Origin of the sequence: Maribacter algicola (assembly GCF_003933245.1) — a bacterium.
In the GTDB taxonomy this organism is placed as follows: Bacteria; Bacteroidota; Bacteroidia; order Flavobacteriales; family Flavobacteriaceae; genus Maribacter; species Maribacter algicola.
Genome location: NZ_QUSX01000001.1, coordinates 403,432 through 518,774 on the forward strand (window position 1 = coordinate 403,432; position 115,343 = coordinate 518,774).

Here is a 115,343-nt window from a genome sequence, read left to right on the forward strand (position 1 = left end):
AACTTTCGGCCACGGCTTTGGCTTCAGACCGATTTATTGCGTACAGCACATGGAAATGGTTTGATTTACACAGAAAAAACAGCGACCAGCCCGTATATCGTTACTTATACAGCAAATTAAGACCACCCTTGGTGGACAATACAAAGGCAAGTGGTTTGGCAGGTGGTACCGTTGAAAAAGGAGAAAATTCACCACCGGCACCAAAACCTGTAGGGGCGCCACATGCCTGTGAGATAGAATATTGCATGGGTAATCTCCATTTGGTAGATGACTATGCTTGGACGGCCGATGATTTTAAAGTTTCCTCCGATATGCAGAACTATTTTGCCAATTTTATAAAGACCGGAGACCCCAATGGCGAAGGCCTGCCCCAATGGGATGCCGCCAAAGAAAAGGACGACACCCCTCCAGTAATGGTGATTGACACGGAAAGCAAATTAATTGAAGCGCAAACCGATGCACGGTACGAGTTTTTGGATAAGGCCTACGGAAATAATTAAACTATACTCCTTTGATCTAATCCCATTGTGGCCGAATCCCCGGAGCGAAAGGAAATTTTAAGGATTTATAATACTCCAAGCTCTTAGTGGGTTTAGGAACTCCTTCTGGCAATTCCATTCCAGAAAAGGTTTGAAAATATAATAAGGAGGCATCACGCCACCATTTTGCCTCCTTTAACTGAATATCCAATAACATTTTAACCTCGTGATATTGGTCATTGTTTATGAAATTGCGTGCCTTTTCCCATGTTTCGATCATTTCAGAAACTTGGTCCACTCCTTCCTGATATCTCAACGCGAGTCCATCCCAAAGTGAATTTCCATTGTTAAGGGTATAATCCCAAGGTAGATGATGGAACCAAAGCAAATAAGTCTCAGGACATGTCTTAAGGTTCCCAAACGTGTACGAAACTTCATCGGAATATTGCTCAAGGGCATTACTGCCCGATTTTGTTCTATCGAATCCAATACCATTTTCATCAGCCTTGTGATAATAGGTAGGGTTCCAATCCGGCCTACCCAAATTGTCCACCCAAGGTCCGGGTCCGTAATGATGGCCAGTATCGAAAAGATGATGCAAGCCTAGAGGGTTCATGTAGTTCACCACGGCCTCCCTCGAGTTTATCATCATTGGTTTTAATAAGGCTATCAATTCCTTGTTATTTGTGTAAGTAAGCTTGATCCAATCTTCGGCAATATCATTGGCCTTTGTTTCAGGATTCCAAGCCAAACGGCCAAATCCAAACCAATTCGCCTGTGCAAAAGGATGCCCGGTCCAATTCAAGTCAGTCCCTATATTTGAAACTCCGGCCATGCCGGATATTCTTTTATTATGTTGGGAACCATCAATCACTTTGGCGACTGTAGAACCTTTTCCTTTGACATAGGTGTCCGACTGTAAAACCTCCTCAAATAATTTTGGCAAAAAGACCAAATGGGAGCTAAAACCCAAATATTCCTGTGTAATCTGAAATTCCATCATCAATGGCGTCTTGGACATAGCACCGAACAAAGGATGAAAGGGTTCCCTAGATTGAAAATCAATCGGTCCATTTTTGACCTGAACCAATACATTTTCCATGAATTGGCCATCGTAGGGAACAAATTCCGCATATGCTTGTTTGGCCCTGTCGGTTTCGTCATCTTCGGAATACACAAAAGCACGCCAAATCACTACCCCTCCGTGAGGCTGCACGGCCTCTGCCAACATATTGGCACCATCCACATGGGTACGACCATAATTTTGGGGCCCCGGCTGACCTTCTGAATTTGCCTTAACGAGAAATCCTCCAAAATCAGGTATCCATTTATAAATCTCGTTGGTCTTTTGAGCCCACCAATTTCGAACTTCGGTATTTAATGGGTCCGCAGTTTCAAGCCCTCCAATTTCCATGGGTGCCGAAAAACGCGCGGTGAGATAGACCTTGATACCGTATTTTCTAAAAACATCTGCCAATGCGGCCACCTTTTCCAAATACATGGGCGTTAGCACCAAAGCATTGGCATTGACATTCGTTAGCACAGTTCCGTTTATACCGATAGACGCATTGGCCCTGGCATAGTCAATATACCGCTGATCGATATACTCAGGTAATTTTTGCCAATTCCATAGAGAAAATCCGGCATATCCCCGTTCTATCGTCCTATCCAGATTGTCCCAATGGTTGAGCATTCGCAAGTCAACAGATGGTGCATCGAGTAGGCTAAAATCCTCTAAATGATGTCCGGCCTGAATGAACTGCAACAACCTGAAAACCCCGTACAGCAAACCTATATCGGTATTTGCGGTAACCAAAATGCCGCCATCTCTACTTCTGATATAAAAACCTTCATTGCCAAGCTTTTCAGAAGAAACATCCATGCTTTGTGACCAACTTCCCTTTAAACTGGAAACCTTGGAAACCACTAGAGAATTATCATTCTCCATCGTATCCGAAAAATTCAATTTTTCATTTAACAAACCGGAAAGTCCGATTTCAATTTCATTTTGAGCCGATTTAAGAATATCACTACCCGCTTCCATGTAAATGGATTTTGCAAGGAACTTGAGATTTTTTCTGCTTTGGGGATTACTCCCAGCATAGTCCATCCACAAAGTATAGCCCTGTTGAGCATGCAGAACATTGGCAAGACTAAATAGAAAGAATAAGGTAAAAAAAATCTTTTTTGACATCTGAGGGTATATTGCATGTATCCGCATAAAAATACATGCTTTAGTGTTGAATTTTGAACTTCTTCGAGTAAAATAGACTTTTCTAACAATTTTAACCCAAAAGATTTAAATATGAAATCTTGCACCTACTAGCCCCGTTAAAAGATTGACTATTTTTGAACACAGGGAAATCAATCGGTTTTCAACTAAAAATACTAGGGTGGGTAGAAAATTTTTAAAGTTCATAATTGTAATACTTAGCTTGATTCTAATATCACTACTAATAAGTAATGCAGTCATTAACTCATTTGCTACAGATAAAACATTTTCCTCCCTCTCTGAAATTCCAAATAATAAAGTGGGTATGATTTTAGGTACTGCCAAGAAAATACGAGGTGGTGGTTCCAACCCTTATTACGAATACAGATTAAATGCGGTCGTATCCCTCTTCAATGCGGGAAAAATTGAATTTATCTTGGTTAGCGGGGACAATGGAAATATCTATTATAACGAGCCTACCACCATACAAAATGATCTGGTTGCCGCAGGGGTTCCCGCCGATAAAATATTCCTCGACTATGCGGGTTTTCGCACCTTGGATTCCATGATAAGGGCCAAGGAGGTTTTTGGGCTTGAGGAAGTTACCGTAGTCTCACAAAAATTCCACAATGAACGGGCCATTTATTTGGCCCATAAGAATGGTCTAAATGCTATTGGCTTCAATGCACAAGACGTTTCCCTGGAATCCGGATTTAAAATCCAAATACGGGAATACTTTGCCCGCGTAAAGGTTTTTATCGATTTGGTCCTCAACACCCGACCAAAGTTTTCCGGTGATAAAATTAAAATCGAATGATTACATTAGTTACCAAATAATTTAGGGTTTAGTTTACCAATGGGCACATTAAGAGTATTGATCAAGAATCTTGGGCCAGGCCTGCTTTTTGCCAGCATGGCCATAGGCACCTCGCATTTAGTACTTTCCACAAAAGCCGGGGCCCAATATGGTTGGGTCATGATTATCCCCATCGTTTTGGCGAACGTGCTCAAATATCCCTTCTTTGAGTTTGGCGTACGCTATACCAGCATTACCAACAAGACCCTTATAGAAGGTTATTTGAACCGAGGCAAGGGGTATTTATGGTTTTATGCGTTCATAACGCTCTTCTCCACATTTACCATATTGGCGGCACTTTATACGGTAACCGCGGGCCTTTTTATAAATCTTTTTAAAACACCAGGTGTTTCCATTAGCATGGTGGCCCTGGGCCTGTTTGTATTTATAAGTACCCTATTGATAATGGGCAAATATAAATTCTTGGAAATAAGCCTAAAATTTGTGGTCAGTATTCTATTTGTGGCCCTTATCGCTACAACGGCATTGGTATTATTTAATGGAAGGACTGAATCCATCGATGGTTTTGAAGCCACTCCCATTTTTAATGAAGTAGGAATTTTGTTTTTAATAGGCCTAATGGGATGGATGCCTACCACGGTTGAAGCTTCAAGTTGGGTGAGTCTATGGAGTATCGAAAAATGGAAGACCCAAGAGAAGCCCAGCCTGAAGGAATCGCTCCAAGAATTCAATCTCGGATATTTTTTCACGGGCCTGCTTGCCGTTTTTTTTATGCTCATTGGTTGGTTCACCTTGTACGGTACAAATACCCTATTGAGTGATAATTCAGTACAATTTGCCGACCAAGTCGTCCAATTGTTCACCACCCATATTGGACCTTGGGCCTATATTTTCATTGCCGTCTCCGCATTTGCAACGATGTTCAGTACGTGTATGACGGCCCATGATGCCGTAAGCCGTGTTAGTTTGGACATATTGGACCTGTTGTTTCCAAAGGAAACCACCCGCCAGACCAAACGGAATTTTGCGATAACGGTAATTGTCCTTGCCGTTGTAAATTTTATGGTGATTTCGGTATTCTCGGCGAACATGGGGAATTTGGTGGCGCTCGCCACTTTTGTGTCCTTCGTGGTAGCTCCGATCATTGGGTATATGAATTTAAAAAATGTAATGAGCGATGAAATCGATTCCCATTTAAGACCTGGTCAATTTTTGCGATTTCTCACCTATCTGGGAATCCTATTTCTTTCGTTCTTTTCGCTTTTATATTTCTGGGTCATAATTTTTTAAACCTTCTCAATCCCTTTGACCACGAGTTCTCAAAGCTTATTTGCGATTGGCCATTGATTTTTAGACCTTTGTTACCGATAAATGTATAAGAAATCATGAAGTTAATTTCCATCAGACGGAGAACAAAAAAAGAAAGAAGGTACACTAAAAAAATGGGTGTACTGTATACCGATGTAACTTACATCAAAAAATATGCCCTAGGGTTTCCCTTGAAAACCTTGCACAAATATAGGGGTACCTATTACGGTAAAATAAAGGGATGTGACGATTGTGTACTTGCAAATTAGGCCTTAATTACTTACCACCTCGATTAATGTCCGTTCGTTCTGTTTGTGAAGAAAATCCAGGCAATACACCCCATTAGTACAATTGTTCTTAATGTTTTCCTCGCCATAACCAACGGATTCCAAGATAGTTTCTGTGGGCACGCCCTTGCTTACCAAATAATCGCGTATAACGTCAGACCTTTGCTGGGACAGTTTTTGGTTGCTGGCATTGCTGCCCCTGCTGTCCGTATGGGTCTCTATTCGTAACTTTACATCTGGAAAGTTTTGGACCGCTTCCACCACTTTGTCCAATTCCATGGTAATCTCTGAGGTCAAATTGCTATTTCCCTTGGGAAAATAGAACTTTTTAAGTTTTATGACCTTTTTGCCCTCGGTCTCCTCCACCAAGTCTTCCAACTGGAGCAGCCTGATGGTATATGGGCTTTTTTGGATTTCTTCCAATTCCTTACCTGTATACGATCTTGAATATGCGGAAAAAACTCCCTTGCCCGATTGAACAACGATTTCATCATGCCAAGGTATTTCCACAGTAAAACCACCATTATCAGCACTATACAATTCTTTTAACAGGTTTCCCTGATTGTCTAAGAGTCTGATCTGTGCCTTTGCGATGCCCAAGTTGGTGGAAGCATCCACAACACTACCCCGTAAGGCAAAAGTCTTAAGCCCGGGCATACCTTCCATCCTGAACGCATAGATATCGTCACCACCCTTTCCTCCAGGCCTATTGGATGCCAAATAACCAATGTAATTTTCCTGCTCTTGTTTAATTATGAACCCAAAGTCATCTTCCTTAGAATTGATGCCTTCCCCAAGATTTACGGGTATCCCGTACACATCACGGCTTTGGATTCTGGATTTATAGACATCCATGCCTCCCAGCCCATAAAAAACATCGGATGAAAAATAGAGACTTCCTTCAAAAATGAAGGGAGCAATTTCGTTCCCTGGAGAGTTTATTCTTGGACCCAAATTAACGGGTGCGGACATTACCTGCCCATTGTTGGTGGACACATAATAAAGATCGGTACCTCCGTAACTATCATCAAAATTGGCCGCAAAATAGAGTCGGTCCGTCGTCGCATCAAAATAAGGATAATAAAAGGAAGTGCTTAGGTTCTTCAGTAAAAACCTAAATTGTCCTGAATTATAATACATGCCCAAGGCCAAGGAATTTTTTCCATTCTCGTCATAGGTCAACTCTCCCTCTTCAGAATTTGACAGAATATAGAAAAGTCTTTCGTTTTCCTCGGAATAGAAAGGTGTGGATTTATGGAACTTGGAATCGGGCACTTGGTCGAACAACTGTACAACTCCTGTTTTACCGGTATCGCTTATGGCAACTTCATAAATATCCAAATAAGACTCTCCGGAAGGCTCATATAAACCCTTTGACTTAAGGGGCCTACTGCTACTGAACAAAAGCTTGTTTTTGTAAAAGGCCGGTGAGAAATCTGTCTGGGGAGAATTGATGGGTAGGTTAACAAGGTTTACCTTATTGGCATTATTGGCACCCGTTTCCAATATTTGAAAGTTGAACTCGGCATTGTCCATCAATTCATTGGACAACACCGGTGATTTTGAGCGTAAAAAGGTCAGAACGCGCTCCTTGTTGGAAGTTTTTGACAAGCTCTGTAATAGTTGGTTGAATTGAAGCACGGTCATTATGGAGTCCTTTTTATTGACCTCCTGATAGATTTCCGAAGCATTTTTATAATTACCCACCTTAAAATAGGAATCTGCCAAATTCAACAATTGCGAATTGTTCAGGGATCCCTTTTGTTGTTCTTTTTGATACTCCGCTATTGCCTTTTGGTATTGATATCCATAGAAATAATTATCGCCCTTGGAGCTTTTGCCCTGGGCAAACAAAAAGCCGGGCAGGGCCATCAATAACAAGAAAATATATGTTGTAACCTTCATATTCTTCATATTAGAAAAATCTTGGAGAATCAATTTGTTTGGGTTTGCCTTTAGGTCCTTTGGAATCCTTATCGTTGGAACCTCCAGAACCTCTTCCTAGATAGAACTTAAGGACGACTTCGTGCGAACCACTATTGAATTCCCCCAGAGGATTGGTATTGTAATCGTACGAATATCCTATAAATGTACCATTGGATATCTGGAACCCTGCAAGGCCGCTAAAAGCATTGTCAACTCGATACGAGGCACCAACAGTAAAGACATCGCTAATTAGGAAATTAGTGGAAACATTGACATTGACAGGAGCTCCTGATAACATATTGACCAAAAAGGCAGGTTTGAACTTGAGTCCGTCCGAAAGATCAAAAACATAGCCACCAATAAAATTGAACTGGAGTTTGTCCTCCACTATTGAAGCCACGTCGTCATTATAAATGCCCTCCGTTAGAAAATTGGGCACCGATGCTCCCAAATACCATTGATCTGCATACATGAACAGACCGGCCCCTATGGTTGGATAAAATCTGTTTATCTGTTCTTGATTCAAAGGCTCTCCTGGGTTTTCAAAGGTGCCTTTGGAAAAATCCACATTCAGAAAAGAACCGCCCGCATCCATACCAAAGGACAATTTGGTCTCCTCAGATAAATTTACCTGGTAGGAATACGAAATATCCGCATAGGTCTGGGTCACAGGGCCAAGCTGGTCATTGACCACATTGAATCCTAATCCCATGGTTTCGTTGCTCAAGGGTAGGTTCGTACCAATCCTGATCGTTCTTGGTGCCCCGGGAATATCGAGCCATTGTGCCCTGTATAACGCTGCGATTTCAGGCGTTTCCACAGTTCCAACATAGGCAGGGTTAAAGCTTCCAATATTGTACATGTACTGTGTATATTGGGGCTCCTTTTGACCAAAAACCGAATTCGAAACAAAAAATACACCTAGGACAAACCCAAGAATACTACTAATTGTTGCTTTGTTCTTTAGATATTCCATTGCAATCTATCTAATTAATTGGATCCAACCTTTATCGATCTGACTATCCATAGAGCCTTGTGCATCCATCAAAGTATAACTGAGTACATAGAAGTACGTACCTTTTGGCACTTCTTTGCCCTTGAAAGTACCGTCCCATACATCTGTAACGGCTTGCGTACCATAAGGCACGGTATCCGATCCTTCAAAAACCGTATTCCCGTAGCGATCCACAATGGAAATGGTATATTCAATTCCTATTAGGTTGTTCTCAGCATCCTCCAGATTTAGACGCAAAACATCGTTGGTTCCATCACCATTGGGTGAAAACTGATTGAAGAGAAAACCGGGGTCAGCGGATGTCCGTTCGTTTATGTTGATCTCTATCGTACTTTGATTGTTGGTGGCATCTTTACTGTCCCTGGGCGACGAACGGTCAATGATGGCCGTATTCCTGAAACTACCCACTGCGGTAACCCTACCCGTAATTTGAAGCTCCACCGCGTTTTGCTCACCGGCCATTAATGAAGGTATTGTCCAAATACCCGTGGCATCATCATAGTCGCCTCCAGAATCATCGGATTCATATTCAAAAAGGGACTCTTTCCCTACCTCGATACTATCGCGCACTATGATATTTTCAATCGCTTCCGCAAAGTCCGATGCATTGGTAAGATTGGTTACCCTGATGGTAAAAGTAATCTGTTCTCCCACCAAAGGGGTTGCCTTGTCCACTGTTTTCTCCACAACCAACTCAATACCTTCCGGTACCTCTGTTTCAATGGTGACCGTGGCCGTATCATTTTCCGGGTTTTCATCTAAGGGCTGCGAAGTAATTAATTCTGCCGTATTCGTATAGGTCCCCTCTTCTAAGACAACCACCGTAATTTCCAAAGTGACAGTTTCAAGTGCCGGCAGATTGGTTATCGTCCATGCCCATGTTTCGTTATTTGGATTATATTCCCCCAAAGATGCACTATGCGATACATAGTCAAAACCTGTATTTGTCAAATCATCAACTATGACCACCTCATCTACTTGTTTATCCGTTTTATTTTCAACGGTCACTGTAAAGGTAATCTCATCTCCAGGAGCGGCCTGTTCAGTGTCGGCAGTTTTGGTAATTTCCAAATCAACTGGGCAGTCCGGGCTAGAATTATCGGGAATACAGGCATTCTCATTGGCCGGATCTTGTTGGTCGTTGACTCCATCACCATCAGAATCCAAGATATTTGAATCCAAGGCATCGATAATACCATCGCCGTCCTCATCCAAAGGGTTTTGAACATTGGGACCTACTTCCTCCCCGTCCAAGATTCCATCACCATCGGTATCAGGATTGTTTGGATCCAAGTTCAAGGCATTTTCCTCGCCGGTCAACAATCCGTCGTTATCGTCATCCACGTTACAGTCGCTGACGGTAATCACTATATCCACAGAAATATCGGTACATGGTGCCGTGGCTACATTGGTGGTATAGGTAAAGGTATAGGGTCCGTTAGGAACCCCTACAAAATCTACTTCGTTATCGGCATTTATGACCAAGGTATTTCCATTGGCCGTCCAAGTCCCAGCACTTGCGCCCACCAAGCGGCTGTCCAAATCAACGACCGTATTTCCATAAGCGGCGATACTACAGGCGCCTCCATTGGTCACCGTACCCGTGGTAGGTTCGATTCCGATTGTTGCAATAACCTCTACGCGTTCAGAAACACATCCATTGGAAGTTGCTTCAACATAAAAACTTGTGGTAGTGGATATATTTGGAGTGGTGAAATTTTCACCTGCTCCTATAGAGGAACCTCCTGTGGGAGAAGTATACCAATTTAAAGATGCACCTGCACTGGCCTCGGCCGAAAGTACAACGGTACCAGGACCGCAAGCTTCCCCATTGGTAACTTCCACAATTTCGGGAATTATATTTAGAGTAAGTTGTACTTCAATCGTTCCACTGGCACAGTCATCGGCAAAATTGTTGGGGGTACCGTTATCGTCCAAAAAGAAACCAAAATAAGAACCTTCCAAGGTGGGGTTGTCAACCTCGGCCTGGAGCAAATAGGCATTCTCGTTCAACGGATTATTACTGGTACTCCAGACCAATCTAGTGGGGCCAACACGCCCGGCCGGAGGTGTTGTACTGGTATAATCGTTTAAACTTGTAATTGTGGTGTTCTGAAAAATGGGTGTAGGACCTGAATCAGATTCCACCCCGCAGAAGGTGGTTTCTTTTGTAATATCTAGTTCAGGTGCGGCCACACAATTGTCGTCATCGTTTATGGTTCCTATAGCGGTACCTCCATTTGCTCGCTGTACACCATTGGAAGGTAATTCCAATTGAACCGTAAAGGTTTCACTATCCTCCAATAGTTGATCATTTACCAAATCCACGGTAATCGTTTCAACCTCTCCAACTGTTCCTGAAAACGTAAGACTACCGCCCGAGGCCGTGTAATCGACTCCACCCCCTGTTGCCGAACCATCAGAAATAGTATATGGGACAGTGGTTCCCCCAGCTACTGCAATATCCAGCACCACAATAAATACCATCTCACCAGATGGAACATTTTCATTGGCGGTAACATCAGAAATGGTAAGGGTCGCCTGATCATTATCGGCAATATTGACCGTTGCCGCTGCAGTTCCCAAATTATATGCTCCGCTGGGCTGAAGTGTTAGTACAACCGTTTCCGTTCCTTCCTGGACAGCATCATTGATGGGCGTTATAACCACTGTGGCCGATGGTTGGTTATTTGGAATGGTAACACTATTTGTAATCGTGGAATAGTCCGTTCCCCCTGTGGCAGTTCCTCCAACCGTATAGTTAACCACTATTCCTGCGCCAGAGTTGTTTACTTGATTTAAGCTAATGGTAAATAACCCTCCGTTAGTCCCTGTATTTGTTTCGGCAGCCGCATTGTCCGTAGCGGCTATGGAGGCGGTAAAGGTATCGTCATCCAAAATAGTAACGGTATCCGAACCAGGAGTTCCGATTTCAAAAGCTGGACTACTAACGCTATTTAAGGTTAAAACCACAGTTTCATTACCTTCCACTAAAATATCATCCACAGGCGTTATAAGAATGTTCTCCGTATCATCATTTACGGGAAAAGTTATTACACCACTGGTGCCACTTACAGAATAATCTTGTCCGGCACCTGTAGCAGTTGCACTGCCCGATAAGGTATAGTTTACGGTTATGGGTGCCCCCGTATTGTTGGGGGAACTTAAGGAAATTACGAATCGGCCCCTATTACCTCCCGCTCCTCCATCTTCTTCCGTAGTTGGTCTATCCGCGTCAATCGTAACTTGTCCTACATCATCGTTCAAAATTGTTCCAACTGCTGTATCAGAATCATCAACCAAGCCCGTTGATGCTGTCAACTCAACCGTGAAAGTTTCATCGCCTTCCAATATATTATCATTTAAGGATGAGACGTTAAACTGCCTTATCTCACCTGCGGTACCATTGAAATTTAGGGTTTGCTGGGCATTATTATAGTCTTCTGGAGCGACCAACGGAGGACCTCCTCCTTGGGCGGTACCATCCGCGAAATCAACATCCACCGTAAAGGGGTTTGGGACAGCCGTATTCAATGTAACCGTAAATTGCATTGACAATCCTTCGTCTGCAGAAACATCTTCAATACTCAATATGGCAACATCATCGTCTACAATGTTGACCGTAGCACTTCCAGTTCCTACGGCCAGACCAGGGCTACTGATGATGTTGACAATCACACTCTCAGTAACTTCAACAACAATGTCATCAATAACCTCCAAATCAACAGTGGCGAATCCAGTGCCAAAAATATTGGTAGTTATTCCTACCTGTGCGGGTATGGGATTGAAGTCAGCTCCCGATGTCGCCGTACTGGCTCCACCTAAACCCAATCCAATAATATAACTGTTCCCAATTCCTCCACCAACAATACTTATTGTAAACAGCCCATCCACAGGACCATCTTCATCAGCATTTGGCTGTGTGGCAGTTATGGAAACGGTTTGCCCGTATACATCCCCACCAAAAAGCCCGAAAGCTAAAAAAAGTACTAAAAGAAAAACCGACTTCTGAAAAGTAAGACTTTGGACTTTATTTAATATGCGGAAGTTATTATTCAATTTCATAGCGTTTCTTTTAAACACTAGGCAATGTTCCAAAAATGCCCAGTACAACATAAAACAGAAGCCAATATTACCAAAAAAATGACCCTAAACCATTAATTAACAGATTAAACAGCTATTTTCTTGATAAACTACCCTTTTATAAGAAATATACGGCTACTCCAATTCTGGACTTTGGGTTTCAACCGAACCATCTATTTTTTTGACCAATCCCTGAAGTACCTTTCCCGGACCTATTTCCTTAAAGACCGTCGCACCATCGGTGATCATCTGTTGTACGCTTTGCGTCCACTTTACGGGAGCCGTCAACTGGAAAATTAGGTTTTTCTTGATTTCATCAGCATTGGTTACCGCAGTGGTCGTTACGTTTTGATAGATAGGACAACTTGGGGCGGCAAAATGGGTTTCTTCTATGGCACTGGCCAATTCTTCCCTGGCAGGTTCCATCAAAGGGGAGTGGAAAGCCCCACCAACAGGCAGAACAAGCGCTCTTCTAGCACCGGCCTCCTTTAATTTTTCACAGGCCAAATTTACAGCGGCCACTTCTCCTGAAATTACCAATTGTCCTGGACAATTATAATTTGCAGCAACCACAATACCTGGCGTTTCGGAACATATTTTTTCTACGATAAGGTCTTCCAGGCCTAATACAGCAGCCATGGTACTTTGTTGCATTTCACATGCCTTTTGCATGGCCAAAGCCCGCTTGGATACCAATTGAAGCCCATCCTCAAAATTCAACGTACCATTGGCAACAAGCGCACTGAACTCTCCAAGGGAATGACCCGCTACCATATTGGGCTTGAAACTATCGCCCAATACCTGGCTTAAAATAACGGAATGTAAAAAAATGGCCGGTTGGGTAATTTTGGTTTCCTTCAAACCCTCCGCGGTTCCATGGAACATGGTTTCGGTAATGGAAAAACCAAGAATTTCGTTGGCTTGCTCGAACAGTTTTTTGGCAACGGGATACTTTTCGTACAAATCCAATCCCATACCCACAAACTGCGCACCCTGTCCGGGGAAAATGTAAGCGTTCATCGTTTTAAATTTAGGTTGGGCAAAAGTAATGATAATCGTTGAAAGGTACTCTCAGTTGGTCAATCAAGTCAATTATTTTCCTTAAACCAACCGGAATATAGAATGTAGGCATCGGCAATCCTATTGATTTCCCCAGCGCTCAACTCCGGACTGATATCTTTTATCTTCTTTGCGGGCATACCGGCAAAAACACTACCAGCTGGCACATGTGTCCCCTTCGTCACCACGGCCCCAGCGGCAATGATGCTGTTGCTTTCAACAACGCAATCGTCCATTACTATGCTTCCCATGCCAATAAGGACGTTATCCTTAATGGTACACCCATGTACAATGGCATTGTGTCCAATGGAAACATTATTTCCGATAGTTGTAGGCGATTTTTGATAGGTACAATGGATTACCGCTCCATCCTGGATGTTGACCTTGTTTCCAATTTTGATGTAATGTACATCGCCCCGGATAACGGCATTGAACCAAACGCTGCATTCATTCCCTAGAGTGACATCGCCCACAATGGTCGCGTTTTCGGCAACGAAACAGTCCTCCCCTATTTGTGGGTGTTTTCCATTTACTTCTTTGATCATAGTCTTCTTTTTATTTTAGTCAAAATAGGACAATAAATCCTTCTTTTTGGAGGCCGAAACCAATAATTCCTTTCCATTGGACAATACCACACTACCGCCCTTTCCCTTCCTGTATTTCACCACTTCGTTTACATTGACCAAATAGGACTTGTGGATCCTTGCAAAATAGAATTCGACCAAGGCATCCTCAAAATATTTGAGGGTTTTGCTCACCAAGATCTTTTTGTTTTCCAAATAGATCTCCGTGTAGTTATCATCGGCCTTACAATATAGGATTTCTTCCACATTGAGTACTTGAAAACCATCCTGTTGGGGAAGTGTCAGTTTTCCTTGGATACTTTTGGTATTGGTATTCAACACCTTTTCCTGCAAACGATTTTCCTTGGTTTTTACTTCCTTCACAAATTCCACCGCCTTTACAAGTTCATCGATGTTGATGGGCTTGGTCAGGTAATACGCCGCATGATGGTTCAAGGCATCCTTGGCATAATGGTCATAGGCGGTCACGAAAACGGTTTCAAAATTTCGGTCCGGAACTTGGTCCAACAAATCAAAGGCATTGCCAAAGGGCATTTCAACATCCAAAAAGACCAGGTCCAAATCATTGTTTTCGATCAGCTCCAAACCTTCTTTTATGGAGGCGGCCATGCCCACAAGGTTGACATCCGGACAATATTTATTTATATAGTTACTAAGGATTTCCCTACTATTGGCCTCGTCCTCCACTAAAATTGCGTTTAAAGTCATTTGTCTTTCTTTAAGGTAAAGAGTACTTGGGTACCCTCACCGTTTGTTTTTAAATTGGAAATGGAAACCGACACCTTATCGCCATACATATCGTTTAAAATGGCGATACGCTGTTTTATATTACCCATTCCCTTGGACTTTTGTTTTCGTTGATTGACTGTTTTAAGTTCGGCGGATTTTTTCCTGCCGATACCATCATCGGTCACCAAAATTTCCAGTTCAATATCATTTTTAGCCCGGACCTTCACTTCCAGGCGCCCTTTTTCTTCCTTGTACCTGAGTCCGTGCCAAATTGCATTTTCTATATAGGGTTGGAGTAACATAGGCGGAATCTGAAAAGTGGAGACATCCAAGTTTTCATCTATCTGAAGTACATAATCGAATTTATCCGGAAAACGGGAATGTTCCAATTTTATATACAGTTCCAAAAGTTCCAACTCCTTGGTCAAGGGTATAAAATCCTCCTCCGAATTTTCCAGCACGGACCGCATAAGTCTAGAGAAATCGCTTAAATACCGATTCGCACTTCGCTCATCGCTCTTGGAAATATAATTGTTGACAGAATTAAGGGCGTTGAAAATAAAATGCGGATTCATCTGGGACCGTAAGGATTTCAAGGCCAGTAGATTGTTGGCTAACTTTTGTTGTTGGTTGCTCCGGTAAAAAAAGAACGCCGCCAAGCCTGTAAGCAATAACCCGAATATGAGGGAATAAATAATGTATCGTTGCCGCTTGTAACTTTCCTCGGCCAATTCCTGTTCCGTCAAGGCCAATTCATATTTGCTTTGTGACAGTTCCCGCTCCTGTTCCAAGCCGGTAATCCTACTCTGGGTAACGGCAATCTCCCTATTGAAACGTGCCGCCCTGGAAATTTCCTGTTCCTTCCTAATGTACAAAGTATCGACCAGGGCTACATAGTCCTGATAGGTTTCCAATGCACGGTTGTACTCGCCTTTGAATTCATAAACTTCGGACAGTTTCCTAGTTGCATCCTTTTGTACGACCAGGTCGTTATCCGAATCCGCCTGAACGATACTCTTCTGTAGATAGGGTATCGCCTCTTCATATTTGTCCTGCGCGATGTAGGCGTTCGCAATCTTATAATTGATGCGCTGGCTTGTGATGGTATCGCCCAGATCCATTGTTCCATCTGCTTCAGGAATGTTCAGCTTGCCCAAGGCCTCCAAACTATTCTTTCTGATGGCTATTTCCTCTTTATATTCGTTCCTTTTGTTGTAGAAATCGGCCACTTTTTCACGCTCCTGCAACACCCTTTTTGGCGCCATTTTACTGGCCAGCTCGACGGAGTTACCATAATAGACCTCGGCCTCCATTACCTTATTATCCTGCGCATAGGCATCGGCAATCTTAGAATTTAGATCGGTCATCTTAGGGGTGATCTGGTTCTGGGAGGCAACTTTCAAACCCTCGTTGTAATAGTCGACCGACAAAGAAATATCGCCGGTTCCTTTCTTGATATCCCCAAAGATCTCATAGAGTTCAACTCGTTGGTAAGGCACCATATTTTTGAGTCTCTCAAGCGGTTTCAACACTTTTTCGGCCGCATCAAATTGATCCGTAATTTCATAGGTCCTTGCCAACATCAAGGATGTTGCTATGGTTTTATTGGCCTTTAAGGCGTCCTCAAAATTATCGATGGCCAAATCATATTGTTTGTGATGTAAATAGATTTCCCCCAACTTGGTCAGGGATTTTGCCAGTTGGCCCTTATCGCCATCGGGGCCCAAAACCTCCAAGCTCTGGGCCACAAAATCGATGCTTCTGGCGATATCCGTTTTTTTATAGTATTCCGCGGAATCCAAAAAGGACTGGTTGCTCAGGACCCTATTTCTGGACATTGAGGACATACTTAGGGCATCATCCTTTTTACTTTCTTCAACCACCTGTAGTTTGATATCATCCCTGCTGGTCACTTGATGCCTAACAGTCTCAAAGCTGGGGTGTTCCAAAATCAACCGCTCACCAATGGATACGGAAATCCTGAATTCCCCCAGACCATTGGTATACGCAAACTGCCCGGAGCTTGTGGATACGGATACACCCTGAATGGGTTTATGGGAATTTTGGGATTCCACCAAGCCCTTGAGCACAAATTTTGGGGTTCCGTTGTTTTGGGCCAAGCCCAAAACGCTCACGAAAAGAAATGGAATTATTATATGTAAAAGGGATGACCGCATCTATTTTTTTTGATCACATGACTGTAAACTTAGATGATTCTTAGCACACTAAAAAATGTGGATTTTAGGTAATTACCTGAATTTCCAACCTGCTTTTCTACCTTACTAGAAGAAAGGATTGGTTACCTCATCCAAATGGCACCTTCCCTAAAAACGGTTATGAATCCAAAAAGTTTCATTCTAGGTTTACAGCGTAATCAAATAAATAAAACGATGAAACCCCCATTGAGGGATTTGACATAGTAGGTTAGTACCTATCCAAATGTAAATGTTTAAAAATCAATCTTTTAATTTAATTCAAAACGTATGAAAAAATATCAAAAAATAATGGCCCTAGGTTTTACGGTACTATCCATGACGGTAAGCTATGGATGTAAAAACGAACCGAAAAAGAAGAAACAAATCCTCTTGGCAGAAAGGGTGGAACCTCCCAAAAAAGCAAACAAGCGTACAGTCAAAATTGCCCTGTTATTGGATACCAGTAACAGTATGGACGGACTTATAAATCAGGCAAAATCCCAATTATGGGATATCGTCAACGAATTCACAAGAGCCAAGTGCGGCAATGAAACCCGACCGGAACTCGAAATTGCCCTGTACCAATATGGCAATGATGCGCTTTCTTATAGGGAGGGTTATATTCAGCAAGTCTTGAATTTTAGTAGTGACCTTGACCAGATTTCAGAAAAATTATTTTCATTGACCACCAACGGAGGCGAGGAGTATTGCGGTGAGGTTATCCAAACTTCCCTGAAGCAATTGAAATGGGGCAATGACCCAGATAATTTAAGGATGATATTTATTGCCGGCAACGAACCTTTTACGCAAGGAAGATTAAACTACAAGGATGCGGTGACCAATGCCAAAGAAAACGATGTTATCGTAAATACCATTTTTTGTGGAAACTATGAACAAGGCATAGAAACGGAGTGGAAAAGAGGGGCACAGCTAACAGGAGGTGAATATATGGCCATAGACCATAATAGGGAAATTGTTCATTTAAACACTCCTTACGACGACATCATTATCAATCTGAATTCAAAGTTGAACAAAACGTATATTTCGTACGGTGCCATGGCAAGCGAATATGAGGAAAACCAAGCCTCACAGGATGAAAACGCCATGAGTGTGGGATATGGTGTAGCGATCAAACGAGCCGTGAGCAAAAGCTCCCGTCTTTATAACAATAAATCATGGGATTTGGTGGATGCATCGGCCGATGCAAATTTTGAGTTAAAGGAGCTGGATCGAAAAAGTCTGCCCGAAGAACTAAAAGGAAAATCAAACCAAGAAATTGAAAAATACATTGATAGTAAACGTATAGAAAGGGAACGTATTCAGGCGGAAATCGCCGAAATAAATGAGAAACGGGAAATCTACATTGCCCAAAACCAGAAAGAAAATACCCAAGGGGAATTGGAAGGTGCCCTATTAGGTGCTATAAAAAAGCAGGCAGCCCTAAAAAACTATACGTGGGATTAGGCAAAAAGGTAGCAAGCATATTTTGGGTCTTTTACGAACGTAAAAGGCCCTTATTAATTCGCGGCAGGACAGTAACAATCATACCTTTTTTCTGGTTTGCAAAAATCGAAACCTAAGGTTATCTGGTGAAAGCCCCCATTATCAAAACGAATATCACCCATTTGGTATGAGTAATTATAGGAGATCATGAATTGCTTAAAATTTGCCCCTACAATTGGCGTAATCAATTGAAGGCGTTGTTCCCCAAAACTTGTTGCCGTTTGGAACTGTGCACCATCAAAACTCCTTCTGTAGGAAACACCGCCCCAAATGCGGCCAAAATCCACATCCTTGTAAAGCTTCGCATTAATGTCCACGGTCTTTTCCTTGGTGAAATCCGTCAATTGAAAAAGTACGGAAGGTTCAAATTGCCATTCGCTTCTGCCAAATACATATCCCGCCGAAATGAGATATCTCCTAAGATTATCCACCCTGGGAACCGTCAAGTTGTCCGGGTCATCAGCTCTATTTATCCTATATAAGTTTCGCCGCGTAGAAAGTGCATTCAATACGGCAAAATGTGTATAAAACTCCTGATAGGCATAGGACATTCCAAAATCCACATTGAAATAGGTCTCATTGAGCTTAATCCCTGAAATAGCAGGATCAAATGCTACGGAACGAAATTCCGTTTCATCCAAACTACTTTGAAGTACCGTTCCACTCAAACCAAAGGAAAGCTGGTTCAATACCCGCACATCGTCACCACCCATGCGCAAATGATGGGCGTAGGTTCCTTTGAATCCGGTTTGGGAATGGTAGCCATTGGCATCGTTAAAAATAATGGCCCCTAAACCGCTTGGGGAGTCTCCCAACCTAAAATGCCCGTTGATCGTCTGTAAGTTTGGGGCGTCTTCCACATCAAACCACTGCTGTCTCGCAGTTGCCCTAATTTGGCCACACTCTGTAAAACCCGCCATAGATGGAAATACCAAATAGTAATTATCGGCCAAATAATCAAAATATACAGGTATTCCCTCTTGTGCTTTGGCTTTTAAACCAAAAAATAGAAGGAAGGACAATAGAAACAGCTTACATCTCATGTCAAGAATTTGGGGTAAAAGTGCACATAACACCAAATATAAAGGATAACGGTGCAAACAGTACATTATTATGTAGGGACAAACTTAGAATTCCTTTGTATTTTTGAAAAAAATTGAAACCAAATGAAGGAGTATAATATCACCGTTATAAAAACAAAGAACCCGGCCATCTTGAAGTTTGAATCCAACCACATTTTGGTCAAACGGCAAAACTATGAATTTAAAAATATAGACGAGGCCAAAAATTCTCCATTGGCACAACAACTTTTTTACCTACCCTTTATCAAAACCGTATACATTTCAGGAAATTTCGTTGGTATGGAACGGTACGATATTGTCGATTGGGAGGATGTTAAGGACGAAGTGGCACAGCAGTTAGTGGAATACCTAAACGCCGGGGAGCCCGTGTTAATTGAAGAGGAAACCGATAAGCCCATTGCCGTGACCGTGTACGCTGAGGTTACTCCGAATCCCGCAACCATGAAATTTGTGGCCAGTAAAAAGATTGTAGGTTCTATGTTCGAGTTCAAGAATATTGATGAAGCCAAAGACTCCCCTTTGGCCACACAGTTGTTTCAATTTCCCTTTGTGAAGCAGGTCTTTATTGATGACAACTATGTATCGGTTACCAAATACGAAGTTGCCGAATGGGACGATATTACAATGGAGCTAAGGGAACTTATTAGAAACTTTATAGCAGAGGGCAGGGATATTGTAACGACGAATGCGGAACCCATACAAGGGAACCAAGCAGCGGACTCCACCCAAAATATCATCAAAGATGAATTGGACGATACCTCTTTAGAAATCATCGATATTTTAGAGGAATATATAAAGCCCGCGGTGGCGAGTGACGGTGGGAATATTCTGTTCAAGTCCTATGAGCCCAACAGCCGTACCGTAAACGTTATTCTTCAAGGTGCCTGTAGTGGATGTCCTTCGTCAACATTTACCTTGAAAAATGGGATCGAAACCATGTTAAAAAACATGATGGGTGACCGAGTCAACGAAGTTGTTGCCCTAAACGGATAAAAAACAGACCTAAGGGTGGACTTTCTTACCAAGAATCCTTAAATTTAAGGGAAACATAAAAAACACTAATTATGGCAGTTTTAAAAGTAATAGAAGTATTGGCCAATTCCGATAAAAGTTGGGAAGATGCCGCAAAAAATGCAGTGGCACAAGCCGCAAAATCAGTAAAGAACATTCGTTCGGTATATATCAATGAACAAAGTGCCACCGTAGAAGACGGTCAAATGGTAAACTATCGTGTAAATGTGAAGATTACCTTCGAAGTACAGTAATTGTTACATTTGAATCAGAAATATAAAGCGCCCATGTGGCGCTTTTTTTTATGGTGTCCCTTATATAACCGTCGCTAAACAGTACTAAAAATCGAAATAAGTTAATTCTTAGCGAACCTTGTGCCAACTTATCACCATATAATTATATTAAAGGAGCGTTATACCAACAAGCCTTTTGACTCAAAAAAAACAAGCTTTGACTCATCCACGTTCGAAGAGTGTTCCTTAACATTAGTTTAAATGAAAAAACTTGATTTACACTATTCATTTCTATATGTTGGCCAACAAAAGTATAAAAGGACTATGGAACAATTTACCAATTATCAGGAACATATAGATAACGCCATAAAATGGTTTTGGGAGGCGCTACCAAATTTGGTAGCGGCCATAATTTTATTATTTGTGGGAATTTATGTAATTAGGTTTATAAACAAAATGATTCGCAAGTTCTTTTCCAAGAAGGATTACGACGAATCTTTGGAATCCTTTCTGCAAAGCCTGATTTCCATAGCCCTTAAAATACTCCTTTTCGTACTGGTGATAACCCAATTGGGCGTACAATCCTCTTCCCTTGTAGCTATTATAGGGGCCGCAGGTTTGGCAATTGGCCTAGCACTGCAAGGCTCTCTATCCAATTTTGCAGGTGGGGTACTCATTCTTTTATTTAAACCTTTTAAAGTGGGCGATTTTATCTCGGCTCAGGGGGTTGATGGCACCGTAAAGGAAATATCTATTTTCACTACCAAACTAAAAACCTTTGGAAACCAAATTGCCATTATACCCAATGGACAATTGTCCAACAACAATATAATAAATTACAATGCGGAAGACACTCGAAGGGATAAAATAGACGTGGGCATTGGATACGGTTCCAACATTAAAAAGGCAAAGGATATCCTACTGGCTATATGCGCGGAAAATGAAAACATTTTAAAAGACCCAATCCCGGAAGTGTATGTTGGGGAATTGGCAGACAGCTCCGTAAATCTTACGCTACGTTTTTGGGCCAATAATGAGGTTTTTTGGAAAGCACACTTTCACGTAATGGAAGAGATAAAAACTAGATTTGACGCAGAAGGTATCGAAATACCATTCCCACAAAGGGTGATTCACCAAGAACTTGTAGAAAGCAAATAGCATTTAAAGGACCTTGCACCTATGCTAGGTATAATTTTAATTTAGGATTTTTTCTGGGTGATTAGGAAATCCTTCAAGTAATACGGTTCAAAATAAGCGACGTTTTCAAAATTGGTCTTTGTAAACTTTTCAAAGGAAAGGGATGCCATTTCTTTAGCTGACGGCACAGCTTCTGTATAATACTCAGCATTAGAATTTGTTAGTGTCTCCTTTATTTTTTCCGCACCGGACCCCAGAAAATGTACCTTACTACCTTGTAAATATTCTTGAAAAGAAGATTCTCCTATTATTTGTGCCTGAGTTTCCCTTATCTCATTCAAATGGGCATCAAATACTGCCGAGTATACCTCCATACGTCTTGCATCCAAAACAGGTATTATAAAATCACCTTCCGCTATTTTTAGCTGGCTAGCCAAACTTTTTAAGGTAGCGATGGATATGAGAGGAACATCCAATGCAAAACACAAACCCTTGGCTGCCGATACCCCTATTCTTAAACCAGTATACGAACCCGGCCCTTTGCTAACGGCAATAGCATCCAAATCCGTCATGGAAAAACCGGACTCATCCATACACTCTTTAATGAACACATGCAGCTGTTCCGCGTGGGAATAATTTGGTGTATTGTTCTCCCTAATTGAAACCACTTCTCCTTTTAAGGACAAACATACGGAGCAGTTGGTGGTAGCTGTTTCAAGATTCAGTATTAAAGCCATTTTTCAAAGGTAGAGCATATACACAAAAAAACCTGCAATCAATGATTGCAGGTTTTTTAATATTTATTTGTGTAATCAATTTAATGTTATTGGAATTCCAAAAAAGAATTCCAGGATTTTCAATCTAAATATATATTCATATTTTGCCCTAATAACATTTGCAGCGGCATCATCTACCCTAGCTTGTGCCTGGCCAAAATCAAATGAATTCATCAAGCCAACATCAAAACGCTCCTTGGCGTATTGATAAGCCAAAGTCCTCGCTTCCAATGTTTTTTCAGCAGCCTCATAAGACTTTCTAAATGTAGTAACATCCACATAAGCTTGATTTACTGTAGATTCCAAAGCTAATTTATCCTGATCTAGTTGAACCTTTGCCTTTTCTAAACTAATTTGAGAGCGTTTTACACTGTTCCTGGTGCTCCACCCATTGAAGATGGGAATGTTCATCTGTGCTCCATAAGATATACCATCATTAATCCACAATTGATTTGTAAAGCTTTCCGCAGGAACTAAAGTTCCGGTAGCAGGATCAAAACCTCCCTGATCGGAGTATCGCGTATTATAATTAAAGAAGGCTCCTAAAGTTGGATAATAAGCTCCTTTGGCAAGTTCAACATCTTTTTCCGCAAGCTCCATCAATGATTCTGAAAATTTAATATCATTCCTAAATTCCAAGGCCTTTGCAAAAATGGTCTTTGCTGAATTATTTAGTATTTCGGAGGGAGGTATTTCAAAAGATTCATCAACAATATCAAAATTATCATAGTCCGTAATCTGTAAAAGCTGCGCCAAATTGATTCTAGAAATTAAAACCAAGCCCTCATTGTTAACTATCTGTTGTTCCTGATTTGCAGCGGTTGCCTCAAGTTCCAAAAGGTCGCCTCGAGGTACCACACCCGACTCTACTAATTCTTTTGTTCTCTTTAAATCCTGTTCTGTAACGGCATATTGTGCTTTGGAAACTTTTAGAGCCTCTTTATTGGAAATGATTTGTAAATAGGCCTGTGCCACATTCAAGCGGATATCATCTTTTAGATTTTCTAACCTATACTGGTTGGCCATATCGTTTAATTTGGCCCTATTTAGTCTATTAATATTACGGAGACCGTCAAATAGTGTTAAGGAAGAAGTTACTCCACCATTAGCCGTTAAAATAGTCGTGGTCACTGGCTGATTAGTCGTTGGATCAAAGGAGAGTCCTGTGTTTCCAGCCACACTTATATTACTATTTATTCTTGGCAACAAACCACCAATAGCATCGGATTTATCAACTCTTGCATTCTCAAGGTCCAATTCAAACTGCTCTACGGATAGGTTGTTTTCCACAGCATAGGTGACACATTCCTCCAAGGTCCATTTTTTATTTTGGGCCCATGTAGTCCCCACTACCAAGAACAGTAGTATTGTGGTTATCGTGTACTTCATTTTTTTTGATTATTTATTGTGATTGATGATGATTATTCAGTCTCTGTTTCGTCTTCACCTTTCTTAATAGGCTCCGTTTTATTCCAGTGTTTCACCTTGTCATCTTTTGTCAATCCGGATACAACCTCCACATTAACTCCATCTGAAATACCGGTTTCAATATCTCTTCTTTCGAATTTTTGTTCCTCGGCAGAACCTATAGCTATTTCTACATAAGGTTTATCCGTTTCCTTGTCAAATTGTAAAACCGCCTCTGGAATTACCAAAATGCTATCCTTTTTCTCCAATACGATGGAAGCATTGGCACTATACCCTGCTCTGATAAAAACATCGTCCTTTTCCTCTACATCACCTTCTATCTTAAATTGTACGGCACCTGTTTCCTCGATTCCTTTTGGTGCTATAAACTTTAACTTCGCATCCAATTCAACATCTTCTACTGCACCCAAACTGATTTTAAGGGGTGTTCCAACTTTCAACTTCCCAACTTCACCTTCATCCACCTTTCCTTCGAAAATCATTTTTCCCAAATCCGCAATGGATGCTATTGTAGTACCATCGTTAAAGTTGTTACTTTGAATTACCTGATCTCCCTCTTCCACAGGAATCTCCAAAATTGTACCATCAACTGTGGCCCTAATATTCGTATTGGCCGTGGAAGAACCCCCGGCCGAACCGCGAAGTATGATCTGATAGTCATTTTGAGCATTTTCGAGTTCCAGTTTAGCTTGATTATAAGCTAATTGGATGTTCTGAAAGTCTTGGGCAGAAACAACTCCTTTATCGAACAAGGTCTTGTTTCTATTAAAATCAAGTTCCGCGTTGCTCAAAGCTACTTTGGCATTGTTTACTCGTCCACGAGCCTGGAACAAAGACTGTTCATTGGGAACCACTTTAATTAAGGCAATCAAATCCCCGGCCTTGACCTTGGCACCTTCTTCCAAGTAAATCTTTTCTATAATACCCGATATTTGAGGCTTTATTTCAATCTCTTCTTCTGGAATGACCTTCCCTGTAGCCACCGTTTTTTTCTCGATACTTGAAATAAAAGGTTGGCTGGTATCATAGGTAATAGCAGATTTGCTGTTCGATTTAATAAAGAACACAGCGGCCCAAAGTGCTCCTATCACCAAAACTCCTATTAAAATATATTTTACGATTTTATTCATTTTAAGTGTTTATTTAAATGGTTGTTATTCTTCTCTTAATGCGTCTATTGGTTTTATACTAACTGCGCGTTGCGCTGGAATCAATCCTATTAAAGTTCCAAGGATAACCATAATCAACAAAGCGCCAAGCACATAAGGTATGGGCACTGTAGGATTGGTATATGGAAAATCCAAATCCTTCGTGAGACTGTTTATGATGGACAAAACTCCCGCTCCTAGAATTATTCCCATGACACCTGCAATCATTGTTAGGAAAACGGATTCCAATATAATTTGGTTCCTTACTTCGGCGGGCGTAGCACCCAAGGCCCGTCTAACACCCAACTCCTTTGTACGTTCCTTTACAGATATCAATAAAATATTTCCGATGCCGATGACCCCGGCAAGGATCGTTGCCAACCCAACAACCAAGCTCAAAAATGTCATACCCTTGGCAAAGCCCGATACCCTTGCAAATGCTTCGCCTAAATTAAAGGAACCAAAGGCTCTCTCATCCTCAGGATTCACCCGATGTATATTTCTAAGTAAGGCCTTGACATCCTTTTCCACCTGGACCACGTCCACATCATCGTAGGCCGCTATGCAGAAATAATCCACGTTTTCCCCCGTATTGTACAGTTTTCTAAAGGTTGTGAAGGGAATAAAAATCGCCGCGTCGCTATCAAAACTTACTCCTTGGGCCAACTTATGTATCCCAACAACCTGAAAATAAACGTCTCCAATCCTTATGAACTGACCAATGGGATCTTCGTCCTTGTCAAAAAGTTCCTGAACATTTCGCTCCCCAATAACACAAACCTTTCGGGCCTGTTCAATATCCTCATCATTGATAAACCTTCCCCCATCAAAAATCTGCTTGGTAGCTATTTTTGTATAAATGGGATAGTCCCCATTCACCGGATAAGTTCCCGACTTTTGCCCTCGGACCGTAAACACAGGCTCTGTACCAAAATTTCCAAGATTGATCCTGGGTGCTATATAGTTGATTTCCGGTATCCTGTTCTCCAATCTGGCCGCATCGCCCAACTTTAATTGCATGGGTCTACCAGTTTTAAAGCCCTCGTAGGGCATACTAGTACTTTGACCCCACACGAACATACTGTTCATGGAAACACTTTCGAACACCTTTTCAAAGCCATTGTCCATACCTTTAGCGGCCCCGGATAGTGCTATATATATGAATATGCCCCATAATACACCCACTATGGTAATTATGGTCCTGGTCTTATTCTTACTTATAGAACCGAATATTTCTTGCCAAGTATTTCTATCGAAAATAAACTTCATATCATTCGTCCCTTAATGCCACAATTGGTTTAATCTTTGCCGCCCTTCTAGCGGGTATATATCCTGCCAAACCACCAAAGAAAATCAATACGATAGTTGCAAATATGGCGGTTCCCATATTGATAAATGGATTGGTAATGAAATAATCCTTTAAGGCATCCCCCAATGAACTTAACATGGCCACCCCTAATACCATCCCTATAATTCCTGAAATAGTGGTTATGAAAACGGATTCCAAAAGTATGGTACTTATTACGGATTTAGGTGTTGCCCCCAAGGCCTTACGAATGCCAATTTCCTTGGTACGTTCCTTAACCACAAAAACCATTATGTTACTGATACCTATAATCCCAGCTATGATGGTCCCAAAAGCTACGAATGCAACAATAATCTGTAAAACACCAGCGAATTGTTGGTTCTGTTTTAATTGGTCAGCCACATTTCTGATAAAGAAACCTCGTTCATCATTTGGGTCGATAATTTTTTTCTCTCTGAGAAAATCCCCAAGTTTTCTTTCAAAGGCCATAGCGCCTGCATAGCCTATCTCAGGCTTAAAGCCCAAAGCTATCTGATCAATCTTATCCGTATTTTTTTCAATTAACTGCCGTGTCGTATAGGGTATATAAATTCTACGCTCCTCATCATCCCCCGCATCATCCTGAAAAACCCCTATGACTTTAAAGGCACTACCGGCTATATCGATATATTTACCAAGTGCATTTTCGTTTTTGAACAAATCCTGCTCTACCAACCTTCCAATAACTGCATATTTGGTTTTGTCCTTTATATCTTCCAGGTTTAGATACCTACCCTTCATAATCATGGTCTTTTCTGCAAATTGGTAAGATTCACTAACGCCACGTGTGGTATAGTTATTCGATTCATTTTTATACTTGACCAAGCCACTTCTATCCACCCTTGGAGAAATATATTCCAAGAACAAGGGAAAAGATTCCTCAATATCGGCTATATCAGAATTGTCAAATTCTATTTGCCGATTGGATTTATAACCTTTGTAAGGTTTGGAAGTCCTTCCAGGAAAAATATAGAAAGTATTTGTCGCATCATCCTCAAAAAACTCGTTGAATGTATTAATGAGACCGTTTCCAAAACCATACAGAACAACGAATATGAGGATACCCAAAGCCACAGTAAAACCTGAAAGGAAAGTCCTTAATTTGTTTTTCTGAATGGTCTCAAATATCTCCTTCCAGTTGTCCCTGTTAAACATATTGCTCAGCTCTAACCTGTTCCACTTTCTTATCCTCAACAATGACCCCATCCTTTAAATGCACTATCCGTTTGCACATATGGGCAATATCCTCCTCGTGGGTAACCACCAATATGGTATTTCCTTGATCATTGATTTTCTGAATAAGATCCATAACTTCATAGGACGTTTTACTATCCAATGCCCCGGTAGGCTCATCCGCCAATAAAACTTTTGGTTCAGCAGCCATAGCTCGGGCGATTGCAACCCTCTGCTTCTGACCACCTGAAAGCTCGCTGGGCAAGTGTGTTGCCCATTGCTTGAGACCAACTTGTTCCAAATATTTTAAGGCCTTTTCTTGACGTTCCTTTCGTCCCACCTTTTGATAATATAATGGCAAGGCCACATTCTCCACCGCACTTTTATAATTGATCAAATTGAAGGATTGAAATATAAAGCCCAAAAACTTATTTCTGTATTGAGCCGCTTTGGTCTCGTTCAAGTTCTTTATAGGCACACCATCCAAAGTATAGCTACCCTCGTCAAGTTCATCCAACATACCCAGAATATTCAATAAAGTGGACTTCCCAGATCCCGAAGATCCCATGATGGCCACCAACTCGCCCTCTTCCACGGAAAAATTGATACCCTTAAGTACATGTAAGGAGTTTTTGCCCATTTTATAGGACTTATGAAGATTTTTTATTTCAATCATGTTGGTTATTGTTTTAGACTGTACCTCTATTAAAGTCTACTGGTTAGACTTACGTTCTTTATTTTTGTTACAAGAAAAAACAGAAAATTCCCATCTATTTTAATTTTGGGCGAATTCGTCCGCTTTAATCGCGTTCCAGACCTTTATTTTATCACTTTTGGAAATACCGGATTTTACTTCTACGTTAATACCGTCACTTATCCCCAGTTCAATATCCCTACGTTCAAATTGTTGGTCACCGGTCTCCACTTCCACAAATGGTTTTTTGGTCTTACCATCAAACTGAACCAATGCTTCCTTAACAGCAAGAACACTATCGGCACGGGCTAGAATTATTGACGCATTGGCACTTAGTCCAGCGCGAATAAAAACGGAATCCTGTTTTTGTAATGTTCCCTTGATCTCAAACTGTATTGCTCCATTTTCAGCCTTCCCCTTTGGGGCAATGTAATCCAATACAGCTTTGAAAACAGCATTTTCAATGGCTCCAACGGTGATTTCCAATGGTAGGTCTTCCTTTATCTTCCCAACTTCGGATTCGTCTACCTTACCTTCAAAAATCATTTTGTCCACATCGGCTATGGCAGCAATGGTAGTTCCTTCATTAAAGGTATTGCTCTCGATAACCTGATTCCCTACCTCTACGGGAACTTCCAGTACCATACCGCTTACCGTAGCCCTTATTTGGGTATTTGCGGCATTTCCATAACCTTGGGTCGTTCCGGTCTTTACAATATCAAACCTCTTATTTGCAGCACCAAAAGCCTGCTTGGCCTGGTCATAGGCAACTTGGGCCCTTTCTAAATCTACTTTAGAAATGACACCTTTTGAAAAAAGATTTTTTTGACGTTCTAAATTACGTAGTTGATCGTCCAAACCTATTTTAGCCTCATCGATGGCGTTTCTGGCATCGTTCAAAGCGTTTAAATTTGGGACTACCTTAATAAGACATATTAAATCCCCGGATTTTACATAATCTCCACCTTCCACATAAATTTCCTCTATAACCCCTGAAATATTGGGCTTGATCAACACTTCTTCCAACGGCAATATACTCCCGGTGGCCACGGTCTTTTTCACAATGTTCTCCGTTGTGGGAGTCTCTGTTTCATAAACTACGGGATCCTCAGCATTTTTTTGATATAAATAGTACATCGCTCCACCGAAGGCGACTACAATGAACAGTAAAATAAAAATAGTTACTTTTTTCTTCATTTTTTAGTTGGATTGATTGATCAATATTTTAAATTCTTTCCATCATTCGTTTCTTAACGCTTCTATCGGTCTAATTTTGATAGCACTATTGGCGGGAATGAACCCAGCAAATAACCCGGACACGATTAAAATTATCAGCGCAACGGTTACCACCCCAAGGTTTACGCTCGGATTAACGAACATCATCACCGGCCCACTAATATCCAATACGTAATTGATACCATAAATAACCAAGGCTCCAAAGGCGATTCCGGTCATACCTGAAATGATGGTCAAGAATATGGACTCCATCAATATTTGCTGTTTGATGGACCATGGACTCTCCCCTAACGCGCGTCTAACACCTATTTCCTTTGTCCTTTCCTTTACCACGATCAGCATAATGTTGCTCACCCCAATGATACCGGAAAGAAGCACACATATCCCCACGAAATAAGCAATCAGCCTCAAGGCCCCAAAAAGGCTGACCACTCTTTGGAATTGTTCATTCAAATCAAAATGACCAACGGCCCGAGTATCCTCAGGATGTATTCTATGGTTTTCCTTAACAATTGTGAATATTTGCTCCTTGATATTGGTAATTGGCACTTCATCGACGGCGGTAATGGCCATCCAGCCTACATTATCCCCTCTATTAAAGGCCTGTGAAAAGGAAGTGAAAGGAATATAAATTTCCTTTTGTGCATTTTCGCTATTACCATCTGCATTCTTTTTTTTGTATGTTCCGACTACCATAAAATTAACATCGTTAATTTTTATATAGGTTCCTAGACACTCTTCATCCTTGTCATATAAACTTGACTTTACATCTACACCTATAATAGCAACCTTTCTTTTCTCGTTGATATCGCCGTAATTAAGGAAACGTCCGGAGGTAATGTCCATAGGTTCCTGCTTTATGATTTCCGGGTAGTCTCCATATACGCTAAAGGCACCTGTTTTTAAACCTCTTACCACGTTGTTGGCACCTTGAAAATTACCTAATTGATTTCTGGGGGAAACAAACCGAAGTCCATCAACGTTTTCCCAAATATCTGCCACATCATCTGTTTTATAACTGAATTCCCTATCCTTAGGAAGTCCCTTATACGCCTTTGAGGCCGTTCTCGTCCACATGAACATGGTATTTGTGGCGATATCCCCAAAATCGGCCCTTATACCATTCTCGAGTCCCTTTCCAGCGGCCAACAATATGATCAGTATAAAAATCCCCCAAAAGACACCAAAGGCCGTAAGCAATGTCCTGAACCAGTTTGTGGTTAGTACCTGCAATATTTCGTCCCATCGGTCTTTATTGAACATTTTAAGCTAATTAATCGGTTAAAACCTTGAATATCACTCTTCTTTTAAGGCTACAATCGGTTTGATTTTTGCGGCGCGCCAAGCGGGGAAAAAACCTGCTAAAGCACCGGCAAAAACCAATAATAAAACGGTTGTTATCGCAACATTAAAATTTATGGAGGGGTTGACCACATAGTCCACTTCAACATTTGGACCTATCAATTCCAACAGACCCATACTGAAAATAAGGCCTGCAAAACCCGAAACTGCAGTAACAAAGATGGCCTCATGCAGAATCATACCTACAATGGACCATGGTTTGGCACCTAAGGCTTTTCGAATACCTATTTCCCTAGTTCTTTCCTTAACGATAATCAACATTATATTGCTCACCCCAACAATACCCGCAATAATCGTACATACCCCCACGAACCAAAAGAAAAACTTGATGCCACCGATAAGGTTCATGAACCGTTGTACATTTTCTAATGTGTTAAAGGTATTTATGGCGCTCATATCATCAGGAGCCACGGTGTGCGATTGCTTTAAATATGTCTTTATTTCGTCTGTGAATTTTATGGACTCGGCAAGGGTTTTTTCAAATGTGGCTGCGGGCTTTAATGTGAAAAACATCATGTTGAGGCTATCGCCACCATTAAAAACACGCTGACCGGTGCTTAAGGGAATATAAATACGGTCTTCTTCTCGCTCGCCCCCCTTGTCGCCGTAAACGCCAATAATCTTGAAGCTTAAATCCGCTATTTTTAATTCACGCCCTACGGGCTCCTCCTCATTTTGTAATAATTCCCGATGGATTTTGTTGCTGATAACGGCAACCTTGGAAACGGACTGATGGTCCTTGTAATTTAAGAACCTCCCTTTGGAAATAAACTCATTTTCTATTTGTTGGTATTCTGGCGAAATCCCCTGAACGGAATAAGCACCTGATTCCTTTTTATAATTGATGCTTGCATTGAATACCCTAAAATTGGGTGATTTATATTCAAGTTCATCAGCATATTTATCCTCTATGTAGTCGTAATTTTCGTTTCGTAAACGTATGGGTCTGCCCGGATTCAAACCTTTATATTCTTTGGTAGTCACTTGGGTCCATACGCCAATACGATTACTGGCATCCTCCTCAAATTCTTGGGCAATACCATTTTGCATGCCCTGACCAAAACCCAATAAAATTACAAGGATAAAAATTCCGGAAGCGACCGAGATACCCGTAAGGACTGTCCGCAATTTATTTTTACGGATAGTATCGAAAATCTCTTGCCATCTTTCGATGTCGAACATTGATTGGTTTTTTGATGATTGATGAATGCAATACACGAATCGCACAATAATCAGACTAACAAGTCCGCCCAATGTTACAGATAAAGAATAAAAAAAGTGTTAAAGTTTTAAAACTGTGTTAAGATCTCATTTTGCGGTACACAAAATAGAAGACACCTGCTACGAGTATATAGGGTATGGCCATTAGGTAAACTATACCATTATTGATACCTTCCGCAGTAGTACCCGATGCCTCGCTTTCCAGTACCGCCCTGCACATGGCACATTGCGCTTCTGTTGCCGAAGGAAACAACAAAATACTAATCACGAAAACAAGAAAGAAGCCTTTGTAGTTACTTCTGGCAAATATTGGAATACGATGCGGTTTCATACTATGACTTTTTTATTCATTATGAGGCATAATATGGCGAAATCATTAAATAAACTACGACACCTGTTACCGCAACATATAGCCATATGGGAAATGTATATCTGGCCAACACCCTATGATCTTCAAATCGCCCTAAGTAGGCTTTGGCGTAGGTTCTCAGGACCAAGGGAATCAAGGCGATCGACAAAACGATATGTGTAATCAATATAAAATAGTACACATAAGAAACAAAACCTTCCCCTCCATATGGGGTTGAATCAGATGTCATATGATAAAGTATGTACATTACCAAAAAAATGAGTGAAAGACCAATATTGATTGTCATTAAATTTTGGTGTAGCACCTGCCTTTGGTTCTTGATCGCCCAAACTGCTACAACGAGTAACACAGCGGTAAGACCATTGATAGTCGCATAAATAGGTGGCAAAATGGACAAAGGTTCCACATTTGGAATTTTTATACCAAAAAGCAATGCCACCACTATAGGAATTACCACAGAGACCACAGTAATCATCCTATTGAACTTTTTCTCTTTAAGTGCGATATTATTTTCCATACTACTCCTCTAATAGTCTTTTTATGTCCTCCTTTAAGATACCTATTTGTTCCTTCTCCCCTTCACTATTCTCACCCATCTCCTCTGTAATAGCACCTCTATAATAAACGATTGGATTTCCAAAGGCGTCCTTTCTCGAACGTATATAACCGTTCTTATCTACCAATGCGAACAGACCGGAATGTTCGAAGCCCCCAGGGGCATCGGGCATTTCCGCTGCAAAAATATTGAAACCACTATTCGCCAAATCATAAATTTCCTGCTTTTTACCGGTCATCAAATGCCAATCCATATCGGTAATCCCATATTTTTCAGCGTATTCCTTTAGCACTTGCGGTGTGTCAAAATCTGGCGTAATGCTGAATGAAGCAATTCCAAAGCTTTCATCATTTACAAATTCATTCTGCAAAGCCACTAAGTTTTTGGTCATAACAGGGCATATACTAGGGCATCTGGTAAAAAAGAATTCCACAACAAATACTTTGCCCAAGTAATCCTTATCCGAAATTACCAGGCTATCTTGATTGATGAATTGAAATGATGGAACCTTCCGTTTTTTACCATTGAGCAGTACATAACTTAAACCTCCATCAGATGAAGTCGTATTCATACGGTCAATTTCGACAACATCATCAGCCTTTAGTCGCTCCACGATTCTTGGTATAAAAATTATCCCGAATATGAGTATGACCAAAGAAACCCAAACGTATGTATACTTTTTGTTCAATCGTTTTTAATTAAGATTATTTTCCTTTCTTGCCATTCTATATTCTGCAAGTATAATTTTTACATCATCGACCATCTTGTTGTTCAAGTCCGCCACGGAAGCCGTATTATAACCATATTTAATACCTTCATCCTCATCATGGTCCCTGCCTCTCAATTTTAAGTTTTTATCCACTATAAAAACATAGGGAGAACTTAGGTCGTTTTGCAGATTCAAATTAGTTCCTAGGCTTTCAAATAAACTTAAAATAGAACCCTCCTCCAAAAAGGCAAAGTTCCATTTAGTAGTTTCATCAAGACTGGAAAGCTCTTTTTTTAAATCCATTACCGCAGCCTCCGTACCTTTGGGTACTACCATCAAAAATTGGAAGTCATCAAACTCATGAAAGCGCTTATAAATCTTTTGATTCAAGTTAAAGGCATTGCCTTTTCTCCCATCCACATCCTTTCCTAGAAACCCCAAAACGGTGATTCTATTGGAAAACATGGAATTCCCAACATTTTTTGGAATTTCCGATACACCATCATTTAAAACAGGTAACCTTCCAAAATTAGTGACTCCAGACGCAAAGAATAAATATGCCACTATAGGTAAAACGAACAAAACAATCAGTACAAAGTTTTTTTTCATATAACCAGAGTCCAAATTTTCAATTTCAAGAATTTCATCTTGCGGAAATTACTATAAAACCAATGCAAAAATAAAAAAGACGGTTCGTTAACCGTCTTTCTATTTTGTTAATTATGTTCTTTTAAAACACTTAGAAATTCCATTTCACAAAACCATCCTTATATATTTCAAAAATATAATTAGCCTCTACCAACAGAATAAATACCAAATACAGGACCAAGAATATAGGTGTCCAAACTATGGCCCTCCTTAAAGCACTTTTCTCATCCCTTAGGTGCATAAAATCCCATGAAATATAATAGGCTTTCACCAATGTCAAAATGATAAAGATCCAGTTCAATAACTTCATACCCAACACATAGGTATCGGTCAGCACTGTGGGTTTGTAAATACCCAAAACAACCTCAACAGCCGTTACCAATGTCAAAAAGGCCAAAACGCCCCAAATCTTCTGGGTATTGGATTTAAACTTCCACAATCCTCTAAAAATCTCTAATTTATGTTCGTGTGCCATACTATTTTAAATAATCTTTTCTACAACCAATTTTTACACTAAATAGAAGAAAGTAAATACAAAGACCCAAACCAAATCCACAAAGTGCCAATAGAGTCCTACTTTTTCTACCATTTCATAATGTCCTCTTCGTTCATAAGTACCCAGAACGACATTAAAAAATATAATGAGGTTGATAACTACCCCGGAGAAAACGTGAAAACCGTGAAAACCTGTAATAAAGAAGAAAAAATCCGCAAACAGGCGACTACCGTATTCGTTGTGAATAAGATTAGCACCTTCAACCACCTGGGAAGCATCTGCCAGTTTTGAAAGGGATTCCTGTCTACTTAGCACTACTTTTTCGCCCTCCTCATTAATTGTCTCCGTTTTTATGGCCAAACTGGGATTTGCCTTGAATCCTTCGATTACCTCGTTCACGGTAAAACTAGTACGGGTGCCTTCTCCATAAAACCATATACCATTATTTTCCTCATGTGCAATGCGTTCGCTTGGGATAGTTTTTGCAAAATCTGCCAAAGCAACCCTATTTCCTGTCTCGGCATCCACAAACTGTAAAATCCTTCCTCCTTTGGTCTCCACAGCGCCGTAATCCCCTCGTATAAACGTTGCCCATTCCCAAGCTTGGGAGCCAACGAATATGGCACCACCAATGATAGTAGCGAACATGTACCAAATAACCGCATTCTTTTTCATTCTATGACCAGCATCCACGGCCAAAACCATAGTTACGGAAGACATGATTAATATAAAGGTCATAAAGGCAACATAAATCATAGGGTAGTTACCATGAAAGAATGGTACGTGCGTAAAAACCTCATCGGCGATGGGCCAAGTTTCCATAAACTTGAAGCGTGAAAAACCGTAAGCGGCCAAAAAACCAGAAAAGGTAAGCGCATCCGAAACCAAGAAAAACCACATCATCAACTTACCATAGCTAGCACCTAAAGGCCTATTGCCTCCCCCCCATGCATTTTCCTTAATCTCCGTTGTAACCGTCGTATCCATAGAATTATGTATCGATTTAATAAAACTTTAGCAAATTTACATTTTTTTCAACTATATAAAAGCTGAATTTGATTCAAAACTTTTTTTGTTTCAAATTATTATTTTACAAATGTCATAAATAACAATAGGTAGACCCAAAGCAGGTCCAAAAAGTGCCAAAAGGTCGCTCCCAGGGATATTCCTAGGTATTCGTCCCTTGTATACTTTCCTTTATATTGATTATATAAAACAACCAGTAGGGAAATCAGCCCGGCAACTACGTGTACAATATGCACCATGGCAATCAAAAACACATAGGATAACTTTATGGTACTTGTAGGTCCAGTAAAATAATAACCCCTCGCCACCATTTGGGAAAACCCATTAAACTGCATTAGAATAAAAGCGATTCCAAGGGCCAAGGTTCCTAACAACCAAGTTGTACCCATTTTATCATTTCCTTCCTTGACCGCCTTTTTTGCCAGTATATATGTAATACTACTAGTAATAATGATGACCGTACTTATATAGAACGAGGTTGGAAGTGCCAAGCTGCTTACCCAGTCTTCACGGGAACTACTTACTATATAGGCACTGGTCCATCCTGCAAAACCCATTAGCAAACTTACCATTCCGAACCAAAGAATCATCTTCTTTGACCTATCCCTCTTCTCCTTTTCAGTTCCTTTGGTTAAATCCATACTATATTAAATAAACTTGTCCAACACATATATAATCTGCATAAGTGTAATATAACTTACACTGGCCAACATCAATTTCCTTGCCGTAACCGAATCCCTCTTTGCATATAACTTAAGGCCATAAAATAACATAACGCCTCCAAGCAACAAAATTAGTATCGCAGCGGGAATCGAAAGCATCAACCTCCCTGTAATCCCAAACGCAGGAATTACAGATATTACCATCATCCAAATAGTGTACATGATAATTTGTAGTGCAGTACCCGTATCCTTTTTACCGGTAGGAAGCATCTTAAAACCCCCTCTTTGGTAATCTTCATGCAGCATCCAACCCAATGCCCAAAAATGGGGAAACTGCCAAAAAAATTGAATCATGAACAAGGTGCCCGGCTCAATACCAAAATCGTTTGTGGCCGCAACCCAGCCCAACATAAAAGGAATGGCACCCGGAAAAGCACCAACAAAAACCGATAGTGGTGTTTTCGTTTTTAGCGGAGTATATACACTTGTATATAAAAATATGGAGATAGCCCCAAACATGGCCGTTTTAGGGTTAAGGAGGTATAGACTAATAATCCCGAGTAAAGTTAAGCCAATGGCTATGGACATTGCCATAGAAACGGACATTCTTCCAGCGGGAATGGGCCTGTTTCTGGTCCGTTTCATCAAAGCGTCCAAATCCCTTTCAATTACTTGATTATAGGCGTTACTTGCCCCAACCATGCAATAGCCGCCAAAGGCCAATAACAAAATAGATGATACACTTACTTCATAAGCACCCAGAAGATAACCCGCAATAGAGGAAAAAACCACACTGATCGCTAGTCTTACTTTGGTAATTTCCTTGAAATCAGCAAAAATCAATGGAAATGTGATGTCTTTTGCCATACGGACCGCGGTCTTCATCCTTACACAAAATTGGACTGCAAAGATACTCTGACAAACCTTGTTCTGCAAACCCAAGTTCCTATTTTAAATAAATCTTAAGCTTCTACCAAGGATTGATATCAGGATTTGGAATAGTTCCATAAAAAAAGGTCCGAACTAAAGTTCAGACCTTTTAAAATTTTTATAATACGATTATTGTAACTTAAAGTTGATAGGAATACTAAAAGGTACACGAACCGCTCTACCTCGTTGTTTTCCGGGTGTCATTTTTGGTAACTTACCAATAATTCTAGCAGCCTCAGCTTCCAAATTTTTATCTGGTCCACGCATTCTTATGTTTCCAATGCTACCATCCTTTTGAATCACGAACATAACACTTACCCTTCCTTGGATACCCATTTCTTGGGCAATTTCCGGATAGCGGAAGTTTTTACTGATATGCTTTTGAATCATGGAATTGAAACATGCCCTTTTATCACTTTCATTTTCACAACCTGGAAAAACAGGTACATCCTCGATTACAGCAAAAGGAACGTCCACATCTTCAACCTCCTCCTCAACAACTACGTCTTCTACTTCGATGATTTCTTCCTCTTGGCTGGTCTCTGTAGACTCAATTACCGTTTCCTCAACCTCTTCTTCATCCTCGACCACCTCAATGATTTCAGGTGCAGCAGGTGGCGGTGGCGGTGGCGGTGTTTTAATCTGTTCCGTCATTGGAACTTCCTCATCCAGCAAATCATCGACATTCATTGAGATGTCATAGTTATTCACTTCATCATACGTTTTCCATTCAAAGGCTATATACGTAAGCAACATAACAGCAAAAAGACCTACTACAAAGTATAAGCTGCTATTCTTGGTCAAATCCGCCTTTGGATTCTTTTTAGGTTCCATATATCATCATTTTAGTGTTCGCTAATTTAATTAATTAATCCTTAAACATGCAATTAAAATTTTCATTTTAACTGCTCCCCTTTATAAAAAAGGCTTCTTACAAGGAACATTCCGGTAATCGCCCCCAAGGAGTTGGCCAATGCGTCCAAAATATCCCCTTGTCTGTTCACGGTAATACTATACTGTAAAACTTCAATAATCATGCCGTACATTATGGAAAATATTACCATACCCAAAAGTATGGCAGATGCTTTATACCTATGCACAAGATAATCCTTTATGGCAAAAAATCCCGTAACCACCATCACTAAGTAAAAGATAAAGTGAACCATTTTATCCAGGTGAGGAATCCTAAAGGCAAAGGATCCCATTTGCATGCCTTTAAAAGAAAATAAGCTGGAAAAAGTGACGAACACCATCCAGCTTACAAAAAGTATGTTATAAAAGAGCTTTTTAAGCACCAATCAATTCCTTATACTCCACATCACTTAATAGCGATTCTATTTCTGAACTATCGGATAATTTAATCTTCACCATCCAACCTGCACCATAGGGATCTTTGTTGACCATTTCCGGTTCGTCTTCCAAGGCGGTATTGAACTCGATAATTTCTCCCGATACAGGGGAAAAAAGATCTGACACCGTTTTTACGGCCTCAACGGTTCCAAAGATTGCCTCCTTATCCAGAGTTTCATCCAACGTGTCTACTTCTACATAAACAATATCACCCAGTTCTCCCTGGGCAAAATCAGTGATACCTACCGTAGCGACATCGCCTTCGATTTTCACCCATTCATGATCTTTGGTATACTTTAATTCAGCGGGTATTTTCATAGTCCTTATTTTTGATAGGGGACAAATGTAAATTATTCCCTAAAGGAATTCAAAAAATACTTTTACTTCTTTGAGAAATAGGTCTTACTTAATTCCCAAAATTGTACCTGAGCGTAAAGCCGGCGTTGACGGTAGTTTGCGGGAAGGCCGTAGATACGGCAAACTGGGAGAAATTATGGTCATAGAAGAACAACACGTTCAATTGCTTGCTCAATGCATAGTCCGCACCAAATTTTATGGACAATAGATTCTGGCCCGAAGTAATCTGGTTGTTGTTGATGTCCAAATTCCGAATAATGGTAATGTTGTCCCTAAGACTTACATCGGCCTTTAAATTCAGGTCACCTTTCAACCGAGTTTTGCTACCACCTATATTCGTTACAAATTGCACATCCTTTATCCTGTAACCCAACCCGACCGTGTATTCCTGACCGTTTATTTCCGTCATCAGATTATTATCAAAACTCAAGGACAATGTACGGTCCGTACGTACTTCCGCCAATACACTTACGGAATTCTGCATTTCAAAATCCAAACGAACCAAGGGATTGAACTGGTCCGTTAAAACTATATTGTTCAGAATCAGATCAGGAAGCAAATCTCCATTTTCAGTATCTACCGCTTGAATACCATCGTTTATCAATTGCTGTTTCTCTAAATTGGTCTGAAAGGAATTGATACTATACGAGGCCCTATATCCATGCTGAATCGAAAAACGCTTGAACTTTTTCTTGAACCATTTGTTCTGCATAAGTCCTGTATACTTTATGTTCCAGTTGGGAATTGGAATTTGTCTGAACACATCTAGATTCACCCTTTCTGCATCCTGACCGGTATAAGCCGCAAAGAATGCCGGTAATAATACGTCTTGCTGGGTCTTTCCATACCGCTCCGGGAAACCATCCTCATCCAAAGTTCCAGGTGTTTGCCCGCGATCGGAAACTAATCTATTCGCTATGGTAATCCTATTTTCCTTAAACTGTTCAAATGTGGCCGAATCAAACTCATCGCTCTTACCAAAGGCGGTACCAATCATCATAGTAGATATACTAAAGCTGCCCAATTGGTTTTGAAGGCCGGTCCTATTGTCCAACAAAGCTTCCAAATCATAGTTCTCCTGTATACTGTTGGAGTACTGTCTATCGGCGACCAAATCGATGGTTATATCTCTAGTGGGTTGTGCCGTGGCGGTGATATTCAATTGTTTGTTCGTTCTTCTGATAAACTGATCATTAAAATCAGGGAAAGTGGTCAACCAACCATTTCTGGCCGCCTCGAATCGAACATCGGACTGACTACCCAACACAAACCCGATCGTAGGCCTGGTGGTACCTATAAACCCGATGGACTGCGTATAACCGGGCAGTACGGTTCCGTTGTTTTCATTATAGTTAATGTTCAAACGTTTTACCATGGTCACCACATCCACAATTGTATTAAAAAGGCCACTGGTTTTTGGTTTTACCTTTTCCTCTTCCATTTTACCCTGGTTCAAAATATTGGGGCGAGCACCTGCCCCTTTTTGTGCCGTAGGGGCCTCCCTCTTTTTTAATCCGATTAGATCATAGAACTTTTGCATGGTCAAGGAAGCGGTCAACGCATGCGTATTGGCATTTTGAACCGTATTGATGCGTGCATTGGGATCATTCAATGCTTGCTGTGCCACCTCCGCAAGGGCGTCTCCCCCGCGTTGCCAATCAAAATTGCTGGTATAACTATATTGTGCGTTGATAAAATCCAAAGCCGGGATTTTGGCAAAAGGCACTTCATAATTCAATTGAATCTGTTGGGAATGCCTATTGGGCTCGCCCAAATCAAAAAAGCCGTCCCACAGTTCCAAGGTCTTATCTATTTCAGACCTTGGATCACCATCCTCTTCAAAATAGTTACGGACGATATTGTTGTTTGAAGCTGTCATATTGAATCGCAAGGACTTGGTCAGGTTATAATTGACAGCGTACTGCCAATTGAACAGATAATTCCTTTGTTGCAACTCCGGTAACGGCAAACGGTCCACACCTTCTTCCCGCACATCCCTAAAGCGCTGTGCATTGAATTGTCTATTGATGTTGGAATTGACCGATACACTTGCGGGCAACAGATTCAGGTTCAAATCCTTTAACCATTGCCAGTATTTACCCCTAAATAGCGAATCCTTTTTAGCAAAGGGAGCCACTTCTACCGGATCAAAACTGTGATTATAGACAAAGCCGGTATTGACCGATTGATCTCGAAGTTCCGCTATTTCAAAATCCCGATGCTCCGTTTCGTTGTAGGAGTAATTAAAGGTAAAGTTCTCCACATCGTAGAAATTGGCATCGGCCTCCTCGCCGCGATCTTTTCGCACCCCAATGAAGTTAATGCTGGTACGCTTGGTATAATCCTCTGCCTGTTCCCGTATTTCTTCCGCCGCTTGTTGGTCTGGGGCAGCCTCGATTAAATCGTTCAACTTTAAGTCATCATATACCGGGTCAAATTCCGGTGTTATCAACTGCTCGGATATTCCATAGTTGAAAGGTAACTGAATGCCCCACTTCTTTGGAAGCAACTGCCCTACGTTCACATTGGTCACCACGTCATAACTGGTAGCGTCTTCCCGCGCCCTTTCGTTTGGCATTTGATCAATAGATCCAAATCCGGAGGTACTCTTGCTTCCCGTGGCGGTGACGTTAGCAAAATCGGCCATATTCGCGTCCACAGCTGCTATGGCGGCCCAGCCCCCGTTATTGTCCAATCCGGCCAAGCGTAGTTCGTTGAACCAGACTTCGCCCCTTGCCGGTAAAATATCCTGGTTTTTTATACCTACCATCATACTCCGGATACTCCCCAAGGATGGATTTCCTTTAATACCGATTCGCAACCTTCCTGCGGCCCTATCGTCAAACTCGTTTACCGGAATGACTTCCCCGTTTTCAACCTCAAAAAATCGCACTTCGCTCAAATCGCCCCCTTGTATCCATGCCGATTTCACCTTGTTCAAATCGCTTAAAGCAATGTCCATTTCATTGACATCGGGCCATATCTCACTTTCCGATGCCGCAGTAAAGGGCGTAAACTGTAATGGCAATTCAATTTGATAGTAGTTTTGGGTAAAATCCGTACCTATTCGCAAGAAACCTACTAGTGGCGTGGAACTATCGGCATAATCGCTATCCACGATTTTCTCCGCATGCATGAACATCTTTATTTTTTTATACTGACGGATGTCCACGTTCAAATTCTTAAAAACAGCCCTAGAATCCCTGGATTCAAGACCCTCCACTACCAAGGACAAGGATTGCTCGTTCTGCCTTATGATCGTATTATTATTGTTCAACTGCTCCCTGGCAACGCCCGGAGGAAGGACATAGGGTATGGGAATCCTTCCGCTGTTCTCTTCAATGTTCACGGTATTCACGTCCAAGGTAGTACCGTCATCCGCCGGGTTGTTATCGATATCAGGGTCTTGCAGTGTTTTTACATAGGTCCTCCAGTCGCCCCGGACCAAATCCAAAGTGGCAAAACGTAGCACGGTTGGTCCTGAAAAACCGGTCATGTACATACGCATAAAACTGATGGACCTAAAATCTGTAATACCGCCTACAGCATCGGTAAAATCGCTAAGGGGAATTTTATACTGAATCCACCTTCTATTCAATTGGTCTCCATTGGGCAATTCCGGAGTAACACCTTCCTTGATATCCGTAACGTATTTATCGTTTATAGTGGTCCCTGGTTTAATTTGAATCCGATATTCGTAGTAGCTATTTACGGTATTCATCGTCAGGTCCCTGTCCACATCCTCCACATCGGGCAGGGTGGTAGAACCCCTATTCGTATTGGTCACCTGTACGGGCGAGTTGCCATCTGGATTATTAAAATCGAGATACCGCTCTAAAATGCCTCCTTCTCTGTTTAAATAATATTGGTAGTTGTCCAAGGCAGGATCCGGTCCCGGGTTGGCATCGTAGATGGCCGCTTCTGCTTCATCGTTCAAACCATCAAAACCTATATCCTGCAAAGTCCTATTGGGTTCGCTGGCATCAAAGGCATAGACCAAGGACTGGGTGGCCGGCACCTCTCCCCAACTGGTAGGGGCCACAAATTCGTTACTATCCACACCGGGCAATCCATTTTCATATTGTTTTTTACCATCGCGCAGTATATCTTCGGATATATTCCCTAAGTTCAAGACCAGTTCCCCCGGGCTTGTTGCCTCGCCGTCCACGTAAGGATCCAATACCCAAAACTGGACGAATTCCACGTTGGCCTGCTCAAAATTGGTACTGCTCAAAGACCGCATGATACCACCCCACTTTTGATCAGGCTGAGTATTTTGAAAATCGGGATTATTGTTATAGGGACCTTTAAGGTTTGGGTAATAGGCAATATCCAAAGTTCCCTGAACGGTTGTCTGGCCTTGGGCAATATCTACCTGCGGAAAAACCTCGTCAATAAAAACCCTACGGGTGGGGTTTGTGGAAATATCATTGTCCGTAATGGCCGTTGGCCTTTGATTCGTGTAAAAGATCGGGTCTATGGTGTACCAGGCCATTTTGGCACGTCCAAATCCGTTTTCAAGGTTGGCAGGATCTTCGGGAGAAGTACCTATCAACTGTCCACCTGGAGCAAACTCCAATGGTGTACTGGCCAAAGTCCAACCCAAGGAACCACGGATATCTATCAAGGCCTGGGCGCCTTCAAAATCATCCAAATAGGTCGTAGTTTCCCCTTGGAAATCGGCATTCTTGGGTGAATTGGGTTTTAACCAGGCAACCTCTGCACGAACCGATACATTGGATGGTACATCAGTATCAATATTGGGCAATTTGTTTGCCATTCGGGTTAACCATGGTACCTCCGTGGAAAAATTTCCATTAAGCCCAAAAATGGTATTGTTGACCGGCTCAATCCCAAAATTCGATTTTTGGGTCAACGGACGTTCATTTAGATTCAATAAAGTTCCCCCAAGCACGAAGTTTTTATTAAACTGATGTTCCAGGTTTACACCTGTAAACCTTCTGGTCTGTTGACCAAAAACGGCATTGTTCTCTACGGAAATATTGATGGGTGTATTGGAAGCTTCCAAACTGGGATCCAAAATTTGTACGGTCCCGGCCTGATAGTTCACCGTATAGTCTATTCCTTCCTGTAGTTGTCTACCTCCAGCGGTAACGGTCACAGAACCCCTGGGCACATTAAAGGCCCCAATAGGAATACCATTGTTTCCTTCGGACTTATAGCGCCCTTTTAATAGAAACTTATTTTTTTCAGGATCTTGTAGGGCCGCCGCCTTGGTGGATTCGTACATATCCCTAAAGACATATTTTTCTTGATTTTCATTAAAGGAAGCGGCATTTTCGTAATCTCCCGTACCATCATCCAAGGTTTCAAATAGGTATTGCCCAAAAGGCTCCACTTTGGTAAAAATGATACGCCCTCCTTGAATATCTACCGTAATACCGGGATAGAAATCAAAAAAACCATCTCCTCCAGGTTGCACATCGTTGTAAACATTCAATCGGTCCAAATTAAAAACGTCCAAAAGGATACGGTCCTGTAATCCTTCCGGCCAACCGGTCCCTGGACCTTCTACGACAGGGGTGATATAGTTTCTAGGCGTTGGATCAGAATAAAGGATATTCATCTTAAAGTCATCCTCGCTCAAGCGAAAGGCGCCCGTGGCATAAATATTCTTCATCATCAAATCCCATATAGGATCGCTGACGTTCGTAATATTACTTTTTAAAAGTTTTAGGACTAATGTATTGTTCTCAATTACAGGAGCGGCCCCACCGGAAATCGTGGTGGCATCCAAACCTCCATTGGCAAATTCACCTACTTGGTATACATTCCCATCAAAGGTATACTGGTAGGCGACGGCCAATACCTCATCATTGCTCAAACGCTGGTTCAAGGATATATATCCCAATTGTGTATTAAAATCATAGTCCCGCCCTTGCTCAAGTTTACGGGCATTTTCCAGGATGGCATAATCAAATCCCTGATTTGCCTGATACCCGGGTACTATGGGATTAAAACCTTGTTCAACGGTTGCAATTTCTCGAATATTATCATTTAATGCCCCACCTCCACTACTGATCAATGCAGGGTCATAGGCATTTGCTCCGTTTCTTGGCAAACCGTTCAAAGTTGATGGGAAAAATCCACTGGCCACATCCCCAGCAATTAAACCTATCCTCGTTTTTTCCTCCTCCGTTGCCCCTGAAATGGGGTCTCCATACCTAGTTTCACCCAAATCCTGCAAAGCCACAACATTACGAACATTGAGTGTTTGCTGGCTCCTGTTGGTGACCCAAACCTCCAAACGGGTTATCTGGACCTTACTTTGAATGAAGGGATATTTTTCCAAGGCCCTGTCGTAATTGTCCCGAAAGTACTGGGCCAAAAAGAAATGTCTATCCTCGTCATAATCGAGTGCCGTTAAACTAAATTCATTGATGGTCCCTCCTCCTTGGGCCACTACCGTGTTGTTCTGGGAACGCTGTTCGGAAAAAACCGCGGTGACCGTTGTTTTTCCAAACTGCAATTGCGTCTTTACCCCAAAAAGACTTTGTGCACCTTGAATCAAGGAACTGTTCAAGGGCATGTTGACATTACCAACCTCTATCTTTCTTAAAATATCATCTTCAGTAGGCGTATAGTCCAACTTCACAATATTCTGAAAATCAAAAGTCGCCTCCGTATCGTAGTTGGCATTTACCTGCAAGCGCTCCCCGATCTTGCCCAACATACTTAGACTGATGCGCTGATCAAAGTCAAAAGACAAGTTGGTCCTGTTACGGGGCGATAGGGAAGGATTGTCGTTCTTTTGCCAGATAACGCCCAAATCCATGGCAACGGATCCCTGCGGGATGACCTCTATGGTATTTCCGCCAAAGACAGATTGAAAAAAATCATTATTGATGTAAAAGTTGGGCAGCAGATTTCGTCGGGCTTCCTCACTCCCGGCCTTCTTACCGGAGTAGGCATCCGATTTTTCCTTGAAGTAGCTTTTGATTCCCTGCTTGCGAACTAGTTCATAGTACTCATCCGGAGTTAGTATAATGGGGTAGCCAATGTTAAAATCACCAATACTCTCATTATAGATATATCGGTCCAAATTGGGATCGTAAATATATTTGGAAACTATACTATCCGGATTTTCCAGTACAATCCGGCCTAGGTCATAGCCCGTTTTGACGGAATCAATTTCCTGTTCATCCGTTTCTTGGGCCTTGGATTGTTCCACAAAGCCGATAAAAACAATGAATAGGATAGTATGCTTAAAAGAATCTTTAAGTTTTTTAAATGCCCCTTGTTTCAAACTTGCTACAAATTTTTCAGCGCCAGTTTTATAATGTTCTCTACGCTTAAAGAGGGGTCTTGGGAAATCACCTTATCTACTACCTTTTCAGCCTGTTTTCTAGCGAAACCCAGTACCTCTAAAGCAGATAACGCTTCATCCCTATTTGTATTGTTTGGAACTGCTGAAACTTCGTCTATGTCGTACATTTTTAAAATCTTGTCCCGAAGGTCCAAAATGACCCGCTGCGCAGTCTTCGCACCGATGCCCTTTATTGCCTGAATGGAAGGGACATTTCCATTGGCTATGGCGTCTCTAATCTCTACCGGGGACATAGAAGATAACATGGTTCGCGCAGTACTTGAACCAATCCCCGAAACTGATAAGAGTAACCTGAATATTTCCCGCTCCGATTTTTCGGAAAATCCAAAAAGTGTATGTGAATCCTCCTTTACTTGAAGGTGTGTATAGATGTTGACCAATTCATTATCTGGGAGTTTGGAAAAGGTATGCAAGGATATATTTACAAAATAGCCCACACCATTACATTCAACAATGATATGGGTGGGGTTCTTTTCTATTAATTTTCCCTTTAAATGATGGATCATGGAATTAGGCTAATAGATGTTGGTTGTTGGAAAATAAACAAACTTTATTGTCCCCTTTTGATATTTCTTCTTTTTTCACGCTCTTGGGCATCAATAACGGCAACAGCCGCCATATTGACTATTTCCTCTACACTGGCCCCCAATTGCATAATGTGAACGGATTTTCTAAGACCTACCATGATAGGGCCTATGGAATCTGACTTGTTCAATTCCTTTAGTAGCTTATAGGTGATATTTGCCGATTCCAGATTTGGAAAAACCAAGGTATTTACCTTTCTACCTGCCAATTTAGAGAAAGGGAATTTGCTTTCATGTAGCTCCTTGTTCAAGGCAAAATCCATTTGTATTTCCCCATCTACCACCAACTCCGGACTGGTCTCATGCAACATTTTTACCGCTTCCCTCACCTTTATGGCATTATTATGTGCCGAAGAGCCAAAATTGGCATAACTCAACAAAGCAATTACAGGGTCAAATCCAAAAGTAGTAGCAACGTTCGCCGTCATTTGGGTAATATCCGCTATCTCTTCCGCATTTGGATCAATATTTATGGAGGTATCCGCTAAAAAAAGTGGCCCTCTTTCCGTAATCATAATGTTTACCGTAGCAACCCTCTTAACTCCAGTCGCCCTCCCTATGACCTCCAAAATAGGTTTGACCACTGTTGGATATGCTCTGGAATATCCGGATATCATGCCATCGGCATCCCCTTCGAGCACCATCATGGCACCAAAATAATTACGTTCCCGCATTTTAATCTTGGCACTATACAGCGTTGTACCCTTTCTTTTTCTACTTTCCCAATATTTGGTAGCGTACCTAATATGGCGTTCATCAAATTCGTCTGACAATGGGTCCACGATAGGGATATCGGCATCAAATTCAAGTTCCTTCTTTAGCTCAAGAATGACATCCTTTCTACCTAAGAGTATAGGTTCTGCAAGTCCTTCTTCATATACGATCTGGGCCGCCTTAAGAACATCCAAATGATCCGCTTCCGCAAATACAATTCGTTTTGGGTTGGTTCTTGCCCTTCCATGAAGCAATCGTACCACCTTATTATCGTTCCCTGAACGAAGCATCAATTCCTCCTTATACTTATCCCAATCCTCGATAGGGGCCTTTGCAACTCCGCTTTCCATGGCCGCCCTTGCAACCGCCGGTGGAATTTCATGAATCAATCGCTGATCGAAGGGTTTTGGGATTATATAGTCCTTACCAAAGGTGAGTCGGGTTTCCCCATATGCTATATTCACCTGTTCCGGTACCGGCTGTTTGGTTAGTTGGGCCAATGCCTTAACGGCTGCCATTTTCATTTCTTCATTTATGGAAGTTGCCCTTACGTCCAACGCCCCCCTGAAAATAAAAGGAAAACCAAGTACGTTATTCACCTGATTGGGATGGTCTGACCTACCTGTTGCCATGATAATATCCTTTCTGGTTTTTACGGCCAGGTCATATTTGATTTCAGGATCTGGATTTGCCATGGCAAACACGATAGGGTATGGCGCCATGGAATTGAGCATTGCTGGAGTAACGATATCGGCAATGGACAAACCTATAAATACATCCGCATTTACCATAGCTTCTTCCAAGGTGTCAATTTTTCTATCCGTAGCAAACTCACGTTTTGAATCTGATAGGTTATCGGCATCCTTTCGTATAACCCCCTTACTATCCAACATTACAATATTTTCAGCCCTTGCCCCAAATGCTTTGTACAGCTTAGTACAGGATACGGCTGCAGCGCCTGCACCGCTAACCACTATGGTCACATCCTCTATTTTCTTTTTCGCCAATTCCAAGGCGTTCAATAAGGCCGCGGCCGATATTATAGCGGTCCCATGTTGATCATCATGCATGACCGGAATGTCCAACTCCTCCTTTAATCTCCTTTCGATTTCAAAAGCTTCGGGAGCTTTGATATCCTCTAGATTGATACCGCCAAAAGTGGGGGCAATCATTTTTACGGTTTCTATAAATTTTTCCACATCCTCCGTATCCACTTCTATATCGATTCCATCGATATCGGCAAATATCTTAAAAAGCAGGCCTTTACCTTCCATTACAGGTTTTGATGCTTCCGGCCCAATGTTACCCAAGCCCAAAACGGCCGTGCCGTTGGAAATAATGGCCACTAAATTTCCTTTTGAGGTGTATTTATAAACGTTTTCCTTGTTCTTTGCAATTTCCAGACAAGGTTCTGCCACTCCAGGGGAATAGGCAAGAGCAAGATCGCGCTGAGTACTATAAGGTTTTGTGGGAACGATTTTAATCTTACCGGGTTGAGGTTTGGCATGATACACCAATGCCTCCCTTCGTTGTTTCTCCTTGCTCATGTTTTGGAAATTTGAACCACAAATGTAAAGGTATTCCTGTAAACCCGATAAAAAGTTATTGGTTTTAAATCAATAAAAAACGGCTGTAAAACGAAATCATCAGTTATAAATCAATATCGGTTTTATCTCTGCCAACATTCAATCGCATGGCCAATACGGCTGCAATTACAAAAAATATACCTGCAAACAGCATAGCATTTACGGCATTACCGCCCAAAAGATATTTGTAGATAGGACCAAAGGTCAAGGTTTCGATACCCATTGGGATAACAATCATCATGTTCAAAATACCCATGTACACCCCTCTTCTTTCTTGGGGCACCACTTTGGAAACCATAGTGTAAGGGATTCCCATCATGGCGGCCCAACCAACTCCAAACAAAACCATAGGAGCCAGAACCAATAAGGAATCTTCAATAAATGGGATTGTAAATAATGCAATGGCAGTACCTACCAAACTGATGGCATAGACTTTTTTACCCCCAAACCTAAGGGTCAACGGTACAAGCCCCAATGCCACGACCATAGTAACAATGTTATAGGTTAAACTCATTTGTGCCGATTGTGAAGCTGCTTCCGATGTTGAATACCCCAACGTATTCATGAACAAAGGTGTTATGTATTGCCAATAGACGAACAGAGCATACCATTGAAACAAATACACAGCTCCCAACTTCCAAAGGAATGTAGGCATTTTTTGAATGGCCTCCTTAATTTCCGTAAAAGGTTTTGCTATCCTAGTTCCCAAAGGTTTATCCTTTGCCCTATTAATTTCCTCTAATTCTTCATCTGTTGGAGGAATTTCAGGAGTTCTTAAAACCGACCATAATATAGTAGTTATGGAGAGTATACCTCCAATATAAAACGAATAATACAACCAAGTGGGAATGGACCCAGCAACCTCTATGGTTTCATCACCAAAAAGATATTGAAAAAGGACAATGGAGCCGTTTGCCAACAAGATACCAGCACCTACAAACAGACTCTGCATCTGATATCCCAGACTGAACTGCTTTTCTGGCAACTTATCACCAACAAAAGCTCTATAAGGCTCCATGGCCATGTTATTACCCACGTCCAAAATCCATAAAAGTCCCACGGCAAACCAAAGTACCGGGCTCGAGGGAAACATAAAAAGACAAATACTCCCAATCAATGCGCCGATCAAGAAATAAGGCTTTCTCCTACCCCAGCGCGGTGACCATGTTTTATCTGACATAGCCCCAATGATAGGTTGCACGACCAAGCCGGTTACAGGCCCAGCAATGTTCAAAATGGGTAACATATCCTCTGGGGCGCCCAGATATAAAAATATTGGATTAATTGCCGTTTGTTGCAGTCCAAAGCTATACTGAATGCCCAAAAACCCGACATTCATGTTGAAAATTTGCCAGAAGCTTAGACTTGGTTTCGTTAGTTGCATACTAATTGGTTCTTTGGTTTTAGCTACTCTCATTATGGGATAGTCAAAAAATATCAGTTCTTTTTCCAGAATCCCTATAAAAAGTCGCCTAGCAATATAGTATAATTAATGAAAAGTAAATATAAAAGAGCAGTGAATTAGGCTTCACATCCAAACTACAACGTTATAGCTACTAGGAGTTATTTCGTAAAAATTCTATGTTTCTTTTTAAACCAGAAAATTTGGTACGCTTCACCGCCGATTTTTTAAACACCTTTTTAAAAACTTCATCGGTAATTTCTTCCCAGTCTTTTTTGGACATCGATAACAATTCAGGATGGGGAGCGAACAAGGGCTCATTGTGTGGTTTTGAAAACCGATTCCAAGGGCATACATCCTGACAAACATCACACCCGAACATCCAATCGTCCATTTTGCCCTCAAAACCCTTTGGAATTTCGTTTTTAAGTTCGATGGTCAAGTATGAAATACACTTACTCCCATCTACCACATACGGTTCTACAATGGCCTTTGTTGGGCACGCATCGATACAGGCTGTACAGGTACCGCAATGGTCCGTGACGGGTGTATCGTATTCCAATTCCAGATCAACAATAAGTTCTGCAATAAAATAAAAGGAACCCACTTCCTTTGTCAAGAGGTTACTGTTCTTACCGATCCATCCAAGACCACTTTTGGCAGCCCAGGCCTTATCCAAAACTGGTGCGGAATCTACAAAGGCACGGCCATTTACCTCGCCTATTTCTTCGGAGATAAATTGGTGCAATTGCCCAAGTTTTCCTTTAATCACATGATGGTAATCCTGTCCATAGGCATATTTGGCTAGCTTATAGGAATCTTCTCTTTGCTTATCTTCAGGATAGTAGTTTAACAAAAGGGAAATAACGGACTTTGCACGATCCACCAGCAATCTAGGATCCAAACGCTTGTCAAAATGGTTTTCCATATACCCCATTTCCCCGTGCATGTTCCTTTTCAGCCATGTTTCCAATCGTGGGGCCTCTTCCTCCAAAAAATCCGCTTTGGAAATACCACAGGACAAAAAACCGAGGCGCTTGGCTTCGGTTTTTATTTGCTTTGAAAATTCACTCCGGTTCATAGTCCGAAGGTACACTTATTTTAATTTAGAAAAGTATTTAAGAAGAAGGTGGTGTGTAGGCAGGCACTACATTTTCAATTGGCTTTAAAGATTTTAGGTAGACAAAAATCGCCTCAACGTCTATGTCTTCCAGATTCTTGTAAGCTTCCACAGGCATTGGTGGCATAATAGGCCTTGAACCATCCAATCCCTTATACTTACCTTCTTTTATGGCTTTTCTAAACTGATGTAAGGTCCAGTTTCCAATACCAGTTTCATGCGGTGTAAGGTTTCCCGCATAGCTCGTTCCCCAAGGTCCTACGGCAGCCGTAAGATCACCAGCAAACAAGGCCCAAGGCCCTATGGGAACATTTTCTGGAACAGGTGGTAAGGAACCGTAAGCGTCGAACCCCATCATGTATCTATCCATATCGGGCACAGGCCCTTTTTCCGTCATTTTTTTAGGGGTATGGCAATCGGCACAACCTATTACGTTAACCAAATACTCGCCCCGTTCTTCCAAATTCAATGCTTTCTCCTTTTCATCCACCACTCCCTCCTCTTTTTTCTCCTTTGGTTGATTACAGGAAGTGAACACCAAAATCAGTAAAGCCATGAGTTTAAATCCACTTTTTTTCATAATCTATTTTCGTTTATTGTGAATATTAATCATCAGAGGGATTGCTTACCGGTACATCAGGATTAAATTCTGCAAAAACACCGTCTGGATTCTCCATAACCACCCACGCATGTAAGGTCCATGAACCACCTGCCACATTCGGATTTAAATGCCAGTGGTCATCATCACCTATGAAACCTTCCGGTGGGGTCGGGGAAATCGACCGGGGTATTGCATACTCCACCCCTACCAATTTTAACTTCCCTTGTTCGTTCGGAACATACAAAAGGATTTCCGGTTTTTCCATATCGAACTCTCCATCTATAAGTCCGACGTTAATATAATGGAACCCCATATTTGGCACATAGGGTGAAGGGTTGAAAGGATACGGGTCCGCATAACCTGCTTTTTTAGCTTGTTCAAAGCTATGGAAGCGCATTGCCGCTTTTCTGACTTTCTTAAGTTGCGCATCCAGTGTTTCCGTTTTTGCTTTGGCACTAACCATCTCTAAGTCGCTTTCCAAAAGGCCATCGTCTTTGGAACAGGAAGTAACCAGAACCAAGGCAGACAAAGCCGATAAAAATGTGATTTTTGTTTTCATAATGTTAGGATTTTTGATGATATAATTATTAACCGATTTGAACTATATCACAAAGCTGAAAATATACCGGAAGATGGATTGCCACGGAAGTCGCAAAACTTAACAGATTTGTATCATCACAAACGAAAACACTGAAAATCAAATATTTAAATACAAAAATTAGCTCTTAGTGACGGTCAGTTCACTTGGAGAAACCCCAAATTTGTCCTTAAAGCTCTTTGCGAAGTAGGAAAGATTTGAAAAACCGACAGAGTAAGCTACTTCCGAAACATTACCCGTTTTATTCATCAATAGTTGATAGGCCGTCTTCAGTCGCACTTCCGAAATCAATTGATTCGGGGACTTGTTAACCAAAGCCTTCAATTTCCGATGGAGTTGTGCCCGACTGAAACCAACGGAATTGGCCAACAATTCCACGGAAAAAGAAGAATTGTCCAAATGGTCCTTTATGGTACGAAAAACCTTCTGCATAAATTCGTCATCCATCGAGTTTAAGGGAAGGTCATCCAACAGAATACCATCAGCATCCTTTATTTTTTGCCACAGTTTTTCCCTCAAGGAAATAAGGTTCTTACTGCGTACCAATAATTCCTCAGCGGAAAAGGGTTTAGTCACATAGGCGTCTGCGCCCTGGTATAGCCCTTGCATCTTATTGTCCTGACCGGCCTTTGCCGTAAGTAAAATAACGGGGATGTGGCTTGTTTTGCTATTGGTTTTTAAAGCTTCGCATAGTGCAAAACCATCCTTTTTCGGCATCATAACGTCACTGATGACAATGTCAGGAATTTGTTCCAAAGCCATCCTTTCACCTTGTTCACCATCCTCTGCGACCAGCACCACATATTCGCCTGCAAGAATATCACTGATGTAGCTCCTTAAATCTGCATTGTCCTCCACCACTAAAACAATCGGCATATCCAATTGTGTTGTTGAATCATTAATTTCAGTTTCTGAAAACAATATCCCAGAATTGTTGTTAATAGAAACTTTAGTCGCTTCCTGGTCTATGACCAAGGCAGATTTTGGTAGTCCTACCAATGTAATGGGAAGAGTCAATAAAAAAGTAGTTCCCTCCCCTAAAACACTCTCGACCTTTATTTCGCCCTGATGTAAATCGACCAATTCCTTAGTCAACGCCAACCCGATACCGGAGCCCTTCTTCTCTGAACCTTCAACACGGTAGAATCTATCAAAAACATAAGGCAAGTCTTCTTGGGCAATTCCATTTCCCGTATCGGAAACGGACATTAGCAATTTATCATTCTCAAAATCTACCACAACACTTACCTTACCCCCCTTCTCGGTATATTTGAATGCATTGGACAACACATTACTGACCATTTTTTCCAGTTTATCCGAATCGAAATAAGCCATTTTGGACATTTTTTTGAACACTACATCATACGATAATTGTGCTCGCTCCGCCATACTCTCGAACGAGTAGACCATCAACTTAAGAAAGGGAACTATATCCGCCTGCTTTACGGACAATAAGGTTTTGCCGCTTTCCAATTTAGCCAGTTCCAATAACTCATTGACCAAGGAATTCAACCTTCCTGCATTTCTTTGTACCATATCGAAGTCCTTATGGCTCAAGGTCACCCCATCATCATCGGTATTCTCCTTTAATCGTTTCGCATTGGAAATAGGTCCCTGTATCAAGGTAAGCGGTGTTCTAAATTCGTGACTGATATTCGTAAAGAAGCGGGTCTTTAGATCGTCCAAATCCTTCATTCGAAGCATTTCCGTCCTTGAGCGTTCCGCCTCCAATCTTTCGTATTCAGATTGTTTGGACAACGTTTGTCTTCTGTAGGCAATACCAAAGGAATAGATGATTATTTGTAAAAATATTCCAGTTGCATATGGATCTAACCGAAACGGAGGGGTAATAATACCGAGAGACCAAAGCGTTCCAACAATCATAGACAAACAAGCCACCAAGGTTCCAATACCAAAATATCTAGCAAAAAGATCTTTTTTTAGTATGAGAACTATGGAAACCACTAAACTTAAAACCGTGTAAATATTCAATATGACATAATGGAAACCGACCCCGGTAAAATTGGTCTGTGGTTTTGTGAAGACCACATAAAATGCTGTTAGTAAAATTTCTGTCAGAATCAGAAGAGCTAACCCCAACATCATTTTGTCCGTTCTAAGGAACTTTCTTTTTGAATCGACAAAGGCCCTACCAAAAAACCACCAAGAATAAAATTGCCCATTGGCTATCAAAAACCAAATGGCATACCTAAAAGTGATAATACTACCTATAAACAAACCAGTAGTCATGGCCTGGGTAAACGTACAGAACAATAGCCAAAAACAAAACCATAAGTAAATGGATTCCCTTAAATAGAAGTATTGTAGTAAATGATAGACCAAAATGATAAAAGTGACCCCAAAAAGAAAGAGATTAAAACTGTTATTAAATTGATTGAACTGATAGTAATAGGGCTGTTCTGGGCTTCGAACGGTTAGATTGAAGTATGAGGGATACCCAAAACTATTACCCTCTACCTTCATAATTAGCGTGATGGCCTTATCAATTGGCAGGCGGTCCAATTTGATAGCGTTCATTACCCAATATCCTTTGTAGCCTCTTTCATTTTTTGGATACTCTACACCTGTTTTTTCTTGGAATACCATTTTCCCATCAATATAACCAAAGACATCAACTGTTCCATTGCTTTTTGTCCATGCGGGAGGACCGATCATTTTATCCTCAAAATGAAGTGTCCATCCTTTCATCGGTTGTTTGGCCCTTAGCGCTAACTTGCCCCAGTAGGTTGTACCTACTTCTAGATATTTAGGTAATTCATCCCCTCGTAAATAAGTAAGGGTAGAATCGGATTTTATTTTTTCCGGAGTTAGGCTATTGTCGGAATCCTTATAAACCTGTAACATATGGTCAAGGCTATGTACAGGATACAACGTATCCAAAACATAGACACTTTCTTGTGAAAGAACGAAGCCTGATTTTAAGCACAGGAGTAAAAGAATGTGGTAAAAGAAACGCATGTATGGCAAACCGATTAAATAGGCTTACGACAAGATAAAAAGAAAAACGAAAGTTTAGAACAAACCGGGTTGTATGCCACCCTTTATCCTACCGAGGTGCTTATAGGCCAACTCGGTTACCTCACGACCCCTTGGGGTACGCATGATAAAGCCCTGCTGAATTAAAAAAGGTTCGTATACCTCCTCAATGGTTTCGGCACTTTCTGAAACCGCAGTGGCCAACGTTGTAATACCCACAGGACCGCCCTTGAATTTATCGATGATGGTCGTCAATATCTTATTGTCCATCTCGTCCAATCCATGGGCATCTACATTTAAAGCTTTGAGGCCAAATTTAGAAATCTCGATGTCAATATTTCCATTACCCTTAATTTGGGCAAAATCCCGCACCCTTCGTAGCAATGCGTTGCAGATTCTTGGTGTTCCCCTACTCCTGCCCGCAATTTCAATGGCCGCCTCATTGGTAATGGGTACTTTTAATATTTCAGCACTTCTCTGCACAATAGTAGAAAGCAACTCAGTATCGTAATATTGCAACCGACTTTGTATACCGAATCTCGCCCTCATAGGAGCAGTCAACAGTCCCGATCTTGTGGTAGCACCAATTAAGGTAAACGGATTTAGGTTTATCTGGACCGAACGGGCATTGGGACCCGTTTCTATCATGATATCAATTTTATAGTCTTCCATGGCGGAATAGAGGTACTCTTCCACGATGGGACTCAACCGATGGATCTCATCAATAAAAAGAACGTCCCTTTCATCCAGGTTGGTCAAAAGACCTGCCAAATCCCCTGGTTTGTCCAAAACTGGACCCGAAGTAATTTTGATTCCGACACCCAATTCATTGGCCAGAATATTTGCCAAGGTAGTCTTTCCAAGTCCTGGAGGCCCATGAAACAGGGTATGATCCAAAGCTTCCCCTCTTCTATTGGCCGCCTCAACAAAGACCTTAAGATTTTCCAATACCTGCTCCTGACCGGTGAAGTCATCAAAGCTAACGGGCCTTAATGCCCTTTCAATGTCGAGCTCCGAATCGGAAAAACCGTTGGTGGATGGATCTAAATATTCATTCATGCCTAACAAAGATAGGCAAACACTTGTAATTTATTTTCAAGGTGTCTTCTCTTTATTCCGTAGAATTTCAGGGATAAATTTGTATTTTCAAATTATGGAAAAGAAAATATATACCCCTGGGATACTTCAATACATCCCATTTTTTTATGTAATCTGGTCAGATGACCTTGTTTCGGATTCAGAAGTCAATGTTGTAGAAAAGGCCATTGAGAATGACCCCACTTTATTGGATACAGAAAAGGTACTTTTGCACTCTTGGTTACAAGTACGGAACCCTCCCAAGAACAAGGAATTCAAGAATTGGAAACAGACGATTTCCAATTCGGGCATCAAATTATTGGAAGGGGAAACCTACCCGTTGACAACCTTCAGCCAAAAAGTGGTGTGCCATTATCATGAAACATGTCCCTTCAATGAGCAATTAAAAAGTATCGAGGTCAATCTGGGAATCCAACCCAACCATTACAATCATTTGTTTGAAGTAGAGGTAGAGCACATGGCAAGTGCCAACACCTATATGGCGAATGAAATATCCAAAATCCTAAAAGGAAAACATGCTCCTACTATCGATAGCTTCCAGAAATTACTAGGGGACCCTATTTTCAAATGGGGGATTCATCGCAAAAAGGAAGACTTTAGACAAATTGTCCTTGACCAAGTACGTTTTTTGGCCAAAAAAGGGTACGGAGCCATGGCCTATCCAAGCGATTATGGCGGCACAGGCGATATGGAAGGTTATGCCACCATCTTTGAGAATTTAATGTATGTAGATGGAAGCCTGACCATAAAATTTGGTGTTCAATTTGGACTTTTTGGCGGCAGTATACAAAAACTGGGCACAAAACTCCATCATGATACGTACCTAACGGATGCCGGTCAGGCCAAACTCTTAGGTTGTTTTGCTATGACCGAAACCGGACATGGTTCCAATGTAAGAGGTATAAAAACTACGGCTACCTATCGAAAGGAAGATGACAGTCTAATCATTCATACCCCTGGTGAAAATGACAACAAAGAATATATTGGTAATGCCTTACATTCTACAATAGCATCTGTTTTCGCGCAGCTGATCGTTGACGGAAAAAATGAAGGCGTGCACGCCATTCTAGTACCCCTAAGAAATGAAAAGCACGAACTGCTTCCCGGCATCCGGATAGAGGACAACGGATATAAACTAGGTCTAAATGGCGTGGATAACGGAAAGATATGGTTCTACCAAGTAAAAGTTCCCCGTGCCAATCTCTTGAACAAATATGGAACCATTAAGGAAGACGGCTCCTATCATTCAGATATCAAAAACCCCAATAAACGATTCTTTACCATGTTGGGAACTTTGGTAGGAGGAAGAATCTGCGTAGCCAGGGCCGGTTTAGGAGGCGCAAAAATGGCCTTGGCCATTGCCATTAAACATGCCCTAAAAAGAAGACAGTTCAATGACAATATTAAAATACAGGAAGATTTGTTGATGGATTATCCTTCGCATCAATTACGTTTGACCCCATTGGTGGCGAGTGCCTATGTCTACCATGCCACCTTGGACAAAATGATGGAGATATATTGTGACGATGGTCAACCCGATAAACGTAAGGTGGAAACACAAGTGGCAGGACTCAAATCGATAATAACCTGGTATGCCAACAGTACCATCCAGGAATGTAGGGAAGCCTGTGGAGGAAAGGGATACCTTTTAGAAAACCGTATTGCTGATCTCAAGGGCGATGTTGATATTTTCACAACCTTTGAAGGGGACAACAATGTTCTTTTGCAATTGGCGGCAAAAGGTGTGCTTTCAGATTTTAAATCGGAATTCAACAGTGCGGGATTCTCTTCTGTGCTTAAATTGTTAAGCCTGCAATTGTCGGACAAACTAGCGACTGTAAATCCCTTATATTCAAACAAAGTGGACAAGGAGCATCTATATAATCCAAAATTCCACAAACATGCTTTCGACTATAGAACCCGTAGGTTGACCTATACTTTGGCGATGCGCATTCGGGATTATATTAAAAAAGGGGTGCCTTCCTACCAGGCCTTTTTAAAGGTACAAACCCATTTATTGGCCTTGGGAAAGGCCTATAGTGTAGAATTGGCCTATAACACCTATTTTGAATTTACGGAAACTATAAAGGATTCAAAAAACAAGGATCTATTTCAAAAATTGGGTACGTTATATGCTCTTTATGAAATAAGACAGGATGCTTCCTGGTATTTGGAACAGGGATATATTGGCGGTACTAAATCCAAGGCCATACGACAGCGTGTGGAACGTTTGTGTACGGAACTAAGGCCACATATTCATGTTTTAGTTGATGGCTTTGGTATTCCTGATAATTGCTTGACCGCCCCTATAGCCGGTTAATTGTTTTCTTTATCAAGTTGAGAGGTATCCAGAAAATCCAAAATGGTAATTTTTGGGTTGCCATACAAACTTGTCTTGGACGAACCTCTGGAAGAAAGTTGAAAATCTTCCAGTACATTTACTGTGGCGTTAGGAGAATCCTCAAGAATCACTATTGCTTGTTTTGCCTCCAATTGCTCTCCTTTAAGGGTACTCTTTCCATATAATTTGACCATGAAAAAATTCGTGGAACCTTCAAATTTTGCCGAAGCGTTTTCATACATGAACAAATTGTTGGTAGCACCTGCGGAATATACTTTCACATCAATGCGGTCCTTTAAGTTCATTACAAGGGAGTCACTTGCCACGTTAAAATCACCGGAACTAATACCCTCCATACTTATATTAATTATATCAGCCGTGGCATTAAGTTCCAAACGGGAAGTCTCCCTTGTCAATACATCCAAACGATTGCCGGAAATAACATCCTGCATGCTGATTTCACCATTGTTCATGGTTATTCGATTCAATTCCGTATAGTATACCGTGATATCGAGTTTTCTCTTTGAAGTGATATTGTAAAAGGAAGAAATAAACAAGGTACTATCCTCAACCTTAAATTTTAATACATCTATCAAATTATTATCTATTTCCAAAGCATATCCTTCCGTGGGAGCCTTTTGGAGAACTACTTCCAAATCATCATCCAACTGGATCGCTTTAAAAGCTGGTAAGCTTTCACGAACCTCAACGACATCCTTATTTCCCTTTATTTTTGGTTTCCTTTGACCAATGGCATGAAGTCCAAAAACTAGGACAAGAACAATAAAGAACAACTTTTTCATGATACTCAAAATAAATACTTTAGGTACTTTGCTTTATAAAGATATTATAAATTAACAATTGGCAAACCCAATTGTTTAAAGCAAAAAAAATGCCTAACCAAAAAGTTAGGCATTTCAACAGATTTAAAATCTTAATGTTGTAGTTCTTCCTCCCCATCAAATAATGGGACATGCTGCTGCACATAATCCTGACCCGGAATGATATACTCATCGTTATCATCTACCTTGCTATAATCATACGCCCATCTATGCACCTCAGGTATAGCTCCAGGCCAGTTTCCATGAATGTGCTCCATTGGGGTTGTCCATTCCAATGTAGTGGCGGACCAAGGGTTTTGTGTTCCTCGTTTTCCATAAAAGATACTTCTTACAAAATTGTAAACAAATACCAATTGGGCAGCTGCCGTGATAATAGCGAAAACTGTCATCAAAGCCTGAACATCTGTCAATTCATCGAACATAGGGAAAGCCGTATTCTCATAGTATCTTCTAGGAACCCCGGCCATTCCAACAAAATGCATTGGAAAAAACACACCATAGGAACCTATGGCGGTAATCCAAAAATGGACAAAACCTAAATTCTTGCTCATCATTCTACCTTGGAACATTTTAGGGAACCAATGATAGGCACCGGCAAACATCCCATATAATGCTGAAATACCCATTACCAAATGAAAGTGTGCCACCACAAAATAAGTGTCATGTACGTTGATATCCAAGGTGCTATCCCCAAGAATTATACCTGTTAAACCACCGGTAATAAAAGTTGAGACCATCCCTATGGAGAAAAGCATTCCGGGATTCATTTGAAGGTTGCCCTTCCAAAGGGTGGTAATCCAGTTAAAAGCTTTTACAGCCGAAGGGATTGCAATCAACAACGTTGTAAATGTGAATACGGAACCCAGGAACGGATTCATACCTGAAATAAACATGTGGTGACCCCAAACGATGGTTGAAAGGAAGGCGATGGCTAAAATCGACGCAATCATGGCCCTATAACCAAAAATGGGTTTTCTAGCATTAACTGCCATAACCTCTGAAACGATACCCATTGCCGGTAAAATCACGATATAAACTTCTGGGTGTCCCAAAAACCAAAACAAATGCTCATAAAGTACGGGTGAGCCTCCTTGATAGTGCAACACCTCGCCTTGGATAAAAATATCAGACAAAAAGAAAGATGTTCCGAAACTCCTATCCATTATCAACAACAACGCCGCAGAAAGAAGTACAGGGAAGGAAATTACACCAATTATCGCCGTTACAAAGAATGCCCATATGGTCAAAGGCAATCTAGTCATCGTCATTCCTTTTGTACGTAAGTTTAAAACGGTGACTATATAGTTTAGGGAACCCAATAGGGAAGAGGCAATAAATATTGCCATAGAAACCAACCAGAGGGTCATTCCCATACCTGATCCAGGTTGCGCCATGGGCAATGCACTTAAAGGAGGGTAAATGGTCCAACCTGCCGCTGCCGGCCCTGCTTCCACAAAAAGAGAGGTTACCATAATAACCGAAGAAAGAAAAAACAACCAAAAAGAAACCATATTCAAAAAACCAGATGCCATATCCCTAGCACCTATTTGAAGGGGAATCAATAAATTACTGAACGTACCACTAAGACCAGCCGTTAGAACAAAAAACACCATAATTGTTCCATGCATGGTGACCAAAGCCAAATAAACATCGGCGTCCATAACCCCATCAGGAGCCCATTTACCCAATAATGCCTCGAAAAAGACATTGGACTCACCGGGCCAGGCCAGTTGCATCCTGAACAAGAGAGACATAGCTATGCCTATGAAGCCCATAATAAGTATTCCTGTAATGAAATACTGTTTGGCAATCATTTTATGATCCTGGCTAAAGATATATTTGGTTACGAATGTTTCCTTATGATGATGTCCATGATCATCATGAACGTGATCATCTATGTGTGCGTGTGCTGTTGCTGACATAATCGAATTTTTCTTTTATTATAGACAATTTTTTTTCTTATTGGGCGGCACTTGCCATCATTGTACTTTTAAAGGTCTGCTGGCTTTCCATCCACTTATTGTAGTCCTCTTCGGATTCAACAATAATTTTCATTTGCATGTTATAGTGCGACTTACCGCATATTTTATTACATAAAAGGACATAATCAAACTCCCAAGGATCGATTACCTCCCCTGTTTCTGTGGATTTCTCGGCCCTAATTTTATTGGTCCTTTGTACCTTCTCCACAACGTCAGGGTTTTGACGCATCTCTTCGGTCGTATAAACCGGAGTAAATGAAAACTCTGTAATCATTCCAGGAACACAGTTCATTTGTGCCCTAAAGTGAGGCATATAGGCCGAATGAAGTACATCTTGGGACCTCATTTTGAAATTAACCTTCCTACCCACTGGCAAATGCAGTTCCTTTACAATTACATCATCACCTGCATAAGGATCGGATTCATCCAAGCCTAAAACATTGGCCCTATCAATATCGATCATACGAACATTAGCACTTCCAAGTGTATTGTCCGCTCCGGCATACCTTGCCGTCCAGTTAAATTGCTGGGCGTAAAGCTCGATTACCAAAGGATCGTCATCATCGTTTATATCCGTAATGTTCGTCCAAGTATAGAGTCCGTAAAGAATCAATCCGGCGAGTACAATAACCGGTATAATGGTCCATATAAATTCCAAACGGTTATTATCGGCATAAAACAATGCCCTCTTCCCCTTCTCACCTCGATACTTAAATGCAAAATAATGTAAAAGTGCCTGGGTAATTATTTGAACTATAAAGATAATTACCATGGATATAAGCATCAACAAATCATAATCAGATCCATGTTCTGAAGCAGCCTCTGGTAAAAGTACTTTTCCATACTTAGCAAAGCTAAAAATGGTGATACCATAGATAAAGACAAGAAACGCGAACATAAGATAACCATTGTTCTTATTATCCTTATCATTGGCAACCTCTGAATTATCTGTTCTAAGCTGTGATAACTCAAATATTTTGGTCATTTGCCAAATGGCAATCGCCACGAGAACTAAAACAGCGAAAGTCAATAATGTAGTCATTGTATGTATTGATATTATACTTTAAAACTCACTAATAATGAAAGTGTCTACTTTCTTCAATAAAAGGATTTCGCTTTGGTTGCAAAGGTACTGTTGTTAAAGCCCTAAACACCCAAAAGATGAACAATCCGGCAAAAAACAATATAGCTCCAATTTCAGGAACACCTATGAACCATTGATCCCCTACTGTAGAAGGCATGATTGCATTAAAGATGTCCATATAGTGACCGGCCAAAATAACGATGCCTGCCAATACAACGAACCAATTGATACGTTTATAGTCACTATTCATTAAAAGCAGTAAAGGGAACAAGAAATTCATGGCTACCATACCGAAGAAAGGCAATTTATAATCCTCAATACGGGTAACATAATAAGTGACTTCCTCAGGAATGTTCGAGTACCAAATAAGCATGAACTGTGAAAACCAAAGGTAGGTCCAGAAAATACTGATACCGAACATGAATTTGGCCAAATCATGGATATGACTATCGTTAACATCGGGCAAGTATCCTTTGGACTTTAAATAGATTGTCACCATGGCGATAACCGTTATACCGGATACAAACATACTTGCGAAAATATACCATCCGAACAATGTGCTGAACCAGTGCGGCTCTACACTCATAATCCAATCCCATGACATAATGGATTCTGAAATTAGGTAGAATACCAAAAATGCAGCGGAAATCCTAAAGTTCAATTTAAAACTTGAATTGTCATCGGACTCATCTTGTTTCAAAGACAATTTTCTGGAATACTCCCTGTAAGCAATCCATCCCCCTAAGAAAATGGCGGCCCTAATCAAGAAGAAGGTAGGATTTAAGTAACCCGATTTCCCCTGCAACAATTCGTCATGGGCTACTACTTCCGGATCCATCCAAATAAACAAATGGTTCATGTGTAGCACTGAAAGAACCAAGATGACAAAAACTATTATTCCTCCTGGGACCAAATAGGCCGTAATACCCTCCATTACCCGAAACAACAATGGGGACCATCCTGCCTGGGCAGCCCTTTGAATTGCATAGAATGCCAAAACCCCTAACGCGATCATCATAAAAAAGAAGGCTGCAACATATAAAGCGGCCCAAGGTCTATTTTTTAATTGGTCCAATAAATGCTTATCATGGGAAGCACCATGATCACCTTCATTGTTTCCAGTGACTGCGTGAGCCGATTCTGTATCGTGTGAAGCAGCTGCATCATGCCCTCCTCCGTGTCCATCATCATGACTGGCAACCATTGCCTTGGCCTCCTCAACCGTGCCGGGAGCCATAACAAAACCACCAATTATTCCCAATAACCCTATGGCCATTAGTATGATGGAACCTAACTTAAGTCTGTTTGAAAACGTATACATAGTATTGTTCACCTATTATTTGGTTAAATCTTGTTTCAGCTTCATTACATATTCAGCCACTTGCCACATTTCTGTACTGTTCATTTGGGACGCATATGACCCCATGGAGTTCAAACCATATATCTGTACATGATAGGCCGTACCTACCGTAATGTTCCTGGCCGCATCATTATAACTTGGCACTCCAAGAATTTTTTCCCTTTTTACTAGTGTCCCTTGTCCATCGCCCTTATCACCATGACATATGGCGCAGTAAATGGTATACATCTCTGCCCCAGCAGCCAAATTGGCGTCCTTGGATAAAGAATCCAACGGACTTGTATTCAACCTGGCGAGTTCCTTACCTTCTGGAGAATTCTCAAACTCATACGGTAACCAACCCCTATTGATGGTATTGGCAGGGGGTACCATCGCTTCTTGGTTTGAAGGTAAAATATCAACTTCACTATAGGCTTCATAACCAACTGGTTCATACATATTAGGCATGTACTGGTAATTTGGTTCGCGCTTATCTTGACAAGCGGCAAAAAACACCAATAAACACCCTATAACCGTAATTTTTAGAAAACTGTTCATATTTAATGACTGTTTTTTTCTGATATATTAATTTCCACAGCACCGGTGCCAGCCAACAAATCCTTCAACTCTTGTTCATTTCCATGGACTTCGATTTCCATTACAAAGTGATCATCCGTTGTTCTTACATCGGGGTTTTCCGCCTTTTTGAAAGGCCACAACCTACTTCGAAGGTAAAAGGTAATTACCATTAAGTGGGCGGCAAAGAAAACCGTAAGCTCGAACATAATGGGCACGAATGCAGGCATATTCTCTATGTAACTAAAACTTGGTTTGCCTCCAATATCTTGGGGCCAATCCTTGATCATAATAAAGTTCATCATTACTATAGCCACTGTAAGACCTACACACCCATATAAAAAAGAAGTTATGGCTATTCTGGTAGGTGCCAAACCCATAGCCTTATCAAGGCCATGAACGGGAAAAGGGCAATATACTTCCTCAATGTGATGTTTGGCAGCCTTAACCTTTTTAACGGCATGCATTAAAACGTCATCATCGTTGTAAAATGCTTGTATAACTTTAGATGCCATAGCCTACTTTTTGTCGTTTAATAATTTAGCTTGTCCGGCCCAATCATCTCTCTGAGCCCTTCCCGGGAAAGAACCAGTAATCGAATCCAACAGGTTATATTCCTTCTCCGTCATCCTTGCAACTTGTGCAAATGTGTAAATACCAATTTCGTTCAAAGTAGCTTCCATCTGAGGCCCAATACCCTTTACCTTCTTAAGGTCGTCAGGTGTTTCTTTAGTGGCATCAAAGGTACCAATGCTACTTAACAACTCGTTTACGCCAATCTTATCACCTTCTTTAGGTTCAACTTCACCCATTAATACATCTTGGGTTATAACCGGCTCTTCTTTAACCAAAACTCTTTCAGTTGATATTTGATAAAGCGGTTGACCAGCGTCCCTAAGCTTTTTGTATTTCTCTCCCGATGATTTAAGAATCGACTTAACCTCCGCTTGTGCAATCACGGGGAATGTTCTTGCATACAATAAGAAGAGTACGAAGAAAAATCCAATGGTTCCAATAAATATACCTATATCAACAAAAGTTGGGGAAAACATGGTCCAAGATGATGGAAGATAATCCCTATGTAATGAAGTCACTATAATTACAAAACGCTCAAACCACATCCCTATGTTTACCACAATGGAAATAAAGAAGGAGAACATAATACTCGTTCTCAATTTCTTGAACCACATAAATTGGGGAGAAAACACGTTACAGGTCATCATAGCCCAATACGCCCACCAGTAAGGACCAGTAGCTCTATTCAAGAAAGCATATTGCTCATATTCAACACCTGAGTACCATGCCATAAAAAGCTCGGTGATATAAGCACAACCAACGATAGAACCCGTAATCATGATGACTATATTCATCAACTCAATATGCTGAACCGTAATATAAGCTTCCAGACTACATACCTTTCGCATAATAATCAATAAGGTATTTACCATGGCGAATCCTGAGAATATAGCTCCCGCAACAAAGTATGGAGGGAAGATGGTGGTATGCCATCCAGGTATAACGGATGTGGCAAAGTCAAACGATACGATGGTATGCACAGAAAGTACCAAGGGCGTGGCCAAACCTGCCAATACCAAGGAAACCTCTTCAAAACGTTGCCAATCCTTGGCACGTCCACTCCATCCGAAACTTAACAAGCTGTATATTTTCTTTTGAAAAGGTAAAATGGCCCTATCCCTCAACATTGCAAAGTCAGGAAGCAATCCTGTCCACCAGAATACCAAAGAAACGGATAGATACGTTGAGATTGCAAATACATCCCAAAGCAGCGGGGAGTTAAAGTTCACCCATAAAGACCCAAATTGATTGGGAATAGGCAATACCCAGTATGCCAACCACGGCCTACCCATGTGTATAATCGGGAACAAACCAGCTTGAATCACCGAAAAAATAGTCATCGCCTCAGCAGAACGGTTAATCGCCATTCTCCATTTTTGACGAAACAGCAACAATACTGCGGAAATCAATGTACCGGCATGACCAATACCTACCCACCAAACAAAGTTGGTTATATCCCAAGCCCAGTTAACGGTTTTGTTCAGTCCCCAGGTTCCAATACCCGTTGATATAGTATAAATAATACAACCTACTCCCCAAAGAAATGCCACCAAGGCAATGGAAAAAACAATCCACCAATGCTTATTGGCCCTTCCTTCTACTGGAGCGGCAATATCCACTGTTACATCGTGGTAGCCCTTGTCTCCAAGTACTAGGGGTTTTCGTATAGGTGCTTCGTAATGCGACGCCATAGACTTCTATTATAATTACTTTCTTGTATTGTTATGCTTCGTTGGTATTTCTAACTTTAACGTGATAAAACACATTTGGTTTGGTACCCACATGCTCCAATAGATGGTACATACGGTTACTTTCCTTTAATTCGGATACCTTGCTGCTTTCATCATTTATATCACCAAAAACCATGGCACCATTATCACAGGCAGCGGAACAAGCCGTTTGGAATTCACCATCCTTAACTAGCCTACCGTCACGTTTTGCATCCAAAATAGTTTTTTGTGTTTTTTGGATACACATGGAACATTTTTCGATTACGCCCCTAGAACGGACGTTCACATCTGGGTTCAATACCATTTTACCCAAATCATTGTTCATATGGAAATCAAATTCCTCGTTATTATTGTACAGGAACCAGTTAAACCTTCTCACCTTGTAAGGACAGTTGTTAGCACAATATCTTGTTCCAACACATCTGTTATAAGCCATTTGGTTCTGACCCTGCCTACCATGTGATGTAGCCGCTACAGGACATACAGTTTCACAAGGAGCGTGGTTACAGTGCTGACACATTACAGGTTGAAAAGCTACCTGTGGATTATCAGCTGGGTGTTCCATTTCCCCGAAACCTCCTAGAGAGCCATTATCGCCCCATAGACCATCCAATTCATCCTTTTTAGTGTTGTCAGCTTCAAAAGATTCCTCAGAAGAGTAATATCTGTCTATACGCAACCAGTGCATATCCCTGGAAACCCTCACTTCTTTTTTACCAACTACGGGAACATTATTCTCCGCGTGACATGCTATAACACAAGCACCACATCCAGTGCAGGCATTTAGGTCGATGGAAAGATTAAAATGATGGCCTATTGAACGATCAAAACTTTCCCATAAATCGACAGTAGTTGCCGGAACCTCTTGGTGGTTCAAGGAAACTTGGGGAACATGGTTCCATTCCGCATGGTCCTTGGTATTAAATATCTCTAAAGTGGTTTCTTTTATAATGTCACCTCTACCCATCAAGGTTTTATGAAGCTGGACACAAGCAAATTCATGATTACCCGAAGTCTTTTCAACCGTTACGACTTGATTGGCATTAAAACCTTCATATAATTTAAAGGCATTGACACCTGTTTGCATCTCCTCCTTCATCCCTACGGTTTTACCATATCCAAAAGAAAGGCCTAAAGAACCTTTTGCCTGACCAGGCTGTACAACCACAGGTACATTTTGTATGGTTACACCGTTGACAGTTAAATTCACATAGTTACCATCCATTCCTCCGTTGGCAACATTGACATTCTCAACACCCAATGTTTCCGCATCTGATTTTGAGATAGTCACATAGTTGTCCCAAGAAACCCTTGTGATTGGATCTGGAAACTCTTGCAACCAAGGATTACTTGCCTGTTGACCATCTCCCATTCCCACTTTGGAGTACAATGTCAATTCCATACCACCACTGGTAGCATTTGCCAAACTTCTAACTGCTGAGGCCAATGGAACACTTGTAGATTCCATTTCAGTTTCCTCAGCAACAGGTGCCGGAGCCGACCCTACTTCCATATCCACGGTCGTAGACTGTGCTTCAAAAACACCGTCCTGTAAAGCTTGGTTCCAACTTGCCCCATTTAGAATACTGGAGGTCCATGTATCCTTTATATAATCATAGTAAGAAGCATCGCTTCCCATCCAACCCAAAAGGGCCGATTGGAATTGCTTCGTATCGAAAAGCTCTTTTATAGTGGGCTGCATTAAGCTGTAATGCCCTTTTTTTATCTGGGTATCCCCCCAAGATTCCAAATAATGATTGGAGGCCGCAGCATACTGTACCACCTCGGCAGTTTCATTCCAATTGGTAGTAAACAAAACAGAAAGGTCTGTTTTCTCCAAACCTTCCTTGAAGTCTGCGGCATTTGGCAATGAATACATTGGGTTCACCCCGTCCATGATCAAGGCACCAACCCTACCGGCCTTCATATCGGAAATCAACACCTCCAACATCTTAACATTCCCCTTCCTAGTATATCTTGGCGAAGTGGGATCAAATGCCTTACTGCCCAACATTTTATTGATTGCCAAAACTACGGCTTGGGCATTCAAATCGTCCAAACCTGTGACTACAACCGCATTGGAACCGGCCTTTTTAATTTCAGCTGCAATCTGATCTACAATGGCATCATAGTCGGAAGTGTTACCACCTACTGACGTACCGTTTAACTTCCCATATAATTTGGCAAGAACAACTTTCTGCGCTGTAGGTGTCAAAGGAAATCGTTTATCAGCATTTGCACCGGTCAAAGACATATTTGCCTCCAACTGTACATGCCTGGACATCTTTCCGTTCTTTGGAACACGTCCTTTGGAATAACCTGAACTATATCCGCCACCTTGCCAATCAGCAAGAAAATCCGCACCAAAAGATACTATCAGGTCAGCATTTTCAAAATTATAATCGGCAAGAGCCCGCTCACCATAGGCCTGCTCAAAAGCAGTCAATGCAGCATCCTCGGAAATAGCATCATATGTTACATGAGCCACATTCTCATTGGTAGCCATCAATTCAGAAATTAATCTATCAGTAGATGGACTTGCATACGTCTGGGTAAGCAACACAATCTTTTTTGACCCTCCCTTAAGACCGGCCATCTTGGCCTTTACAGCTGCATTTAAAGCATCCCATTCAATAGGCCCCTCAGCGGACATGGGTCCTTGGAGCCTAGTGCTATCGTACAATGAAAGAACGGATGCCTGCACTCTTGCATTGGCACCACCCCCAACTTTCGCCAGGGTATTGTTCTCAACCTTTATTGGGCGACCCTCACGAGTCTTTATCAAGACACTGGCAAAATCAAAGCCGTTTGCAATAGTAGTTGCATAATAGTTTGCGACACCAGGAACAATGTTTTCGGGCTGAACAACGTAAGGAATGGACTTTATCACAGGGCCTTCACAGGCAGCCAAAGAAGCCGCTGCTGTACTGAATCCTATGTATTTTAGAAAATCCCTTCTATTGGTACTTGTAGAGGACAAGTTTTCCTTATCCCCCAAAAAGTCGTCTACAGGAATCTGCTCTACAAATTCATTCTGTCTTAGCGCCTCAACAATGGAATCGTCTGGATTTAACTCCGCTTCGCTTTTCCAATATTTTTTGTTTGATGCCATACGTATTATCTGTAATTAGCTTCTTATATAAATTAATAGTGACACTTTCCACATTCCAAACCACCCATTTGGGCCGCCGTTAAATTCTCAACGCCATATTTTTTGGAAAGCTCCGCGTGAATTTTTTCGTAATATTCGTTACCCTCCACCTTAACATTGGTTTCGCGGTGACAATTTATACACCATCCCATGGTCAAAGGAGAATACTGATACATGATTTCCATTTCCTCCACGGGACCGTGGCAGGTCTGACACTGCACACCGGCTACGGATACATGTTGGGAGTGATTAAAATAGGCAAAATCAGGAAGGTTGTGTATCCTAACCCACTCTACAGGTTGAGATTCACCCGTGTATTTTTGATTTTGTTCGTCCCATCCAACAGCCTTATACAATTTCTTGATTTCGTTGGTGTAAAATTCGTTGGTATATCCATTTGCCAAATCCTCTTGGGAAGGACCTTCTGGATTTCCTTTGTATTCATAAATAGATTTATGACAGTTCATGCAGACGTTCAAGGAAGGAATACCTGAATGCTTGGAAACTCTAGCGGACGAGTGACAATATTTACAATCGATTTTATTGTCGCCTGCGTGTATTTTATGCGAATAATGTATTGGTTGGATAGGTGCGTAGCCTTGATCAACTCCAATTTGCATCATCCAACCGTATGCGAAATAAGCACTTCCCAGTAATAGGAATATTACGGTCACCAATACCAGGAATTGATTTTGTGCGAAAGCCTTCCAAATAGGGATTCTTTTTTCGGCCCGTTCCTTTTCGATTGAAATTCCGTTCGCTTCCGCTATTCTTCTCAAGGTATTATTGACCAAAATCAACATGACCACCAAAAGGGCAAAAACAACAGCCAAGGCACCTAAAATTAACTCATTGGAAATACCTCCGGAAGACTGTCCAGCACCTACTGCCGAAACTTCCCCTGCAGCTGGAGCGGCAGGTGCCGGGGGTGGCGCAGCCGTATATGCCAAAATGTTGTCTATATCCTCGTTTGTCAACGTCGGAAAGGCAGTCATCGCCGCTTGATTGTACTCATTATAGATTTTGACTGCATACGCATCCCCAGCCTTGATCATCCCGGGACTGTTTTTAATCCAAGCGTATAACCATTCCCTGTCCAACCCCTCTTCTTCTGCCAAACGACTTTCCACATTCGCCAAGGCAGGACCGGTCATTTTACGGTTCAAGGCGTGACAAGCTGCACAATTCTGATTAAATAAAGCCTTACCTGCAGTTGCATCACCACTAGTTGCAGCGGCATCACCAGACTCCGCAACAACATCTTGTGCCACCAATGAAACTGAAAAAAGTAGGATAGCTACTAAACTGAAAACAAAGACTTTGGAAAACTGATTGCGGTACGGTACCTTTTTCATAAATAGAATATTTCAATCGGAATCTTGGCACGATTTTAGATCGTATTTTAACGACAAACGGTAAAAAAATGCCTTAATCGATGCCAAAAATACGACATAGACTTTATTTGGTAAAAGGTAAATGTATTTATAACTAATAATTTATAATTATTCTAAATAACTGAAATTGCTAACCCTTTATCCTTTAAAAATTTACATTTGTGAGAGGAAATAAAACCCCCGTTTTTTAAATGAAAAAACTTTTTTACATAGCGATTATGATTTTTTTCGCAACCAAGGTAAATGCCCAGGAAGGTACTATCTCCATAGACCAGGATGCACAAATAACCCAACTATTGGACCTCTATAAAAAGTCGCTCGACAAAAATGATTATTACAGAATTCAGGTGGGTTTTGTTAGCAATAACGAAAAGGCACAAGAAATCAAAAGCAATGTAGAAATCGATTTTCCTGAATTGCCTTCCCAAATTGACTTTGACTCTCCAACATACAGAATAAGGGTAGGCAGATTCAAATCGAAATTGGAAGCCGAACGTAAATTCAATGAGGTTCGAAAAAAATATCCCGATGCCATGTTATTAAAACCAAAAAAATCGACCTAAAAGGCCGATTTTTTTTTATAAATTATTGAAAAAAATCGTTATTTCAACTTCTTTTTGACCGCTACTTCTTGGAAAGCCTCTACAATATCATCAATATAGATATCATTGTAGTTCTTGATTTGAAGTCCGCAATCATATCCTTTGGAAACTTCCTTAACGTCATCCTTGAATCGCTTTAAGGACGACAGTTCGCCAGTATAGATTACCACACCGTCTCTAATTAGGCGTATATTGGAATTCCTATAAATTTTGCCACTGGTCACCATACAACCGGCAATAGTGCCTATCTTGGATATTTTGAAAGTTTCCCTAATTTCAGCCGTACCTGTAATTTCCTCTTTCATTTCTGGAGAAAGCATACCCTCCATTGCGTCCTTAAGATCGTTGATGGCGTCGTAAATAATGGAATACATTCTGATATCTATCTCTTCATTTTCAGCAATGGTCTTCGCATTGCCCATAGGCCGAACATTAAATCCAATGATAATAGCATCTGATGCAGAAGCCAACAATACATCGGACTCCGTTATAGGTCCTACCGCTTTGTAAATGATGTTCACCTGAATTTCATCGGTCGAGAGTTTCTGGAATGAATCCGTCAAGGCCTCGACGGAACCGTCCACATCACCTTTAAGTATAATATTCAATTCCTTGAATTCGCCCAAGGCAATACGTCTGCCTATTTCATCCAAAGTGATATGACGTTGCGTCCTAACCGATTGCTCACGCTGTAGCTGGGACCTTCGAGCAGCAATTTGCTTGGCTTCCCGTTCGTCCTGCAATACATGGAACTTGTCACCTGCCTGTGGAGCACCATCCAAACCTAATATAGATATGGGTTGCGATGGTCCCACTTTGGTAACATTTTTACCACGCTCGTCCTGCATGGCCTTTACTTTTCCACTCGTAGTTCCGGCCAGGACATAATCCCCAATATTCAAAGAACCAGCTTGTACCAAAATAGTGGACACATAACCCTTTCCTTTATCCAAAAAGGCTTCCACAACCGTACCGGATGCAAGTTTGTTGGGATTTGCCTTTAACTCCAATAGTTCAGCCTCCAACAACACTTTTTCCAATAATTCCTTTACACCTTGTCCTGTTTTGGCAGATATGTCATGGGACTGGATTTTCCCTCCCCAATCTTCTACCAACAAGTTCATCTGGGCTAGCCCCTCTTTGATCTTATCTGGATTGGCCGTTGGTTTGTCCACTTTATTTATGGCGAACACAATAGGTACACCAGCCGCCTGTGCATGACTGATTGCCTCCTTTGTTTGCGGCATTATATCGTCATCTGCGGCGATTACAATAATCGCAATATCCGTTACTTGGGCACCTCTGGCCCTCATCGCCGTAAACGCCTCGTGACCTGGAGTATCCAGGAATGAAATCTTCTGGCCATTATCCAAGGTTACGGCATAAGCACCAATATGTTGGGTAATGCCGCCGCTTTCACCTGCAATTACGTTCTCCTCCCTAATATAATCCAACAAAGAGGTCTTACCATGATCCACATGCCCCATCACCGTAACAATAGGCGCCCTTGGCTCCAAATCTTCAGGTGCATCCTCTTCTACAACAATACTTTCCTCAATATCAGCTGTTACAAATTCCACATCATAACCAAACTCATCCGCTACTATGGACAAGGTTTCCGCATCCAGACGCTGGTTCATTGTAACCATAATGCCCAACGACATACATGCCGAAATAATTTCGGTAGTGGAAACATCCATCATCGTAGCGACCTCGCTTGCGGTTACGAATTCCGTAACCTTAAGGATTTTACTTTCCAGTTCTTGTTGTTCAAGATCTTTTTCAGTCTGCTGACGATGTTGATCTCTTTTGTCCCTTCTATATTTGGCACCTTTACCCTTCTTGGTTTTACCCTGCAATTTCTCGAGGGTCTCCCGTACTTGCTTTTGCACATCTTCCTCAGTGGGCTCTACCTTTGGTGCTGAAAAACGTCTGTTACCTTTACGATCATTCGCGTTGCCTCCTTTAGTGGATTGACCTGGCCCCGAAGTATTTTTACTTACAATACGCTTTCTTCGCTTCTTTCGGTCAGAACTATCTGTATTGCTCTTCTCCTCTTTCTTCTTTTTGGGTTTTTGAAACTTGGAAAGATCTATTTTATCGCCCGTAATTTTGGGACCCGTTAATTTTTTGTATTGGGTCTCCAAGGTTTCCGGAGCATCCGACTTGACCTGTGGGACCTCCTCTTTACTTTTTTGGGCAACAGGAGGATTAGTTTGGGTTTTATCCTCTTTTTTGGGCTCTTCAGGTTCGACTGGTACAGACGCTACGGGCTCCTCCTTTTCCTTAGGTTTTTCTTCTTCCTTAACTTCCGGAACGACTTCCTTTTTCTTAGGATTCAAATCAATTTTACCGACCGTCTTAAGACCTGCAAGTTCAACTTTTCCTACCAATTTTTGCTCGTCCTGGGCCGCATTTCTCTTTTCACGGGCCAGTCGACGCTCTTCTTGTTCCTGTTCCAACTGGATCCGTATGGCTTCTTTTTCCTTTCGCTTTTCCTCCCCTACCTCCTTAGAAGCAACTTTTTTGCTCTTATCGGTCTGGAACTCATCCAGTAGTACCTGATACACCTCATCGGAAATTTTTGTGGTTGGCCTAGCGTCCACATCATGTCCTTTACTGTTCAAGTAATCTACTGCCCTGTCCAAGGAAATATTAAGCTCCCGAAGAACTTTATTAAGTCTTATTTTTGGATTGTCTGCCATAAATACTGATTCCCGTTCTTTTATTTATTCGCTAATATATAGCTAATCTTCTAATTCTTCTTTTAGGATACGCACAACTTCAATAATTGTCTCCTCCTCAAGATCCGTCCGTTTTACCAGATCGTCCACATCTTGATCCAATACGCTCCTTGCGGTATCCAATCCTATTTTCTTAAACTCATCGATAATCCATCCGTCGATTTCATCCGAGAATTCCGTCAATTCCACATCTTCCTCAACACCTTCCCTGAAAACATCTATTTCATAACCTGTTAGTTGACCTGCCAAACGTATATTATGACCTCCCCTACCTATAGCCTTGGACACCTCCTCTGGCTTTAAATATACCTGGGCCGTCATCTTTTCATCGTCCAATTTGACCGAGGAAACCCTGGCCGGACTCAGAGCCCTCGTGACCAACAGTTGGGGATTGGAGGTCCAATTGATTACGTCTATATTTTCATTGCCCAATTCCCTGACTATACCATGTATCCTAGAGCCCTTCATACCCACACAGGCACCAACCGGATCAATCCTATCATCATAAGAATCCACGGCTACTTTGGCCTTTTCACCAGGAATACGTACTGCTTTTTTAATTGTAATCAGTCCATCAAAAACCTCCGGTATTTCCTGAAAGAACAATTGCTCCAAGAAAATGGGAGAACTTCTAGACATGATTATGGTAGGTTTGGCTCCTTTCAATTCCACACTTTCAATAATGCCCCTAACATTATCCCCTTTCCTAAAAAAGTCAGATGGAATTTGCCTATCCTTTGGGAGGATAATTTCATTGCCTTCATCGTCCAACAAGATAACCGCCTTATGACGTATATGATGTACCTCGGCCGTGTAAATCTCACCTTCGAGGTCTTTGAACTGTTTGTAAATTGTGGTATTATCGTGCTCATGGATTTTGGCGATCAAATTTTGGCGTAATGCCAAAATAGCCCGTCTACCCAAATCAATCAATTTTACCTCTTCCGATACATCCTCGCCTACTTCGAAATCGGGCTCTATCTTTCGTGCCTCGGAAAGTGATATCTCTTCGTTAGGGTCCTCAACTTCACCATCTTCTACTACCACCCGATTACGCCAAATTTCCAAATCTCCCTTGTCCGGATTAATGATAATATCAAAATTATCGTCTGATCCAAATTTCTTTTTAAGGGCGTTCCTAAAAACATCCTCCAAAATTGCCATAAGCGTTACCCGGTCTATGAACTTGTCATCCTTAAACTCCGAGAAAGATTCAATTAACGCAATATTCTCCATTGGTAATTACAATTAAAATTTTAATATAACTTTTGCTTTTTTTATTTCCGAAAACGGTATTTCCTCCCTTTTCTGAACCGTAACTTTCCCCTTACCAATAGGTTTGGGCTCCCGAGCCTTCCACTCCAATACAATATATTCATCGTTGGTCTGGACAAGCTTGCCTTCATAAGATGAACCAAAGGTCTCAACCTCCAATTTTCTTCCTATATTCTTTTTATATTGTCTGGGCATGACCATCGGCGAAGTTGCTCCAGCCGAGGCAACTTCAAGAGAGAAGTCTTGTTCCTCCCTATCAAGATTATGCTCAATGGCCCTACTTATTTTGATACAGTCGTTGACCGTCACCCCATGATCTCCATCGATTACGACCTTTATTTTATTATCGGGGGAAACGGCAAAGTCAATCAAAAAGAGTGAGGAATCTTCTTCCAAACCCTTTTCTAACAATTCCCTTACTTTTTCCTTTAACATAAAAAACCAAGTAATAAAAGAGGGGACAAATTGTCCCCTCACGAATACTTTTATTCTTTCAGTGATGCAAATATACAACAATCTTTGTTGTTTGCAATACGTTGTCAGATTTCAAATAAATAATTTATCATCAAGCAGTTAAAAATAAAGGTCCAAACGTAAACAAAAACACTAAATTCCACCCAACATACCCGCGGTTTGGGATTTTTCCACTTGAACGTTCAAATCATTTATACTATCAACTTCCCTGCGAAACCTCAAAATCATCAAAGTATCCAACTGACTTTGAATGCTATCCCGCATCATCCTCCAATTGGCCGCATTCATTTTTTTATTGTATTCAGTGATTTTATCAAATCTTGAAAGATTATATCTATTAGCCTTCCAAGCATGCTGGGTACTTTTGCGGTGTTGTAAATCCTGAAGATAGATACCGGCACCAAAACCAATTAGCACAAACGCCAAGATGATTTTTAAACTTTTTGCGGTCAACTTCATATCATTGGTTTTAAGATTGGAACAAAGCTATGGGTTAGTAACAAACACTCAGTCTTTTTTCAAAATAATATTGATGCAAAACAATTGACAATGTACGAAATATCAACCAAAGGTCTTTACAACTTTTTTTGGTCTTGTAGACGATGCCTTCTGATAAATATCAGCAATAGCCCCATCAAAGGCGTCTTTTGAAAATGGCTTCGACAAGAAGTTGGAACAACCCAATTTCATTATATGTTTGGCAAATTCCTCTCTCGTGGAACTCGAAATAATTTGCAACTTTCTTCCAAACATGGCAACAAAGGAAAAACCGTCCAACATGGGCATTTCTATATCCGTCATTAAAACATTGGACTTTGAGGTTTGTAAATATATCCAGGCGTCCATAGGGTCATTGTACGTGGACACACTTGCAATAAAAGGGTTTGAACGTGCCAGTTTTTCCGCGATATTTAGCCAAATATTGGAATCGTCCACAATTACAAGGTGTATTTGCATACCAACTATTAAGATTTGAGACTGTGAACTTAATCCATCTGGAAAAACAAAATGATTTTTAAAGATGAACTGCCAAATTATATGTACCAATGGTCATTTCACCTGAAAAAGTTATAAGGCCTTAAAAATAGTCAAAAAAAAATCCCAACATCTTCGCATGTTGGGATTTCGAATTCTTAATTTATCAGTTGGCCCACTAGGACTCGAACCTAGAATGACGGTACCAAAAACCGGAGTGTTACCATTACACCATGGGCCAATACCTTTAAGAGCGTGCAAATTTAAAACAAAGTTTGGTTTGAGCAAACATTTTTTGAATCAAAAAAGTAAAAACACCTATTTCCTTGCCTGTTAAAGGTTTATAAAAATAATGGGTTGGTATCTATATAAATTAGTAAATTCGCCGGATAGCTTTAACCAAGGTTCCATGTTTTCAAAGAACTTCAAAAAATGGGACACCCTTCTCGGGTGGACCGTCTTTTTTATTGCCTTTATCACTTACTTTATTACAGTTGAGCCTACCAATAGTTTTTGGGATGCAGGTGAATACATCGCTACTTCGGCCAAGCTCCAAGTAGGACACCCACCAGGGGCACCGTTGTTACAAATGATTGGTGCTTTTTTTGCCATGTTCGCCTTAGAACCCAGCCAAGTCGCCATGATGGTCAATTTAGTTTCAGGTGTATCCAGTGCTTTTACTATACTGTTCATGTTTTGGACCATTACTAATTTAGTCCAAAAATTATTGGACAAGGATGAGCCCATGACCAATAGCAGGGCCATTGCCATATTGGGAAGTGGTCTTATAGGTTCCTTGGCCTTTACTTATTCCGATAGCTTCTGGTTCAATGCCGTGGAGACTGAGGTATATGCCTCCGCAAGTTTGATTATGGCCTTGTTGCTGTGGCTGGGACTCAAATGGACTGATAATTTGGAAGATCCCAGGGGCAACCGTTGGCTCGTGCTGATTTCCTTTGTGGTAGGCCTAACCTTTGGTGTCCAGTTTATGGGCTTCTTGGCAATTCCTTCCATTGGCCTGCTTTACTATTTTAAGACCTATAAAAAAACAACGGTTAAAAACTTCCTTTTGGCAAATATCATTGTGATTGCCATTTTGATGTTGGTCTATAAGTTTTCCCTAACCTATGTACTTATGTTATTTGGCTGGGGAGAGGTATTCTTTATAAATTCCATCGGTTTACCATTCAATTCGGGTTCCATAATTATTGGACTGTTCTTCATTGGTGCCTTTTATTTTGGCCTTAGCTACACTCGCAAGAACAACTATAAGGTCGCAAATACTATTGTGCTTTGCCTGATGTTCCTTTTTCTAGGGTTTTCGTCTTGGTTGATGCTCCCCATTCGTGCCAATGCACAGGTGGTCATCAACGAAAACAACCCAGAGGACGCCCGTGCCCTTTTGGCTTATTACAATAGGGAGCAGTATCCCGGTGTTGATAGCCCGGTCTACGGTTCATATTATTCCGATATGTTCGCTCCTGCGGGAGAGGACAGGGATGGAAAGCCTAAATATGAAAAGGATTACACCTTGGGAAAATATATCATTGTAAACAAATACAAAAATTCTGAACAAGGCCCCAATCCCGACCATCAGGGTTTATTGCCACGAATGTGGAGCTCACAGCATGCTTCCAATTACATGCAGTATTTTGGTCCGTTGGATTTTAAAATGACGGAATACAATGCGGACTTGGCCGAAGCCATCAATCAAGTGAAGACCGGATTTGAAAATGGCGAGATTGACGCAGACCAATATATCAGCTTCATAAAAAGATTCAGTGACTATATCGAAGTTCAGCCACCTTCCGTTTGGGACAACATTAAATACATGTTCGAGTTCCAGTTCAACTACATGTACATGCGCTATTTCATGTGGAACTTTGTGGGGAAACAAAATGACGTACAAGGACGCTATAACGAAAATGGAAACTGGTTGAGTGGTATCAATTTCATCGATAGTGCAAGATTGGGAAGTCAGGATAACCTTCCAAGTGACATTCTCAACAACCCTGGCAGGAATACCTATTTCTTTTTACCGCTGCTATTGGGAATCATTGGATTGGTATTTCAGGTTTCCAAAGACCCAAAGCAGTTCTGGGTGCTAATGATGTTTTTCCTTTTCACTGGGCTTGCCATTCAGTTTTACACCAATCCTTATATTTTTCAGCCTAGGGAACGTGATTACTCCCTAGTGGGCTCCTTTTATATTTTTGCCATTTGGATTGGGCTTGGCGTTTATGGCCTTTACGACGGATTCAAGGACTGGATTACACCAAAAATCCTGGCTCCCGTAGTTGTGGTGGCGTGTCTCCTAGCTGTACCCACGGTAATGGCCGTTCAGAACTGGGACGACCATGACCGCTCCAATAGGTTTACGGCAAATTCATCCGCCAAATCGTATTTGGATTCGTGCCAAGAGGATGCAGGGGCCATATTATTCACCATTGGTGATAATGACACCTTCCCATTATGGTATGCCCAAGAGATTGAAGGATATCGTACCGATGTCCGCATCGTATGTACCAGCTTGTTCGAAACAGATTGGTATGTAGACCAAATGAAGCGGAAGGCCTATGAAAGCGACCCCATACCTTCACAGATTGAACACGATAAATATCGGTTTGGATCGAGGGATGTACTCTACCATCAAGGTATTACGGAAAACAGATGGCCGATCAAGGATTTCATCAATTGGATCGACAGCGATAAACCAAGGACCAAACTAGGCTATCTTCTAGAGCAACAAGGGGCGGATATAAGCAATTATTCGGAAAACACCCAGAATATGGTGTATTACCCCACCAATAAAATCCGCGTACCCGTTAATAAAAAAAATGTTTTGGAAAGCGGTTTGGTAAAACCAAAGGATTCTGCACAAATAGTAGATTACATCGACATCAACCTACCAAGTGTCATTACCAAAAAAAGTATGATGATGCTGGACATCCTGGCCAACAATGACTGGAAGCGTCCGCTTTATTTCTCAGGTGGAAGTTTTGACGATGCGGAGTACCTCTGGATGAAGGACTATCTGCAATTGGACGGACTTGCCTATAAATTGGTACCCATTAGGACCGAAAGACCCAACTCCTTTGAAATGGGCCGCATTGATACCGACCTGATGTACGACATCGTTAAAAAATGGGATTGGGGAAATGCCGGGGGAGATATTTACCACGATACACAAACCCGAATCCAAAGTGTAAGTTACAGAGGAAACCTAGCACGCTTGATGGAAGCCTTGATAAAGGAGAACAAAATGGACAAGGCCAAGGAAATCATTGAAATGTCCCTCACCAATATGCCCGTGGAAGCCTTTGGATATTACTCTTTGGTAGAGCCGTTTGTAGACGGCTATTATAAAGTAGGGGAGACTTCAAAGGCCAGAGAATTATTTGGTGTCCTGAAGAAAACATATCAAGAACGATTGGAATATTACGCTTCCACCAGCTTGGATGAACAATATGGAAATATCGATAATATTATTGCCGATATGGAAGCTTATCGAAGAAACATCGATACGGTAATCGCCAATGATGAAAAGGATTTTGCCGAAAAAGAAACCTTGATCTTCAATGAGTACATTGATAAATTTCAGCACTTCTACAAAGATGAGGACAGCTTTGAAATGCCAGAAGGTGAATTTCAGGACAATCCGGATATGACAATAGACACCTTGCCAATGAGCGATACCATTAGCACGGATAACACCACCACAGATCTTCTACAGGACACCGTTGGTAATCCAATGGAATAGAGGATGGTAGATGATAAAATGAGGTAAGCGACTAAACGTATTCGTTCAATATTCCAATTAGGGTTTTGGCATCCTGCTCGCCGCTTTGGCGCCATACCATTTCACCTTTTTTATAAATCATAAGTGTAGGGAGACCTTTAACACGTAACGCCTGGGAAAGTTCCTTGTTCTTGTCCACGTCTATTTTAATAACCTTGCCCTTATCCCCTAAGGCAGCGGCCACATCGCGCATTACCTGATGCATGGAGGTGGATTGTTCGTTCCATTCAGCGTAGAAATCCAATAGAACGGGAACATTCAAGTCTATAAGTTCACCAAATTTAGACATAGAATAGGCTTTACGTTATTCGCCAAATGTAGTAAAAAATGTTAAAATACAACGCTAGCACTGGGTATTGTGTAGATTGGGACAAGTTAAAATCATGTTAAGGCCTTCTTTTTTAAGGTAATCACCGTTATCTCCGGCCATATTCCTACCCTTCCTGGATAGCCCAAAAAACCAAAGCCCCTATTAACGTTAATAAATTGACCCAATTCTTTATAAATGCCTGCCCAGTGGGGATACCGCCATTTTACAGGACTCCACTTTATCCAACCAGGTATTTCGATACCAAATTGCATCCCGTGCGTATGTCCGCTCAAGGTTAGGTGAAAATGCTTTTCATGATGTATAACCTCTTCCGACCAATGGGAGGGGTCATGGCTCATTAAAATGGTAAAATCATTGGGTTGCAACCCAGAAGCGGCCCTTTTAAGGTCTCCAGCCTTTTTAAAGCCACCCTTTCCCCAGTTTTCTACTCCCACCAGGGCTATACGGTCCTCCCCTTTTTGAAGGTACCTGTGTTCGTTGAGCAAAAGGTCAAAACCCATGTTTCGTTGCAGGTCCTTCAAATCCTCTAGATTCTGCCGTTTCAACGCTTCGGTTTCCCAGGCGATATAATCCCCGTAATCATGATTGCCCAACACGGAGAATTTACCGTCCTTTGCCTCCAACGTACTGAACAACCCGGCCCAAGGCAGCATTTCCTCTGTCTTGTTGTTCACCATATCCCCGGTAAAAAGCAATAGGTCACTTTTTTGCTTATTTATAAGACCTACGCCGTATTCTATTTTTTTTCGGTCATCAAAACTTCCACTATGGATATCGGATATTTGGGTGATTTGGTAACCATCAAAACTATCGGGCAAATCCTCAAATTCAAGGGTATATTTGAGCACTTTAAAATTATACTTTCCCTTGTACATACCATATAACAAAGCCCCAAAGGGCAAAGCGGCTATTCCCAATGCTATCACACTCAAAAACCTGCGCCTTTCCGGAAGGCTGAACTCCTTGGAGGCCCCAAAGAGTCTTTGGTAGGTCCCACTTAGAATCCTAAAAATATCTTCGGAAAACAAAAAAAGGATAATGACCAACTTAAAGGACAACATGGTCAGCAAAAAGCCAAAGGCATAACTTTTTGGCCTACTCAGTACACGACCTGCTTCCTCTCCTGCCGTAAATTGATAGATGAAATTAATCAATATAGCCAAGGAAACCACGAGGTAGAGTAGATAAACCCATGGTTGTCTAAACAAGGTTCGCAAGGCCTGGACTATATAAAAGCTCAAACCTAAGTATAACAACACAAAAATTATCCAACGTAGCATGCCATTCTTTTTTGCAAATATATTTTACAGGTAATTGGTAAGTGGTGCATTTGGTTTTTATTTAACCTTATCCACGAGGGCCTTTATGGTCTCAAAATTTGAAATCCCCAATTTGTCATCGTTTAGAAAGTATACGGAATTCATGGATATTTGTGGAGGGGACGCCAATGTTCGATGAAATTTTGTACCCGACAAATGTATGGCTTCAAAACCTTCCTCCAAGAATGACCGGACATTTGCATCATTGATACCAGAACCGGGCATGATCGTTATATGCGGAAAATGCCCCTTCAAGTCCTTCAATAAGGATAATCCTTCTATGGCCGATTTCCGTTGACCGGACGTAAGTAAATAATCTACTTTGAGGTCTTCCAGCTTTTTCAGCGTATCTTTTGGATCCTTCACCCAATCGAAGGCCCTGTGAAACGTAAACTTCATTCCCTTTGAGGCTTCAATCAAAGTAGTTGTCCTTTCCACATCCAATGTGAAATCTGTATGTAATACTCCAGAGACCACACCTTCCACACCTAGCTGACTGCATAAGGCAATATCCTTGAGCATTATATTGAATTCAGCTTCGGAATAGGAAAAATCACCGCTTCGAGGTCGGATCAGTACATGTACGGGTATGGAAATCCGCTCCTTGATGCTCTTCAACAATCCATAGGATGGTGTTATGCCCCCTACGGCCAACTCAGAACAAAGTTCAATTCTATCGGCCCCTGCCTTTTCCGCATTGATGGCAGATTCCAGCGAATTTGCACAAACTTCTACTAACATCTTCATATATTTAGTTGCTTAAAAGTAAAGAACCTGACCAATGCAACGAAGAAAGTTCCTGAAAAATTCCAGCGCCCTTACCGCCGGCATGTTGACAACCCCCATAATAGCTGCAACGGATACCTATACAAATAACCCAAAACCAAAGACCAACGTATCAAAAGCCACTATTCCAATAGCTATCTGCACCTGGGATTTTGGCAATGCCACGGCCAAGGCATGGGACGTATTAAAGCTTGGGGGAAGTGCCTTGGATGCCGTGCATCAAGGGGTCATGATCGAAGAAAACAATCTGGATAACCAAACGGTTGGAAATGGAGGCAGACCAGATCGGGACGGAAATGTTACGCTAGATGCCTGTATCATGGACAAAGATGCGAATTGCGGTGCGGTATTGGCCATTCAAAATATTGCCAACCCCATCTCTATAGCTAGAAAGGTCATGGAAGAAACCCCCCATGTCATATTGGTAGGGAAAGGTGCGGAAAAGTTTGCCTATGAACAAGGTTTTGAAAGGACCAACCTATTGACCGAAAAATCGAAAAAGGAATGGGAGGAATGGAAAAAAACATCCCAGTACAAACCCATCATCAATATTGAAAACCATGATACCATTGGCATGTTGGCCATTGATAAAAATGGAGATATTGCGGGAGCCTGTACCACCAGCGGTATGGCCTACAAAATGGCAGGACGCGTGGGCGATTCACCCATCATTGGTGCCGGACTCTTTGTAGACAACGAGGTTGGCGGGGCCACGGCCACGGGGGTTGGCGAAGAAGTGGTACGGACCGTGGGCAGTTTTTTGATCGTTGAGCTTATGCGCCAGGGCAAATCACCCCAAGAGGCCTGTGAGGAAGGTGTGAAACGCATCATTGCCAAGAACAAGGACAAGCAGGATTTCCAAATTGGGTTTATTGCCATCAATAAAAAGGGGGAAACCGGGGCCTATTGCATTCATCCAGGGTTTACGTATAGAACGTATACCAAGGAAGGTCATGTGAACAATCCATCGGGTAGTTATTTAAAATCGTAGGTTCGATAGCCCATACCTTGACCGCTTTAAAACAAACTTCGTACTTTTAACCTCACACCGATAATTTTCAAAAATGTCAGACCAAAAAAGACTGTTTTTACTGGATGCCTATGCATTGATATTCCGTGGATATTATGCCCTTATAAAAAATCCTCGAATCAATTCCAAGGGAATGGACACCAGTGCCATCATGGGTTTTATGAATTCCTTGTTCGATGTGATAAAGAGGGAAAAACCAGACCATTTGGCCGTTTGTTTTGACAAAGGCGGCAGTGCTGAAAGAACTGAACTTTTCCCCGAATATAAGGCCAATAGGGACGAAACGCCCGATGCCATACGCATTGCGATTCCCTATATCCAAGAAATTCTCAAGGCGATGCATATTCCGTCAGTTGTTCTTGAGGGCTGGGAAGCGGACGATATCATTGGCACCCTGTCAAAACAAGCGGAAAAAGAAGGGTATAAAGTTTTCATGGTAACTCCAGATAAGGATTTTGGGCAGCTGGTTTCCGAAAATATTTTTATGTACCGACCCGCACGTATGGGCAATGGAATCGAGATATGGGGAATCCCGGAGGTCCAAAAACGGTTTGGGGTAGAGCGGCCGGACCAGGTAATCGATTACCTGGGCATGATGGGCGATGCCAGTGACAATATTCCAGGCCTACCGGGAGTTGGGGACAAAACGGCCAAAAAATTTATTGAGCAGTTCGGGTCCTTGGAAGGTCTTTTGGAAAATGCGGACCAGCTTAAAGGAAAGATGAAGGAGAAAATCATTGAAAACGCAGAACTGGGTCGACTTTCAAAAAAACTGGCCACCATTTGTACGGATTGTGACGTTACCTTCAATGCCGAGGACTACGAGCTTTCCGTACCGGATAGTGAATCCGTTCAAAAAATATTCGAGGAATTGGAGTTTCGAAGGCTCAAGGAACAGTTCATAAAAATCTTTTCGGGGGAAGAAGAAATTACCGAAACCCAGGTGACCAGCACGGAAACAGGCCAAAAAATAGCTTCCTCCGCAGGTAGTGGCCAATTTTCCCTTTTTGGTGGTGATGGCGCTTCACCAGCTACGATCAAGGATACTTCCAGTAGAAATACCATTACCGATGTTCCCCATGTGTACCAGAGTGTGGCCCCTGGCATGGCCATGAAGTTGTTCCTACAGAATATAATGAAACAGGCTTCCGTTTGTTTTGATACGGAAACCACTTCCATCAATCCTTTGGAGGCAGAATTGGTGGGTATCGCCTTTTCCTGGGAGGCCACCAAGGGCTTTTATGTTCCGTTCCCCAAGGACCGGGACAAGGCCCAAGAACTCATCGAGGAATTACGCCCGTTTTTTGAATCGGAGAATATTGAAAAAATCGGCCAGAACCTAAAATATGACATTAAGGTACTGGACAAATACAACATTAAGGTACGAGGTAAACTTTTTGATACGATGTTGGCCCATTACCTCATCAATCCAGATATGCGCCACAATATGGACGTGCTTTCCGAAACCTATCTGAACTATACCCCCATTTCCATAACGGAGCTCATCGGCAAAAAGGGAAAAAATCAGCTTTCCATGCGGGAAGTACCTTTGGAAAAACAAACGGAATATGCCGTGGAGGATGCGGATATCACCTTTCAACTTTCCCAACATTTTAGACCGGAATTGGCGGAAGCCAAAACGGACGGGCTTTTCGCGGATATCGAAATACCTTTATTGAGGGTCTTGGCCGATATGGAACTGGAAGGCATCAATTTGGATATCGATTTTTTAAAGTCCCTCTCAAAGGATCTGGAGAACGATATCGCCAATCTGGAACAGCAAATTTATGAGTCCGCTGGGGAAGAATTTAATATCGGCTCACCAAAACAGCTTGGTGAAATCCTTTTCGATAAGATGAAGTTGGTAGACAAACCTAAGAAAACCAAGACAGGGCAATATTCCACGGCAGAGGACGTACTTTCCTATCTGGCCAAGGACCACGAAATCATTCGGAATGTTTTGGATTACAGGGGGCTCGCCAAACTGAAAAGTACCTATGTGGATGCCTTACCGGAACAGGTAGAAAAGTCAACGGGCAGGGTACATACCGACTATATGCAGACGGTTGCCGCCACCGGACGTTTGAGCAGTAACAACCCCAATCTACAGAATATTCCCATTAGAACGGAAAGGGGAAGACAGGTACGAAAGGCATTTGTGCCAAGAAACGAGGATTACATATTATTGGCAGCGGATTATTCGCAAATAGAATTGCGCATCATTGCAGCCTTGAGCGAGGAGGACACCATGATAGAAGCCTTTAAAAACGGGGAGGACATTCACGCCTCTACCGCCTCAAAGGTTTTTAACGTGCCTTTGGAAGAAGTAACTAGAGAACAAAGAAGCAATGCCAAGACCGTCAATTTTGGAATTATATACGGGGTTTCGGCCTTTGGTCTTAGCAATCAGACAGATCTATCGCGTTCAGAATCCAAAGATTTGATAGATACCTATTATAAAACCTACCCGAAGCTTAGAAACTATATAAGTGAACAGGTCGATTTTGCCCGCGAGCACGGATACGTACAAACCGTACTGGGCCGAAGACGCTACCTAAAGGACATCAACGGAAGCAATGCCGTTGTTCGTGGAGCTGCGGAAAGAAACGCGGTAAATGCCCCAATACAAGGAAGTGCTGCGGATATTATTAAAATAGCCATGATCAATATTCACAAGAAGTTAATCGAGGGCGCATACAAATCGAAAATGCTGCTTCAAGTACATGATGAATTGGTTTTTGACATTTACAAACCCGAATTGGAAACCCTAAAGCAAGTGATTAAATCCGAAATGGAGAACGCCTATGAATTGGCCGTTCCACTGGATGTGGAACTGGGCATGGGAGAAAACTGGCTGGTGGCGCATTAAAATTGGCACTTAATCAAATAAAAGGGCACCCACAAGGGTGCCCTTACTTTTCAGTTTTTACTTTTTAAAGAAAATCTTAATTCATACTATTGGCCCACTTATGGGTTGTCGTTCTGGATCTTTTAAAAATGTTTAAAAAGGGTTTGAAATAACTAGCTAAAGAAAAAGGTTCAAAATCGAAACGTAGAATCACTTTTTTGGATTCCCCTGCTTGAATAACCAATCCATTTTGGATATTAAAATCCATGTAAGGAAAACCATGAACCGCTTCCATATTCTTATCCTTATTGAAAAAATAATTTCCATTACCATTTAGATAAAATCGGAACGTTTTGTATTTGCCAGGTTGAAGATTTAAACCTTCTTTGGTTTTTAGATACAAACCAGTATGAAGCCCTTTCAGGTTCAAGGCCTTATTTCCATTGAAATTTGTCATAAAATGTTCTTTTCCGTTATCGTCCATAACGGATATTTTGGAAACGTTCAATATCATTTCAGAAACTCCTCTGTTCAAGGCCATGTCGTTCACAAGGGTCAAATCTGGTATGCTGTGCCCATTCGTGTACCAATAATCCATCATATCCAATGAATATGGAATTGATTGCCAAATTGTTGGGTATACTTTTCTTTGTTTCATAACTCCGTATATTAAAATTATACGGTACAAAATTGATGATCTTTTTTGCAGGCGAAAACAAGAATTTTGACCAATTTCTATGCTATTTTACCCTCAATAATTCATTTTCACAGCGTATTGCATCAATATAACATTATTTCAATCGTTGTAATAATGTCCAACGGATAAATCAAACTTAAAAGTTAAAGACTCTTAAAAGAGTACTAAAGAGAATTTTTAAGGCGTTATTTGTTTAGCTTCCACAACGCATGTAGACTTATGAAACGAATAGCACTTTTGTCAATTTGTTTATTCACCAACCTTTTGTTTTCACAACAAGAAGGTTTAGACCAAAATTCATCGGAGAAGGAAGTAAAAGTCTTTCCCAACCCTGCCACTAATGTCATAAACGTACTTGGCCTATGGAATTGCAAGACGGCCTCCATCATAATCACGGATACTTATGGCAATACATTAGTGGGTTATCAATGGGAAATTAAGAACAAGGCATTGAATATTCCCGTTGCAAACCTCGAACCTGGAATCTATCTGCTTTCAATTCGCTCCACGGAACAGAACGTCCATAAGAAATTTGTGAAACAGTAATTAATCGAAAACAAAATTGTAGGTTAAGGCAAGTAAGGGACTATTCAAAACGGAAAGCTCATAGGAGCCCAAAGGACTATCCAGAAAAATCGCACCATCCTCTACACCCTGTCTTTGTGTATAATAGACGTTGAACGGGTTTCTCCTTCCGTACACATTGTAAATGGTAAAAATCCAATCACCTTTCCATTTTCGGTTAGGGTTCTTTCCGTAGGAGACCTTCCATGAAAAATCCAGCCTGTGATACGGGCGCAATCGGGCATTATTTCTTTCCAAAAAAATGGGAACCTCCAAATCCTCAATTTTAAAAACGCTATTGGCTACCGTATAGGGTCGACCTGTTTGCGCCGTAAAATTGAAACTCCAGGTATTGTAGGGGTCTCCCTCAAAATTTATTGTTCCATTGAATACATGAGGCCTGTCAAAATCAGATGCAAACCATTCGTTGTTGTTGATTCTATCGGCCAACCGTTCATTTTGAGAGCGCAATAAACTTCTGGACCAAGTATAGTTGAACCATCCGTTGACTTTACCCTTGGGTTTCCTAAAACTCAATTCAGCCCCATAGGCCTTACCTTCGGCCTGAACAATATCCCTTTCCAAATATTCCTGCAAGAAGAAGTCCGCACCTGGTTTATAGGTAAGATTATTATCCGATGTTCTATAATAGCCCTCCAAACCGAGTTCAATGGTATTGTCCGCTACACCTGTATAAATACCAAAACCATAGGCGTCACTATTTTGGGGAACGATATTGGGGTCCGAAGTCTTCCAACGTGAAGTGGGCAAGGGTGTCGTTGAATTATACACATTTTGAAGGTATTGGTTCAATCTAGCAAAACTCGCCTTGATGGAGGTTACTTCTCCAAGTTTATAGTTTAGTCCCACCCTAGGCTCCAAATCGTTATACGTTTTTACACCGGCACCCTTCTCAAAAAAGGTGGTTCCCAAAAGTTCTCCCGTAATATCATCAAAAGAACCCTGGGTATAAGGACCCACGAACACAAAATGATTAAAACGCAGGCCTGCGGAAAATTTAAGCCGCTCACCCAACAACCAATTCAAGTTTCCATAACCCGAAAAAACATAACTGTTCTCCCGTGCCAAATCAACAGGTAAAATACTGTTGCCATTGCCAGGGTCTAGATTGCCAGGTTGAATGGTGTACTTATTGATTTGGACCCCACCGTAGTAATCAATCTCTTCATTTATGGTATTTGTCAATTCCGAAATAAAGCTCACATATTTAATACCGGAGTCAAACTCAATTTCATTATCGCTCTGTTGTTCCGGAAAAATGGTTTTGGGATTATAATCGCTCATCACCAACAAGGTCCTTAGAATACGGTCATTGCTAAAACTATGTGTCCAGTTAAGGGTGCCGTTCAAGGTCTTAAAATCAAATTGGTTATTTTCTGCGTTGATGTTTTGGATTTTGGTTATCAAATCCAACTGGTAGAAATCCTTGGTATAAAAACCGGTAAAGGATATTTGGTCGTTTTCCGTTGGTAAATACAATAATTTTAGGGTAGCATCCTGAAAATTAGCCTTGGTATTCTTTAATCGTTCAGAGAATATTGGTAGAAGAAAATCCGTGAAGCCCGCCCTTCCCCCAAGGCTCATCATTAATTTATCCTTTATCAAGGGTGTTTCTATGGACAACCTACTTGAAATGATACCTACGCCTCCGCTCAATTTAAATTTATTTGTATACGGATTTTTGACCTTTACATCCAATACTGAGGTTGTTCTTCCGCCATAACGGGAAGGAATATTTGCCCGATACAAATCCACCGAGGAAACCGATTCTGGAGTAAACACTGAAAACAAACCAAATAAATGGGTAGGGTTAAAAACCGGGGCATAATCATAAAGTAAGAGGTTCTGATCCAACGACCCGCCCCGTACCGATAGTCCGTTACTGAGCTCTCCGGCATTGTTTACGCCCGCTAATAATGTCATACCCCGCAACACATCAAATTCTCCAATCGCGGCCGGTATTTTTTTAAGCTCTTGGGCATTCAGTTCCAACGCGCCCATTTGCGGTGTTTCCAAATTGTCCAATATACGCTTGGCACGCACAACAACCTCCGAAAGCTGCTCTTCCTCCGGCCATAATTTAACCGTTATTACTTTACTTTGGTTCAAAGTAACGTTTAAAACCTCCTTTGTAAACCCAATATAATTTACGGTTGCCGTATAATCCCCACCTGGCAAATCGATGGAAAACCTTCCTGCCTCATTGGTTATTCCCCCGCAGTTACAAGGTGTAATGGAAATTTGGGCATTTTCCAAGGGAATATTGGTCTCCTCGTTTATAACAATTAAAGACAAGGTAAAGTCTTGGGAATAGGATATAAAGGCAGAAAACAGAAGTACTATGATTACAATGGATTGGTTTTTTAGTGTCATTTGTTCGGTGTTACTGCCAACCCTCAGGTTCAATTGCGGTTCTATATCTCGATTCTTCACAGGGAGCCAAATTGGTTGGTGGAGGCGGATAGGGCGAACCTAACGTAGGTTCCAAGGATACTGCAGGAGGTTGCCTGGTAGCTATAGCAGCTTCGTTGATAAGCTCCCTTTCAACATACATATTGACCACGGAAGAAGCGGCCGCTGTAAACCTTCCCAATACGAATTCCTCAGAATCATTAATGTTGTACAGGTTTCCGACCAAGGCAGCGGGCGGAGGGGCATTGAAACCCGACGCATTGTCCACAATATCCTTTAATACTTTGTAATATTTATAGGCAGCGGGGGTCAAGGAGAATTGTTGTACCTCTACTACCATATTTTCCTTAGTATACAATGGTAAAGAACCCACTTCCAGACCGGCAACCGTTTTCCCGTTCGAAAATGTATCATCAAAGATATTTACCGATTCGGGATACCTGATAGTCCAACATTCGGTTTCGCAGATATAATCAAAATATCTATAGAGCCTCCCTCTTAAATCATAGGGGATACAACCTCCATTTCTATAGATACCCTCGTTACAACGAATACAATAATCCAAATTTTCAAAAGAGCGATAGCTCCAGTAATAATTGTTTTCAGCACCTGCAGGATCGTCAAAACTTACCGAAATCTTGTGCCCGGGTATGAATCGGTTTACCGAGGGCCTAAACTCCAACTCTGGGTCATAGTCGATGGCAACCTCTGTAATGGGGACAGGAGATAAAACGATTTCGGGTTCCGACTCATAAACGGTTCCGTTGGGCATCGCCACTATAAGTTTCCAACGTTCCCCTGGGGAAACTTTAAAATCCAAAGGTGCCAAATAGGCATCTTCGGATTCGAGGAAATTTACTGAAAGGCCACTGTCTAGATTTTCTACAGTGACAGATGCTCCCGGAATGAAATTTAATCCCCTAACCCCAAATTCCGTGACAGATTCATTTATGCCAACATAGGAAGCACCGGCATTAGAACTGGCAAAACCCTCTATAAAAATGAGGCCATCCTCATAATCAAATTCCGGTGGAACGGGGTCAATACAGCCATACGGCAAAAACGAAAAAACAATAATTACAGCCAAAGGCCTGACGAAAAAATTCTCATAACAATAATTAAGAAGGCGATCAAAAAATGAAAAATGTCGCATGGGAATCAATTAGGATATAAAGCAAAAGATTTTATAATGTTCTAAACAAGTGAAAGATACCATTTTAATGGATAACCTAGTTTTAAATAATTTGACCAATTCCATGAATTCAACCAAAAAAAAACCTCCCAAGGACATTGGAAGGTTTTCTCAATTGAAATTATTTTTTCATCTGCGCTGAAATACCAATTGGCCGCTTTCATTGAACTCCGGTATTTGTAAATCAGCCGCATCCACTAGCATGATATCTCCCTCAATGGTCACATTCACCTCTACAACTTCCTCATTGACGTTTACAAAACTTACTACGTTATTTTCATACGTGTACGTACTGGACTCCGTTTCAAAAGTTGTTGGACAAGGAATATTGAAACCAGAGGTTGTATCAATCTCTAGGTAGTCGGTTGAATTTGTGGCCGTGGCCGTTAAATCGGCATTAAACTGTAAAGTTATAATTGTACAGTTTTGGTCCGTCAAGTATGCAAGGGCTTCTCTGGCAAAAATAGCATTGTCACTGGCTGTGGCTTCGTCAATACGCAGCTCGGTCGCATCCCAGGTACCCACAATATTTGAGGCAGGGTCAATTTCCGGATTATTTCCTTTATCGGAGCTACATGAAAAAATCATGGAGACCACTAGAAGAAATAAAATACTATTTTTCATAGGTACTCAAATTTATTCGTTCGTAGATAAAACGTATGAATCAAAATAATATTTCCCATCTTGGGTAAATGCCGTATTTAAACTAGGATTGCATTACAAAATGAAACCAATAGGTTACCTTTAACTAAAAAGTATTATCCTTTTAAGACCAAGAATGTGACTAGTCGAATTCCTTTTAGACATTACCGTTACATTATCAAAAACGAAATGCGTCTTGCGACCAAGAAGAAAGATTTCAAGGCCTGATATATATTCCCATCCGATACCAAATTTATAGGGAACAAAGCATTGTAATGAATATTTCTTTATTTAAATCTGGTAGTAGTTGCAATGATTTTGCCTTCCCTATTTCTTTACACCTGTATCGCTATACAACCAAGTTGGATTCCCTTATTTTTGCACAAGTATTGAAATGAAAAAAAATTAAAAAATAATCAGAAACAACTATTTGCAATTCAACTTTATAATTGTACATTTGCAGCCCATTTCACGGGATTGAAAGAATAATAGTTAAAAACAATAGCAGTGGATACACTAAGTTATAAAACCATATCCGCCAACAAATCAACCGTTGTCAAAGAATGGTTGTTGGTAGATGCCGAGGGAGAAACATTGGGTCGTTTGTCTTCAAAAGTGGCTAATTTATTGAGAGGAAAGCATAAACCAAGTTTTACACCACATGTGGATTGCGGTGACAATGTTGTTGTCATCAATGCAGAAAAAATTAGCTTAAGCGGCAACAAATGGGCAGACAAAACGTATCAAAGGTATACGGGTTATCCAGGAGGACAGCGTTTTACCAGTGCTAAGGAATTATTGGATAAAAATCCTGCCTCCATCATTGAGAAAGCTGTTAAGGGAATGCTTCCAAAAAACAAGTTGGGTGCAGACCTTTTTAGAAATTTAAAGGTGTACGCCGGTTCAGAACATGGCCAAGAAGCCCAAAAACCCACTGCAGTTAATTTAAAAGATATTAAATAAATGGAAATAATTCACAAAATAGGAAGAAGAAAGACTGCTGTAGCCAGAGTTTACCTTTCCCAAGGAAATGGAACCATTACTATTAATAACAAGGAATTAAATGATTATTTCCCGACTGCAACTTTGCAGTATAAAGTGAAACAACCTTTCACCCTTACTGATACTACTGACAACTATGATGTTAAGGTAAATGTATATGGAGGTGGTATCACAGGACAAGCTGAAGCCATTAGATTGGCCATATCCAGGGCCATGTGCGAGGTAGATAGTGAAAACAGGGCGACCCTAAAACCAGAAGGTTTGTTGACAAGGGATCCAAGAATGGTAGAGCGTAAGAAATTCGGTCAGAAAAAGGCCCGTAAGAAATTCCAGTTCTCCAAGCGTTAATCGAAAGAATTTTCCAAGCATCCGCCCTCTGGCGGATGCTTGTTTATATTATTGTGTGCTGGTGAAAATCCGGTATATTTATTAACAAGTTCATTGAAAGTCCAGTTTTGGGCACTTAAAAATCCTTTATTCACTTTAAAATAAAGGTAGATTAGTTTAGCATCTAAATGATAAAGGCTTCCCTAGTTTAGGGATACCACTTTGTCATTGCTATTTCAAAAGAACGTAAACTAAATTTAAAATGGCGAAAGTCGAAGTAAAACAATTATTAGAAGCAGGTGTGCATTTTGGCCACCTAACCAGAAAGTGGAATCCGAACATGGCTCCTTACATCTACATGGAGCGTAATGGTATCCACGTAATCAATCTTTACAAAACAGTTGCAAAATTGGACGAGGCCAATGAGGCTTTGGCAAAAATTGCTGCATCTGGCAGGAAAATTCTTTTTGTTGCTACCAAGAAGCAGGCAAAGGACATTGTTGCTGAAAAGGCATCCAATGTAAACATGCCCTACATTACGGAAAGATGGCCAGGCGGTATGTTGACAAACTTTGTAACTATCCGTAAAGCCGTTAAGAAAATGGCCTCCATTGATAGGATGAAGAAAGATGGTACTTTTAACACCTTATCCAAAAAAGAGCGATTACAGGTAGATCGTTTGCGAGCTAAATTGGAGAAAAACTTAGGTTCTATTTCAGAAATGACCCGTTTACCTGGCGCCCTGTTCATTGTTGATACCATGAGAGAGCACATAGCGGTAAAGGAAGCCCAGAAATTGAATATCCCAATATTCGCCATGGTCGATACCAACTCGGACCCCAGGGATGTAGATTTTGTAATTCCATCCAATGATGACGCTTCAAAATCTATCGAGATTATTATGTCTCAAGTGACCGAAGCGGTTGCTGAAGGTCTTGCGGAGCGAAAATCGGAAAAATCTGAAGGTTCCGAAGAGAAAAAGGAGAAAAGCTCCAAGAAAAAAGAAAAAGAGTCTAAAGAAGATTTAGAGCCAACCCCAGCAAAAGTTGATACAAAACCGACACCGGTAGTTGATAAAGTTCCTAACGTCACCGTTGATGTTGAAGCTACCAAGGAAGCTGTTAAAAAGGACAACGATGCAGAAGCCGATGACCTTACTAAAATAGAGGGTGTTGGACCAAAGGCGGCAGAAGCACTTGCCAATGCCGGATTAGATACTTTTGCCAAAGTTGCGTCTGTAGATTCAGATGAAATGAAAGAAATCTTGACTGAAGCCAGTTCCAGAATGGCTCACCTAGACCCAACTTCTTGGCCAAAGCAAGCACAAATGGCAGCAGATGGTAAATGGGATGAACTTAAGGAATGGCAGGACAGCGTTAAAGGCGGTGTTGAAGAATAAAACCTTTTATATTAATCGATAATTAATCCTCCCAAAAAGGGAACAAAAAACATAGAAAATGGCAAATATTACAGCCGCAGAAGTAAATAAATTAAGACAAACTACAGGAGCTGGTATGATGGACTGCAAAAAAGCCTTGGTTGAAGCCGAAGGTGATTTTGAAAAGGCTATCGAAATCCTTCGTAAAAAAGGACAAAAGGTTGCTGCAAACAGAGCTGATAGGGATTCCTCAGAAGGTGCAGCCATCGCTAAGGTAAATGATAACAACACAAGCGGAGTAATCATTTCCCTTAACTGTGAAACCGACTTTGTGGCCAAAAATGATTCCTTCGTAACATTGGCCAATGAATTAGCTGATTTGGCAATAAACTATGACACCAAAGAAGCTTTTTTAGCAGCCGATTTCAAAGGTATGTCCGTTCAGGATAAATTGACCGAACAAACCGGTGTCATCGGTGAGAAAATCGAAATAGGAGGTTTTGAAAGATTAAGTGCTCCTTTTGTTGGATCTTATATCCATGCTGGCAATAAGATCGCCGTTCTTACAGGTCTTTCAGCTTCCGTAGATGGCGCAGACGTCGTTGCCAAGGATGTGTCAATGCAAGCAGCGGCCATGAACCCTGTTGCATTGAATGAGGAAGGTGTTGACCAATCCATTATAGACAAGGAAATCGAAATTGCCAAGGACCAACTTCGTCAAGAAGGTAAACCAGAGGCTATGTTGGATAATATTGCCAAAGGAAAATTGAACAGATTCTTTAAGGACAATACATTGGTCAACCAAGATTTTATCAAGGATAGCAAGCAGAGTGTTGCCCAGTATGTTAAATCTGTTGATCCAAATCTAGAAGTGACCGGATTTAAAAGGGTTGCCCTAGGATAAACATTATTCAAGATGTAATCATAAAAAAATGCCGGGCAAATGCCCGGCATTTTTTTATTATAGCAATTCCACTTAACCCTTTAACCAAGCGTTTCTGAGCTCCTTAACCTGATTGGAAGCGTTTTCCATAGGTGTAATTTTACTTACCACTATGGTAGATGTTCCAACAGCTCCCTCAACGGTAATGACTTCCCCTTCCCTTTCCAACTCCATGGTTATGATCGTATCAGGGGTCCATCCAAAACTCTGTCCTATTATGGGCCTAATAGTTTCCAAGGTAATGGCAGTTCCGTTGATACTTTTGATTATGTCCCCTCCTTGTACGCCCAAGCTTGTGAAAAAAGAATTCAGGTCAATTCCCTTTCTAACGAAAATAGCGTCATTATTGGATTGGTCAACATCGATATAAGGTATTTCTCCTTGCAAAAAATATCCTGATTGCTCCTCTACCTTATTTATGGCCAGACCCATTTTTTCAAGATAAATGTTATAATCTATTGGGGTATTGCCAATGACATGTTCATTAAAAAAATCACCTACTTCTGGATAAGTAAGAGCGACAATTTCATCAATGAGCTGGTCGTCCTGAAAAGGGGCGTCAACACCATATTTACTGGAAAGTTCCTTCATCAACCAAAGAACTCCCTTCTCGCCATTACTTTTTTCCCGTATTATAATGTCCAAAACCATATTGATCAAGGCTCCCTTTTCATATACATTGGCATAATTGCTTTCATAGAGATCTTCCAAAATATTTTTACTCATTGCGGTAAAGGACATGGAATCGTCATACCCTTTGGCATTGGACATTTTATTTCGCATACGTTCGTAAAACTCTACCTCATCTATCAACCCTTCATGCACTTGAAATAAATTGGCAAAATACTCGGTTGTACCCTCGTACATCCATAAATGTTGGGACATTTTAGGATCATTGTAATCGAAATAATGAATCTCATTTGAATGTACGGAAAGGGGAGTTACAATGTGAAAGAATTCATGTGAAACCACATCCACCATGGCCTGTTCCAATCTGTCCTTGGGCATTGCCTCCGGCAAAATAACTACAGTGGATGTGTGGTGTTCCAGGGCTCCAAATCCCATAGCATCCGTATCTTCCATAGTGGATAGATACAATAAAATATTGTACTTCTCCGTAGCATCTATATCTCCTAAAAAAGCTTTTTGGGCACTCATCATGCGCTCCATGCGTTCCCTTAAATCGCTTGCGCGATACGCCCCATTTGAAGAGAACACGCTTAACGTAACTTCAATTCCGCCCACTTTAAAAGTCTCCTTATCGGGCTTGGTATAAAATATTGGATTATCTATAATTTCAAAATACCTATTGGCCATAAAAACATCTCCACCTTCAATATTAGTGTCCAAGACAATTTGGTTTAGGGAAGTAGCCGCTTCCAACCCATCGGGCTTTTCGATTATCAACCGATAAGGTATTTCCTTATAGCCTTCAAAATATCCCACAAAACCATGTAGATTCAACATAAAGTTGGAGTCCTTAGCTATATTGGTGCCCGCAGGAGAAAAAACGGCATCCTCCACTTCATTTTCAGTATCAAAGGTATCATTGACCAAATAGGATACCTTATCCAACTTTGTAGCATTGGAAACGTTCCAGGTATTTACATCCAATTTGGAAACTTCCATAGGGTCTCCAGCATAATCATAAGCTACGAATCCTTCAATATATTGACCATAATCATCGCTGCTATATGTCCCTGGAACCGTCTTGGGTATCCTAAAAGATATCCGATCTACAGTGAAGGCACCTGGATCCACAATTACTTTCACCTGATCGTTAGTGACATTCACCAAATCAATAAAGACTTGAACCGGAGCTTTATCGATAGAAATTAAGTTTTTACCTGCACCACAACCATACAGAAAGGCAATGGCTAGTACATACAAAAGAACTCTTTTCATGTTATTCATCTTTTCAAAAAAATATTGGTAAAAAAACATACATCCTGCAAGAATATTAAAAATACGAACGATAGCCGTAGCAATTAGTAAATAATTATGTTTTATGGTCAAGGATATCACCATGTCCAGCATAGATTTTTTTCATTATTTTTGCTTTGAAATAAATCAAAAGATGCAATACAAAAGGATACTTTTAAAACTTAGCGGCGAGGCCCTAATGGGGGAAAAACAGTACGGGATAGACCCAAAAAGATTGGATGAATATGCCGAGGAGATAAAAAAGGTCGTGGATAAAGGTATCGAAGTAGCCATCGTCATTGGCGGGGGCAACATCTTTAGGGGTTTGGCCGGTGCGGCCACTGGAATGGACAGGGTTCAAGGAGATCACATGGGAATGTTGGCAACGGTCATTAACGGTTTGGCACTACAAAGTGCCTTGGAAATGAAGAATGTGCAGACCCGTTTACAATCGGCAATAAAAATCAACGAAGTGGCGGAACCCTTTATAAGAAGAAGGGCAATGCGGCATTTGGAAAAAGGCCGTGTCGTAATTTTTGGTGGAGGAACAGGTAACCCTTACTTTACGACCGACTCAGCTGCTGTTTTACGTGCCATTGAAATTGAGGCAGATGTTATCCTAAAAGGAACCAGGGTGGACGGAATTTACACGTCAGACCCTGAAAAGGATAAAAATGCCACCAAATTTGACACCATTTCTTTTCAGGATGTACTCCAGAAAGGGCTGAAAGTTATGGACACCACCGCTTTTACTTTGAGCCAAGAGAACGAACTTCCCATAGTCGTCTTTGACATGAACAAAAAAGGAAATCTTTTGAAAATTGTGGATGGTGAAGCCGTTGGAACAACCGTAAACATGTGATTTTGGTATAATTTATGTTCTTGAATACAAAATTTTGATATGAACGAAGAAATACAATTTGTTTTAGACTCGGCTAAAGAAAGTATGGATGCCGCATTGGCCCATTTGGAAAGGGCGTTCGTTAAAATTAGGGCAGGCAAGGCCAGCCCTGCTATGCTATCATCCGTATTGGTCGAGTATTACGGATCTCAAACGCCATTATCCCAGGTTGCCAATATCAATACCCCAGATGGAAGGACCATTTCCGTACAACCTTGGGAAAAAGGAATGCTTTCAGAAATCGAAAAGGCTATAATGAACGCCAATCTAGGTTTCAACCCTATGAACAATGGTGACTTGATTATTATCAATGTCCCACCCCTAACGGAGGAACGAAGGGTGCAATTGACCAAACAGGCCAAGGCCGAAGCGGAACATGCCAAGGTAGGTGTACGAAGTGCCAGACAGGACGCCAATAAGGAAATAAAGGATTTGGATGTGTCTGAAGATCTGGAGAGCAACGCCACCGCAGATATACAGCAGCTTACGGACAAATATGTAAAAAAAATTGACGATTTCCTTAGTGTTAAGGAAGCGGAAATCATGAAGGTTTAAGATACCTTCAGCATTTAAATTCAAAGAGCAGTCCGAAGGGACTGCTCTTTCTTTACCCCATATATTCTTCAACTAGTTTTTAGGTTCAATTGGTGACATTGGTTACATTTGCAATCTCCTAAAAACAAGTATGGTTGCTAAACTTACCAAAGGGTTTTGGTCCAAAACGGCCAGAATAATACTAAGGAACAGAATTCTTATTTTATGTGTGGTGGCTGGAATCACGGTTTTTTTGGCTATGCAATGGGGCAACATGCGTTTTTCCAATTCACAAGCCAATCTATTGCCTGATGATCACCCCGTTAATTTGGAGTATCAAAAATTTTTAAAACAATTTGGCGAAGAAGGTAATACCGTAGTATTTGCCATAAGGGACTCCGCTTTGTTCACTCCAGAAAATTTTAATCGTTGGAACAAACTGAGCAAACAACTTGGTGCCTTCCCTGAGGTAGAATTTGTACTTTCTACTGACAACCTACAAGAACTTGTAAAAGATACGGTGGAACAGAAATTTGTAATGCGCCCACTCATAAAATCGAGTCCTGAATCAAAAGCGGAAGTGAATAGCATTACTCAACACCTCTTTAACGAACTTCCTTTTTATGAAAATCTAATTTACAATAAAGAATCCGGCACAATAAGAACGGTAATGTATTTGGATAAGGATATCGTAAATACTAGCGTACGAAAGGATTTCATCCTAAAGGACCTTAGCCATTTAATTTCCCGGTTTGAGGAAGAAACCAATTTGGAGGTCCATATTTCCGGTATGCCCTACGTACGAACTATGAATTCCCAAAATATCATCGACGAAATTGGAAAATTCATTCTTGCGGCATTGGGTGTTACTTCCCTAATTTTTTTCTTTTTCTTTAGAAGTTTCAGGGCAACATTTATTTCAATGTGCGTAGTAATCATAGGAGTTATGTGGGCCTTTGGGGTCCTTGGTCTTTTACAATATGAAATAACGGTGCTAACCGCACTAATTCCGCCCTTGATTATCGTTATTGGCATACCTAACTGTATTTTTCTCATCAATAAATATCAGCAAGAAGTAAAAAAACACGGCAATCAAGCTTTGTCCCTCCAAAGGGTGATTTCAAAAATTGGAAATGCCACCTTGATGACAAATATTACAACCGCATCCGGTTTTGCCACCTTTATAGTAACAGATAGTAAATTGCTCAAGGAGTTTGGTATTGTAGCTTCCATAAACATTATAGGGATTTTCATTCTATCACTAATGATCATTCCCATAGTTTACAGTTTTCTTTCCCTTCCTAAAACCAGACACCTAAAGCATTTGAACAAGAAATGGATCGATGCTTTTGTAAGTTGGATGGAGAATATCGTGCGTAATAAAAGGATATCGGTTTACATCGTTTCAATTTGTTTATTGGTCCTCAGTATTATAGGGATCTACCAAATAGATATCTCCGGAAGCCCCATTGAAGATATGCCAAAGAAGGCCGAATTTTTTCAGGATATCCGATTTTTTGAAAACGAGTTCAATGGCATTATGCCCGTTGAAATCATAGTGGACACGAAAAATCCCAAAGGGGTCATGAAACCGGCCACCCTAAAGAGAATGGATCAATTGGGAGATGTGGTGGCTGAAATTCCGGAACTATCCCCTTCCTTATCTGTAGTGAATTTGGTAAAGTATTCGAAACAGGCCTTCTACAACGGTATTCCAAGATACTACCAGTTGCCCACAAGCCAAGAGAACACCTTTATTATGGATGTAGCCAGAAAATCATCCACCGAAGGCAATTTACTGAAAAGCTTTGTGGATAGTACTGGTCAGGTGGCCAGAATGACCACCTATATGCGAGATGTCAAAACAAGCCGCATGGAAAAAATCGAGGAGCGTCTTTTGGAAAACATTCACAAAATCTTTCCAGAAGAGCGCTATACGGTTTACATGACAGGGAGTGCCCTGCTATTTTTAAAAGGCACTAAATACCTTGTAAAAAACTTGGTAATGTCGCTTGCTTTGGCCATTGGCCTTATAGCCCTGTTCATGGCCTATTTATTCAGATCCTTTAGAATGATCGTGATTTCCTTAATACCCAATGTGCTTCCTTTGATAATTACGGCGGGTGTTATGGGATTTATTGGAGTACCCATTAAGCCTTCTACCATTCTGGTATTTAGTATTGCTTTTGGCATATCCGTAGACGATACAATTCACTTTCTGGCAAAGTATAGACAAGAGCTAGAGTCCAAAAAATGGCAAATTAAAAAATCTGTGTACGCCGCCTTACGGGAAACCGGCGTAAGTATGTTTTACACATCCATAGTACTTTTCTTTGGCTTTTCCGTATTTATCATTTCCAATTTTGGTGGAACTGTGGCCCTTGGTGCACTCGTTTCCGCCACGTTGTTATTTGCTATGTTGGCCAACTTGATTCTATTACCCTCCTTATTGCTATCCTTAGAAAAAAGTATAGCCAATAAGAAAACGCTAAAGGAACCACAAATAGACATATTGCCGCATGACGGGGAAATCGATTAAACATCGTTTAAAACCAAGTTGTATTCATTTATTCTTTTGGGCCAAAAACCTATCTTTGGCTTTTAATTTTCAATCGATTTAAAATGCGATCAGTAAGCATCAAGGAACTCTTAACAGGGAAAGAATTACTACAGGAAATTACCGTAAACGGATGGGTACGAACTTTTAGAAGTAATAGGTTTATCGCCCTAAATGATGGTTCCACGCTCAATAATATTCAATGTGTGGTGGATTTTGAAAAGTTGGATGATGCCATTTTAAGGCAAGTGAACACAGGTGCCGCCCTAAAAATTACAGGAACCTTGGTAGAAAGTCAAGGAAAGGGTCAAAAGGTCGAAATACAGGTAAGGGATATTTTTGTACACGGAGGTGCAGATCCAGAGGTATATCCCATACAGCCAAAAAAGCACTCCTTGGAATTTTTAAGGGAAAAGGCGCACCTAAGGGTACGTACCAATACCTTTTCCGCAGTAATGCGTGTAAGGTCTGCACTTGCCTTTGCCATTCATCAATATTTCAGGGAAAACGGTTTCTATTATTTCCATGCACCTATCATAACGGGGTCTGATGCGGAGGGTGCTGGCGAAATGTTCCGTGTCACCACATTGGATGAAAAGAATCCCCCATTAAAAGAGGACGGAACTGTGAATTTTAAGGAGGATTTCTTTGGAAAGGAAACCAACCTAACGGTATCCGGTCAATTAGAGGCAGAGGCATATGCCATGGCCCTTGGCAAAGTCTATACCTTTGGCCCTACGTTTAGGGCGGAAAATTCAAATACCTCAAGGCATTTGGCCGAATTTTGGATGATAGAGCCTGAAATGGCCTTCTATGATCTCGACGCCAATATGGATTTGGCCGAAGACTTTATCAAATATGTCCTTAGCTATGTACTTGAACATTGTGAAGAGGACCTACAATTTTTAGAAAATCGGCTCTTGGATGAGGAGAAGACAAAACCTCAGGCGGAAAGAAGTGAAATGGCCCTAATTGAAAAGCTGAAGTTCATTACGGACAATAACTTTAAACGCGTTACTTACACGGAAGCCATCGAAATATTAAGAAATAGCAAGCCTAACAAAAAGAAAAAATTCCAATATCATATAGATGAATGGGGTGCGGATCTTCAAAGTGAGCACGAGCGCTATCTGGTAGAACAGCATTTTAAATGCCCCGTAATCCTTTTTGATTATCCAGCAAAAATAAAGGCCTTTTATATGCGTTTGAACGAGGACGGGAAGACCGTTAGGGCCATGGACATCCTCTTTCCGGGCATTGGTGAGATCGTTGGAGGCTCGCAAAGGGAGGAGCGCTTGGAGGTACTAAAAGAGAAAATGGCCGCATTGGATATACCGGAAGAGGAGTTATGGTGGTATCTGGATTTGCGAAAATTCGGTACCGCCGTACATAGTGGTTTTGGGTTAGGGTTTGAACGTCTCGTCCTTTTTGCCACGGGCATGGGGAATATAAGGGATGTCATACCTTTCCCGAGAACGCCACAAAATGCTGAATTTTAAGGGTATTTGGTTATTTTTATACGTAGCGAATAAAATAGATGTTAAAACAGCACTTACAATTTAAGCTTTCCCAGAAGTTGTCCCCTCAACAGATTCAATTGATGAAGTTGATTCAGCTTCCTACACAAGCGTTCGAACAACGCCTGAAACAGGAGTTGGAGGAGAATCCTGCCCTGGAAAGCGGTAAGGAAGATCTTGACAATACTGCAGACGAATTTGACGATATTTATAATCAGGAGTCAGATAGCGAGACCATTGCTGCGGATGATATCAACATTGATGACTATTTAAGTGATGATGAAATCCCCGATTATAGAACACAATCGAACAATTATAGTGCGGACGACGAGGAAAAGAGTGTGCCGTATGCATCTGGAACCACGTTCAATCAATACTTGATCAATCAATTAAACACGGTATATCTGAACGACGAGGAATGGGCCATTGCCGAGTTTCTAGTCGGGAGCGTGGATGAAAGCGGGTACATAAGAAGACCTATTTCCGATATATTGGATGATTTGGCCTTTACGCAAAATGTTTACACGGATGAGAAAACCATTCAAAAGGTTTTGTCCATAGTTCAGGAGTTAGATCCACCAGGGGTAGCCGCAAGGTCTTTGGAAGAGTGCCTAATCATACAATTGGAACGAAAAGAACTTACCCCAAGTATCGAACTGGCTATTTCCATATTGAAAAAGTCGTTCGATCAATTCACAAAAAAACATTACAAAAAGCTTATCCAAAAACATAATGTTACCGAGGAGGAATTAAAAAACGCGATATCCGAAATTGAAAGATTGAATCCAAAACCTGGTGGTTCCTACTCGGGCAACAATAGAATCATAGAGCATGTGGTGCCGGATTTTTCAATAAGGATTGTCGATGGTGAGTTGGAACTTAGCCTCAACGGTCGCAATGCACCGGAGCTGCACGTATCCAAGGAGTATAGCAATATGCTCAAAGGATATAAAGAATCCAAGGACAAAACCAAATCACAAAAAGATACGGTTCTCTTCATTAAACAGAAGCTGGATGCCGCAAAGTGGTTTATAGATGCCATAAGACAGCGTCAGCAGACCTTGTTCATCACTATGAACGCGATAATGCAGTATCAAAAAGAATACTTTTTAACTGGTGACGAACGAAATTTACGGCCCATGATCCTAAAGGATATTGCAGATGAAATAGACATGGACGTAAGCACCGTTTCCAGGGTAGCCAATAGCAAATACGTAGATACTCCCTATGGTACGAAATTGATAAAGGAATACTTTTCGGAATCCATGAAAAATGATCAAGGGGAAGATGTATCGACCAAGGAAATCAAAAAGATTTTAGAAACGGTCATAAAAAATGAAGAAAAAAGAAAACCGTTAACAGATGACAAACTTGCTGCCATTTTAAAGGATAAAGGTTATCCTATAGCCCGTAGGACAGTAGCTAAATATCGCGAACAATTGGATATTCCCGTTGCGAGATTGAGAAAGGAGATTTGATGAAGTTATTCTTTCAGACCATTTCCTATATTTTCCATCCAATCTTTGTTCCAATAGCAGGCACGGTAGCCTATTTTTTGACTACCCCAAAGTACAGTCCACTGGAACTACAGAGCGGAAACATTCTTCCTATTTTTATACTTACCGTAATTATTCCCATAATCGCCTTTTTAATATTAAAAAACTTGGGCGTTGCAAATTCTATTTTTTTAAATTCTGTCTCAGAAAGAAAATACCCTTTGCTCATTCATATTATCTTACTGACACTAATACTCATCAAAGTTATCCCCAATAATTACGTTGCCGAACTATATTTTTTCTTTGTAGGACTTATAGGTGCGGCGTTTTCCTGCTTATTCTTGTTGTTTTTCAATTTTAAAACAAGTTTGCATGCCGTGGGTATTTCTGGAATATTAATGTATCTCATAAATCTGAGCATCCATTTTGAGATAAATATTGTAATAGCCATTGGGCTTATGACCCTTTTTACAGGTCTTGTGATATCCGCAAGGCTATACCTCAAGGCTCATTCAAAACTAGAAGTTTTTGTTGGCCTTTTGATCGGACTATTGTCCCAACTTCTTACAGTGAAGTTTTGGCTATAGAATATAGAAAACCAAACCGACCCTCAAGGGTTTAATCTCAATAATTTCATTATTTAATACGGCCTTATCATTAAACAATTGGGTTAAAGCGTAGTAAATGTGAACGTTAAACGTATTATAGCCGATATTAAAAGTAGGCCCATATTGTAACCTTTTTATATCGGTATTGAAAAACCCGTCCCTAAAATCGGATGTAACCAGTTTAGATCTGGCACCTACCACATATCCAAACTTCATTCCCGTATATATCCTCCAAAATTTATAATCGGTAGGAGTAGAATTTCGCCATCGAAATTCAAACGGAAGTTCAATTAAATGCGTTTGTACCTTACTTCTTTTAAAACCAGGTATAATACCCCCAATATCGTAGGAAAACCCATTAGGAACCTCCGTAACGGTTAAATTGGAATAATAGGTATTCAAAGCCAAACCCAAACCTACACCCAATGCTTTTGTACCGCTATTGTTTAATGGAACATCCTTTATTATACCTCCCATCAACCCATACGATAAGTTTCTTTGTTTTAAGTCGACTGGCTTATTTCTTACAAAGTTATAGGTTATTCCTAAGTAAAATTGATCTTCGAAATAACGTTGGTACCTTAAATTTTCCTTAGAAGTATTTTCCTGGGAAAAACAAGCAAGAAAACACAAAAATGAAAGTGAAAATAAAAATAGCCTCATAAGGCTAAATTAAGCAAATAAAAAACGCTTCAAAATAATTTGAAGCGTCTTAAATAAGTTTGAAAAAATTTTTCTTATTGAAGGTTTCTGAAAGCGTCCCCTTCGTAAGTAGTATAATTTACCTTTAATGCATTTACCTTACGCAGCTCTTGCTTAATATCGGAAATTAGCCCCATATTGGCATTTTTATCCACCTTAAGGGCTGTGGTCAATACGTTCTGCAATTCCTGTGGCTTTTTGGCCCTTTCCATCAAGATATAGTCTCCAACTTCACTTGGCTTGGCAAACTTATCATTCAATTGTATTTGAGGCTCTGTTCCGTACACTTTTTCGTATTCCCTTGTTGGCTTTCCAACGTAGATGTAGATAACCCTGTCCTTTTTTTCCAATTTCTTTACTTCATTGGCATTAGGCAATACATTTTCAACCTTTAGGGAACTATCCTTCATCACGGTAACCGTCATAAAGAAGAACAAAAGCATAAATACAATGTCAGGAAGCGATGCAGTTGATACTGCTGGCACTTCTCCATCCTTTTTCTTTGCAAATTTAGACATAGTGTTTTATTTTTTCTTCTTTATTAATTCGTTGTAGTTTCAGCCTCGGACAATTTCTGTGGAAATAGTTCCTGAATCCTCTGAACTTTTTCCTTTAATTCATCCTTAACTTCATCCGAGGTCTCGGGATTGAGGTATTCTGCTTCCATATCCACAAACTTTTGCCCATAAAGCCTTTGGGCTTCCCTATCCCTTAAGTCATTGTAAGCTCCAACCAATTCGTTTTGAACCGTAATGTAAGTGGAGTACTTTGTCTCTCTATCGTTCTTTAAGGAAATAATCGCCTTTGCAGGACTATCTGACGAAGAGGCATCCCTGGCCCCTTTACAGTAGCTACAATAATCCGGACTTCCTTGAGGCGCACCTCCATTATCCAGGAACGCCATTGCCTTCTCCCTTAAATCTGATATCTCTATCAACTCATCATCAGCCAATAATTGACCATTTTTGTTGATATTGACTTGAAAGATATTTTTTTGCTTAATAACAACATCTTGATCTGGCGGTTCAATTGGAGGCAACATACGGTCCAAACCTGCATCCGTTTCTATGGTAGTCGTTACCAAGAAAAAGATGAGCAGTAGAAACGCTATGTCCGCCATGGAACCTGCATTAACTTCTGGTGCTCCTGCTCTTCTAGCCATAATAATTTTTTTATTTACCGAACAGTTTCTTTACCCCAGGAAGAACCATCAAAACAACGGCAACAACCGTTAAAATGAAAAATACGTTCAATCCCATTCCTATTTTTTTAACTGTTGATTCACTGGACATGGCCATGTATTCAGGTGCTACATCCGTGCCACTTGAAAGGACGTATGAGATTCCAACGACAATGGCCAACCCAACAACAACAAACAGCGTCTTCTTAAGACCTTGAGGGTTAGAAAACAAATTCTTTAATGTGAATAATAAAGCGGCCACTACAGCAATTCCTAAAAGAATATAAGTGATAATGAACATTCCGTTCATTGCACCGCTTTGAGCTGCCTCGGCTGCCGGCATATCGCTACTTGGCAACATGTACCAAAGTACCGCGCTCAGCAAGCCTATGACAATCAGTGCTATTTTTATTATTTTTTGCATAATTATTTTAGGTATTTAAAATGGAACTTATTTTTTATGGTCTACCAACATATCGATCAATGTAATCGATGAGTCCTCCATATCATTTACAATACTATCGATCTTCGCGATAATGTAGTTGTAAAAGATTTGAAGTATGATAGCCGTAATAAGACCAAATACCGTAGTCAATAACGCCACCTGGATATCACCTGCAATAAGGGAAGCACTTAGGTTACCTACCGCAGCAATCTTTTGGAAGGCCTGAATCATACCAATTACAGTTCCCATGAAACCAAGCATCGGCGCAATAGCGATAAACAAGGACAACCAAGAAACGTTCTTCTCCAATTGACCCATTTGAACACCACCATAAGCTACAACAGCTTTCTCGGCAGACTCAACACTTTCACCTGCTCTATCCAAACCTTGGTAGTAAATAGAAGCAACAGGACCTTTTGTATTTCTACATACCTCCTTAGCAGCCTCAACTCCTCCAGAAGCCAAAGCATCTTCAACTTGTTGCTTCAATTTGGCCGTGTTGGTGCTAGCCATATTTAAATAAATAATTCTTTCAATCGCTACGGCCAAACCAAGGATCAAACATAAAAGTACAATACCCATAAAGCCTGCACCCCCTTGAATGAACTGCTCTTTCAATACTTGCGTAAATCCTCTGTCCGCTTCCGGAGCCGCATCTTGAACTAGCAAAGCTACAGCCGCCACTTTTGCACTTACCATATTTGTACCTGCTACAAACGCCCCAGCAACAGCTAGGCTTGGAAATAATTTTTTCATTTTTTCAAACTTAAATTAGTTAGTTAATAGGGTTAAAGATAAAAAAAAATCAATATAAAAAAAGTAAAACTTACTTGCAGAGAGGAAGGGATTCGAACCCTCGATACACTTTTGGTGTATACACACTTTCCAGGCGTGCGCCTTCGACCACTCGGCCACCTCTCTATTTTCGCCTTTTTTAAGGTGGGGCAAATAACAAAAAAAATATTAGACAATAAAATATTACCCGTTAATTTTAGTGCATTTCTCCGCGTAGCGAAGTCTCAAAAACCGTCTTAAAGTGTTTGCTGGACACGCCACTCCCCAACATATACATAGCCTTCGAAATTGCAGCTTCAGTGGTAATATCCTTACCATTAATCACTTGCATCTCCATTAATGCAGAACTGGTTTCGTACTTACCCATAAGCACACTGCCACCGGAGCACTGAGTAATGTTGATTACGTGCAATCCATTTTCAATGGATTTTTTTAGGGAAGTTAAAAACCAATCGACCGTTGGTCCATTTCCAGAACCGTAGGTTTCCAAAATGAGCGCTTTCAAACCCTCTGTTTTCAAGACATTTTCAAAAACGGCTTTGTTCATTCCAGGAAATAATTTAACCAAGGCCACATTCTCATCCATTTTTTTATGGACTACCAATTTTTTATTCCTTTTACACGGCAGAAGATATTCGGAAAAGACATTCAAATGCACACCTGATTCCACCAAGTGGGGATAGTTTAAGGATGCAAAGGCCCTAAAATTCTCGGCATTTATTTTTGTGGTCCTGTTTCCTCTATACAGTTTATACTCAAAATACAATCCCACTTCCTTTATGACCGATGTCCCATTTTTTTGTAGTGCGGCGATCTGTACCGATGTAATTAGGTTCTCCTTGGCATCTGTGCGTAAATCCCCAATGGGCAATTGGGATCCAGTAAGAATTACAGGCTTATCCAAATTTTCCAATAAAAAACTTAAGGCCGATGCGGTATAGCTCATGGTATCGCTTCCGTGTAGGATCACAAAACCGTCATAACCCACATAGTGCTCTTCAATCAGCGTAACGATCCTTACCCATTCCTGCGGATTCATATTGGAAGAATCCAATGGGTTTTCAAAAGATATTGTATCTATGGAACAATCCAATTGATTCAGTTCCGGCACATGCTTTAAAAGTTTGTCAAAATCAAAGGATTTTAAGGCCCCAGTTTGGTAATCCTTCACCATTCCTATGGTCCCGCCCGTATAAATCAAAAGAATCTTTCTATTATCCAAACCCATATTTTTAAAATCAAACCCCAAATACTTCTTTTGAATTTTCAGTAGTCACCCTTGCAACTTCCCGTTCATCCAGAGCATATAATTCGGCAACCTTTTTGAGAACATTCAACACATAGGCACTTTCATTGCGCTTTCCACGATACGGTACGGGTGCAAGGTAGGGAGCATCTGTTTCCAATACAATATGCTTGAGGTCAATTTGACTTAAAAATGAATCGATCTTCCCATTCTTAAATGTTACCACACCTCCAATACCCAATTTCATATTATATGACAATGCCCTGTGCGCCTGTTCCAAATTGCCTGTGAAACAGTGAAAAATGCCTTTTAAATCCTCATCCTTTTCTTGTTCCAACACTTCAAAAACGGCATCGAATGCATCCCTACAATGAATAATGATTGGCAACCTATGCTCTTTTGCCAGGTTTATCTGTTTGCTAAAGGCTTTCTGTTGCTCTTTAAAAAAACTTTTGTCCCAATACAAATCAATTCCAATCTCACCTATGGCATAATACCGATGTTCTTTTAGAATCCGTTCTACATGTTCAAGTTCCGCCTCAAAATTTTCCTTTACATGGGTGGGGTGCAGACCGGCCATCAGAAAAATATTCTCAGGATACTTTTCCTCTAATTGCACCATCCTATCTGTGTACGTGGAGTCAATGGATGGAACAAAAAATCTAGTAACCCCTAGGTCCAGGGCCGTTTGAATCATGCGATCCCTATCTTCATCAAACGCTTCACTGTATAAATGTGTATGTGTATCAGTTATAATCATAGCACAAAAATAGGCTTATCTTTGACTTTTTAAGCTATATATGTGCAATCATCCCAACCTAGGAAACAAACTAAAATCCAATGAGCTTTCTTAAAAAGTGTTTAAAGAAAAAAGGATACGTTAGTATCCGCTTGACCCTGACCAGAACAAATCATTTGGAATTTTCAGCAAAGATCAATGGGATGGCAGGAAGATTCATTCTGGACACGGGTGCCTCCAATACGTGCATCGGTTTTGATAAAATCGATTATTTCAATCTAAAATCAAAGGAATCCAAGATTAAGGCGGCCGGTGCAGGGGCAACTGACATGGAGACCCTCACCTCCAAAAAAAACACCATAGAAATTGGCAAATGGCACCAAAAAAAGTTGAAAATCGTATTGTTCGACCTTGTCCATGTAAACACGGCACTCATAACCCATGAAGCGGAACCCGTAGATGGGATTATTGGTGCCGATGTGCTTAACAAGTCAAAAGCGATTATCGACTACAAAAAGAAATTGTTGTTTCTCAAAATCTAAAAATGATTAAAACAAAAAAAGCACCGATGTATAGGTGCTTTTCTTTTTAAGTTTGTGGTTTACATTTCCAATGCTTTCTTCACATCATTGTCCATCAACAATTCCTCGGGACTCTCCAAGGCCTCTTTAACAGCGACCAAAAATCCTACGGACTCCTTGCCGTCTATGATTCGGTGATCGTAAGATAAAGCCACGTACATAATGGGCGCAATGGCAATGGCACCATCCCTAGCTATAGGACGCTCCACGATATTATGCATCCCTAGGATGGCACTTTGTGGGGGGTTTATAATAGGTGTGGACAACATGGAACCAAAAACGCCACCATTTGTGATGGTAAAGGTACCTCCGGTCATCTCATCCACCGTTATTTCACCTTCCCTTGCCCGTATGGCCAATCGTTTTACTTCGGCCTCTATGCCCCTAAAAGAAAGATTTTCCGCATTTCTAATAACGGGAACCATCAAACCTTTTGGTCCTGATACCGCAATACTGATATCGCAAAAATCAAAGGAAACCATTTCCTTTTCATCTATCATGGAGTTTACGGCAGGATACATTTCCAATGCCCTTACAACGGCCTTGGTGAAGAATGACATAAAGCCAAGACCAACACCGTGCCTATCCTTAAAGGCATCCTTGTACTTATTACGCAACTCGAATATTGCGGACATATCCACCTCGTTAAAAGTGGTCAACATGGCCGTTTCATTTTTTACGGATACCAATCGCTCTGCCACCTTTCTCCTTAACATGGAAAGCTTGGACCTGGTCTCGCCTCGATTACCGCCAGAAACAGGAGACCCCATGGATGGCTTCGCGTTCATGGCATCGGACTTGGTAATTCTTCCATCTTTGCCCGTTCCAGTAACTGTTGAAGCTTCCACACCCTTTTCACCAAGTATTTTCTTAGCTGCCGGCGAAGCCACTCCAGATGCATAGGTTTCTTTTGCCTGAGTGGGTTGGGGAGCCTTTTCACTTTCCTTTTTTTTCTCCTTGGAAGCTTGTTGCTTATCCAAATCCTTTTCGGCATTACTCGAGGAACCTTCATCCCCACCTGTTGCAGAGCTTGCCGCCTTACTAGCGCCATCTGGTTTATCAGCCCCGGTATCTATGAGACAAACTACAGCTCCCACGGCAACGGCATCACCTACCTCGGCCTTTAGGGTAATGGTTCCGCTTGCCTCTGCGGGCAACTCCAACGTTGCCTTATCTGAATCGACTTCCGCAATGGCCTGGTCCTTCTCAACATAATCCCCATCTTCGACCAGCCACTCGGCTATCTCAACTTCAGTTATGGACTCCCCCGGTGAGGGAACTTTCATTTCTAAAATCATTCTTTCTATAATTAGCTATTCTTAAATCTTAATTATTTTGGTTTGGACATATTATCCTTCGTTTTGTCAAAGACATAATCGATTACTTGCTGGTGTCTTGCTTTGGACCGTACTGCACTTCCCGCTGCCGGGGCTGCGTAAAATCTTCTGGAGGCCACCCTAAACTTGTTCACATCGCTAAAATGCATCATTAAATGGCTCCATGCGCCCATGTTCCTTGGTTCTTCCTGGGCCCAAACAATGTCATCCGCATTTTTATACTTGGCAATAATCTCCTTCATTTGCTTATCAGGTAATGGAAATAACTGCTCCAAACGAATTAGTGCGACATCATCCCGATTCAATTCCTCTTTTACGGCAAGCAGGTCATAGTAAAACTTACCGGTACAGAAAACCAAGCTTTTGACCTTTTTGACATCTGCAGAAACATCGTCTATTACTTCCTTGAAACTACCGTTTGCCAACTCCTCCACAGTAGAAACCGCTTTTGGATGTCTCAACAAACTCTTTGGGGTAAATATAATAAGCGGTTTTCTAAAATTGGCTTTCATCTGCCTCCTTAAAATATGGAACATCTGGGCCGGGGTTGTCACATCGGCGATGTACATGTTATCCCTAGCACATAGCTGAAGATATCTTTCCATCCTCGCGGAAGAGTGTTCCGCACCTTGACCTTCATATCCGTGAGGCAACAACATTACCAGACCATTCTGTAGCTTCCATTTATCCTCTGCCGCAGAGATATATTGATCGATCATAATTTGGGCGCCATTGCTGAAATCGCCAAATTGGGCCTCCCAAATGGTCAAGGTATTAGGACTTGCCATGGCATATCCATAATCAAAACCGACTACACCATATTCTGATAAGAGCGAGTTATATATTTGAAACCTTCCTTGTTCTTTAGATATATTGTTGAGCAACAGTACTTCCTCCTCGCTTTCCTCAACCTTCATAACCGCGTGCCTGTGGGAAAAGGTTCCTCGTTCCACATCCTGTCCGGACATACGTACGCCAAAACCTTCCTGTAACAGTGTTCCATAGGCCAAAAGTTCTCCCATAGCCCAGTCCAAAGAATCGTCCTCAAAGTACATTTTATGTCGGTCTTTCACCAACTTCTCCACTTTGCGCAAAAACTTTTTCCCTTTTGGCAGCTCCGTAATGACTTTGGCAATCTCGGTTAGCTTTTCCTTGTCAAAGGTAGTATCTACAAGGTCCATCATCTCCCATTCCCGCACATTCTCAAAGCC

94 protein-coding genes and 2 tRNA genes (2 of these 96 only partly in view) are annotated in these 115,343 nt (G+C 41.1%); 25 read left to right on the plus strand and 71 right to left on the minus strand.

Annotated elements, in window-relative coordinates; all coding sequences use genetic code 11:
- Positions 1–500, plus strand: the 3' portion of a protein-coding gene (locus tag DZC72_RS01770) for a carboxylesterase/lipase family protein (protein WP_125221195.1). The gene continues 1,132 nt to the left of window position 1, outside the view; only the last 500 of its 1,632 coding nucleotides appear in the window; its start codon lies off the left edge, out of view; its stop codon occupies positions 498–500.
- A gap of 16 nt (positions 501–516) precedes the next feature.
- Here DZC72_RS01770 and DZC72_RS01775 read toward each other — a convergent pair whose 3' ends face one another.
- Complete coding sequence (locus DZC72_RS01775) at positions 517–2,673, minus strand: alpha-glucuronidase family glycosyl hydrolase (protein WP_125221196.1); 2,157 nt, start codon at positions 2,671–2,673, stop codon at positions 517–519.
- A 343-nt stretch (positions 2,674–3,016) separates the two neighbouring features.
- Between DZC72_RS01775 and DZC72_RS01780 the strand changes: the two genes are divergently transcribed.
- The 3 genes from DZC72_RS01780 to DZC72_RS01790 all read left to right on the plus strand — a co-directional run bounded on the left by DZC72_RS01780 (position 3,017) and on the right by DZC72_RS01790 (position 5,085).
- Complete coding sequence (locus DZC72_RS01780) at positions 3,017–3,508, plus strand: SanA/YdcF family protein (RefSeq protein WP_317127076.1); 492 nt, start codon at positions 3,017–3,019, stop codon at positions 3,506–3,508.
- Positions 3,509–3,547: 39 nt separating this feature from the next.
- Complete coding sequence (locus DZC72_RS01785; RefSeq protein WP_125221198.1) at positions 3,548–4,798, plus strand: NRAMP family divalent metal transporter; 1,251 nt, start codon at positions 3,548–3,550, stop codon at positions 4,796–4,798.
- Between the two features lie 152 nt (positions 4,799–4,950).
- The gene (locus DZC72_RS01790; protein WP_317127077.1) at positions 4,951–5,085 is read left to right on the plus strand and encodes a hypothetical protein; all 135 of its coding nucleotides are present in this window, start codon (positions 4,951–4,953) and stop codon (positions 5,083–5,085) included.
- Positions 5,086–5,088: 3 nt separating this feature from the next.
- Here the strand turns inward: DZC72_RS01790 and DZC72_RS01795 are convergent, their stop codons facing one another.
- The 7 genes from DZC72_RS01795 to DZC72_RS01825 form a co-directional block, all read right to left on the minus strand.
- Positions 5,089–7,008 carry an OmpA family protein gene (locus DZC72_RS01795; protein WP_243641619.1) on the minus strand — a complete coding sequence of 640 codons (1,920 nt, stop codon included), beginning with the start codon at positions 7,006–7,008 and terminating at the stop codon, positions 5,089–5,091.
- 10 nt (positions 7,009–7,018) lie between these two features.
- Positions 7,019–8,005: a PorP/SprF family type IX secretion system membrane protein gene (locus DZC72_RS01800; protein WP_125221200.1), complete on the minus strand. Its 987-nt coding sequence runs from the start codon at positions 8,003–8,005 to the stop codon at positions 7,019–7,021.
- A 6-nt stretch (positions 8,006–8,011) separates the two neighbouring features.
- Entirely contained in the window at positions 8,012–12,109 is a 4,098-nt protein-coding gene (locus DZC72_RS01805) for a Calx-beta domain-containing protein (protein WP_165869247.1), read from the minus strand.
- Between the two features lie 153 nt (positions 12,110–12,262).
- Complete coding sequence (gene fabD, locus DZC72_RS01810; RefSeq protein WP_125221202.1) at positions 12,263–13,147, minus strand: ACP S-malonyltransferase; 885 nt, start codon at positions 13,145–13,147, stop codon at positions 12,263–12,265.
- Between the two features lie 68 nt (positions 13,148–13,215).
- Complete coding sequence (locus DZC72_RS01815) at positions 13,216–13,731, minus strand: gamma carbonic anhydrase family protein (protein ID WP_125221203.1); 516 nt, start codon at positions 13,729–13,731, stop codon at positions 13,216–13,218.
- Between the two features lie 15 nt (positions 13,732–13,746).
- The gene (locus DZC72_RS01820; protein WP_125221204.1) at positions 13,747–14,478 is read right to left on the minus strand and encodes a LytR/AlgR family response regulator transcription factor; all 732 of its coding nucleotides are present in this window, start codon (positions 14,476–14,478) and stop codon (positions 13,747–13,749) included.
- Positions 14,475–16,676, minus strand: a complete 2,202-nt coding sequence (locus DZC72_RS01825) for a tetratricopeptide repeat-containing sensor histidine kinase (RefSeq protein WP_125221205.1) — start codon at positions 16,674–16,676, stop codon at positions 14,475–14,477. The genes DZC72_RS01820 and DZC72_RS01825 overlap by 4 nt, the downstream gene beginning before the upstream one ends.
- 306 nt (positions 16,677–16,982) lie before the next feature.
- On the opposite strand from DZC72_RS01825, the gene DZC72_RS01830 reads away from it, so the two are divergent.
- A complete protein-coding gene (locus DZC72_RS01830) occupies positions 16,983–18,158 on the plus strand; it encodes a vWA domain-containing protein (protein ID WP_125221206.1) in 1,176 nt (391 codons plus the stop codon).
- Between the two features lie 53 nt (positions 18,159–18,211).
- Here the strand turns inward: DZC72_RS01830 and DZC72_RS01835 are convergent, their stop codons facing one another.
- Positions 18,212–19,240 (minus strand): PorP/SprF family type IX secretion system membrane protein, encoded by a 1,029-nt coding sequence (locus tag DZC72_RS01835; RefSeq protein WP_125221207.1) that lies wholly within the window; start codon positions 19,238–19,240, stop codon positions 18,212–18,214.
- Positions 19,241–19,363: 123 nt separating this feature from the next.
- Between DZC72_RS01835 and DZC72_RS01840 the strand changes: the two genes are divergently transcribed.
- The 3 genes from DZC72_RS01840 to DZC72_RS01850 all read left to right on the plus strand — a co-directional run bounded on the left by DZC72_RS01840 (position 19,364) and on the right by DZC72_RS01850 (position 21,681).
- Positions 19,364–20,272 carry a NifU family protein gene (locus tag DZC72_RS01840; RefSeq protein ID WP_125221208.1) on the plus strand — a complete coding sequence of 303 codons (909 nt, stop codon included), beginning with the start codon at positions 19,364–19,366 and terminating at the stop codon, positions 20,270–20,272.
- Positions 20,273–20,343: 71 nt separating this feature from the next.
- Positions 20,344–20,544, plus strand: coding sequence for a dodecin family protein (locus DZC72_RS01845; RefSeq protein ID WP_099546612.1), 201 nt, complete (start codon positions 20,344–20,346; stop codon positions 20,542–20,544).
- A 303-nt stretch (positions 20,545–20,847) separates the two neighbouring features.
- On the plus strand, positions 20,848–21,681 hold the full coding sequence (locus tag DZC72_RS01850) for a mechanosensitive ion channel family protein (protein WP_125222561.1): 834 nt from the start codon (positions 20,848–20,850) through the stop codon (positions 21,679–21,681).
- A gap of 41 nt (positions 21,682–21,722) precedes the next feature.
- Here the strand turns inward: DZC72_RS01850 and tsaB are convergent, their stop codons facing one another.
- From tsaB to ruvB, 29 genes are all read right to left on the minus strand, one after another.
- Entirely contained in the window at positions 21,723–22,397 is a 675-nt protein-coding gene (gene tsaB, locus DZC72_RS01855) for a tRNA (adenosine(37)-N6)-threonylcarbamoyltransferase complex dimerization subunit type 1 TsaB (protein WP_125221209.1), read from the minus strand.
- Positions 22,398–22,472: 75 nt separating this feature from the next.
- Complete coding sequence (locus tag DZC72_RS01860; RefSeq protein WP_125221210.1) at positions 22,473–23,825, minus strand: TolC family protein; 1,353 nt, start codon at positions 23,823–23,825, stop codon at positions 22,473–22,475.
- Positions 23,826–23,857: 32 nt separating this feature from the next.
- Positions 23,858–24,994, minus strand: coding sequence for an efflux RND transporter periplasmic adaptor subunit (locus tag DZC72_RS01865; protein ID WP_125221211.1), 1,137 nt, complete (start codon positions 24,992–24,994; stop codon positions 23,858–23,860).
- A gap of 24 nt (positions 24,995–25,018) precedes the next feature.
- Complete coding sequence (locus DZC72_RS01870) at positions 25,019–26,281, minus strand: ABC transporter permease (protein WP_125221212.1); 1,263 nt, start codon at positions 26,279–26,281, stop codon at positions 25,019–25,021.
- Between the two features lies 1 nt (position 26,282).
- A complete protein-coding gene (locus tag DZC72_RS01875) occupies positions 26,283–27,512 on the minus strand; it encodes an ABC transporter permease (protein ID WP_125221213.1) in 1,230 nt (409 codons plus the stop codon).
- On the minus strand, positions 27,505–28,206 hold the full coding sequence (locus DZC72_RS01880; protein ID WP_125221214.1) for an ABC transporter ATP-binding protein: 702 nt from the start codon (positions 28,204–28,206) through the stop codon (positions 27,505–27,507). The genes DZC72_RS01875 and DZC72_RS01880 overlap by 8 nt, the downstream gene beginning before the upstream one ends.
- Before the next feature lie 99 nt (positions 28,207–28,305).
- Positions 28,306–29,421, minus strand: coding sequence for an efflux RND transporter periplasmic adaptor subunit (locus DZC72_RS01885; protein ID WP_125221215.1), 1,116 nt, complete (start codon positions 29,419–29,421; stop codon positions 28,306–28,308).
- 42 nt (positions 29,422–29,463) lie between these two features.
- Entirely contained in the window at positions 29,464–30,723 is a 1,260-nt protein-coding gene (locus tag DZC72_RS01890; protein WP_125221216.1) for an ABC transporter permease, read from the minus strand.
- Positions 30,724–30,756: 33 nt separating this feature from the next.
- Complete coding sequence (locus DZC72_RS01895; protein WP_125221217.1) at positions 30,757–32,004, minus strand: ABC transporter permease; 1,248 nt, start codon at positions 32,002–32,004, stop codon at positions 30,757–30,759.
- A gap of 118 nt (positions 32,005–32,122) precedes the next feature.
- Positions 32,123–32,374, minus strand: a complete 252-nt coding sequence (locus DZC72_RS01900) for a hypothetical protein (protein ID WP_243641620.1) — start codon at positions 32,372–32,374, stop codon at positions 32,123–32,125.
- Between the two features lie 19 nt (positions 32,375–32,393).
- Positions 32,394–32,930 carry a DUF420 domain-containing protein gene (locus DZC72_RS01905; protein ID WP_125221218.1) on the minus strand — a complete coding sequence of 179 codons (537 nt, stop codon included), beginning with the start codon at positions 32,928–32,930 and terminating at the stop codon, positions 32,394–32,396.
- A 1-nt stretch (position 32,931) separates the two neighbouring features.
- The gene (locus tag DZC72_RS01910; RefSeq protein WP_125221219.1) at positions 32,932–33,657 is read right to left on the minus strand and encodes an SCO family protein; all 726 of its coding nucleotides are present in this window, start codon (positions 33,655–33,657) and stop codon (positions 32,932–32,934) included.
- Positions 33,658–33,663: 6 nt separating this feature from the next.
- A complete protein-coding gene (locus tag DZC72_RS01915; RefSeq protein WP_125221220.1) occupies positions 33,664–34,287 on the minus strand; it encodes a hypothetical protein in 624 nt (207 codons plus the stop codon).
- Between the two features lie 130 nt (positions 34,288–34,417).
- A complete protein-coding gene (locus DZC72_RS01920; RefSeq protein WP_125221221.1) occupies positions 34,418–34,801 on the minus strand; it encodes a cytochrome C oxidase subunit IV family protein in 384 nt (127 codons plus the stop codon).
- Positions 34,802–34,834: 33 nt separating this feature from the next.
- The gene (locus DZC72_RS01925; RefSeq protein WP_125221222.1) at positions 34,835–35,809 is read right to left on the minus strand and encodes a cytochrome c oxidase subunit 3; all 975 of its coding nucleotides are present in this window, start codon (positions 35,807–35,809) and stop codon (positions 34,835–34,837) included.
- Positions 35,810–35,907: 98 nt separating this feature from the next.
- Positions 35,908–36,489, minus strand: a complete 582-nt coding sequence (locus DZC72_RS01930) for a cytochrome c oxidase subunit 3 (protein WP_125221223.1) — start codon at positions 36,487–36,489, stop codon at positions 35,908–35,910.
- Positions 36,490–36,495: 6 nt separating this feature from the next.
- The gene (gene cyoE, locus DZC72_RS01935) at positions 36,496–37,395 is read right to left on the minus strand and encodes a heme o synthase (protein WP_125221224.1); all 900 of its coding nucleotides are present in this window, start codon (positions 37,393–37,395) and stop codon (positions 36,496–36,498) included.
- A gap of 174 nt (positions 37,396–37,569) precedes the next feature.
- Positions 37,570–38,274 (minus strand): energy transducer TonB, encoded by a 705-nt coding sequence (locus tag DZC72_RS01940; protein ID WP_125221225.1) that lies wholly within the window; start codon positions 38,272–38,274, stop codon positions 37,570–37,572.
- A gap of 62 nt (positions 38,275–38,336) precedes the next feature.
- Entirely contained in the window at positions 38,337–38,693 is a 357-nt protein-coding gene (locus tag DZC72_RS01945; RefSeq protein ID WP_262707259.1) for a VanZ family protein, read from the minus strand.
- Positions 38,694–38,727: 34 nt separating this feature from the next.
- Complete coding sequence (gene gcvH / locus DZC72_RS01950) at positions 38,728–39,108, minus strand: glycine cleavage system protein GcvH (RefSeq protein ID WP_125221227.1); 381 nt, start codon at positions 39,106–39,108, stop codon at positions 38,728–38,730.
- Positions 39,109–39,196: 88 nt separating this feature from the next.
- A complete protein-coding gene (sov, locus tag DZC72_RS01955) occupies positions 39,197–46,414 on the minus strand; it encodes a T9SS outer membrane translocon Sov/SprA (RefSeq protein WP_125221228.1) in 7,218 nt (2,405 codons plus the stop codon).
- Between the two features lie 5 nt (positions 46,415–46,419).
- A complete protein-coding gene (ruvA, locus tag DZC72_RS01960) occupies positions 46,420–47,001 on the minus strand; it encodes a Holliday junction branch migration protein RuvA (RefSeq protein ID WP_125221229.1) in 582 nt (193 codons plus the stop codon).
- 44 nt (positions 47,002–47,045) lie between these two features.
- Positions 47,046–49,340 (minus strand): NADP-dependent malic enzyme, encoded by a 2,295-nt coding sequence (locus tag DZC72_RS01965; RefSeq protein ID WP_125221230.1) that lies wholly within the window; start codon positions 49,338–49,340, stop codon positions 47,046–47,048.
- Positions 49,341–49,443: 103 nt separating this feature from the next.
- Entirely contained in the window at positions 49,444–50,763 is a 1,320-nt protein-coding gene (locus DZC72_RS01970; protein WP_125221231.1) for an MFS transporter, read from the minus strand.
- Positions 50,764–50,935: 172 nt separating this feature from the next.
- Positions 50,936–51,862, minus strand: a complete 927-nt coding sequence (gene queG / locus DZC72_RS01975) for a tRNA epoxyqueuosine(34) reductase QueG (protein ID WP_125221232.1) — start codon at positions 51,860–51,862, stop codon at positions 50,936–50,938.
- Between the two features lie 37 nt (positions 51,863–51,899).
- The gene (locus DZC72_RS01980) at positions 51,900–52,481 is read right to left on the minus strand and encodes a diheme cytochrome c-553 (RefSeq protein ID WP_125221233.1); all 582 of its coding nucleotides are present in this window, start codon (positions 52,479–52,481) and stop codon (positions 51,900–51,902) included.
- A 25-nt stretch (positions 52,482–52,506) separates the two neighbouring features.
- Positions 52,507–53,061: a hypothetical protein gene (locus tag DZC72_RS01985; protein WP_125221234.1), complete on the minus strand. Its 555-nt coding sequence runs from the start codon at positions 53,059–53,061 to the stop codon at positions 52,507–52,509.
- Between the two features lie 159 nt (positions 53,062–53,220).
- Entirely contained in the window at positions 53,221–56,079 is a 2,859-nt protein-coding gene (locus DZC72_RS01990; RefSeq protein ID WP_125221235.1) for a hybrid sensor histidine kinase/response regulator transcription factor, read from the minus strand.
- Between the two features lie 54 nt (positions 56,080–56,133).
- Complete coding sequence (gene ruvB, locus DZC72_RS01995; RefSeq protein WP_125221236.1) at positions 56,134–57,156, minus strand: Holliday junction branch migration DNA helicase RuvB; 1,023 nt, start codon at positions 57,154–57,156, stop codon at positions 56,134–56,136.
- 94 nt (positions 57,157–57,250) lie between these two features.
- Between ruvB and DZC72_RS02000 the strand changes: the two genes are divergently transcribed.
- On the plus strand, positions 57,251–59,515 hold the full coding sequence (locus tag DZC72_RS02000; RefSeq protein WP_125221237.1) for an acyl-CoA dehydrogenase family protein: 2,265 nt from the start codon (positions 57,251–57,253) through the stop codon (positions 59,513–59,515).
- On the opposite strand, the gene DZC72_RS02005 is transcribed toward DZC72_RS02000, so the two are convergent.
- From DZC72_RS02005 to DZC72_RS02045, 9 genes are all read right to left on the minus strand, one after another.
- Positions 59,512–60,339, minus strand: a complete 828-nt coding sequence (locus DZC72_RS02005) for a GIN domain-containing protein (RefSeq protein ID WP_125221238.1) — start codon at positions 60,337–60,339, stop codon at positions 59,512–59,514. The two genes, DZC72_RS02000 and DZC72_RS02005, sit on opposite strands and share 4 nt — an antisense overlap.
- A 131-nt stretch (positions 60,340–60,470) precedes the next feature.
- Positions 60,471–62,300, minus strand: a complete 1,830-nt coding sequence (locus DZC72_RS02010; protein WP_125221239.1) for a cytochrome c oxidase subunit I — start codon at positions 62,298–62,300, stop codon at positions 60,471–60,473.
- A 37-nt stretch (positions 62,301–62,337) separates the two neighbouring features.
- Positions 62,338–63,402, minus strand: a complete 1,065-nt coding sequence (locus DZC72_RS02015) for a cytochrome c oxidase subunit II (RefSeq protein ID WP_125221240.1) — start codon at positions 63,400–63,402, stop codon at positions 62,338–62,340.
- A gap of 31 nt (positions 63,403–63,433) precedes the next feature.
- On the minus strand, positions 63,434–64,765 hold the full coding sequence (locus tag DZC72_RS02020; RefSeq protein ID WP_125222563.1) for a quinol:cytochrome C oxidoreductase: 1,332 nt from the start codon (positions 64,763–64,765) through the stop codon (positions 63,434–63,436).
- 15 nt (positions 64,766–64,780) lie between these two features.
- Positions 64,781–65,341: a c-type cytochrome gene (locus tag DZC72_RS02025; protein WP_125221241.1), complete on the minus strand. Its 561-nt coding sequence runs from the start codon at positions 65,339–65,341 to the stop codon at positions 64,781–64,783.
- A 2-nt stretch (positions 65,342–65,343) separates the two neighbouring features.
- Positions 65,344–65,874, minus strand: a complete 531-nt coding sequence (locus DZC72_RS02030) for a DUF3341 domain-containing protein (RefSeq protein WP_125221242.1) — start codon at positions 65,872–65,874, stop codon at positions 65,344–65,346.
- Between the two features lie 3 nt (positions 65,875–65,877).
- Entirely contained in the window at positions 65,878–67,626 is a 1,749-nt protein-coding gene (nrfD, locus tag DZC72_RS02035) for an NrfD/PsrC family molybdoenzyme membrane anchor subunit (protein WP_125221243.1), read from the minus strand.
- Positions 67,627–67,657: 31 nt separating this feature from the next.
- Positions 67,658–70,777, minus strand: a complete 3,120-nt coding sequence (locus tag DZC72_RS02040) for a TAT-variant-translocated molybdopterin oxidoreductase (RefSeq protein WP_125221244.1) — start codon at positions 70,775–70,777, stop codon at positions 67,658–67,660.
- A 32-nt stretch (positions 70,778–70,809) separates the two neighbouring features.
- On the minus strand, positions 70,810–72,171 hold the full coding sequence (locus DZC72_RS02045; protein WP_125221245.1) for a cytochrome c3 family protein: 1,362 nt from the start codon (positions 72,169–72,171) through the stop codon (positions 70,810–70,812).
- A gap of 257 nt (positions 72,172–72,428) precedes the next feature.
- Between DZC72_RS02045 and DZC72_RS02050 the strand changes: the two genes are divergently transcribed.
- The gene (locus DZC72_RS02050; protein ID WP_243641622.1) at positions 72,429–72,773 is read left to right on the plus strand and encodes an SPOR domain-containing protein; all 345 of its coding nucleotides are present in this window, start codon (positions 72,429–72,431) and stop codon (positions 72,771–72,773) included.
- A 38-nt stretch (positions 72,774–72,811) separates the two neighbouring features.
- On the opposite strand, the gene infB is transcribed toward DZC72_RS02050, so the two are convergent.
- From infB to DZC72_RS02080, 6 genes are all read right to left on the minus strand, one after another.
- Entirely contained in the window at positions 72,812–75,517 is a 2,706-nt protein-coding gene (gene infB, locus DZC72_RS02055; RefSeq protein WP_125221247.1) for a translation initiation factor IF-2, read from the minus strand.
- Between the two features lie 42 nt (positions 75,518–75,559).
- Positions 75,560–76,792 carry a transcription termination factor NusA gene (nusA, locus tag DZC72_RS02060; RefSeq protein WP_125221248.1) on the minus strand — a complete coding sequence of 411 codons (1,233 nt, stop codon included), beginning with the start codon at positions 76,790–76,792 and terminating at the stop codon, positions 75,560–75,562.
- Between the two features lie 12 nt (positions 76,793–76,804).
- Positions 76,805–77,266: a ribosome assembly cofactor RimP gene (gene rimP / locus DZC72_RS02065; protein ID WP_125221249.1), complete on the minus strand. Its 462-nt coding sequence runs from the start codon at positions 77,264–77,266 to the stop codon at positions 76,805–76,807.
- Positions 77,267–77,437: 171 nt separating this feature from the next.
- Positions 77,438–77,764 carry a hypothetical protein gene (locus tag DZC72_RS02070; protein WP_243641623.1) on the minus strand — a complete coding sequence of 109 codons (327 nt, stop codon included), beginning with the start codon at positions 77,762–77,764 and terminating at the stop codon, positions 77,438–77,440.
- 102 nt (positions 77,765–77,866) lie between these two features.
- Complete coding sequence (locus tag DZC72_RS02075; protein WP_125221250.1) at positions 77,867–78,262, minus strand: response regulator; 396 nt, start codon at positions 78,260–78,262, stop codon at positions 77,867–77,869.
- 188 nt (positions 78,263–78,450) lie between these two features.
- Positions 78,451–78,521, minus strand: a tRNA-Gln gene (locus DZC72_RS02080).
- 168 nt (positions 78,522–78,689) lie between these two features.
- On the opposite strand from DZC72_RS02080, the gene DZC72_RS02085 reads away from it, so the two are divergent.
- Positions 78,690–82,040 (plus strand): glycosyltransferase family 117 protein, encoded by a 3,351-nt coding sequence (locus DZC72_RS02085; protein WP_125221251.1) that lies wholly within the window; start codon positions 78,690–78,692, stop codon positions 82,038–82,040.
- A 31-nt stretch (positions 82,041–82,071) separates the two neighbouring features.
- On the opposite strand, the gene DZC72_RS02090 is transcribed toward DZC72_RS02085, so the two are convergent.
- The 3 genes from DZC72_RS02090 to DZC72_RS02100 all read right to left on the minus strand — a co-directional run bounded on the left by DZC72_RS02090 (position 82,072) and on the right by DZC72_RS02100 (position 84,470).
- Positions 82,072–82,368 carry a thioredoxin family protein gene (locus tag DZC72_RS02090; protein ID WP_099545861.1) on the minus strand — a complete coding sequence of 99 codons (297 nt, stop codon included), beginning with the start codon at positions 82,366–82,368 and terminating at the stop codon, positions 82,072–82,074.
- Between the two features lie 92 nt (positions 82,369–82,460).
- Complete coding sequence (locus tag DZC72_RS02095; RefSeq protein ID WP_125221252.1) at positions 82,461–83,690, minus strand: metallophosphoesterase; 1,230 nt, start codon at positions 83,688–83,690, stop codon at positions 82,461–82,463.
- A gap of 57 nt (positions 83,691–83,747) precedes the next feature.
- Complete coding sequence (locus tag DZC72_RS02100; protein ID WP_125221253.1) at positions 83,748–84,470, minus strand: copper homeostasis protein CutC; 723 nt, start codon at positions 84,468–84,470, stop codon at positions 83,748–83,750.
- Positions 84,471–84,510: 40 nt separating this feature from the next.
- Between DZC72_RS02100 and DZC72_RS02105 the strand changes: the two genes are divergently transcribed.
- Both DZC72_RS02105 and polA read left to right on the plus strand, forming a co-directional pair.
- Positions 84,511–85,506, plus strand: a complete 996-nt coding sequence (locus tag DZC72_RS02105; RefSeq protein ID WP_125221254.1) for an isoaspartyl peptidase/L-asparaginase family protein — start codon at positions 84,511–84,513, stop codon at positions 85,504–85,506.
- 73 nt (positions 85,507–85,579) lie between these two features.
- Positions 85,580–88,414, plus strand: coding sequence for a DNA polymerase I (gene polA, locus DZC72_RS02110; RefSeq protein WP_125221255.1), 2,835 nt, complete (start codon positions 85,580–85,582; stop codon positions 88,412–88,414).
- A 76-nt stretch (positions 88,415–88,490) separates the two neighbouring features.
- Here the strand turns inward: polA and DZC72_RS02115 are convergent, their stop codons facing one another.
- Entirely contained in the window at positions 88,491–89,051 is a 561-nt protein-coding gene (locus tag DZC72_RS02115) for a hypothetical protein (RefSeq protein ID WP_125221256.1), read from the minus strand.
- Positions 89,052–89,309: 258 nt separating this feature from the next.
- Between DZC72_RS02115 and DZC72_RS02120 the strand changes: the two genes are divergently transcribed.
- Positions 89,310–89,636, plus strand: coding sequence for a T9SS type A sorting domain-containing protein (locus DZC72_RS02120; RefSeq protein ID WP_125221257.1), 327 nt, complete (start codon positions 89,310–89,312; stop codon positions 89,634–89,636).
- Here the strand turns inward: DZC72_RS02120 and DZC72_RS02125 are convergent, their stop codons facing one another.
- From DZC72_RS02125 to DZC72_RS02135, 3 genes are all read right to left on the minus strand, one after another.
- Positions 89,637–92,108: a TonB-dependent receptor gene (locus DZC72_RS02125; RefSeq protein ID WP_243641624.1), complete on the minus strand. Its 2,472-nt coding sequence runs from the start codon at positions 92,106–92,108 to the stop codon at positions 89,637–89,639. It abuts the gene before it with no gap.
- Positions 92,059–93,240: a DUF4249 domain-containing protein gene (locus DZC72_RS02130; protein WP_125221259.1), complete on the minus strand. Its 1,182-nt coding sequence runs from the start codon at positions 93,238–93,240 to the stop codon at positions 92,059–92,061. Before DZC72_RS02130 ends, DZC72_RS02125 begins: the two co-directional genes overlap by 50 nt.
- Before the next feature lie 168 nt (positions 93,241–93,408).
- Positions 93,409–93,903, minus strand: a complete 495-nt coding sequence (locus DZC72_RS02135) for a lipocalin family protein (protein WP_125221260.1) — start codon at positions 93,901–93,903, stop codon at positions 93,409–93,411.
- A 525-nt stretch (positions 93,904–94,428) separates the two neighbouring features.
- Here DZC72_RS02135 and rplM point away from each other — a divergent pair.
- The 4 genes from rplM to tsf all read left to right on the plus strand — a co-directional run bounded on the left by rplM (position 94,429) and on the right by tsf (position 97,532).
- The gene (rplM, locus tag DZC72_RS02140) at positions 94,429–94,884 is read left to right on the plus strand and encodes a 50S ribosomal protein L13 (protein WP_125221261.1); all 456 of its coding nucleotides are present in this window, start codon (positions 94,429–94,431) and stop codon (positions 94,882–94,884) included.
- Entirely contained in the window at positions 94,885–95,271 is a 387-nt protein-coding gene (gene rpsI / locus DZC72_RS02145; RefSeq protein ID WP_125221262.1) for a 30S ribosomal protein S9, read from the plus strand. It begins immediately after the preceding gene.
- Between the two features lie 241 nt (positions 95,272–95,512).
- Positions 95,513–96,649 (plus strand): 30S ribosomal protein S2, encoded by a 1,137-nt coding sequence (gene rpsB, locus DZC72_RS02150; RefSeq protein WP_125221263.1) that lies wholly within the window; start codon positions 95,513–95,515, stop codon positions 96,647–96,649.
- Positions 96,650–96,707: 58 nt separating this feature from the next.
- A complete protein-coding gene (gene tsf / locus DZC72_RS02155) occupies positions 96,708–97,532 on the plus strand; it encodes a translation elongation factor Ts (RefSeq protein WP_125221264.1) in 825 nt (274 codons plus the stop codon).
- A gap of 72 nt (positions 97,533–97,604) precedes the next feature.
- Here tsf and DZC72_RS02160 read toward each other — a convergent pair whose 3' ends face one another.
- Positions 97,605–99,476, minus strand: a complete 1,872-nt coding sequence (locus DZC72_RS02160; protein WP_125221265.1) for a M61 family metallopeptidase — start codon at positions 99,474–99,476, stop codon at positions 97,605–97,607.
- A gap of 172 nt (positions 99,477–99,648) precedes the next feature.
- Here DZC72_RS02160 and pyrH point away from each other — a divergent pair, with 172 nt between their 5' ends.
- The 6 genes from pyrH (at position 99,649) to DZC72_RS02190 (ending at position 107,086) form a co-directional block, all read left to right on the plus strand.
- A complete protein-coding gene (pyrH, locus tag DZC72_RS02165; RefSeq protein WP_099545980.1) occupies positions 99,649–100,356 on the plus strand; it encodes a UMP kinase in 708 nt (235 codons plus the stop codon).
- Between the two features lie 39 nt (positions 100,357–100,395).
- Positions 100,396–100,950, plus strand: coding sequence for a ribosome recycling factor (frr, locus tag DZC72_RS02170; protein ID WP_125221266.1), 555 nt, complete (start codon positions 100,396–100,398; stop codon positions 100,948–100,950).
- A 130-nt stretch (positions 100,951–101,080) separates the two neighbouring features.
- On the plus strand, positions 101,081–103,468 hold the full coding sequence (locus tag DZC72_RS02175) for an efflux RND transporter permease subunit (RefSeq protein ID WP_125221267.1): 2,388 nt from the start codon (positions 101,081–101,083) through the stop codon (positions 103,466–103,468).
- Positions 103,469–103,551: 83 nt separating this feature from the next.
- Positions 103,552–104,985, plus strand: a complete 1,434-nt coding sequence (gene asnS, locus DZC72_RS02180; RefSeq protein WP_125221268.1) for an asparagine--tRNA ligase — start codon at positions 103,552–103,554, stop codon at positions 104,983–104,985.
- A 38-nt stretch (positions 104,986–105,023) separates the two neighbouring features.
- Entirely contained in the window at positions 105,024–106,481 is a 1,458-nt protein-coding gene (gene rpoN, locus DZC72_RS02185; RefSeq protein ID WP_125221269.1) for an RNA polymerase factor sigma-54, read from the plus strand.
- On the plus strand, positions 106,481–107,086 hold the full coding sequence (locus tag DZC72_RS02190) for a hypothetical protein (protein ID WP_125221270.1): 606 nt from the start codon (positions 106,481–106,483) through the stop codon (positions 107,084–107,086). The genes rpoN and DZC72_RS02190 overlap by 1 nt, the downstream gene beginning before the upstream one ends.
- Here the strand turns inward: DZC72_RS02190 and DZC72_RS02195 are convergent.
- The 8 genes from DZC72_RS02195 to DZC72_RS02230 form a co-directional block, all read right to left on the minus strand.
- Positions 107,081–107,770, minus strand: a complete 690-nt coding sequence (locus DZC72_RS02195; RefSeq protein WP_125221271.1) for a porin family protein — start codon at positions 107,768–107,770, stop codon at positions 107,081–107,083. The two genes, DZC72_RS02190 and DZC72_RS02195, sit on opposite strands and share 6 nt — an antisense overlap.
- Positions 107,771–107,844: 74 nt before the next feature.
- Positions 107,845–108,327 carry an ExbD/TolR family protein gene (locus DZC72_RS02200; RefSeq protein ID WP_125221272.1) on the minus strand — a complete coding sequence of 161 codons (483 nt, stop codon included), beginning with the start codon at positions 108,325–108,327 and terminating at the stop codon, positions 107,845–107,847.
- Between the two features lie 23 nt (positions 108,328–108,350).
- Positions 108,351–108,971 carry an ExbD/TolR family protein gene (locus DZC72_RS02205; protein ID WP_125221273.1) on the minus strand — a complete coding sequence of 207 codons (621 nt, stop codon included), beginning with the start codon at positions 108,969–108,971 and terminating at the stop codon, positions 108,351–108,353.
- A 10-nt stretch (positions 108,972–108,981) separates the two neighbouring features.
- Positions 108,982–109,413: a hypothetical protein gene (locus DZC72_RS02210; protein WP_125221274.1), complete on the minus strand. Its 432-nt coding sequence runs from the start codon at positions 109,411–109,413 to the stop codon at positions 108,982–108,984.
- A gap of 27 nt (positions 109,414–109,440) precedes the next feature.
- Positions 109,441–110,190 (minus strand): MotA/TolQ/ExbB proton channel family protein, encoded by a 750-nt coding sequence (locus tag DZC72_RS02215; RefSeq protein WP_099545962.1) that lies wholly within the window; start codon positions 110,188–110,190, stop codon positions 109,441–109,443.
- Positions 110,191–110,267: 77 nt separating this feature from the next.
- Positions 110,268–110,355: transfer RNA gene (locus DZC72_RS02220), tRNA-Ser, on the minus strand.
- A 70-nt stretch (positions 110,356–110,425) separates the two neighbouring features.
- On the minus strand, positions 110,426–111,451 hold the full coding sequence (locus tag DZC72_RS02225) for an asparaginase (protein WP_394340616.1): 1,026 nt from the start codon (positions 111,449–111,451) through the stop codon (positions 110,426–110,428).
- Between the two features lie 16 nt (positions 111,452–111,467).
- On the minus strand, positions 111,468–112,235 hold the full coding sequence (locus DZC72_RS02230) for a TatD family hydrolase (protein ID WP_125221276.1): 768 nt from the start codon (positions 112,233–112,235) through the stop codon (positions 111,468–111,470).
- 80 nt (positions 112,236–112,315) lie between these two features.
- Here DZC72_RS02230 and DZC72_RS02235 point away from each other — a divergent pair, with 80 nt between their 5' ends.
- Positions 112,316–112,756 (plus strand): retropepsin-like aspartic protease, encoded by a 441-nt coding sequence (locus DZC72_RS02235; protein WP_125221277.1) that lies wholly within the window; start codon positions 112,316–112,318, stop codon positions 112,754–112,756.
- Positions 112,757–112,815: 59 nt separating this feature from the next.
- Here DZC72_RS02235 and odhB read toward each other — a convergent pair whose 3' ends face one another.
- Together odhB and DZC72_RS02245 are read right to left on the minus strand one after the other, a co-directional pair.
- The gene (gene odhB / locus DZC72_RS02240; RefSeq protein ID WP_125221278.1) at positions 112,816–114,093 is read right to left on the minus strand and encodes a 2-oxoglutarate dehydrogenase complex dihydrolipoyllysine-residue succinyltransferase; all 1,278 of its coding nucleotides are present in this window, start codon (positions 114,091–114,093) and stop codon (positions 112,816–112,818) included.
- Positions 114,094–114,125: 32 nt separating this feature from the next.
- Positions 114,126–115,343, minus strand: the 3' portion of a protein-coding gene (locus tag DZC72_RS02245; protein WP_125221279.1) for a 2-oxoglutarate dehydrogenase E1 component. Its footprint extends 1,578 nt past the window's final position; the window shows 1,218 of its 2,796 coding nt (coding positions 1,579–2,796); its start codon lies beyond the right edge, outside the window; its stop codon occupies positions 114,126–114,128.

Bases quoted from the DNA above. Each gene is read 5' to 3' on its own strand.
- DZC72_RS01930 (WP_125221223.1), bottom strand. From the start codon at position 36,489: ATGGATTTAACCAAAGGAACTGAAAAGGAGAAGAGGGATAGGTCAAAG.
- DZC72_RS02210 (WP_125221274.1), bottom strand. From the start codon at position 109,413: ATGCAAAAAATAATAAAAATAGCACTGATTGTCATAGGCTTGCTGAGC.
- DZC72_RS01815 (WP_125221203.1), bottom strand. From the start codon at position 13,731: ATGATCAAAGAAGTAAATGGAAAACACCCACAAATAGGGGAGGACTGT.
- DZC72_RS01920 (WP_125221221.1), bottom strand. From the start codon at position 34,801: ATGGCACACGAACATAAATTAGAGATTTTTAGAGGATTGTGGAAGTTT.
- DZC72_RS01780 (WP_317127076.1), top strand. From the start codon at position 3,017: ATGATTTTAGGTACTGCCAAGAAAATACGAGGTGGTGGTTCCAACCCT.
- fabD (WP_125221202.1), bottom strand. From the start codon at position 13,147: ATGAACGCTTACATTTTCCCCGGACAGGGTGCGCAGTTTGTGGGTATG.
- DZC72_RS02025 (WP_125221241.1), bottom strand. From the start codon at position 65,341: ATGAACAGTTTTCTAAAAATTACGGTTATAGGGTGTTTATTGGTGTTT.
- DZC72_RS02040 (WP_125221244.1), bottom strand. From the start codon at position 70,777: ATGGCATCAAACAAAAAATATTGGAAAAGCGAAGCGGAGTTAAATCCA.
- DZC72_RS02000 (WP_125221237.1), top strand. From the start codon at position 57,251: ATGGAAAAGAAAATATATACCCCTGGGATACTTCAATACATCCCATTT.
- DZC72_RS02005 (WP_125221238.1), bottom strand. From the start codon at position 60,339: ATGAAAAAGTTGTTCTTTATTGTTCTTGTCCTAGTTTTTGGACTTCAT.
- pyrH (WP_099545980.1), top strand. From the start codon at position 99,649: ATGCAATACAAAAGGATACTTTTAAAACTTAGCGGCGAGGCCCTAATG.
- DZC72_RS02205 (WP_125221273.1), bottom strand. From the start codon at position 108,971: ATGGCTAGAAGAGCAGGAGCACCAGAAGTTAATGCAGGTTCCATGGCG.
- DZC72_RS01785 (WP_125221198.1), top strand. From the start codon at position 3,548: ATGGGCACATTAAGAGTATTGATCAAGAATCTTGGGCCAGGCCTGCTT.
- DZC72_RS01980 (WP_125221233.1), bottom strand. From the start codon at position 52,481: ATGAAAAAAAGTGGATTTAAACTCATGGCTTTACTGATTTTGGTGTTC.
- DZC72_RS01805 (WP_165869247.1), bottom strand. From the start codon at position 12,109: ATGAAATTGAATAATAACTTCCGCATATTAAATAAAGTCCAAAGTCTT.
- queG (WP_125221232.1), bottom strand. From the start codon at position 51,862: ATGAACCGGAGTGAATTTTCAAAGCAAATAAAAACCGAAGCCAAGCGC.
- cyoE (WP_125221224.1), bottom strand. From the start codon at position 37,395: ATGAAGACCGCGGTCCGTATGGCAAAAGACATCACATTTCCATTGATT.
- DZC72_RS01895 (WP_125221217.1), bottom strand. From the start codon at position 32,004: ATGTTCGACATCGAAAGATGGCAAGAGATTTTCGATACTATCCGTAAA.
- DZC72_RS02175 (WP_125221267.1), top strand. From the start codon at position 101,081: ATGGTTGCTAAACTTACCAAAGGGTTTTGGTCCAAAACGGCCAGAATA.
- DZC72_RS01875 (WP_125221213.1), bottom strand. From the start codon at position 27,512: ATGTTTAACAGGGACAACTGGAAGGAGATATTTGAGACCATTCAGAAA.
- DZC72_RS01860 (WP_125221210.1), bottom strand. From the start codon at position 23,825: ATGAAGTACACGATAACCACAATACTACTGTTCTTGGTAGTGGGGACT.
- rpsI (WP_125221262.1), top strand. From the start codon at position 94,885: ATGGAAATAATTCACAAAATAGGAAGAAGAAAGACTGCTGTAGCCAGA.
- DZC72_RS01840 (WP_125221208.1), top strand. From the start codon at position 19,364: ATGAAGGAGTATAATATCACCGTTATAAAAACAAAGAACCCGGCCATC.
- DZC72_RS01790 (WP_317127077.1), top strand. From the start codon at position 4,951: ATGGGTGTACTGTATACCGATGTAACTTACATCAAAAAATATGCCCTA.
- DZC72_RS02105 (WP_125221254.1), top strand. From the start codon at position 84,511: ATGCAACGAAGAAAGTTCCTGAAAAATTCCAGCGCCCTTACCGCCGGC.
- DZC72_RS01835 (WP_125221207.1), bottom strand. From the start codon at position 19,240: ATGAGATGTAAGCTGTTTCTATTGTCCTTCCTTCTATTTTTTGGTTTA.
- DZC72_RS02130 (WP_125221259.1), bottom strand. From the start codon at position 93,240: ATGCGACATTTTTCATTTTTTGATCGCCTTCTTAATTATTGTTATGAG.
- DZC72_RS01825 (WP_125221205.1), bottom strand. From the start codon at position 16,676: ATGCGGTCATCCCTTTTACATATAATAATTCCATTTCTTTTCGTGAGC.
- DZC72_RS02030 (WP_125221242.1), bottom strand. From the start codon at position 65,874: ATGGCATCTAAAGTTATACAAGCATTTTACAACGATGATGACGTTTTA.
- DZC72_RS02160 (WP_125221265.1), bottom strand. From the start codon at position 99,476: ATGAAAAGAGTTCTTTTGTATGTACTAGCCATTGCCTTTCTGTATGGT.
- DZC72_RS01885 (WP_125221215.1), bottom strand. From the start codon at position 29,421: ATGAAGAAAAAAGTAACTATTTTTATTTTACTGTTCATTGTAGTCGCC.
- DZC72_RS02015 (WP_125221240.1), bottom strand. From the start codon at position 63,402: ATGACTACATTATTGACTTTCGCTGTTTTAGTTCTCGTGGCGATTGCC.
- rpsB (WP_125221263.1), top strand. From the start codon at position 95,513: ATGGCGAAAGTCGAAGTAAAACAATTATTAGAAGCAGGTGTGCATTTT.
- DZC72_RS02115 (WP_125221256.1), bottom strand. From the start codon at position 89,051: ATGAAACAAAGAAAAGTATACCCAACAATTTGGCAATCAATTCCATAT.
- DZC72_RS02075 (WP_125221250.1), bottom strand. From the start codon at position 78,262: ATGCAAATACACCTTGTAATTGTGGACGATTCCAATATTTGGCTAAAT.
- DZC72_RS01850 (WP_125222561.1), top strand. From the start codon at position 20,848: ATGGAACAATTTACCAATTATCAGGAACATATAGATAACGCCATAAAA.
- DZC72_RS02100 (WP_125221253.1), bottom strand. From the start codon at position 84,470: ATGTTAGTAGAAGTTTGTGCAAATTCGCTGGAATCTGCCATCAATGCG.
- DZC72_RS01970 (WP_125221231.1), bottom strand. From the start codon at position 50,763: ATGCAACTAACGAAACCAAGTCTAAGCTTCTGGCAAATTTTCAACATG.
- DZC72_RS01775 (WP_125221196.1), bottom strand. From the start codon at position 2,673: ATGTCAAAAAAGATTTTTTTTACCTTATTCTTTCTATTTAGTCTTGCC.
- DZC72_RS01880 (WP_125221214.1), bottom strand. From the start codon at position 28,206: ATGATTGAAATAAAAAATCTTCATAAGTCCTATAAAATGGGCAAAAAC.
- DZC72_RS01945 (WP_262707259.1), bottom strand. From the start codon at position 38,693: ATGGTGTTCGTCACTTTTTCCAGCTTATTTTCTTTTAAAGGCATGCAA.
- gcvH (WP_125221227.1), bottom strand. From the start codon at position 39,108: ATGAAAATACCCGCTGAATTAAAGTATACCAAAGATCATGAATGGGTG.
- asnS (WP_125221268.1), top strand. From the start codon at position 103,552: ATGCGATCAGTAAGCATCAAGGAACTCTTAACAGGGAAAGAATTACTA.
- DZC72_RS01900 (WP_243641620.1), bottom strand. From the start codon at position 32,374: ATGAAACCGCATCGTATTCCAATATTTGCCAGAAGTAACTACAAAGGC.
- DZC72_RS01870 (WP_125221212.1), bottom strand. From the start codon at position 26,281: ATGAAGTTTATTTTCGATAGAAATACTTGGCAAGAAATATTCGGTTCT.
- DZC72_RS02050 (WP_243641622.1), top strand. From the start codon at position 72,429: ATGATTTTTTTCGCAACCAAGGTAAATGCCCAGGAAGGTACTATCTCC.
- polA (WP_125221255.1), top strand. From the start codon at position 85,580: ATGTCAGACCAAAAAAGACTGTTTTTACTGGATGCCTATGCATTGATA.
- odhB (WP_125221278.1), bottom strand. From the start codon at position 114,093: ATGATTTTAGAAATGAAAGTTCCCTCACCGGGGGAGTCCATAACTGAA.
- DZC72_RS01890 (WP_125221216.1), bottom strand. From the start codon at position 30,723: ATGTTCAATAAAGACCGATGGGACGAAATATTGCAGGTACTAACCACA.
- infB (WP_125221247.1), bottom strand. From the start codon at position 75,517: ATGGCAGACAATCCAAAAATAAGACTTAATAAAGTTCTTCGGGAGCTT.
- DZC72_RS02095 (WP_125221252.1), bottom strand. From the start codon at position 83,690: ATGCTACGTTGGATAATTTTTGTGTTGTTATACTTAGGTTTGAGCTTT.
- DZC72_RS02235 (WP_125221277.1), top strand. From the start codon at position 112,316: ATGAGCTTTCTTAAAAAGTGTTTAAAGAAAAAAGGATACGTTAGTATC.
- DZC72_RS02045 (WP_125221245.1), bottom strand. From the start codon at position 72,171: ATGAAAAAGGTACCGTACCGCAATCAGTTTTCCAAAGTCTTTGTTTTC.
- DZC72_RS02090 (WP_099545861.1), bottom strand. From the start codon at position 82,368: ATGTCTAAATTTGGTGAACTTATAGACTTGAATGTTCCCGTTCTATTG.
- nrfD (WP_125221243.1), bottom strand. From the start codon at position 67,626: ATGGCGTCGCATTACGAAGCACCTATACGAAAACCCCTAGTACTTGGA.
- DZC72_RS01845 (WP_099546612.1), top strand. From the start codon at position 20,344: ATGGCAGTTTTAAAAGTAATAGAAGTATTGGCCAATTCCGATAAAAGT.
- DZC72_RS01800 (WP_125221200.1), bottom strand. From the start codon at position 8,005: ATGGAATATCTAAAGAACAAAGCAACAATTAGTAGTATTCTTGGGTTT.
- DZC72_RS02120 (WP_125221257.1), top strand. From the start codon at position 89,310: ATGAAACGAATAGCACTTTTGTCAATTTGTTTATTCACCAACCTTTTG.
- rimP (WP_125221249.1), bottom strand. From the start codon at position 77,266: ATGTTAAAGGAAAAAGTAAGGGAATTGTTAGAAAAGGGTTTGGAAGAA.
- DZC72_RS01865 (WP_125221211.1), bottom strand. From the start codon at position 24,994: ATGAATAAAATCGTAAAATATATTTTAATAGGAGTTTTGGTGATAGGA.
- ruvA (WP_125221229.1), bottom strand. From the start codon at position 47,001: ATGATCCATCATTTAAAGGGAAAATTAATAGAAAAGAACCCCACCCAT.
- DZC72_RS02135 (WP_125221260.1), bottom strand. From the start codon at position 93,903: ATGAAAAATAGTATTTTATTTCTTCTAGTGGTCTCCATGATTTTTTCA.
- DZC72_RS02070 (WP_243641623.1), bottom strand. From the start codon at position 77,764: ATGAAGTTGACCGCAAAAAGTTTAAAAATCATCTTGGCGTTTGTGCTA.
- DZC72_RS01830 (WP_125221206.1), top strand. From the start codon at position 16,983: ATGAAAAAATATCAAAAAATAATGGCCCTAGGTTTTACGGTACTATCC.
- frr (WP_125221266.1), top strand. From the start codon at position 100,396: ATGAACGAAGAAATACAATTTGTTTTAGACTCGGCTAAAGAAAGTATG.
- ruvB (WP_125221236.1), bottom strand. From the start codon at position 57,156: ATGAATGAATATTTAGATCCATCCACCAACGGTTTTTCCGATTCGGAG.
- DZC72_RS01915 (WP_125221220.1), bottom strand. From the start codon at position 34,287: ATGAAAAAAAACTTTGTACTGATTGTTTTGTTCGTTTTACCTATAGTG.
- DZC72_RS01940 (WP_125221225.1), bottom strand. From the start codon at position 38,274: ATGGAACCTAAAAAGAATCCAAAGGCGGATTTGACCAAGAATAGCAGC.
- DZC72_RS01905 (WP_125221218.1), bottom strand. From the start codon at position 32,930: ATGGAAAATAATATCGCACTTAAAGAGAAAAAGTTCAATAGGATGATT.
- DZC72_RS02230 (WP_125221276.1), bottom strand. From the start codon at position 112,235: ATGATTATAACTGATACACATACACATTTATACAGTGAAGCGTTTGAT.
- tsaB (WP_125221209.1), bottom strand. From the start codon at position 22,397: ATGGCTTTAATACTGAATCTTGAAACAGCTACCACCAACTGCTCCGTA.
- tsf (WP_125221264.1), top strand. From the start codon at position 96,708: ATGGCAAATATTACAGCCGCAGAAGTAAATAAATTAAGACAAACTACA.
- DZC72_RS02215 (WP_099545962.1), bottom strand. From the start codon at position 110,190: ATGAAAAAATTATTTCCAAGCCTAGCTGTTGCTGGGGCGTTTGTAGCA.
- DZC72_RS02020 (WP_125222563.1), bottom strand. From the start codon at position 64,765: ATGTATACGTTTTCAAACAGACTTAAGTTAGGTTCCATCATACTAATG.
- DZC72_RS02190 (WP_125221270.1), top strand. From the start codon at position 106,481: ATGAAGTTATTCTTTCAGACCATTTCCTATATTTTCCATCCAATCTTT.
- DZC72_RS01925 (WP_125221222.1), bottom strand. From the start codon at position 35,809: ATGGATACGACGGTTACAACGGAGATTAAGGAAAATGCATGGGGGGGA.
- DZC72_RS01990 (WP_125221235.1), bottom strand. From the start codon at position 56,079: ATGCGTTTCTTTTACCACATTCTTTTACTCCTGTGCTTAAAATCAGGC.
- DZC72_RS02085 (WP_125221251.1), top strand. From the start codon at position 78,690: ATGTTTTCAAAGAACTTCAAAAAATGGGACACCCTTCTCGGGTGGACC.
- DZC72_RS01795 (WP_243641619.1), bottom strand. From the start codon at position 7,008: ATGAAGGTTACAACATATATTTTCTTGTTATTGATGGCCCTGCCCGGC.
- DZC72_RS01985 (WP_125221234.1), bottom strand. From the start codon at position 53,061: ATGAAAACAAAAATCACATTTTTATCGGCTTTGTCTGCCTTGGTTCTG.
- DZC72_RS02195 (WP_125221271.1), bottom strand. From the start codon at position 107,770: ATGAGGCTATTTTTATTTTCACTTTCATTTTTGTGTTTTCTTGCTTGT.
- nusA (WP_125221248.1), bottom strand. From the start codon at position 76,792: ATGGAGAATATTGCGTTAATTGAATCTTTCTCGGAGTTTAAGGATGAC.
- DZC72_RS02200 (WP_125221272.1), bottom strand. From the start codon at position 108,327: ATGTCTAAATTTGCAAAGAAAAAGGATGGAGAAGTGCCAGCAGTATCA.
- rpoN (WP_125221269.1), top strand. From the start codon at position 105,024: ATGTTAAAACAGCACTTACAATTTAAGCTTTCCCAGAAGTTGTCCCCT.
- DZC72_RS01820 (WP_125221204.1), bottom strand. From the start codon at position 14,478: ATGACTTTAAACGCAATTTTAGTGGAGGACGAGGCCAATAGTAGGGAA.
- DZC72_RS02010 (WP_125221239.1), bottom strand. From the start codon at position 62,300: ATGTCAGCAACAGCACACGCACACATAGATGATCACGTTCATGATGAT.
- DZC72_RS01965 (WP_125221230.1), bottom strand. From the start codon at position 49,340: ATGAGCAAGGAGAAACAACGAAGGGAGGCATTGGTGTATCATGCCAAA.